We start from the raw sequence: 112,376 nt of genomic DNA on the forward strand, positions 1-112,376 counted from the left end.
GCTCGTCCGGCTGCGCGCGGCCGCCTTCCGGCTCGCCAACGTGGGGCGGCCCTGGGTGGTGGTGGGGCGGGGGCCCGGCGTGGTGGTGGCCGTCGCCCGGGCGGCGCCGCCGTTGACGGTGTCCAGCCGGTCCAGCGGGACCGGCCGGCCCGGGCGGGACTCGCCGGTCACCGTGCCGGTGACCAGGTCGCCGCGGCGCAGGCCGTACCGGCGGGCCTGGCCGGCGCTGAGAGTGACGTCGGCGGTGGACGGCAGGTATCCGTCCACCCGGAGCGTGTGGTGCCCGCCGACGATGTCGAGGACACCGCTGACGGGACGGTGTGCGGGGATCATGGGTGGCCTTTCGTCGGGAGTGGTGTCGGCGGACGCGGACACCGGGGAACGGCGCGGGTCGGGGCCGGCCCGGCGCGGGCCGGGGCGGTGTCACCGCGGCGGAGGAGCCGGCCGGTCGGACAGCCGAGCGGTGGAGAAGCCGGTCGGACAGCCGAGCGGCGGAGGGGGCGGTCGGTGACCGGCCACAGGGGAGATGACGGACGACGGGCGGCGTCTGGCGCCGGCATCCGGGTCCACGAGCAGGCTAACCCGACCCGCCGCGGCGGGCAACCAGATCACCGGTGCCGCCGGGCCGGACGCTTCGTTAGAGTGAGGGCCCCCGCCGCATCGGGAAGGCCCGCACCGTGACTGCTACGACCGTGGTCGACCAGGTCGATCTGGGCGATCACGTCTGCTGGATCCACGACGACGACACCGACGCGCTGGAGGCCGTCGGTCGCTTCGCGGCAGCCGGTCTCCGCCGCGGCCACAAGGTGGTCTGTTTCACCGAGACGTCGACGCCCCAGGCGGTCCGTCTGCGGGTCGACGCCGTCGGGGTCCCCACCGAGACCGCCGTGGCGGCCGGGCAACTGCGGATCCTGCCCGCCCTGGACGCGTTCCCGGGCGCCGGGCGCCCCACCCCGGCCGCCCTGGCCGACACGGTCCGCCGCGAGGTCGACCGGGCCCGGCACGAGGGCTACCCGGGGGTACGCCTCAGCGGCGACATGGCGTGGGTGCTGCGGTCCGGCGTCAGCCTGGACGAGCTGCGACGCTACGAGCAGGCGCTGGCCCCGCTCTTTCCCGACGGCCGGGTCGCCGGCCTGTGCCTGTACGACCGCCGACGCTTCCCCGCCGAGCAGCTCCGCCTGCTCACCGCGGCCCACCCGGGCACCGCCGGGCCGCTCACGCCGCGCACCTGGTCGCCGCTGCTGCGTGCCTACCGGACCGGGGATCCGCCCGGGTTGCGGCTGGTGGGGCAGGTGGACCGCAGCAACCGGGACGCGTTCGTGGCACTGCTGGATGAGCTGACCGCCCTGGCCGGCCCGGCCCCGGTGCTGGATCTGACGGAGCTGAGCTTCGCCGACGCCGGCGCGGCCACCGAGCTGGCGCGGGCCGGCCGGGCCAGCCGCACCGGCATCCGGCTGGTGGGATGCCAGCCGGCGCTGGACCGGCTGCTGCGCGTGTTGGACCGCGTGCCGGCCTGAGCGCCGCCACCGGTGCCGCCCGCCTGGACGAGCGGCACCGGTGGCCACCCGCCGGCCACGACCCGATGGTCAGGAGCCGGTGGCCACGCCGGTGGTCGAGGCCGAGGGCCGCACGGGCAGGGTGCTCAGTGACCGCGCGCGATCCACTCGTCCAGGTGCGGCGCCTCCGCGCCGACGGTGGTGTCGTCGCCGTGCCCGGTGTGCACCACCGTCTCCGGCGGCAACGTGAGCAGGCGGGTGCGGATCGACTCGACGATCAGCCCGAAGTCGCTGTACGACCGGCCGGTCGCGCCCGGCCCGCCGGCGAAGAGCGTGTCGCCGGTGAAGACCACGCCCAGTTCCGGGGCGTACAGGCTGCACGCTCCCGGGCTGTGCCCGGGCGTGTGCAGGACCCGCAGCGTGGTGCCGCCGACGGTGACGGTCTGCCCGTCGGTGAGGTCGCCGTCCGGCGGCGTGTCCGGGTGGACCTGGTCCCACAGCACCCGGTCGGCGGGGTGCAGCAGCACCGGCGCCCCGGTGACGCGGGCCAGTTCGGGGGCGACCCGGACGTGGTCGTCGTGGGCGTGGGTGGCCAGCACCGCGAGCACCCGCCGGTCGCCGACCACCGTGCGGATGGCGGCCACGTCGTGCGGCGCGTCGACCACCACGCACTCGTGGTCGTCGCCGATCACCCACACGTTGTTGTCGACGTCGAACGTCTGCCCGTCCAGCGAGAACGTCCCGGACGTGACGGTGTGGTCCACGTGCGCGGTCACGGGAAGACCACCACCGAGCGGAGCACGTCGCCGTGGTGCATCCGGGCGAACGCGTCCTCGACCTGGTCGAGGGCGATCTCCTCGGTGACGAACGCGTCCAGGTCGAGCCGCCCCTGACGGTAGAGCTCGGTGAGCATCGGGAAGTCGCGGCTGGGCAGGCAGTCGCCGTACCAGCTCGACTTGAGCGCGCCACCGCGACCGAACACGTCGAGCAGCGGCAGCTCCAGCGTCATCTCCGGGGTCGGCACGCCGACCAGCACGACGGTGCCGGCGAGGTCGCGTGCGTAGAACGCCTGCTTCCAGGTCTCCGGGCGGCCGACCGCGTCGATCACCACGTCGGCGCCGAACCCGCCGGTGACCGCGCGGATCGCCTCGACCGGGTCGTCCTCGGAGGCGTTGACGGTGTGGGTGGCGCCGAACTTCCGCGCCCAGTCGAGCTTGCGGGAGTCGGTGTCGACCGCGACGATCGTCGTCGCGCCGGCCAGCACCGCGCCGGCCACCGCCGCGTCGCCGACACCACCGCAGCCGATCACCGCGACGGAGTCGCCCCGGGTCACGTTGCCGGTGTTCATGGCCGCGCCGAGACCGGCCATGACGCCGCAGCCGAGCAGGCCGACGGCGGCGGGCCGCGCGGACGGGTCGACCTTGGTGCACTGCCCGGCGTGCACCAGCGTCTTCTCGGCGAACGCGCCGATGCCCAGCGCGGGCGTCAGCTCGGTGCCGTCGGTGAGCGTCATCTTCTGCGCCGCGTTGTGGGTGGCGAAGCAGTACCAGGGACGGCCGCGCCGGCAGGCCCGGCACTGCCCGCACACGGCCCGCCAGTTGAGCACCACGAAGTCGCCGGGGGCCACGTCGGTGACGCCGTCGCCGACCTGCTCGACGACGCCGGCGGCCTCGTGACCGAGCAGGAACGGGTAGTCGTCGTTGATGCCGCCCTCGCGGTAGTGCAGGTCGGTGTGGCAGACGCCGCAGGACTGGACGCGGACCACCGCCTCACCCGGCCCCGGGTCGGGCACCACGATGGTGGTGACCTCCACCGGCGCGCCCTTGCGCCGCGACACGACTCCCCGGACTTCCTGACTCACGGCAGTTCTCCTTCGTTCTCGGTCCCCCACCGAACCTACCGCCGATCATGACCGCCGGCGCGACGCCCGCCGGTTGACGTGTCCGCCGGGCGGATTGTCCGGCGGCGGCTCGTCGCCCCCGCTCAGGCCGGCACCGCCACCGGCATCCGTCCGTCGGCCAACCGGCGGCGGGCGGCGTTGCGGTAGCGCAGCACCTGCACCGCCCCGAGCGTCCAGAGCAGGTACTGCACCGCGAACGCCCACCGGAACGCGGACAGCGGCGGGGTGTCCCGGCCGGTCGGGGTCGCCAGGTCGAGCACCACGCCGATGGCCAGAATCAGCACGATGGAGGCGACGAACCCGCCGACGTTGACGATGCCGGTGGCGCTGCCGATGCGGTGCACCGGGTTGAACGTCCGGGCGTAGTCGAAGCCGATCACCGAGCCGGGGCCGTTGACCGCGAGCACCACGACCAGCGCGACCAGCAGCGCGTGCGGGGCGCGGCCGGGCCAGAGCAGCACCACCGCCCAGACCGCGGCGGTGGCGGCGGTGATGCCGAAGACCAGCACCGAGCGGTGGAACGGGTGTCGGGCGCACAGGTGCGCGACCACCGGGCCGCAGACCAGCGTCACCACGGTCATCAGGGTGAGCAGCCCGGCCGCGGCGGTCGGCGTGAAGCCCTGCCCCTGCACCAGGAACGGGTAGCCCCAGAGCAGCGCGAACACCGAGCCGGAGAACTGGGCGACGAAGTGTGTCCACAGGCCCAGCCGGGTGCCGGGCTGCGCCCACGCGTCGGCGAGCTGCCGGCGTACCGCCGCCGGGCCGGGCGCCGGCGCGGCGACGTGCGCGGCGTGCGGGGTGTCCCGGACCACGACGAGGATCAGCAGCAGCACGGTGCCGCCGAGCGCCGCCGCGGTCAGGAACGCCGGGGCCCAGCCCGCGTGGTGCAGCAGCGCCACCAGGGGTACGGCGCCGAGCACCGCGCCGAGCTGGCCGATGGTGCCGGTGAGCTGCACCAGCAGCGGGTTGCGCCGACCCGGGAACCAGAACGCCACGATCCGCAGCACGCTGATGAACGTCATCGCGTCCCCGAGGCCGACCAGCACCCGGGCGGCGACCGCGAGGCGGACGTCGGTGGCGACCGCGAACACGAGCTGCCCGGCGACCATGAGCGCGCCGCCGGCCAGCAGCAGCCGGCGTGACCCGTAGCGGTCCAGCAGCACCCCGACCGGGATCTGCATAGCCGCGTAGACGGCGAGCTGGGCCACCGAGAAGGTGGCCAGCGCGGCGGCGTTGATGCCGAAGCGGTCCGCCGCGTCGACCCCGGTGACGCCGAGCGAGCTGCGGTGGAACACGGCGGCCACGTACGCGGTCACGGCCACCGCGTAGATCAGCGCGGCGGGCCGGCGGGCGACGGTCACCGGAGCGTCCCGAGCATGGCGGCGGCGGAGTCGATGTGCCCGGCCACCGCGTCGCGCCACACCGCCGGGTCGTCGCCGTCGAGCGCGGCGAGCTGGGCGGCGTGCTCGGCGAGGGCGACCTCGGCCCAGCCGGGCGAGAGCCGGAAGCCGGCCTCGCCCATCCGCAGTTGCCGGTCACGCAGCCGGTGGTACAGCTCGGCCAGGATCTCGTTGCCGGCGGCCTCCACGACTGTCGCGTGGAAGGCCCGGTCGGCGGCCATCAGGGCGGTGAGGTCCCCGGCGGCGTGCGCCCGGCGCATCTCGTCGAGCCGGTCGGCCAGCGCCCCGCGGAGCGCGGCACGGCGCGGCCACACCCGCTCGGCGGCGTGCAGCTCCACCAGGCGGCGGGCCTCGATCACGTCGGCGGTCTCCCGGGCGGACACTGGCCGGATCAGCGCGCCGCGTTTCGGGTAGAGCTTGACCAGGCCCTCCGACTCCAGCCGCAGCAGCGCCTCCCGGACCGGGGTGCGTGACACCCCGGTCGCCTCCGCGATCTCCCCCTCGCTCACCAGTTGGCCGCCCGGGTAGATCTGCTCCAGCACGGCGCGCTTGAGGTGGCGGTAGGCCCGCTCGGCGGCGGACAGGCCGGTCCCGGTGCTGGGATACGTCATGTATCTATGATGTGCCGGGCCGCTCGGTAGTCCCCTGCGGTGTGCGGGATGGTGGCCTGGACCACGCCGGGCCGGAGCGTCACCCGCCGGGCGACGCCCAGAAGTCGCGCAGCAGCGCCGCCACCTCGACGGTCCGCTCGATCTGCGGCATGTGCCCGGTGTCGCGGAACAGGTGGCTGCGCGCCCCGGGCAGCCGGGCCCGGGCGTACGCCAGGTGCGCGGCCGGCAGGATCAGGTCGCGCTCGCCCCAGACCAGCAGCGTGGGCAGGTCGAGCGCGGCCACCGCGTCGAGCAGCTCGGCGCGCCAGCCGGGGCGTACCCCGCGCCATGTCCCCAGGTCGCGGACCAGCTCCCGCATCACCCGGGCCGCGTGCGGCTGCCGGGCCACCGCGAGCGCGGTGGCGATCCGCTCCTCGGTGACGTGGGCCGGGTCGACGAAGATGGCGCGCTCGGTGCGGCGGGCGATCGCCGGGTGCGGGCGCAGCAGCAGCCGCGCCAGCGGGGGCACCGCCAGCAGCCGCAGCGCCACGGTCACCTCCCGGCCGAAGCCGGCGCTGTTGAGCAGTGCCAGGCCGGCCGGGAGGTGCGGCGCGTCGGCGGCCAGGCGCATGGCCACCGCCCCGCCGAGTGAGTTGCCGACCAGTTGGGCCGGGCCGGTGACCCCGGCGGCGTCGAGGAACCCGGCGACCGCGCCGGCCAGGGCGGGCAGCGTGTGCGGTCCGGGCAGCGGCGCGGAGCCGCCGTGGCCGGGCAGGTCCACGGCGAGCACACGGTGGTCGCGGGCCAGCGCGGCGTGCAGCGCGGTGAAGTCGTCGAGGGTACGGCCGATGCCGTGCAACAGCACCACCGGCGGCCCGTCGCCGGTGGTCCGGCAGCGCATCGGCAGACCGGCCACGGTGTGCTCGTCGGCCGGTGGCAGCCCGACCGTCACGCCAGGCGTCCCGACTCCCGCCCGACCGCGCCGTCGGGGACCGACCCGGCGGCGTCGGTGGCACCGCTCGACCCGGCGGCGTCGGCCGGACCGTTCGGCACAGGCGCACCACCGGCAACGGTTGACCCGGCCGCGTCGGAGGCACCGGTCGGCACGGGCGCGTCATCCGCACCGACCGGCGGGGCGGTCGGTGCGGGTCGGGGCGCGGGCACCCGGGCGGGTCGCGGGCGCATGCCCAGGGCCAGCACCCGGCCGTACCCGGCGGGGGCGAGGCGACCGAGCAGGTCGGGCAGCTTGGCCGACCAGCCGATCAGCACCCGGCCGCGCCGCCGCTGCGCGCCGCGCAGGATGACCTCGGCGGCGACGGCCGGGTCGATGGTCAACAGCTTCTCGAACTGCCGGCGGCCGACCGCGTACTCCTCCAGGCAGACGCCGCTGCCCACCCGCGCGCTGGCGACGATGCGGGTCCGGATGCCGCCCGGGTGCACCGAGGTGACGCCGATCCCGTCGTCGACCAGCTCGTGCCGCAGCGCCTCGGTGAACCCGCGCACGGCGAACTTGCTGGCCGCGTACGCGGTCTGCCCGGCCGGGGCGATGAGACCGAAGAGGCTGGACACGTTCACCAGGTGGGAGCCCGGCTCCGCCTTGAGCGAGGGCAGCAGCGCGTGGGTCAGCCGCACCACGGCCCGGAAGTTGATCTCGATGACCCAGAGGAACTCGTCCAGCGTGACCTCATCGAACCGGCCGCCCAACGCGACGCCGGCGTTGTTGATCAGCAACCGGATCCGGGGATGCGCGTGGTGGATCTCGGCGGCGACCCGGTCGGTGGCCTCGGCGTCGGCGAGGTCGACCACGTAGGTGTGGATCTCCCGGTCCAGGTGCCGGGCCCGGATCGACGCGACCACCGCGGCCAGCCCGTCGGCGTCCCGGTCGAGCAGGACCAGGTCCGCGCCGCGCCGCGCCAGGCCGTCGGCCAGCGCCGCGCCGATGCCGCTGGCCGCGCCGGTGACGACCGCGGTGCCACCGGGAAAGTCGAGATCACGCATCGGTACCTCCGGGGGCGGCCACGGCCGCGGTGGCCGGCGCGCCGGCACGGGCGAACCGGACGCCGTCGGTCAGCGGCCCGTGCCGCATCAGGCGTACGTCGCGAGGATAGTTCTGGTGCAGCCGCCACGGCGCGCGCGGGCCCTGCTTCGGCAACTGGTCGACCGCGCGCAGCACGTACCCGGACCGGAGGTCGATGATCGGCACGAGATCGTCGGTGTCCGGGGCGAGCGGGGTGACGATCTGCTGGCCGGTGTCGTCGAGGTGGCGCAGCAGCCGGCAGACGTACGTGGCGACCAGGTCGGCCTTCAGCGTCCAGGACGCGTTGGTGTAGCCGATCGTCATGGCGAAGTTCGGCACGCCGGAGAGCATCATGCCCTTGTAGGCGATGGTGGCGGCGAGGTCGACGTCGACGCCGTCGACGGTCAGCGTCATGCCGCCGAGCGCCAGCAGGTTGAGGCCGGTGGCGGTGACCACGATGTCGGCCGGCAACTCGTCGCCGGAGGTGAGCCGCAGGCCGCGCTCGGTGAACGTGTCGATGGTGTCGGTGACCACCGAGGCCCGGCCCTCGGCCAGCGCGGTGAACAGGTCGCCGTCCGGCACCACGCACAGCCGCTGGTCCCAGGGGTCGTAGCGGGGCGAGAAGTGCCTGTCGACGTCGTACCCGACCGGCAGTCGACCCTTCGCGGCGCGGCGCAGGAACCGCTTCACCAGGCCGGGCGCCCGGCGGCTGAGCTGGAAGTTCGCCACTCCCAGCGCGACGTTCTTCCCGCGCGCCACCGCGTACGCGGTGCGCGGGGGCAGCCAGCGCCGCGCGGCCTCGGCGAACCTGTCGCGCGACGGCAGCGCGATGACGTACGTCGGGGAGCGCTGGAGCATGGTGACGTGGGCGGCCCGCTCGGCCATGGCCGGGACCAGGGTCACCGCGGTGGCTCCGCTGCCGATCACCACCACCCGCTTGCCGGCGAAGTCGAGCCGCTCCGGCCAGTGCTGCGGGTGCACCAGCGTGCCGGCGTACCGCTCGACGCCCGGCAGCCGGGGCGTGTAGCCCTCGTCGTAGCGGTAGTAACCGGAGTTGGTGAACAGGAAGCCGCAGGTGATCGTGGTGTCCTCGCCGGTGTCGTCGCGGCGGGCGTGCACGGTCCAGCGGGCGGTGGCGCTGTCCCACTCGGCGCGGGTGACCCGGTGGTGGAAGCGGATGTGCCGTTCCACGTCGTGCTCGCGGGCGGTCTGCCGGACGTACCGGCGGATCGACTCACCGTCGGCGATCGCCTTCGGGTCGGTCCACGGCTTGAACGAGTAGCCGAGCGTGTACATGTCCGAGTCGGAGCGGACGCCCGGGTAGCGGAACAGGTCCCAGGTGCCGCCGATGGCGCCCCGGGCCTCCAGCACCGCATAGGTCTTGCCGGGGCACTCGCGTCCCAGGTGGACGGCGGCGCCGATGCCGGACAGGCCGGCGCCGACGATGAGAACGTCGACGTGGTCGGAGGCCATGGCTTCTCCCGTTCTCCCGCGGTGACCGGACCCTATCCACCGCCCCGGACCCCGGTCAACACCCTGTCGAGTCCGATCGACAGGGTGTCGAGCGGGTGTAGCATCGGCCGACATGACCACCGCCCGGACGCCGACCGGCACCACGCCGAACCGTGGGCGGCGGGCCGGCCGCTCCACCGGCGACGACCGGGAGGTGGCGATCCTGGCCACCGCCGAGCGGCTGCTGCGGGAGCGCGCGTTCGGCGACATCTCCATCGACGACCTGGCGCGGGGCGCCGGCATCTCCCGGCCCACGTTTTACTTCTACTTCCCGTCCAAGGACGCGGTGCTGCTCACCCTGCTCGACCGGGTCACCGAGGAGGCCGACGCCGCCGCCGGCGACGTGCTGGACCGGCTCGCCGAGGATCCGCGCGCCCGGTGGCGGGAGCTGATCGCCCGGTTCCACGCCACCTTCGGCGGCCACCGCGACGTGGTGCTCGCCTGCGCCCAGGTGCGCGGCACCAACGCCGAGGTCCGGCGGCTCTGGGCCGAGGTGCTGGAACGCTGGGTCCGCGCGGTGCAGGCCGCGATCGAGATGGAACGCGCCCGCGGCGCGGCCCCGGACGGGCTGCCCGCCCGGGACCTGGCCATCGCGTTGAACTCGATGAACGAGCGGGTCTGGTACGCGACGTTCGCCGGCGACGGCCCGGCGGTGGCCGAGCGGGACGTGGTCGACGTGCTGCTCGACGTCTGGCTGACCGCGATCTACCGCACCACCACGCCCCCGGTCGGGCCGGCCTGAGCCGCCGCGTGCGCTAGCGCCGCCGGGCGAACTCCATGATCCAGTTGGTTTCCCAGGTGCGTTCGCCGTCGGTGGAGAACGCCTGCTCCCAGCGGCAGGAGGCGGGGGTGATCGCCGACCAGAGGAACCGGCAGCGCACCGGCCGTCCCTCGTCGGAGTCGTCGGCGTGGAACGTGCCGACGCCGTCGGTGAACCGACCCACCACCGGGGGCAGCTCCAGCACCCCGCGGCGGCTGTTCATCCAGTAGATCGACCAGAGGCCGGTCGCCGGGTCGAGGAGCCGCACGGTGGAGCCGGAGAAGCCCCGGCTCGGGCAGCGCATCTCGTCGAAACTGCCGGCGCCGTCGAAGAACGACCGCGCCTCGCTGACGCCGGTGAACTCGTCCCAGTCGTCGCTGCCCACATGACGCTCGCGCAGCCGCCGGTTGGTCACGTCCCAGGCGCCGACGAGGAAGTCGAAGTCGCCCATCAGCGTCCCACCGGCCCTTCGGCGCGGGTGTCGGCCAGGTAGCCGGCCAGATCGGGTTCGTCCGGCGCGAGCAGGTGCCGGACCCAGGCGGCGCGCTCGTGCTCCAGCACGCCCAGTTCCCAGACGCAGCCGACGCCGGGCCGCGTCAGGTCGACGAAGTGTGCCGGGTCGTCGTCCGGGCAGGCCAGCGCCGGTTGCCCGGCGATCGCGATGTGGCACTCGACGACGTTGTCGAAGAACCAGCTGTACGCCAGCAGGTACGCCCCGGTGTCCGTGCCCCGGTGCAGCACGGTCCAGCTCACCGGCGGCGTGGTGCCGTCCGGGTCGGGCAGCAGCGCCGGCAGGTACGCGTACGCGGCGGTGACCACCTCCGGTTCGAGACGGCGTTCGGGCTGGTCGATGTGGTAGCGCTTGACGTGCCGGCCGGCGACCTCGACGGTCCCCGGCACGGTCAGCTCCTTGTCGTGGAAGGCCATGCGCGGACGGTAGGGCCACTTCCCTGACAGCTAGTGTCAGCGGAATGCGGGCCAGTCGACTCCTGTCCATCCTGTTGCTGCTCCAGGCGCACGGCCGGCTCACCGCCGCCGACCTGGCCACCCGGCTCGACGTGTCGGCGCGCACCGTCTACCGGGACGTCGAGGCGCTGCACGCGGCCGGCATCCCGCTGTACGGCGAGGCCGGGCACGCCGGCGGCTACCGGCTCGTCGACGGCTGGCGGACCCGGCTGACCGGGCTCACCGCCGAGGAGGCCGACCGGCTGCTCTTCGCCGGGCTTCCCGGGCCGGCCGCCGAGCTGGGCTACCAGTCGGTCGCAGCGGCCGTGCAGCTCAAGCTGCGGGCCGCGCTTCCCGCCCCGCTGGCCGACCGGGCCGCCCGACTGGAGCAACGGTTCCACCTGGACACCCCGGGCTGGTACTCCGACGGGGACCCGTCGCCGCACCTGGCCGCCGTGGCCGAGGCGGTGTGGCGGGAACACCGGATCCGGGTCCGCTACCGGAGTTGGCGCGCGGAGGTGACCCGGGTGCTGGAGCCGTACGGCCTGGTGCTCAAGGGTGGCCGCTGGTACGTGGTCGCGGCCCGCCCGGATCGTGCCGGGCCGGCCACCTACCGGATCAACCAGATCCTCGACCTCGACCCGCTGGACGAGCCGTTCGAGCGCCCGGAGTTCGACCTGCCGGAATGGTGGCGGGCGCACGTGGTCGCGTTCCGGGCCGGGCTGCACCGGGAGGAGGCCCACATCCGGCTCTCCCCGCGCGGGCGGGAGCGGTTGCGCGAGATCGGCAGCGACGTGGTGGTCGGCGCCGTCGAGGCGAGCGCCGGCCCGCCCGACGCGGCGGGCTGGGTGCGGGCCGTGATTCCCATCGAGTCGCTCACCCACGCGCACGGTGACCTGCTGCGGCTCGGCGCCGACGTGGAGGTCCTCTCCCCCGCCGACCTGCGCGCCCGCCTGGCCGGGACCGCCGCCGCGCTGGCCGCCATCTACTCCCCGGCCGCCCCCGCTCCGGCCGCCCGTTGACCAAGGAGTTCGCGTCCGGGGTCGAGACCGACCTCGACCCGAACTCCTTGATCGACCTTGGTCCCCGAAGCAGGGTGGACTTGCCGATCTCGGGCGTGCCGTTCAGACGGACGAGCCGCGTCACCCCCGTCCCGGCTGCCTGTCCGCGTCATCGTTGCATGTCAGGTGCCCTCGTCGGTCGAGACGGTGATCGGGCCGCTCTCCGGGTGGTGGCAGGCGGTGAGTTGGGTGCCGCCGTCGCGGGTGGTCAGTGCGGGTGTCTCGGTGGCGCAGCGGTCGGTGGCTTTCCAGCAGCGGGTGCGGAAGCGGCAGCCCGATGGTGGGTTGAGGGGGGTGGGGACATCGCCGGTGAGACGGATCCGGCCGGCGGGGCCGAGCGTGGTGACGTCCGGGATGGCCGACAGCAACGCCCGGGTGTAGGGGTGCTGCGGTCGGGTGTAGATGGCGTTCCGGTCGCCGATCTCGACGATTCTGCCGAGGTACATGACCGCGACGCGGTGGCAGAAGTGACGGATCACGGCGAGGTCGTGGGCGATGAACACGAACGCCAGGTCCAGGTCGCGTTGCAGGCCGCGTAGCAGGTTGATGACCTGTGCCTGGATGGAGACGTCGAGGGCGGAGACCGGCTCGTCGGCGACGATCAGCTTCGGTTTCAGCGCGAGGGCGCGGGCGATGCCGACGCGTTGACGTTGCCCGCCGGAGAACTCGTGCGGATACCTGTTGTAGTGCTCGGGGTTGAGCCCGACCAGCTCCAGCAACTCCTGCACCCGCCGCTTGACCCCGCCGGGTGGGGTGATGTTGTTGACCTGCAACGGCATCGCCACGATCCGCCCGACGGTGTGCCGCGGGTTCAACGACGCGTACGGGTCCTGGAAGATGATCTGCAAATCCTGCCGAAGGTCACGCAGATCCCGACGACCGGCGTGGGTGATGTCCCGACCGGCGAACGTGATCGACCCGCTGGTGGGGTCCAGCAGGCGCACCAACATCCGCCCCGTCGTGGTCTTCCCACAGCCGGACTCCCCCACCAGACCGAGCGTCTCGCCCGGCCGCACGTCGAAGTCCAGGCCGTCGACCGCCCGCACCGCCCCCCTGCCACGCAGCCCGTCGCGCACCGGGAAATGCTTGGTCAGCCCCCGCACCGACAACAGCGGCTCGGTCTCGACGCTCATCGGGCCACCCCCACCCGGACGATCTCGTCGCGGTAGATCCGCTCCCGGTCCCCCGCCGACAGATGACAGGCGACCAGATGCCCCGACTCACCGGCGTCCCGCAACCCGGGCACCTCAAGGCGGGAACGGTCGTCGGCCCACCGGCAGCGGGGATGGAACGCACACCCCGACGGCAGATTGATCAACGACGGCGGATTGCCCGGGATCGGCACCAGGTCCGCGTCCGCGTCGCCGTGCAACGACGGCACACTCGACAACAACCCCCAGGTGTACGGATGCTGCGGCGTCCGCAACACCCGCGCCACGCTGCCGTGCTCCACGGCCCGCCCCCCGTACATCACCAGGACGTCATCAGCCACCTGCGACACCACACCCAGATCGTGGCTGATCAACACGATCGCCGATCGGAACTCCGCCTGGAGATCCGCGAGAAGATCCAGGATCTGCGCCTGCACCGTCACGTCCAATGCCGTCGTCGGCTCGTCCGCGATCAGCAGATCCGGGTCGTTGACCAGCGCCATCGCGATCATCGCCCGCTGCCGCATCCCACCGGAGAACTCGTGCGGAAACTGCGCGAACCGCTTGGCCGGCTGCGGAATGCCGACCCGGTCCAACATGTCCACGGCCCGGCTGCGGGCCTCCCGCCTCCCGGCCCTCGGGTGATGCACCCGGTACGCCTCCGCGATCTGTCGCCCCACCGAGTAGTACGGATGCAGCGCCGACAGCGGATCCTGGAAGATCATCGCCATGTCCCGACCCCGCAGCCGCCGCACCTCCTCATCGGGCAGGCCGACAAGCTGACGCCCGCCCACCGAGATCTCCCCGGAGATGACGGTCCGCCTCGCGTTGTGCAGACCCAGGATCGCCAGCGAGGTCACGCTCTTGCCGGAACCGGACTCCCCCACGATCCCGAGCGTGCGACCCCGCTCCACGGTGAACGACACCCCGTCCACGGCCTTGACCACACCGTCCTCGGTGTCGAACCGCACCCGCAGATCCGTGACGCGCAGGTACGGGTCCTGCGGCATCCGATGCTCGACCATGTCGACTCCTCCCGCTCAGCTCAACCGGACGCGCGGATCGATCACCGCGTACAGCACGTCGACGACGATGTTGGCGACCACGATGAACACGGCCGCCAGCAGCACGGTCGCCATCACCACCGGCAGGTTGAGGAACTGCACCGCCTCCACGGTGGCCTTGCCGAGGCCCTGGAGGCCGAAGATGGTCTCGGTGATGAAGGTGCCGCCGAGGCTGGTGCCGATGTCCAGCCCGGCGATGGTGACGATCGGGGTGATGGCCGCGCGTAGCGCGTGCCGGGTGTGCACCTGCCGCGCCGACAGTCCCTTCGCCCGGGCGGTACGGACGAAGTCCTCCGACAGCGTCTCCAGCATCTGCGCGCGGGACAGGCGCGCGTAGAGCGCCGAGTTGAGGAAACCCAACGTCATCCAGGGCAGGATCAGTCCGGCCGCCCAGCGGACCGGGTTCTCGGTCAGCGGGGTGTAGCTGGGGAACGGCAGCAGCCCGGTGGAGTAGACGAGCAGGTAGAGCAGGATCAGGCCGAAGAAGTAGACCTGCATGGACGCCCCGGCGAGGGTGATGCCGATGGCGGCCCGGTCGAACGCGGTGCCGCGCCGCAGCGCCGACACCATGCCCAGCGAGATGCCGAGGGCCAGCCAGAGCACGGCGCCGCCGAGGACGATGCTGAACGTCACCGGGGCACGCTGGACGACGATCTCGGTGACCGGCTGGTTGATGCGGAACGAGAAGCCCAGGCAGGGCGCCGGGCAGTCCTGCCGGAAGTCGCCCTCGCCGTAGCTGCGGCCGGCGAAGACGCCGTGGACGAAGTCGGCGTACTGGCGGGGCAGCGGCCGGTCGATGCCGAGCCGCTGTTCGACCTGGGCGATGTCCGCGGCGGTGCAGTTCTTGCCGCACATCACCTTCGCCGGGCTGCTCGGCACCGCGAAGAACAGACCGAACGTGACCAGGCTGACGACGACCAGGGTCAGGACGGCGACGAGCAGTCGCCGGAGCACGAAACGGAGCACGGGAAACACCTCCCCCGGGTGGGGCGGGGGCGACCGGCGTGGCCGCCCCCGCCGACGGTCACTGCTTCACGTGGATCCCGTTGAGCGAGATGATGCCGAACGCGTCGCTGAGGAAGGCGTTGCCGACCTTGGAGCCGTGCAGTTCGTAGGTGGCGTCGTAGTAGCAGGGCACGACCGGGGCGTACTCCTGCATGATGGTGCGGTCGAGGGCCATCCAGCCGGCGTCCTGCTCGGCGGCGGGCCGGCTGCGGACCCGGTCGATCTCCGCGCCGATCGACGGCTCGTTCAGGTACGACAGGTTCTGGTTGCCCTCGGCCACGATCTCCCGGCCGTCGTAGACCGGCGGGATGATCGTCGAGCCGGAGGGAAAGTCCGAGCCCCAGCCGCTGAGGTAGATGTCGTACGGGTTGTTCCGGCGGCCGATCTCGTCGTAGTAGCTGCTGTTGTCGATCGGCTTCATCACGATGTCGAAGCCCATGTCGGTGAGGTTCTTGCGCAACGCCTCGGCCTGCTGGGTGCGCAGCTCCAGGTTGGAGTGGGCGAGCACCAGCTTGGGACGCTTGCCGGCCAACAGCTCGGCGACCTTCGCCCGGTCGCCGGTGACCGGCGCGTTGAACAGGTCGTACTTCTGGAAGCCGGCGGTGGTCGGTGACATCAGCGTGGTCGCCGGGGAGCCGGCGGCCTGCCCGCCGAGCACCTTGAGCAGCGCGTCCTTGTCCACGGCGTAGTTGAGCGCCCGCCGGACGGCCAGGTCGGTGACCCGCTGGGTGTTGATGCTGAGCACCCAGGTGTACTGGGTGGGGCCCTTGACCACCCGGTCGGCGACGCCGGAGCCGGTGGTGCGGGGCAGCACCGACGGCGGCACGTCGGCCCAGCTCAGCGCCGTCTGGTCGGCGGGTCCGTCGGCGACCAGCCGTTCGGAGATCTGGGCCTGCTCCAGCCCGAACGTCACCCGGATCGCGTCCGGGTACGCGTTGCGGATCGGGTCGGTCGCCGCGTCCCAGTGCGGGTTGCGTTCCAACTCCAGCGCCACGTCCCGCTGATAGGACTTCACCCGGTACGGGCCGGACGAGAACGGCCGCAGGTCGTAGTTGGCCCGGGTGTCCTTGGCGGCCGGCACCGGCGCGCTGGTGGGCAGCGCGGCGGCGTACGGCAGGTCGCAGTGCGGCTGCGGGAACGTGAACCGGATCGTCCTGTCGTCGGGGGTCTCGACGCCGTCGGGCATCGGCCGGCCCCCGTCGTACGGTCCCTGGTAGCTCGCGTTGTAGGTGCCGCCCGGGTAGAGCCACTGCTGGATGTAGTGCGGGCCTTCGTTGAGCGCCGGCGCGAACGACCGGGCGATGCCGTGGGCGACGTCCTTGCTGGTCACCGCCGAGCCGTCCTCGTACTTGACGCCGTCGCGGAGGGTGAACTCCCAGACCTTGCAGTCGTCGTTGACGTCCTTGCCGGGGCTGGTCGCCAGGTCGCCGACGAGCAGCAGCTTGCCGCTGCCGTCCTCCTTGTAGCCGTTGAGCGCCCGGTAGAGCTGCCCACCGGTCACCTGTTGCGTGTTGACGTAGTTGCGGGCCGGGTCGAGGTGTTCGAAGTCGGCCGGCTGCATGACGGTCAGCGTGCCGCCCCGGGCGGCGCCGTCGACGGGTTTCGCCGGGCCCTGGTTGTCGGCGGCCTGGTAGGAGATCGAGCCGCTCTGGGTCTTGGTCTGCTGGTCCGCGCCGTCACCGCCGTCGGTGGTGGGGCTGCAACCGGCGGCGACCAGCGCCGCAGCGGCGAGGACGCCGGTCAGTGTCCGGGTTCGGGTACGCACGGAGTGCTCCCTTCCTGCCCGGCGGCCCCCGCCGGCCGGGCATGTGGTGGCCGGGTGGGACTACCGGGTGGAGCGGGGATCCAGCGAGTCGCGCAGCGCGTCACCGAGCAGGTTGAACGCCAGGACCAGCAGGAAGATCGTCAACCCGGGGAACAGGGTGTACCAGGGGTCGCTCGCGACGTAGCCGATGCTGTTGAAGATCATGCGGCCGAGGTCGGGCGTGGGTTCGGTGACGCCGATGTTGACGAAGGCCAGCGCCGCCTCGATGGCGATGAACTGGGGCACCATCAGCGAGACGGTGACCAGGATCGGCGCCCAGATGTTCGGCAGGAGCTGCCGCAGCAGGATGTGCCCGGTGCCGGCGCCGGCGGCGCGGGCCGCCTCGACGAACTCCCGCTCCCGCAGCGAGATCACCTGCCCGCGGACCAGCCGCGCGGTGTACGTCCAGCTGAACAGCCCGAAGGTGGCGACGATCAGGGCCACCCGGAACGCCGGCGACGGGGACTCCCGGTCGGAGTAGAAGCGGTCCTGGAGGATCGGGATCACCGCGAGCGCGAAGATGAGGAACGGGAACGCCAGCGTGAGGTCGACCAGCCAGTTGACGACGCTGTCCAACCAGCCCCGGGCCCAGCCGGCCAACACCCCGACCGCGACTCCGATGACCGAGGCCAGCAGCGCCGAGGCGAACGCGATGAACAGCGACGTACGCAGCCCGTACACCAACTGCAGCGCGATGTCGCGGCCACTGCCGGGTTCCAACCCGAGCCAATGGTCGGCGTTGATCCCGCCGGCATAGCCGATCGGCATTCCGAAATCGTTGAGCCGGTCGACGAACTTGTCCGTGGGATCGATTCCGGTGAGGTGGCCCAGCAGCGGCGCGCCGAGCGCGACCACGGCGGCGACGGCCAGCGTCACGGCGCTGGCCCGGGCCGTGCGGTCCCGCTTCAGCCGCAGCCAGGCGAGCTGGTTGGGGGATCGGCCGACGATCTCCGGGCGACCGGCGACGGTTCCGGCCACCGGTTCCGGAGCGGCCGGGTCGACGGGTGTGGCCACCGACGGCGGATGGGAAAGGTCGCTCATGAGGATCCTCCCGGTGGGCGGAAAACGTCCCTGCCACCTGACGGTAAAGCGTCTGGGAACGGGGAAAAGAATCGTTACGGTAACGGCCGTTCCGGTTGTCGGACATCAACAACGATCCGGCGTACGGAATGCATCGGCGCAATAACGGCGCTATCCGGTTGTCAACCGTTCAGCCATTCGTGCCGCTGACTCTGCAATGCGTTGCCACGGATCACGGCCACGGTTGTCACCCGTTCAGCCATTCCGCGCCCCGGCCGGCGCCGGTCATAACCGTGGCGGTGCCCGCCGTCCGGTTCGCCACCCCCCACGGTCGTGATCACGAGGGGGTCGGTCCGGGCGGATGGGGGTGGGCGGACAATGGGCGCGGGCGGAGCGGGGGATTCGGGGAGGGCGTGGCGATGACCGGAGGGTCGGACGCGGGTGTGGGCCGGGAGCTGCGGGCGGACTGCGCGCGCTGCGCCGGGGTCTGCTGCGTCGCGCCGGCGTTCGCCGCCTCGGCCGACTTCGCCGTCGACAAACCGGCCGGGCAGCCCTGCCCGAACCTGCGCGCCGACTCCCGCTGCGGCATCCACTCCGAGCTGCGCGAACGCGGGTTCCCCGGGTGCACCGTGTTCGACTGTTTCGGCGCCGGCCAGCACCTCACCCAGGGCACGTTCGCCGGCCGCGACTGGCGGACCGATCCGGTCACCGCGCGGCGGATGTTCGACACGTTCGCCGTGTTGCGGCCGTTGCACGAGCTGCTGTGGTACCTGACCGAGGCGGTGCGGATCACCCCACCCGGCCCGCTGCGCGACGACCTGGTCGCGACGCTCGACGAGACGGGCCGGCTCACCGACGGCACGCCCGACGACCTGCTCGCCGTCGACGTCGACGCCCACCGGGGCCGGGTCAACCGGCTGCTGTCGAGCGCCGGCGAGCGGGCCCGGGCCGGCCGCGCCGGCCCCGACCGGCGGGGCGCGACGCTGATCGGCGTCGACCTGCGCCGCGCCGCACTGGCCGGGGCGAACCTGCGCGGCGCCACGCTGATCGGCGCGGACCTGCGCGGCGTACGGCTCGGCGCCGCCGACCTGACCGGCGCCGACCTGCGCGGGGCGGATCTGCGCGGCACCGACCTGAGCGGGTGCCTGTTCGTGCACCAGTCCCAACTCGACGCCGCCCGCGGCGACCACCGCACGCTCCTGCCCGCCGGCCGGCACCGCCCCACCCACTGGTCCCCCACCCCGCTCCCCACCCCCACCCCTCGATCCCGCCGCCGCTTTCGGTGATCAAGGAGTTCGGGTCACCGGGCGCACGCGCCGCCGACGCGAACTCCTTGATCACCGGGGTGGGGGTTTTGGTGGGGGTGGGGCGGGTAGGCGGCGGCACGGGTCGACGCGAACGGGAGGCGCAACGATGGGGTATCGGGCACGCGACGGCGAGGAACCCGTCGACCCGGCGCACGCCGAGGACGCCGCCGGCCAGGCCCGCCTGGTGCAGGTGGCGGCGGACACGGACGTGCCGGCCCCCGCCCCGGACACGCCGGCGCCGGACGAGGTGACCGAGGACGACGGGTCCGGGATGGCCGGCGGAGCGTCCGGCAGCAGCTCGGGCGGCTCGTCGATGCCGACCCACCCCGACGCGGCCCGCTGAACGTTTACCGTCACCGCGGGCGGGCAGGAGTGCGACATGACCAGTGAAGAGTCCTTCGGCCGCGCCGCCGGCGACGAACCCGACGGCGCCACCGCCTACGAGGCGTCCCTACGCCCGCCGGGCGAATCCCTGCACACCACCAACGACACCGGCGACGACTTCGCCGACCTGCCCGCCGAGGACCGCCGCTCGGCGCAGGACACGAGCCGCGCCGGCTACGACGTCGACGCGGTCTCCGGCACCGGCGACCCGGCCGACGAGCCGGAAGAGATCGAGGAGGGCCGGCCGCTGCGCTGAGCCGCGCGCGGGGCGGCCGGTGCGCCGGCCGCCCGCGCCTCGGTCATCCCCCGGTTGGCCAGCGCGTCGGCGCGTTCGTTCTCCGGGTGCCCGTTGTGGCCCTTCACCCACAGCCAGGTGACGTCGTGGCGCGCGCAGGCGGCCTCCAGCCGCTGCCACAGGTCGGCGTTCTTCACCGGCTGTTTCGCGGCGGTGCGCCACCCGTTGCGCTTCCACCCGTCCACCCAGCCGGTGATGCCGTTACGCACGTAGGTGCTGTCGGTGTGCAGCCGCACCGTGACCGGCCGGGTCAGGCTCTCCAACGCCCGGATCGCGGCGGTCAGCTCCATCCGGTTGTTGGTCGTCGGCGTGGCCTCGCCGCCGCACAGCTCCCGCTCGTGCCCGCCCCAACGCAGCAGCGCGCCCCAGCCGCCCGGCCCGGGGTTGCCGCTGCACGCGCCGTCGGTCCAGATCTCCACGACCCGGCCGCTCTCCGCCTCCACCATGCCGGCAACCTACCCGGTACGCCGCCCGACCCGACCGCCCGACCCGCGCGCCCGGGGCCCGGCGGGACCACCCGCGGCGGGTCGCCCGACTAGCGTGCGGAGCCATGACCGCACCCCTGGAGTTCAGCACCCTGTGCAACTTCCGAGACCTCGGCGGCTGGCGTACCGACAACGGTCGCACCGTGGCCCGCGGCCGGCTCTACCGCTCCGACTCCCTGGCCAAACTCGCCGGCGACGACCTGGCCCGGTTCGCGGCGCTCGGCGTCCGCACCGTGATCGACCTGCGTTACCCGTGGGAGATCGCCGACCGCGGCCGGGCACCGGAGAGCCTCGGCGTCACCTGGCACAACCTGAGCATCGAGCACCGCACCTACGTCCAGGCCGACATCGACCCCGACGTGGACCCGTGGCGCTACCTGGCCGACCGGTACGCCGAGGTGGCCGAGGACGGCGTGGTCGAGCTGCGCCGGGCGGTGGAGGTGATCACTTCGCGCGCACCGAACACGCCACCGGGCGGCTGGTCGCCGAGTATCGCCGCGCTGCGCGCCCGGCTGCTCACCGACGACGAAAAACCGCACGACGGCGACGCGACGCTCTGGCAGGCTCGCTCATCGTGGACAATCGCTGGGACGGCCTGCGGGCCGAGGTACGCACCGCGCTCGACGACCTCGTGACCTCCGGGCGGGAGGCCGGCGTGCAGGTGGCCGCGTACCTCGACGGCGCGCCGATCGTCGAGGAGCAGGCCGGGCTCGCTGACACGACCACCGGCCGGCCGATGACCGCCGACACGCCGGTGCACGCGGTCTCCACCGGCAAGGGCCTCACCGCCACCGTGGTGCACGTGCTGGCCGAACAGGGCCGGCTCGACGAGGACCTGCCCCTGGCCCGGGTGTGGCCCGAGTTCGCCCGGCACGGCAAGGACGGCATCACGCTGCGACACGTGCTCACCCACACCGCCGGCCTGCCCGCGCTGCCCGCCGACGTCACCCCCGCCGACTTCACCGACTGGTCCCGGATGTGCGACCTGCTCGCCGACGCGACACCACTGTGGGCCCCCGGCGAGCGGCTGGCGTACCACGCGTGGACGTGGGGCTGGCTGCTCGGCGAGGTGGTCCGCCGGGTCACCGGCAGACCGGTCTCCCAGGTGCTCGCCGAGGAGGTGGCCGGGCCGCTCGGCGTGACCCGGGAACTGTTCCTCGGCGTACCCGACGCGGAGCTGCCCCGGCTGGCCCGGCTGGAGGACGCCGGCCTGTCCGCGCTGATGACCTGGGCCGGTGCGCACCTGCCGCACTTCGACGCGGTGGCCCCGCCCGCGGTCCGCCCGGACACCACGACCGGCAGCGACCCCGACGTGCTGCGCGCCGACGTGCCCTCGGTCGGCACCATGAGCGCCCGCGCGGTCGCCCGGATGTACGCGGCGCTGCTCGGCCCCGTCGACGGCGTCCGACTGATCTCCGCCGAGCGGCTGCGCGCGGTGTCCGCACCGGCCGTCCGCGCCCAGGAGTGGGTGTTCGGGCAGGAGAGCACGTTCGGGCTCGGCTACGCGGTCGACGACGACGGCTCGTTCGGCACCGCCGGCAGCGGCGGCAGCCTCGCGTTCGCGTACCCGGAACTGGGCTTGACCGTGGCGGCGGTCCGCAACCGGCTCGGCGCCGGCGACGGCGACCCGATGGAACGGCTACGAGCGCTGGTGCGCGACCGGGTCACCGAGACCCTGAGCGGGGCGCAGACGGGCGCGTAACCGCCCGGCGGCGTCGCCGAGCACCGCGCCGGTCATCGGCAGCAGCGGGCTGGACCGCATCACCGCCAGATCCTCGGCCGGCGTGGTCACGCCGTCGAGGAACCGCAGCACCCGCTCCGCCGGGTTGCGGTCGAACAGCCGGTCGAAGAACTCCACCCCGGCCACGTGCCCGCGGTCCAGCGCGCGCAACGCCACCGCGTCCATCCACCGGTGCCGACCCGGGTACGCAGGCGCCGGCACCGGCGGCCGGCCCGCCGCCACCGCCCGGGCCACCTGGTCGGCCTGGCGCAGCATCGCGGAGAACGTGAACCCGGTGGACGGGCGCGTCGCCCCGCCGGCGGTGCCCAACCGCACCACCCGGCGGCTCGGCCGAACCACGAACGGACCGTCCGTCATCGGGATCACCCCGTTCTCCACCTCCCGCACCCGCAACGCGCCCAGATCCAGCCCCAGCAGCCCGGCGTAGCCGCGCAACGCCGCGTCGTAGCCGGCGTCGTCGAGCACCGCCGGCCCGAACTCGGTGTACTCGACAAGCGCGAACCGCTCGTCGACCGGCAACACGTACCCGAACGACACCCCGCGGGCCGGCTGCGGCGTGCGGAAGTCCATCAGCACCGCCCGACCCGGGTCGAACGTCGGCCGCTCCGCCGCCAACCACCAGCCCCGGAAGTGCTGCAACCAACTCGTCCGCCCCGGCCGCGACGGCGGGCGCGGCCGGGAGTCCAACACCCAACCGGCGCGCACCAACGCCCGCCCCGACGGGTCGCACACGGTGACCCGCTCCCCGTCGTCACGCAGCTCCCCCGCCGGCGCGGCGATCCGGACCGCGTCCAGCCGCCGCTCCGCCTCGGCAGCCCGGTCGTAGACCGGGGCGGAGCGGACCATGGCGTACCGCAGCGGTGCCAGCGGCAGGACGCGGCGGCCCGCCGCGGTGACCACCTCCACCCGCGACCAGCTCGCGCTCAACAGCGGCTCCAGGTCACCGCCCGGCGTGCCCCAGAACGCCCAGGTGCGGTCCTGGCCCCGCTTGCGGACCGGGTCGACCACCGCGACCCGCACGCCGGTCACCCCGTGCCGGTCCAGGGCGGCCAGGACCAGCGACGCGGCACCGCCGCCGCCGACCAGCGCGAGGTCGACGTCGACCGGGGAGGATGCGGGCATCCGCCCACGCTGTCACACCGGCGGGCAGCGCCGCCGGGGACCCCGCCGCCCGGCGCCGCCGCGCCGCGTAGATTCGGCGGCATGACGCTGCGGGTGGGACTGCTCGGGTACGGCACGGCCGGGCGGGTCTTCCACGCCCCGCTCATCGCCACCACTCCCGGCCTGCGGCTGGACGCGGTGGTGACCCGCGACCGGCAGCGCCGCGCGCAGGCCCAGGCCGACCACCCCGACGCCCGGGTCGTCGACGACGCGGACCACCTGTGGCGGGCCGCCGACCAGCTCGACCTGGTGGTGGTGGCCGCGCCGAACCGGCAGCACGTGCCACTGGCCCGGGCCGCGGTGGCCGCCGGGCTACCGGTCGTGGTGGACAAGCCGCTCGCCCCGACCGGCGCGCAGGGCCGGGCGCTGCTGGCCGACGCCGAAACCGCCTGCGTGCCGCTCACCGTGTTCCAGAACCGACGCTGGGACGGCGACTACCGCACCGTGTGCCGACTGGTCGAGGCCGGCGAACTGGGCCGGGTCACCCGGTTCGAGTCACGGTTCGAACGGTGGCGGCCGACGATCAAACCGGGCTGGCGGGAGAGCGGCGCGCCCGACGACGCCGGCGGCGCGCTGTTCGACCTCGGCGCCCACCTCATCGACCAGGCGGTCCACCTGTTCGGGCCGGTGGAACACGTCTACGCCGAGGTGGACCGGCGGCGGCCCGGCGCCGAGGTGGACGACGACGCGTTCGTCGCGCTCACCCACACCGGCGGCGTGCGCTCGCACCTCTGGACGGGCGCGGTCACCGCGCAGCCCGGCCCCCGCTTCCGGGTGCTCGGCGACCGGGCCGCCTACACGAGCTGGGGCCTCGACCCGCAGGAGGCGGCGCTGCGCGCCGGCCGGCGACCCGACGAACCCGGCTGGGGCGAGATCGACCCGCAACGGTACGGGCGGCTCGGCGCCGACGACGACCTGCGGGCCGTACCCACCGAACCGGGCCGCTACCCGGACTTCTACGCCCAGGTGGCGACCGCGCTGCGCGACGGCACACCGATGCCCGTCGACCCGGCCGACGCGGTCGCCGTGGTCGAACTGATCGAGCTGGCGCACGAGGCCGCCGCGCAGGGCCTCACGCTGCCGGTCCCCCCGCTGCGCTGACCGCCGGCCCGGGCGCCGCCGGGGCCGGCTCGGCGTACGCGGCGGCCACCGTCGCCCGGTCGAACACCCGCCACGTCGCGGCGATCACCACCACCGCCACCACGAACCCCACCCAGTACGGGGCGGTGATCCCGAACCGGGCCGCCACCACGCCACCCAGCAACGCGCCGACACAGTTGCCACCCGCCGCGAGGAACAACGTCGTGCTGCCCACCCGCCCCATCAACGCCGGCGGGGTGAGCCGCTGCCGCAGCGAGTTCGCCACGATGTTCCACAACGCGCTGTGCACGCCGAACGCGAACAACGCGAACCCGACCACCGCCGCGCTGCGCGACGCCGCCAACGCCAGGTGCAGACCGGCCTCCACCAGCAGACCCACCCGCACCGTCCAGGTGGCGGTCAGCGCGGCGATCAACCGGTCGCCGACCACCGAACCGAGCAGCCCGCCGACCGCCATGCAGGTGAACAACACGCCGTACCCGACCGGGCCGAGGCCGAGCCGCTCGGTCGCCAGCAACACCAGCACCGCGACCGCGGCAGTCAGCGTGACGTTCAGCAACCCGATCAGCAGCGCCATGGTCCGCAGCAGCCGCTGCGACGACAACCAACGGAACCCCTCCGCCACCTCCGCCCGCACCGAACGCGCCCCGGCCGCCGCCGGCGCGCCCCGGTACGAACCGGCGAGCAGACCCACCAACACGGCGCTGAGCGCGTACGTGCCGGCGTTCAACGCGAACGGCACGGCCGCCGCCAACACGAACAGGAAACCACCGAGCGGGCCGGCGACCATGTTCTGCATCACCTGGGTGCCGCCGCTCAACCACCCGTTCGCCCGCTCCAGCCGGGCCCGCGGCACCACCGCCGGCAGCACCGCCTGCGCCGCGGTGCGGAACACCACCTCACCGGTGTTCACCACGAACAACACCACGTAGAGCAGCGCCACCCCGGCCCGACCCGCCAGCATCGCCGCGGCCAACGCGACAAGCGCGCCGACGCGTACCCAGTCGATGAGCACCATCAGCCGGCGCCGGTCCACCCGGTCGGCCAGCACCCCGCCGGGCAACGCGAACAGCAGCCACGGCAACCACGACACCGCCGCGCCCGCGGAGACCACCAGCGGATCGTCGGTCCGCGCCGCCACGTACAGCGGAGCAGCCACCGTGGCCGTGCCGCTGCCCAACGCCGACAGCGTGCTCGCGGCCCACAGGCGGGCGAAGCGCCCGTCCAGCCGTTCCCCCGTCACGAAGCGGCAAGCTACCAGCGACGGGCCGCCCCGCCGAGCGGTTTAAGGCCGGGCCCCCTGTTGACGCCTCCAGTAGAGACGGGGCCCCACCTCACACGTGGGCGTGCTCTCGTTAGGACGCGGGCCGGTCGGGGTACCTGCGGGCGACGACCGGGCCGGCCCGGTGAACCCGACCGGTGCGACCAAGGTGAGGTACGAACATGCGGAACTGGGTGCGGGCCGCCGCCGGGCGGGTACGCCGGGACTGGGTGTCGGTGGTCGAGGCGACCGTGGCCGCCACCGTCGCCTGGGTCCTCGCCGCCCGGGTGATCGGCCACCCCGATCCGTTCTTCGCCCCGTCCGCCGCGCTCGTGGTGCTCGGCGAGACCCGGGGCAAGCGACTGCGGCAGACCATCGAGATCCTGCTCGGGGTGGCCGCCGGCATCCTGGTGGCCGACGTCGTCGTGCAGGCCCTCGGCCCGACCACCACCACCGTGTTCCTGGTCCTGGGCTGCACCCTCGGGCTGATGGTGGTGCTCGGCGCGAGCACCACGCTGACCGTGCAGGCCGCCGTCTCGGCGTTGTACCTGGTCGTGGTGGCCGCGCCGAAGGGCAGCCTGATGCCGTTCCGGTTCGTCGACGCGCTGATCGGCGGCGCGGTGGCGATCGCGGCCAGCCAGTTGATCGTCGCCCGGGACCCGCTCGCGCCGCTGGTGGCCGAGGCCCGGCAGACCTTCACCGACCTGGCCGACCTGCTCGACCGGATCAACGACGCGCTGCGCCGGTGCGACGAGGACGCCGCCCGGGCGGCGCTGGAGCGGGCCCGCCAGGTGGACGACTGCGTGGATCGGCTGCGCGAGGCGGTGGCGGCCACCGGTGAGACGTTGCAACTTCGGGTCCGCCGCCGCCGGCACATCGGCCAGGTCCGGGAGGTCGAGGCCACCACCCGGCAACTCGACTACGCCGCGCGCAACATCCGGGTACTGGCCCGCGCCGGGGTGCACCTGACCCGGCTGCACACCGCCACCCCACCCGAACTGGCCCTGGCGATGAACGAACTCGCCGACGCGCTCCGCGCCGCCGGCGAGGCCATGGTGCACAGCCTGACCGGCGACGAGGACGCGACCGAGTGCGCCGAACGGGCCGACGCCGCCGCCCTGGAGGCGGTCCGGATCGCCGCGCAGTTGTTCGAGTCCCAGCCGCCCCTGCCCCTCATCATGATCATCGGGCAGATCCGGGCCACCGCCATCGACCTGCTGCGCGCGGTCGGCACCGACGACCCGGTCCTCGGCCGGGTCGACGAGGCCCTCGGCCTGCCGGAGTCACCCACCCCGCCGGGCGCCGACGGCCCGCCGGCGCCTCGCGCCGACCCCGGGACGGCGCCGACGACAGTGGCGGCATGACATCAGTCGGCCTCGTCGAGGGTGGGGATCGGCAGCGCGACCGGGTCGCCGGGACCGCCCGCCGGGACCGAGTGCGGCGGCGCCGGCCGGTCCACCACCGGTCGCCGCGAGTACAGCCGCCCCTGGCCGGCCGGACCGTTACGGCGGGACACCTCGACCGCCACCATCCGGATCGGCGCGGGCGGCGCGGTGAACCCGGGTACGCCCCAGCGCAACCAGATCGGGACGCGCCCGGCCCCGGCCTCGGCCAGCAGCTTCTCCACGGTCCGTCGACGGTCGGTGTGATCGACCTCGACGACGACCGGCGGACGGTCCGGCCGGGCGCAGGCGACGTCGAGCACCGACTGCCGCCCGGACAGCGGCGGCGGCAACGGCACCACGCTCGCCGCCCGGCGGTAGACCCGCCAACCCTCGCCGGTCGCCCACTCGGCCACGGCGTCGACCAGCCGGGCGGTCACCTGGTCGGTGGTCAGATCCACGAAGGTCAGCCCGTCGAGTCGGTGCGCGAGGGACGCGGCCACCCGCTCGCCGTCCAGCCCCAGATCCATGCCCGCAGGCTAGCGTGCGGCCGACCCGCCGACCCCTGCGGAGCGCGCCCCCGAGAAGCGGCCGGCGTCCACCCCCGGGATGTCCAGGTCACCGAGTGTTGAGGCGGGCGGCCTGGCGGATCAGGTGGTCACGCTCGGCCAGATTGGTCGCCCGACGAGCGGCCTCGGCGTAGAGGCGGGCCGCCGTCGACCGGTCACCGTCGCGTTCGTGCAGGTACGCGGCCACCGCCGCGTGCCGGGGCAGCGCCTCGTCCAGCGCCGCGAGCGCGGCCAGCCCGGCCCGCGGACCGTCCGCCTCGCCGACGGCGACCGCCCGGTTGAGCCGTACCACCGGGCTGTCGGTCAGGCGCACCAGCTCGTCGTACCATTCCACGATCTGCACCCAGTCGGTCTCCGCCGCGGTGGGCGCGTCGGCGTGCAGCGCCGCGACGGCGGCCTGGGCCTGGAACTCACCCAGCCGGTCGCGGGCCAACGCCGCCTGAAGGATCCGCACCCCCTCGGCGATCAGGCCGGTGTCCCAGCGACGGCGGTCCTGCGCGGCCAGCGGCACCAGACTGCCGTCCGGCGCGGTCCGGCTGGCCCGGCGGGCGTGGTGCAGCAGCATGAGGGCGAGCAGCCCGGCCACCTCGGGATGGTCGATGGCGGCGGCGAGTTGTCGGGTGAGTCGGACCGCCTCGGCCGCCAGGTCGACGTCGCCGGAGTAGCCCTCGTTGAACACCAGGTAGAGCACGCGCAGCACGGTGGCGACATCACCGGGCTGGTCGAACCGGACGCCGGACACGGTGCGCTTCGCGCGGCTGATCCGCTGCGCCATGGTCGCCTCCGGCACCAGGTAGGCCCGGGCGATCTGCCGGGTGGTGAGCCCGCCGACCGCACGCAGGGTGAGCGCCACCGCGGACGACGGGGTCAGCGACGGATGCGCGCAGAGGAAGTAGAGCCGGAGCGTGTCGTCGACCCCGGGCACCGGCCCGGGCGCCGGCTCCTCGTCGACGGCGTCCTCGCGCCGACGCCGGGCGGCGTCGGCGCGGGCCGTGTCGAGGAACCGGCGCCAGGCCACGGTGACCAGCCACGCCTTCGGCTCGCGCGGCGGGTCCGCCGGCCAGACGCGGAGCGCTTCGACCAGGGCGTCCTGCACGGCGTCCTCGGCCGTCGCGAAGTCGGCTCCGCGACGGACGAGGACGCCGAGGACGCCCGGGATGAGGCTGCGCAGCAGCACCTCGTCCATCGGTCGGGTCACTCCGTGATGGTGGGCGGCGCGGTCAGGAACGGGCGCAGCTCCAGCCACTCGCGGATTGGCTTGCCGCCCTGCCCCGGCGCGGCGGACAACTCCGCGGCCAGGTCGAGGGCGCGTTCGTGGCTGTCCACGTCGATCACCATCCAGCCGGCGATGAGGTCCTTCGTCTCGGCGAACGGACCGTCGGTGACCGGCGGGCGACCCTCGCCGTCGTAGCGCACGAACGTGCCCTCCGGGGCGAGCGCCTGCGAGTTGACGAACTCGCCGGTCTCCTCGAGGCGGGCCGCGAAGTCCTTCATGTACTGCACGTGCGCGGTCACCTCCTCCGGCGTCCACCGGTCCAGCAACGGCATGTCGGTGACCGGGGTCGGGCCGCCACGGTAGTGCTTCAGCAGCAGGTACTTCGCCATGATGGGTCTCCTCGGTGCGGGTGCGGCCCATTCTGGCCGCGTCCACCCCGGGGACGGAGCCGGCCGCCGGTTCTCGACATCGGGGTCGGAAACTTTCCGTCCGCACTTCTCCTCACCCTGTCGTGTCTTCTACCGCGACACGGTCGCCGACGTCACACCCCGTAGGGCATCCTAGGATCCTGGATTGAGGATCGGGTCGGGGTCGCCCACCCCCGTGCCGGCGACCCCGACCCGACGTTCAGTCGGCGGCGGTCCGCCGCAGCCCGGGCACCAGCACGGCGCCGGCCACCAGGTGCAGCACCAGCAGGGTCACCGTCGCCGGTCCACCCGCTCCCCCGCCCAGCGGACCGAGCAGGGACAGCAGCAGCACCAGCGCCGCGACCACGGTCCAGACGGCCCTGGCCCGCCCGGTGAAGCGCTCCAGCAGGGCCAGCAACGCCCAACCGGCCAGGCCGGCGAGCAGCGTGCTGACCGCGACGGCGAACGGCGTGACGCGCTGCTCGCCGGCACCGCTGCGCGCCACCAGCTCCACCCCGGCCAGCGGCACCGCGACGACCCAGCCCAGCAGCGTGGCGACGGTGGCGGCGAGCACGGTGAGCAGCCGGTCACGGCGACGGGCCGGACGGACGGTGGCGCTCGGGATCGTGGTCTCCATCGGTGCGTACCTCCCGCTCGGATCTTCTGGTGAAACGCTAGGTCCGGCCGGGCACCGCGCGGATCACGCCGGAGAGCGGTTCCCGCCTCCGTCCCGGGACCCAGCGCCCTGCCGCATCTCCGTCTCCCGGCCGATGAACGGCGGTGGTCCGACGGCCTAGCATCCGGGGCATGAGGTGCCCGTCCCGGTCCCGGTCCGTGCTGCTGCTGATCGACGGCGGCATCGCCGCCGTCGTGTTCGGCGTGTCGCTGCTCGTGCTGCTGACGTCGGACACCCGCCCGACCACGCCGGGCGGCACCGCCGTCGCGGTCGGCCTCGCCGCGTGGCAGGCCAGCTGTCTGCTGTGGATCCGCTACCGACCCGGGTACGCGCTCGCGATGGCCGCGGCGGCCGGCGTGGGCCTGGAGGCGCTCTGCCCGGCGCTGGGCTGGCTCGGGCTGGTGGCCGCGCCGCTGTCCTACGTGGCCCGGCTGCGGCCGCCCCGGTTCTCGCTTGTCGGGCTCGGCCTGCTGCTGGCGCCCACGCCGTGGAAGCTGGTCACCGGTGACTGGCGGGACCTGCTGCTCGCGGTGACGGCGCTCGGCCTGAGCTGGTCGGTCGGCGAGTTGCTGCGCGCCCGGGAACAACGGCGCTGCGAGTGGGAGCGGCAGGTCCGCGCACGGGAACGGGAGCGGATCTCCCGCGAGCTGCACGACGTGGTCGCCCACCACGTGGCGGTGATCGCCGTGCAGGCCGTCGCCGCCGAGGACGTCTTCGACGAGCAGCCGGCGCAGGCGCGCGCCGCGCTCGGGTCCATCCACACGGCGGCCCGGTCCGCGCTCACCGAGCTGCGCGCCATGCTGCACGCGTTGACCGCCGACGACGGGACCGACCCGAACGGGCCGCAGCCCGGGCTGGCCCAACTCGACGCGCTGGTCGAGGCCGTGCGGGCGGTGGGGTTGCCGGTGACGCTGCACCGGGCGGGCGACTGCGGGAAGCTGCCCGGCGGGGTGCAGCTCTCGGCGTACCGGATCGTGCAGGAGTCGCTGACCAACGCGCTGCGGCACGGGCACGCCACCCGGGCCGACGTCGACGTCCGGTACGACGACGGGGTGCTGCGGCTCGAGGTGGTCAACGACGGCTCGCCGCCGGCCCGCCGGCCCGGGACGACGGGTGGACGCGGCATCGTCGGCATGCGGGAACGGGCCCGGCTGCTCGGCGGCACCCTCGACGCCGGCCCGCTGCCGACCGGCGGTTTCCGGGTGCACGCGCGACTGCCGGTCGGCGCGGCCCGGTGAGCGCGAGGAGCGAGCCGGGGTTGCGAGCCCCGCGGTCGCGAACGGAAGGAGATCCCGTGAGCGCGAGGAGCGAGCCGGGGTTGCGAGCCCCGCAGTCGCGAACGAAGGAGATCCCGTGAGCGCGAGGAGCGAGCCGGCCGGCGAGCCCCGCGGTCGCGAACGGAAGGAGATCCGGTGACCGTGCGCGTGGTGGTCGTGGACGACCAGGAGCTGATCCGCGCCGGGCTGCGTACGGTGCTCGACGCGCGAGCCGACCTGACCGTGGTCGGCGAGGCCGCGGACGGCGTGGAGGCGGTGGCGGTGGCCACCCGGACCCGGCCCGACGTGGTGCTGATGGACGTACGGATGCCCCGGCGGGACGGCATCGCCGCCACCCGGGAACTGGTGGCCGCCGGCAGTCCGGCCCGGATCGTCATGCTCACCACGTTCGACGTCGACGAGCACGTCTACGCCGCGCTGCGCGCCGGGGCGAGCGCCTTCCTGCTCAAGGACACCCGCCCGGCGGATCTGGCCGAGGCGGTACGGGTGGTGGCCCGGGGCGAGGCGCTGCTGGCGCCGACGGTGACCCGGCGGCTGCTGGACCGGTTCGCCGACCGGCTGCCCGGTCCGGCGCCCACCGTCGAGCGGGCCCTCGCCGCGTTGACCGCCCGCGAGGTGGAGGTGCTCACGCTGACCGCCCGTGCGCTGTCCAACGCGGAGATCGCCGAGCGGCTGCATGTGAGCACCGCGACCGTGAAGACCCATGTCTCCGCGATTCTCACCAAGCTGGGCCTGCGGGACCGGATCCAGGCGGTGGTTCTCGCGTACGACGTCGGGCTGGTCCGGCCGGAGCGGCCGGCCGGCTGAGTCGCGCCGGGCGCGCGGCGGCGCTCACCTCGCGCGGCGCGGCTCGGCGTTTTGTCCGCCGCGGCGCCGCGTGTGCCGGCATGTCCGCCGTCCGGTGGCGGGAGGGGGGACACCGGACGGCAACGAAGATTTCTCAATTACCCCCAGTGACCGCCGCAACCCTCCTAGTGTTGGCCACACCGGTGCTCGTCACGGAGTTGGCCACCCGAACGACGTCCCACGCAGACAGCGGACGAAAAGTGAGGGAAGACGCGGATGAAGGCACAGTCAATTCTCGGATCGGCGGCGGTCGGCGTGGGTCTCGGCGCACTGCTGCTCCCGGCCGCCGCGCTGGCGGACACCAGAGTCTCTCCCGCCACCACCCCGGTCGGCGGCACGGTAGTGCTCACCTCGACGTGCAACCCGAAGGCCGGTGACGCGATCTTCCGGGTCACCGGGCCGGACCGGGATCAGAACGTCAGGTCCACCACGGCCGCGGCCGGCGGCGGGCTGAGCGCGGAACTGTTCACCGCCGGGTTCACGCTCGGCACGTACACGGTGGCCACGACCTGCGGCGACGGCAGCGACGGCGGCAGCGCCACGTTCACCGTCACCCCGATCGGCGGCGCGCAGGCCGGCGCCGGCGGCCGGGACGGCGACACCGGAGTGCTGGTCGCGGGCGGCGCGCTGGCCGCCGGTGCGCTCGCCGGCGGGGCGTACGTCCTGGTCCGTCGCCGGCGCCGGGCCGGCGTCACCGCCTGACAGCTCGTCGAGTGGGTCGCCCGCGCCGGTCCGTCCGGCGCGGGCCCCGCGTCCTCGCCGGACGGAGGTAGGACCCTGTCCCCAGCAGAGCGTCGGGCGGGTGGGCCGTCGCGGGCCCGCACCGCCGCCGTCGTCACCGCCGTCACCCTGGCCGGGGCCACCGGCGCCGGGCTGCTTTCGGCCGGTCTCGGCAGCACCTCGGCATCGCCCCCTCAACCGGGCGCGTCCGCCGCGCCGGCCACCGAGCGCCCCGGCTCCGCCGGTCCGGCACTCCCCCGCGCGGCACCGCTGCGGGTGGTCATCCCCCGCATCGGCGTCGACGCCGAGATCGTCGCGGTGGCCACCGACGACGACGGCGCGCTGGAGGTGCCGCCGCTGGAGCACCCGGAGGTCGCCGGCTGGTACCGGCCCGGGCCGGCGCCCGGCCAGGCCGGCAACGCGGTGCTGGTCGGGCACGTCGACTCCACCCGCGGGCCGGCGGTCTTCTTCGACCTCGGCCGGCTGCGTCCCGGCGACACCGTCCGGGTGGTCCGGGCCGACGGCCGGACCGCGGCGTTCACCGTGGACGGTGTCGGCGCGTACCCCAAGGCGCGTTTCCCCACCGAGCGGGTGTACGGCGGCGGCGCGGCGGCCCGGCTGCGGCTGATCACCTGCGGCGGTCGGTTCGACCCGCGCACCGGCAGCTACCCCGACAACATCGTGGTCTTCGCCACCGCCGCCGGTTGACCCGGCCCGGGCCCCACCGCCGCACCGCCGGGCCGTACGGTAGGCCGTCGGTTTCCCGGCGGGCGGAGGTGTGCGGTGGACCGGATCCAGTGGCGGGAACGGCTGCCCGGCCTCGTCGGGCGCCTGCTCGGACGCGACCGTCCGGTGGCCGGGGAGCGTCCACGCCGGACCAACCCGGACGCGGTGGTCGACTGCGCGGTCTACGTCGCCGGGCGGCGGGAACCGGGCCGGCCGCACTACGCCGACGCGTACGCCCGGGCCCGCCACGGCCGCCGCGCGTTCGTGTGGCTCGGGTTGCACGAGCCGGGCGCGGCGGTGATGGCCGCGGTCGGCCGGACGTTCGGTCTCGACGAGGCGGCGGTGGAGCAGGCGCTCGCCGACGGGCACCGGCCCACCGTGCGGCGCCTCGGCGACGTGACGCTGCTGGTGCTGCGCAGCGCCGGCTACGTCGAGCACGGCGAGCTGACCGCCACCTCGGAGGTGGTCGACACCGGGGACGTGCTGGTGTTCCTCGGCGACCGCTTCGCGCTGACCGTCCGGCACGGCGCCACCGGCGCGCTCGCCCCGGTGCGCGAGGCGGTGCAGCGCCGCCCCGACGTGCTGGCCCAGGGACCCTGGGCGGTGGCGTACGCGGTCTGCGCCCGGATGGTCGAGCTGTACGGGGAGGTCGCCGAGCACCTGGAACGTGATCTGGAACGGGTCGAGGAGAGCGTCTTCGCCCGCGAGCACGGCGCCGACATCCAGCACCTCTACCAGCTCAAACGGGAGGTGGTCGAGTTCAAGCGGGCGGTGCTGCCGTTGAGCGCCCCGCTGCGCGCGCTGCTGGACCCGTCCGACGCCGGCCCGCCGACCGCGCTGCGGTCCCGGTTCGCCGCGGTGGCCGACGACCTGGCCCGGGTGGTCGAGCGGATCGGCGCCTACGACGAGTTGCTCACCTCGCTGGTCCAGTCCCGGCTGGCGCAGCTCGCGGTGGAACAGAACGACGACATGCGCAAGATCGCGTCGTGGGCGGCGATCGCCGCCTCGCAGACCGCCGTGGCCGGCGTGTACGGGATGAACTTCGCGCACATGCCGGAGCTGCACTGGCGGTACGGCTACGGTGGCGCGCTGCTGCTCATGGCGACGCTGGCGGTGACGCTGCACCGGTTGTTCCGCCGCTCCGGCTGGCTCTGACCGGCCGTGTTCACCGCGGTTCGGGCGGTGTGCCGGGCCCGGCCGCGGCCCGGAGCAGGCCGGTGAGACCCTCCTCGAACAGCAGGTCGTCGCTCCACCGGCCGTCGTCGAGGTGACCGGAGGCGGTCAGCGTCGGATAGGCGTCGGCGCTCGCCGCCACGTGGGCGCGGGCGGCGGCCCGCGCGTCGGGGTGCGCGGTCCGGCGCCAGGTGGCCTCGGTCAGCGACGCGCCGATGACGTAGTTGGCCAGCATCCGGGTGACGACCGCGAGCTGACGGCCGTGGCAACCGCCGCGCACCAGCGTGGCCTGGAGGAACTCGGTGCGGGCCAGCACGTTGGGGCCGAGCATCGGCCGGCCGACAAGCCCCGGCGCCCAGGGGTGGTCGAGCATCACGGCGCGCCACGCGCGGACGAGAGCCCGGACGTCGTCGCGCCAGTCGTCGCTGACCGGCGGGACCGGCACCTCGCCGAAGATCCGGTCGACGGCCAGGTCCAGGACGTCGTCCCGGGTCCGCACGTGCCAGTAGAGCGCGGTGGGCGTCACGTCGAGGCGCTCGGCGAGGCGGCGCATCGTCAGCCCGTCGACGTCGTGCCGGTCCAGGAGGGAGACCGCCGCGTCCACGATGTGCTCCCGGGTCAGCGGCGGTCTGCGGCGCGCCCGGGTCGGCTCCGTCCGGAGCCACACCGGCGGCTGGGTGGCGGTCACGACGCCATCATAACCAGTGGACAGCCAACTTAACGACGGTAAATTGGCTGAACATCGACTGAGGAGGTCCACCGTGCCTCTGCTGCGCGTCCAGCTCGACACCGACCCGACCACCGCCCGCCGCGTGCTGCTCCTGCACCGCCAGGGCAAGGCCCATCACGAGTCGCGGGAGGCGGCCCGGCAGCAGGTGTGGCGTCAGGGCCGCACCCCCGCCGGCGAGCCGTTCTTCGTCGGCGTCACCAACGGCCGCCGCCACCTACGGTTGCTCTACGACGTCGAGGTCCATGTCGACACGGTCCCGTGAGCTGTCGCCGGACGGGTGGCGTGCCTACGCACCGCCGGCCGGCGGCGGACGGGCCGGCGGTGGACGGGCCGGCGGTCAGCCGAGCGGCCGGGACAGGTCGGCCAGCTCGGCGTCGAGCAACTCGGCCAGCCGTGCCACCCGGCCCGGGTCCGACGCCGCGGTGATGCCACGGCTGGGCATCTCCACGGTCATCAACAGATAAAGGTGCAGCCGGTAGAGGGCGAGCCGCCGCCGCACCGCCGCGTCGAACGGAAACGGCGCCACCGCCCGGTACGCCCGCACCAGCGGATCGTCCGGCTCGTCCTCGGCGCGGCGGAACAGCAGCGGCGAAACCAGGTCCAGCAGCGGATCGCCCCACAGGTACCGTTCCCCGTCGACCAGGCCGCTGAGTCGGGGCGTACCGTCCGGGCCCTCGACCGCCAGCACGTTGCCCGCCCAGCCGTCCACGTGCAGCAGCGCCGGGCGGCGGACCGCGTCGAGGACTGCCGCGTGCCGGGCGACCGACGCCCGGATCCGGGACGTGGGCAGCGGCACCGCCCAGTCCGCCGCGTCGGCGAGCAGGTCGTCCACCATCGCGAGGTACGCGCCCCGCCAGGTGGAAGCGGCGGCCCGCCCACCGTCGTAGCCGTACCGCCCGTTGTCGTCGTATCGTCTGCCGTCGCCGTGCCGTCCGTCGGGCACGGCGTGCAGGGCGGCCAGCGCGCGGCCGAACTCCGCCCGCAGCGGGGCGACGTCCACGCCGGCCCGGGTCAGGTCCCACAGGGTACGGCCGGGCAGGCGCGCCGTGAGCAGCCAGTCGCCCAGCTCGGGATGGCGTCCGTGGTGCAGCAGCGGCGGCACCGGCACTGCCGGCGCGCGGTCGGCCACCAGCCGTAGGTAACGCGCCTCCGCCCAGATCATGTCGCGCTCGTAGCGCAGCAGTGGCACGCCCGGCGGTGGGCCGACCTTGAGCACCACCTCACGCCCGTCGGTGAGGCGTACCCACCAGACCGCGGCGAACCCGCCACCGGTCAGCGGACCGCAGGCCGCGACCTCGCCGGCCGGCCCGAGCGAGGCGGTCAGGTAGTGGCGGACCTGCTCCGGGTCGAGGTCGCGCCGGGTCGGACTGCCACTCATGGTGCCTCGGACACTAGTGCGCCGCTCCAGCCCCCGCTGCCCCGCGCCGCCCCCGTGCACCTCCGGCCTGAGGTAAGGAAGGGGCCCCGCTTAACGCATCCGGTAGAGGAGGGCGCCCCGCTTGACATGCCGGTGTTAAACAGGGCCCCCTGCTTGCCCCTGTCGGCGGCGGGTGAGAATCGGGGGATGGCGAAACGGAACACCGCCTGCCCGTGCGGGACGAGCCGGCCGTACGAGGACTGCTGCGCCCCGGTACACCGGGGTGTCGCGACGGCGGCCACCGCCGAGGCGTTGATGCGGTCCCGGTTCAGCGCGTTCGCGCTCGGCGACGCCGACTACCTGCGGCGCAGTTGGCACTCCGGCACCCGGCCCGATCGGCTGGAGCTGGACCCGGGCACCCGGTGGACCCGGCTGGAGGTGGTGGAGACCGGGCAGGGCGGCCTGTTCGACAGCACCGGCACGGTGCGGTTCCGGGCCCACTACCGGGAGGGTGGCCGACCCGGCGTGCTGACCGAGCACAGCCGCTTCGCCCGGGAGGACGGCCGGTGGGTCTACGTCGACGCGCTGCCCGGGTAACGATGCCGGCGCGCCGGCCCACGCGTGTTAAGCGGGGCCCCCTGTTATGCAGAATGCGTTAACTGGGGGCCCCGCCTTACACCTCAGGCGAGGGCGCGGGCGGCGGCGACGACGGCGGGCACGCCGATGCCGGCGCGGTCGAGCTGCTGGGTCGGGGTGCCGGAGCCGGGCAGTCCGCGTACCGCGAGGTGCTGGACGCGCACCGGGTCGGCCCGGTCCGCCAGCGCCTCCAGCACGGCCGAGCCGAGCCCGCCCTCGGGGTAGTGGTCCTCGACCACCACGAGCCGGCCGCCGGTGTCCCGCGCGGTCTCCAGCAGGCGTTCCCGGTCGACCGGCTTGATCGAGTAGAGGTCGACGACCCGGGCGTCGATCCCCTCCCGGGTCAGCTCGTCGGCGGCGGCCAGGCAGACGTGCACGGTGACGCCGGTGCCGAGCAGCGCCACGTCGGCGCCGTCGCGTACCACCCGGCTGCCGCCGATCGGGAACGCCTCGCCGTGCTCGTAGAGCACCGGGTACGCGCCGCGGGTGGTGCGCAGGTAGCTGACGCCGGGCCGGTCCGGCAACTGGGCGACCAGCGCCGCGCAGGAGATCGCGTCGGACGGGCACAGCACCGTGGAGCCGGGGACCGCGCGCAGCGCGGCGATGTCCTCCAGCCCCATCTGGGAGGGCCCGTCCGGGCCGATCTCCACGCCGGCGTGCGAGCCGATCAGGGCGATGTCGGCGCGGGAGACGCCGGCCATCCGGATGAAGTCGTAGGCGCGGGACCAGAACGCGGCGAACGTGGCCGCGAACGGCCGCCGGCCACGGACCGCCAGGCCCACGGCGGCGGCGACGAGCTGCTGCTCGGCGATGAACATCTGGAAGAACCGATCGGGGTACGCGTCGGCGAAGCGCTCGGCCCGGGTGGAGTCGGCGACCTCGCCGTCGAGCGCGACCACGTCCGGCCGGGCGGCGCCGAGCGCGCGCAGCGCGTCCCCGTACGCGTCCCGGGTGGCGACCTTCGCGCCGCGCTCGTAGCGGGGCAGCTCCGGCTGTCCGGGCTCGGCCGGGGTGGCGCGTGGCGCGGCGGGCGGGCGTGGCCCGGTGACCCGGATCCGGGTCGGTCCGCCGAGCGCCCGCACCGCCCGGTCGGCCAGCTCGGGGTCGAACGCCTTGCCGTGCCAGGACGGGTCGTCCTCGACCTCGGGCACGCCCTTGCCCTTGACGGTGCGGGCCAGCACCACGGTCGGGCCGGTGGCGTCCCGGGCCTGCCGGTACGCGTCGTCGACCGCGCCGAGGTCGTGGCCGTCGACGACGATCGCCCGGCAGCCGAACGCCTCGACCCGCCGACGGTAGGTGTCCAGGTCCCACTCCAGTTCGGTCGGGCCGCGCTGGCCGAACCGGTTGACGTCGACGATCGCGGTGAGGTTGCGCAGGCCGTAGTGGCCGGCCTTGTCCAGCGCCTCCCAGACCGAGCCCTCGGCCGTCTCGCTGTCGCCGCAGAGCACCCAGACGTGGGCGGTCGACCGGTCGAGGTACTGGGCGGCGAGCGCCACGCCCACCCCGACCGGCAGGCCCTGGCCGAGCGAGCCGGTGGCGACGTCCACCCAGGGCAGGACCGGGGTGGGGTGGCCCTGGAGACGCGACCCGGCGCGGCGGTACGTCTCCAGCAGCTCCTGCTCGCTGATCGCTCCGACGGCCCGGAACACCGCGTACAGCAGTGGCGAGGCGTGGCCCTTGGAGAAGATCAGGTGGTCGTTGCCGGGGTTGCCCGGGTAGGACCAGTCGTAGCGCAGGTGCCGGGCGACCAGCACGGCGAGCAGGTCGGCGGCGGAGAGGCTGGAGGTGGGGTGGCCGGAGCCGGCCATGGTGCTGCACCGGATCGCGTCCACCCGTAGCTGGGCTGCCAGCTCCGCCAGCCCGCTGAGGTCCTCGTCGCGCAGCGTGCGCTCTGCTTCCAGGGTCACCGCAATCGTCTCCCGCGGTCGGTCGGGTCCGCCACTCACCGTAGTGGCGAATGCGGCTGTTGTTCCTTTTTCCCGCGAGTCACCCCCCGTCCGGTGAGCAACCAGAACGCCACCCCCAGGTACGGCAGCACGGCCACCGCGAACGCGGCCGGGTTGCCGAGCGCACCGGCGAGCAGGCCGTACCCGGCGTAGCAGGCGACGGTGGTCAGGTCGGTGGCCATGCCGGCCAGCGAGGTGACCGTGGCCCGGGCGTCGCCGGTGATCCGCGCCTGCAACCGCGCGTCGGCGAGCACGGTGGCGAGCTGGAACGCGGCGAACGCGACAGCCAGCAGCAGGAACCCGGCCGGGTGGCGCAGCAACGCCCCGGCCGCCGTCGCCACCGCCGCGACCACCAGCAGGCCGGCGTACCCGCGGTGCGACAGCCGCTCGCCCAGCGGGGCGAGCAGCCCACCCACGCTCATCCCGCCCCACACCAGCAGGAGCAGCAGCGGCACGGCCGCCTCGGCGACGCCGGTGTCGCGGGCCAGCAGCCCGGTGTACTCGTCGAGTCCGCCCCAGATCGCCGCCACGGCGGCGACCAGCAGCACGGCGGCGCGGACCGCGCGGTCGGCCCGCACCTCGGCCAGCCCGCCGCGCAGGCTCTCCCGCCAGCCGGGCTCGTCGTCGGCCGCGTCCCCGCCCGGGCCGGCGCCGGAGGCGGTCTCTCCCAGGCCGCCACCGGGGGCGCTCTCCCCCGGGCCGGCGCCGGCCGGTGCCGGTCGGTCGGCCATCGGCGCGGTGGCCGGTGCCCGGCGCTCCGGCAGGCGTGCCGCGACGGCGGCGGCGAGCAGGCAGGTCAGCACGCTTGCCGCACCGACCGCGAGGTAGCCGCCGAGCGCGAACACCGGGCCGGCGAGCACCCCGGAGCCGACCGCGCCGAGCACCTCGGCGGTGCGGGCGCGACCGATCAGGCGGGCGTACCGGTCGGCCGCGCCGAGACGGTCCAGCTCGGTGAAGACCAGCGCCTCCAGCGCGCCGGAGCGCAGCGCGCCGCCCGCGCCCCAGAGCAGGAAGCCGACGGCGAACGCCGGGTACGACGGCAGCAGCACCCAGAGCGCGAAGCCTGCGGCGGTGAGCAGCGGCGCCAGGCAGAGCAGCAGCCGCCGGGACAGCGCGTCGGCCCACGCGCCGGACGGGATCTCCAGCAGGATGCCGGCGGCCGACCAGAGGACGAACAGTGAGGAGATCTGCCCGACCGACAGCCCGGTGTCGGCGAACAGCAGGACGTAGAGCGGGTACAGCAGGACGAGGTCGGTGAGGAACGCGTAGCCGTAGAGCGTCGCCGCCAGTCGGCGGGTCGCGGGCACGCGGGCAGGAGCGACGAGCATGGGGCCTTCCCACGGGACGTGACGGACACCGGTCGGAGTGCACGGTGTCCGCGGCGGCCCGCGGCCTCGTCGGTCAGGAGGGGATCACCATCGCCAGGTCATACCGACGATCCTAACCGGACTCCGCGTTCGACGAACACGCGGAGCTGCGCCCACCCTCGAGCGGCCGGCGGCCGGGCGAGCGCCCCTACCCCGGCTGACCACGCGCCGGGGCGGGACCCGCATCGGGTCCCGCCCCGGGTTCGTGCGCTCGGCTCAGCGGCGGAACTTGTCCACGTCGGCCGGCGGGATGACCATCGTCGCCTCGCTGTCCGCCGCCTGCTCGGCGGTCGGCTGGCGCGGCGCGGCCGGCGGGGTGCGCCCGGAGTCGCCGAGCGGCGGGATCACCTGGGTGGCGTCCGCGGCGCCCGGGGCCGGCACCGGCTGGCTCGGCTCGGCGGCACCCGCGTACGTCGGCACCGGCTGGGTCGGCTCGGCGTCCCGGGACACCGGCTGGGTGCGGTCCGCCTCGGCGTCCCCGGCCACCGGCCGGGGGGTCAGCTCGGCCTCGCGGTACGGGTCGGTGGTGGCGAGCCGGGCCTCGACGTCACGCCGGCCGGCCTGGTAGGCGCGGGCGTGCGTGGCGATGGTCCGGGACTCCTCCTCGGCCCGGGTCAGCCAGCTCTCCCAGCGGCTCTGCATCGGCCGGACCAGACCGCCGCCGACGCCCACCACCAGGATGCCGCCGACGGTGGCGAGCACCGCGATCAGCACCGGCGTGGTCACCGCGGTGGCGACGCCGATCTGGTTGAGCGCGGCGATCACCCCGAGGCCGAGAATGAACACCGAGGCGAGGTTGGCCAGCACCCGGCCGTAGGAGAGGCCGCCGAGCGCGCTGGAGATGATGTCCTTGACCGCGCGGGCGATGGCCGCGGCCACCACCACGATGACGATCGCGACGAACGCCCGTGGCAGCCAGGCGACCACCATGGCGATCAGGTCGGAGATCGGGTTGGGCCCCCAGATGCCGAACGCGAGCTGAAGCGTGACCAGCAGCACCGCGTAGTAGGCCAGCTTGGCGACGATGTCGCTGGCGTCGTACTTCGAGCGGGCCAGCGCGGTCTTGATGCCGCCGCGCTCGACCGCCCGGTCGAAGTGCACCCGCTCCAGGACCTTGTCCACCAGCTTCAGCACCGCCTTGGCGATCAGCCAGCCGGCGACCAGGATCGCGACGAACGCGACCGCCTTGGGCAGGAAGAGCATCACCGAACGGAACGCGTCGCCCACCGCGTCACCGAAGTTGTCTTTCATCGAAGGGCCTCCACGCATGGGTTCAGATTCATCCCGGGTGGGCCTACCCTGGGCGGCGCGCGGGGAAACGCTCAGCCGCCGGGGCAGCGGTAGCTGACCCGCGTGCCGGCCTGCACCGGCGTCGGTTCGACGATGTTGACGGTGGCGGTCCCGGTCGTGGCGCCGACGCCGCTGAACGTCCACCTGAGCGTGAGCGTCGCGGTCCGCTGGCCGCTGCCGACCCGTTCGGCGAGCAGCGCGCCGGGCGGCGCGTCGGAACGGAACCACTGGTAGCGGATCGTGCCGGCGCGCCCGTTGGTGCGTACCGTGGCGACGACGTCGACGGTCACGTCGCAGGCCACCCCGGCCGGCCGGGGCACCGCCACCGCGACCTGTTCGATCTCCAACGGTCGCAGCCGCTGCCACAGGTAAAGCCCGACGGTCACCAGCAACGCGGCGGTGAGCAGCGTGGACAGCACCGAGACGACGCGGCGCCAGACCGGGCGCGGCGGGCGGGCCGGCGAAGCGGCCGGCCAGGCCGGGGCCGGCGGCGGCGTCGCCGGCACGCCCGGCCCGAAGCGCAGCTCGCCGCCGGGCGCGGGCGCCGGAACGCCGCTCACCGCCCGCGCGTCCACGGTCGTCTCCCGGTACGCCCCGGCGGTCGCCCCCGCCGTCGGTCCGGCCGGTCCGGTGGCCGTCGGCAGGTACCCGGCGGTCGGCTGCCCACCGCCCGACCACGGCCCGGTCCGGTGCACGATCGACGTCGCACCACCGACGGTGCCGCCGCCGAGGTACACGGTCGACTCCGCCCCGCCGGCCGTGCCACCGCCGAAGTGCACGGTCGACTCCGCCCCGCCGGCGGTGCCGCCGCCGAAGTACACGGTCGGCTCCCCGTCGACCGGCCCGGACGCGGCGGCGCCGCCGAGGTGTGCCGTCGCGTCGGCTGCCGCGGGCGGGCGCGCGAGGTGCGCGGTCGGCTGCCCGGCGGGGTCGACGCCCAGGGGCGCGGTGGCGTCCGCGTCGACCGGCGGCCGGGGCGGGACGAGGTGGACGGTGGGCTCGTCCCGGGCCGGTTCGGCGGGCCGGGCGTGGGTGGGCAGCGCCTCGGTGGGCTCCTCCGGCCGGGTCACGCCGGCCGTCCCCGGTCCGGGCCACGGTGCGGGGCAGCGGGCACGTCGTCCTCCTAGCCGGGGGTGCAGTAGTTGTAGAGCGTCACGTACACCGGGGACGCCGAGGTGGCCGCGTTGCCGGCGGCGTCGACGGCGGTGACCTCGATCGGGATGCGGGTGCTCTGCTTCGGCGCGGCCAGCGGGCCGAGCGTGCCGGTGAACCCGCCGCGGCCTGCGGCGGCCATCCGGACCGTGCCGGTGGCGCCCCCCAGCAGGTAGCGGAACGTGACTGTCAGGGCGGCCGGACCGCTGCGGTCGTCGGTGACGGTGACCGTGACGGTGCTGCTCTGCACCCCGTACGGGCAGCCCTTCGGTTCGAGCTGGCCCGGGTCGACCGTCACCCCACCGACGGCCGGCGCGGTGACGTCCGGCGGGGGCGGCGATGCGGTGCGGCGCGACGGGGTGGGGGCCGGCGCGCTGGTGCGTACCGGTGGCCGGGTCGGCGACCGCGTGCCGTCCGGGGTGGCGGACGGCGTGCCGGTCGGCGGATCGGGCGGGACGGACGGCGTGGGGAGCGGAGTGGCGGTGGGGTCCGGTGTCGCGGTGTCCGTCGGGTCCGGCGCGGCCGGGCCGGTGGCGCCGGCCGGCGACGGCCCGGCGGGCGTCTCGGCGGCCCGGTTCTCGCGGGCGGCGTAGCTGTAGCCGGCGCCACCGACAAGCACGGCGGCGACCACGGCGCCGGTCGCCAGCAGGACGCGCTTGCGTCCCCGCCGGAACAGGCGGCCCCGGCCGGTCGTGGCGCCGAGCGCGGTGCTGGCCAGCGCGGTGGTGCCCTCCGCCCGGTCGGGGAACGGCCACAGCGCGGTCAGCAGGGCAGCCCGCCGGGCCAGCTCGCGCAGCCCGCGCTCCTCCCAGTCGGGCCCGTATCCGGCGCCGGCCACCCGGTCCAGCAGTTCCAGGAAGACCGCGGCCGGTTGCGGCCGGTCGTCGGGACGCTTGGCCATGCCGTCACGGAGCAGCTCGTGCACCGGCGCGGGCGCCGGGTCGGTGGGGATCGGCGCGCTGGCGTGCTGGTCGCGCAGGGAGAGCAGGTCGGGTCCCTGGTACGGCGGTCGCCCGGTGAGGCACTCGAAGAACGTGGCGGTGGCGGCGTAGATGTCGCAGGCCGGGCTGGCCGGGGCGCCGGTCCACTGCTCCGGCGCCATGTAGCGGGGCGTGCCGGAGACCGTGGTGTCGCTGCCCCGACCGATCGGCATGGCGATCCCGAAGTCGGCGAGCTTACTCAGCCCGGCGCCGGAGACGAGCACGTTCTCCGGCTTGTAGTCACGGTGCACGACGCCGTGGGCGTGGGCGGCGGCGAGCCCGGCGAGCGAGCCCTTCAGCACGCAGAGCGCGGCCTCGGGCGTGGTCGGGCCGTGTGCGCGCAGCATCTGCCGCAACGACACGCCGTCGACCAGTTCCATCACGATGGCCGCGCCGTGCGGGGACTCGACGTACTCGTAGAGCCGGCTGACGTGCGGGTCGTCGACCTCGCCGAGCAGCCGGGCCTCGTCGCGGAAGGCGGCCCGGAACGAGGAGTCGGCGCCGAGATCGCGGACCAGGTACTTGATCGCGACCGGGGTGCCGGTGCTGTCGTGGGTGGCCAGCACGACACTGCCGGACGCCCCGGAGCCGAGCGTGCGAACCGGCGTGTAGCCGGACAGCTGCCAGCCGCTCATGCGACCCACTCCACGGCGTTCCAGGGGCGGATGTCGGTGGCCGCCTCGCTGGTCATTCTGGTCGCAGCGGGGCTGCCGGCCATCGGCGCAACGGATACTTCCGCTCGCCGGACGGCGGCCCCGGATCCGGCCGCGGGCGACGGATGGTCGGTAACGGACACACCGCCAGTGCTAGCAGACACCGGCAAGCGTCAGCCCGTCGGTCGCTCCCGGTCGGCGGCGCGACCCAGCGCCACCATCCGCTGAGTCTCCTCGCGGCGCCGGACCAGCAGCACGCCGGCCAGGAACGTGACCGGCGAAACGAGCGCCAGCATCGCCCACTGCGCGCCGACCAGCGGGATCACGTGTCCCATGTGGGCCGTGGAGGCCGCCCAGCCGGCCAACGCACCGTCGATCACCAGGACGAGCGCGGCCACCGGCGCCAGCAGCACCGCGACCCGCCGCCGCACCGCCGCCGCCAGGGTGAGCACGGCCACGCAGACCGTGAGGGCGGACCCGGCGAGCCCGGCGTCATAGAGCCACATGACCGCCTCACTGGTGGTGCTCAGGCCGAGGAAGCTCTCATAGGTGACCAGCCCGGTGAACACGCGCGGACGTGTCGCTCGGTTCAGTTCCAGCAGTCCGGCCACCACGATCGGGCCGGACGTCAGCGCGGCGAGCCGGCGCGGACCCAGCACGCGTACCGCCCGGCGTGGCGGTGCGGGCACGGTGAGCGCGGCGGCGGCGATCACCGCGAGAGTGAACTGCGGGAGCGTGTCGACGACGTACCCGGGTTGGTCGGCCGCGCCGGGGCCGACCAGCAGCAGCCATCCGGCGACTCCGGCCCAGGCCAGCACCGCGGCGACCCGGCGCAGCCCGGCTCCGGCGGCCACCGCGACCGCCAGCCAACCGGCCACTCGCAGCCAGTCGACCGGGTCCGGCCCGGCGGGCCGCAGCGGCGGCGGCAGCGACGGGTCCGCCACGAGCTGATCCAGCACGTTCTTCCCGGCGGCGGCGGCGAGCACCACCGCCACCAGCAGACCCGTGACGGCGGCGGCGTCGGCCCAGGCCGGCGCGGTGAACCCCCGTGCGCCCACCCGAAGCCGGACCCGCAGCCCCGCCCCCACCAGGTCGACCGTGTCGGCGAGACCGGGACGGGTCTGCCCCGGTCGCGCGCCGGCCAGCAGCACGGCCAGCATCTCCTCCTCGTACACCCGGCGGTGCGCCCAGGGATGGACGGCCAGCAGCCGGCGGTAGCGGCGCTCCAGCTCGGCGCTCGTGCGGTGCTCGCCGGGCGTGCCCTCCCCGCCCTCACGGCCCGCACTGCGCTCGGTCATGCGGTGCCGCCTTCGGGCAGCAGGCCGGCGGCGCGCAGGCGGCGGCCGGCGGTGTCGGCGTGCCGACGCAGCCGGTCCACCTCGTCGGCGAGCCTCGTCGCGCCCAACGCGGTGAGCCGGTAGTAGCGGCGCAGCCGGGACTGCACCACCTCCTCCCGATCCACCTCGATCAGACCGTCGGACCGCAGCCGGTCCAGCGCGGCGTAGAGCGTGCCGGCCCGCAGCCGGATCCGACCGTCGGAGATGCGGAGCACGTCCTCGACGACCGCGTAGCCGTGCCGGGGCTCCTCGGCCAACGCGGTGAGGATCAGGAACGTCGGTTCACGCAACGGCGCCTCATTCACCCCGGATGCATATACCGCTCACCGGCACATACGACCCTCTGCGCGTTGACCATGAAGTTGGCGGTGACAAACCGGACGCGCACCGCCGCCAACGTCATGATCAACACGGGGGTCCCGGGTGCGGTGGTTCGGGAGTGGCCGGCCAGGTGGTCAGAAGCGGCGGGTTGGGGGGACGCCGCCGGGTGGGGGGCGGCGCAGCAGCCAGAGCGGGTTGCTCGCCGCGACGACGGCGCCCTCGCGGTCGCGGACCTGGGTGCGCAGGTATACGCCGGCGCCCACCCGCACCGGCAGGTCGTGCCAGCCCTGACGGAGCTGACGCCACGGCACCTGTCCGGTCCGGATCGCGGGCGTCGGATCCGCGACGCCGGCGGAGTCGACGTCGCCGGTGACCACCTCCAGGGCGGCCCCGGCCGGCAGGTCGGTGGCGCGCACCCGCACCGTCACGGTGTCGTCGGCGACGGTGGGCAACGCGCCCATGGCGCTGCGACCGCCCAGCTCCAGGTCCAGCGCGCCCCGGTAGGCGGCCAGGTCGGCGAACCACGCCTGCCCGGCGCGCAGCGCCGCGACCAGGTCGTCGCGCCGGGTGGAACCGGCCCAGACGGAGGTGATCCACCGGTCCCGCCCGGCCCGCCAGTCGGTGCCGTCGTGGTCGTCGGTGACGCCGACGGCGGTCAACGGGATCGCGTTGCGGGCCGCCACGTCGTACGCCCAGAGGTGGTCCTCGACCGGGGTCCGTCCGATCTCGATCAGGTCGACGCCGAGCCCGCGCCGCGCCACCAGCAGCCGGGCCAGCGAGTCGCGCCGCTCCACGTCCAGCGGGTGGTTCCAGCAGACCACGCCGCCGTGGGCGTGCAGGAACCGCACCATCCGTTCGGTCGCGTCGACGTCGTTGTCCCGCACCGGCGGGGACGGGAAGCGGGGCAGCGTGCCGTCGCCGCCGAACCAGTTGAGGTGACGCACCATGGACACCTCGTACGCCCGGTGGTGGGTCACCTCCGGGTACGCCCCGGCGTAGCCGCGCAGCACCTCGGCGCGCAGCTCCTCGCCGGCCTGCCCGGCGCGGCGGGCCCGGTCGAAGACCAGCCGGTCGAGCAGGTACGCGCCCCGCGCGCCGTCGGTGACGGTGACGCCGAGGCGCAGCCCGCGCAGCGAGTTGTCGCCGGCCACCAGGTCGGGCCAGAGCCGCCGGACGTCGGCGAGCAGGTCGAACGTGTGCCGCCGCCAGACGCCGGCCGGGGTGGGCCGGTCGACTGTGCCGTGCCGGCCGTCGACGGTGTGCCGGGCCGCGTCGGTGCCGCCGAGCCGGTAGCGCAGCACCAGCTGCCCGGCGGGCCGGCCGGGTCCGGCCGGGTGGTGGGACAACGCGATCTCGACGGTCAGCGTGGTGTCCCGGCCCGCCGACTCGGGTCGCATGTCGAGGTGGAGCGTGGTGTCGGCGATGTTCCCGGTGTGCGTCCAGTTCCACGCCTTGCCGGCGTACCAGTGGGTGCCGGCGCCGGCGGCGGTGAGGCGCAACGCGCGGCCGGGTCCGTCGGCGGCGTCCGGGACGGCGACGAAGTCGGCGGACGAGTCGGTGAGCCGCCCCTCGGTGGCCGGGCGCCAGGTCCAGGCGAGCCCGCCCTCCGGCTCCTCCGGCCCGTCGAAGTGCACGACGCGGCGGTGGTCGTGCGCGGCCACCCGGAAGTCGTGGTCGGTCCACCAGAGCACGTCGACGGCGTTACGGCGGGCCTGGTCGAGGTGGGCGGCGTAGCTGGCGACGCCCTCGCTGAACGAGGCGTGCAGGTGCATGGCCATGCTGACCGGCCGGCGTCCGTTCGGGACCGAGGGCGGCCGGTCGCGAGCGAGGGCCAGCCCCACCGGTACGCCCACCCCGGCGACCACCAACCCGCCCGCGGCAGCGAGCACCCCACGCCGATCCAGTCCCCGCACACGCCCTCCCCGACCCCGCCCGCGCCCCAGCGTAGAGGTGATGGCATTTGTCCTCTGGCGCGGCGCGGCGTGATGGCAATATTCTTCGACTCGCGCGCTTACCTTGGAGTTCCTTTACATCGCCCGGCGTCGGTCGGGTCATCGAGGAGATGCCATGCACTTCGACCACCCCGAGCTGGACCGCCGTACGCTGCTGCGGGCCGGCCTCGGCGCCGCCGCGGTCGCGGTCGTCGGGAGCGAACTCGCGTTTCCGGCCGCCGCGCAGGCCGCGCCGGGCGCGGACCTCGACTGGATCATCAGCTGCGACGAGTGGGCCGCCCGCCCGCCGGCCGACCCGCTGTCGGTCAGCGCGATCCCGACCAACAAGATCATCGTGCATCACATGGCGTTCCCGAACGTCACCGACTACTCCGAGGAACACGCCAAGCAGCTCGCCCGCGACTGCCAGGACCTGCACATGGACGGCAACGGCTGGTCGGACACCGGGCAGCACTTCACGGTGAGCCGGGGCGGTCACGTCCTGGAGGGACGCCACGGCAGCCTGGAGCGGTTGCAGGCCGGCGACCGGCAGATGATCGCCGCGCACTGCCCGGGTGAGAACGGCCGCGCGATCGGCATCGAGAACGAGGGCACCTACGTCACCGAGACGCCGCCGGAGGAGCTGCTCGACGGCCTGGTCCGACTCTGCACCGCGATCTGCCGGCAGTACGGGCTGCACGCGCACGACATCTTCGGCCACTGGGACTTCCGCGCCACCCAGTGCCCGGGCGCCATGTTCTACCGGGAGTTCCCCCGGCTGCGCCGCGAGGTCTTCCGCAAGCTCGGCACCCGGCTGGGTGACGTGCCGGCGCGCCGCTGGCCGGACATCTGGCGCTTCGTCGGCGGCCCGGTCGTCCAGGTCGCGCAGTACCTGCTCACGTTCCGCGGCTACGCCGTGCCGGTCACCGGCGTGTTCGACGCCGCCACCGTGGCGGCCGTGCAGGACTGGCAGGCCCGCAACGGGATCCCGGTCGACGTGGACGCCACGCTCACGGCGCCGACCTGGGAGACGCTCGCCCCGGAGCTGGACCAGCACGACACCGGCGTTCCGGTGGTCGCGGCGCAGTTCATGCTCGCCTCCAAGGGCTACGCGGAGGTGCTCCCGACCGGCGAGTACGACCACGTGACCCGGACCGCGGTGAAGGACCTGCAACGCCTGCACGGGCTGCCGCCCACCGGCAAGCTCAGCACCAGCACCTGGTGCGCGCTGGTGGGGGGTGTGGTGCGCCAGTCGTTCCACAAGGGCTGACGGTCGCACCGGCGGGGAGCACGGTGGGGGGTGGCAACGGCGCCGCCCCCCACCGTCGCGTCCGGACCCCGCGCCTGGAGCGAAACGTCGGCATTCGCGACTGGTGAACAACGGGTATCCCGGACGGCGGTCCGCCGCCGATCATTGCCCGGAGATAGATGTGAGTCATTCTCACCTCCGGGTGGAACGCCCGGGCGCGGAGGGCGAGACGTCGGCAACCGGCAGCCGGGCGTACCGAAGGCCCGACTCCGCGTCCCCGGAGGATCGCCATGCCCCGACCCCCACTCCGTGCCCGGCTCGCGGCGCTCACCGCCGCCGCCCTGACCGCCAGCGTGCTGACCGTCACCCCGCCGTCACCGGCGCTGGCGGCCACCACGTTCGCCGCCAACGACTACTGCCTCGGCCAGTGCGCCGACATCCTGCCCCCCGGGCAGAACGGCAACGCCACGCTCGTCGCCATCCTGGCCCACCAGACGCTCGGCACCCGCCCGGCGCACTCCAGCGACCAGCTCGACGAGTACGCCAACCTGGTCTACAACTACGCCGGGCTGACCGACGAGCAGATCGCCCAGTTCTACAACGACTCCTCGTTCGGCGTCCCCGCCGCACAGGTCGAGAGCACCGTCTCGCCGCGCTCGGACGTCACCATCGTGCGGGACAAGGCCACCGGCGTCCCGCACGTCACCGGCACCACCCGCGGCGGCACCATGTTCGGCGCCGGCTACGCCGGGGCCCAGGACCGGCTCTGGGTGATGGACCTGCTGCGGCACGTCGGCCGCGGCAACGTCACCTCGTTCGCCGGCGGCGCCCCGGGCAACCGGGAGCTGGAGCAGAGCGTCTGGGCCAACTCGCCCTACACCGAGGCGGACCTCCAGGCCCAGGTGGACGCGCTGCGGCAGAAGGGCACGCGGGGCCAGCAGCTCTACACCGACGTGGTCGACTACATCGCCGGCATCAACGCCTACATCGACAAGTCGATCGCCGACGACAACTACCCCGGCGAGTACGTGCTGGCCGGCGCCGGCAAGCCGAAGCACTTCACCATGACCGACCTGATCGCCACCGCCGGCGTGATCGGCGGCCTGTTCGGCGGCGGAGGTGGCAGCGAGATCCAGTCCGCGCTGGTCCGGGTCGCCGCCCGGGCCAAGTACGGCGCCACCGAGGGCGACAAGGTGTGGGCGGCGTTCCGCTCGCAGAACGACCCGGAGACCGTGCTCACGCTGCACGACGGGCAGAGCTTCCCGTACGGGGCGACGCCGCCGGGCGCGACCAGCGCGGTGCTCCCCGACGCCGGGTCCGTGGTCGCCGAGCCGCTCGCCTACGACGCCACCGGCGGGGCCGCCGCCCGCACCGGCGCCAGCACCGCCACCAAGGACCTGCTCGGCGGCCTGGCCAACCTGCGCGCGCACGGCATGTCCAACGCGGTCGTGGTCTCCGGCCGGCACACCACCACCGGCAACCCGGTCGCCGTGTTCGGGCCGCAGACCGGCTACTTCGCGCCGCAACTGCTGATGCTCCAGGAGTTGCAGGGCCCCGGGATCAGCGCGCGCGGCGCGGCGTTCGCCGGGCTCAACCTCTATGTGCTGCTCGGTCGCGGCCAGGACTACGCGTGGAGCGCCACGTCCGCCTCGCAGGACCTCACCGACACGTACGCGGTGCCGCTGTGCACCACCGACGGCAGCGCGCCGACGCTGCGCACCAACCGCTACCTCTACCACGGGCAGTGTCTCGCGATGGAGGCGCTGGAGCAGCGCAACTCCTGGTCGCCGACGGTGGCCGACTCCACCCCGGCCGGCTCGTACACGCTGCGCGCGCTGCGCACGAAGTACGGGCTGGTCGCGTACCGGGGGCTGGTGAACGGGCGGCCGACCGCGTTCACCAAGCTGCGCTCCACCTACCGGCACGAGGCCGACTCGGCGATCGGCTTCCAGGCGTTCAACGACCCGTCGGCGATGGGCAGCGCGGCGGCGTTCCAGGCGTCCGCAGGCAGCGTCGGGTACGCGTTCAACTGGTTCTACGTCAACTCGACCGAGACGGCGTACTACAACTCCGGCTCGAACCCGGTCCGGTCGTCGGTCACCGACCCGAACCTGCCGACGAAGGCCGAACCGGCGTACGAGTGGGCCGGCTGGAACCCGGACACCAACGACGCCAGCTACGCCCCGGCGTCGGCGCACCCGCAGTCGGTCAACCAGGACTACTACGTGAGCTGGAACAACAAGCAGGCGCGGGACTTCGGCGCGGCGGACGGCAACTTCAGCTTCGGCTCCGTACACCGGGGTCAGTTGCTGGACGGCCCGGTGCGCGCCGCGATCGCCCAGCGCAAACTCGGCCGCGCCGACGTCGTCAAGATCATGGCGGACGCGGCGGTGACCGACCTGCGCGGCCAGCAGGTCCTCGGCGACCTGCTGCGGGTGCTGGACAGCGCGCCGGTCACCGACCCGGCGCTGGCCGACGCGGTCGGCAAGCTGCGGGCCTGGCAACAGGCCGGCAGCAGGCGGGTGGAGACGTCGCCCGGCTCGAAGGTCTACCAGCACGCCGACGCCATCCGGATCTTCGACGCCTGGTGGCCGCTGCTGGCCTCGGCCGAGTTCCGGCCCGGCCTCGGGCCGGACCTGTACGCCTCGCTGGTGGACGCCATCGAGGTCAACGAGGCGCCCTCCGGTGGCCAGAACGGCGGGCGTGACGGCGCGGCGAGCTGGGCGTTGCAGGGCCAGGCGCACAAGGGCTCGTCGTTCCAGTACGGCTGGTGGGGCTACGTCGACAAGGACGTGCGCACCGTGCTCGGCGACCCGGTGGCCGGCGGGCTGGGGCGCGCGTACTGCGGCAACGGCGACCTCGGCGCCTGCCGGACGGCGTTGCTCGGCGCGCTCGGCCAGGCCGCCGCGGTGCCCGCCACCACGGTCTACCCGGGTGACAAGTCCTGCGGCGCCGGCGACCAGTGGTGCGCCGACTCGATCGCCCAGTCCGGGCTCGGCGGCATCACCCACCCGCTGATCGCCTGGCAGAACCGCCCCACCTACCAGCAGGTCGTCTCGTTCCCGGCGCGCCGGGGCGACGACGTCACCAACCTGGCCCAGGGGCGCCCGGCCAGCGCGTCGAGCACCCAGTTCCTGACCAGCTACACGCCGGACAAGGCGGTCGACGGCAGCCTGGGCAGCCGGTGGGCCAGCAGTTACAACGACAACCAGTGGCTGCGCGTCGATCTCGGCGCGGCCCGCACCGTGAGCCGGGCGGTGCTGCGCTGGGAGTCCGCGTACGGCACGTCGTACCGGGTGGAGGTGTCCGGCGACGGCAACTCCTGGACGCCGGTGTTCACCACCACCACCGGCAACGGTGGCGTCGACAACGTCACCTTCGCCCCGGTCAGCGCCCGCTACGTGCGGGTGTACGGGGTCACGCGGGCCACCTCGTACGGCTTCTCGCTCTACGAGTTCGAGGTCTACGGGCGGTGACGACGGTGACCGGCCGGTGGGATCCTCCGCCGGCCGGTCGCCATTTCCCCGCAGGTCAGCACCCATCCGTCGAACAGGTGTGCGAAGATGGTCGGGTGTCGGGCGAGGCCACCATCCTGCATGCCGACCTGGACGCGTTCTACGCCTCGGTCGAGCAACGCGACGATCCCCGGCTGCGCGGCCGGCCGGTGATCGTCGGCGGCGGCGTGGTGCTCGCGTGCAGCTACGAGGCGAAGGCGCGGGGCGTGCACAGCGCCATGGGCGGCCGGCAGGCGCGGCGGTTGTGCCCGGAGGCGATCGTGGTGCCACCCCGGATGGCCGCCTACACGGCCGCCAGCCGGGCCGTGTTCGAGATCTTCCGGCAGACCACCCCGCTGGTCGAGGGCATCAGCATCGACGAGGCGTTCCTCGACGTCGGCGGGCTGCGGCGGCTGGTCGGGCCACCCGCCGACATCGCGGCCGAGCTGCGCGACCGGGTCCGCCGCCAGGTCGGCCTGCCGATCACGGTCGGCGTGGCCCGCACGAAGTTCCTGGCCAAGGTGGCCAGCGGGGTGGCCAAGCCGGACGGCCTGCTGGTCGTCGAGCCGGCGCGGGAGCTGGCCTTCCTGCACCCGTTGCCGGTCGAGCGGCTGTGGGGCGTCGGCCCGATCACCGCCGCGAAGCTGCGCGAGCGCGGCATCCGTACGGTCGGGCAGGTGGCCCGGCTCGACGAGCCGACCCTGGTGTCGCTGCTCGGCGGCGGCGCCGGCCGGCACCTGCACGCCCTCGCCCACAACCGCGACCCGCGCGCGGTGCAGGTGGGCCGCCGCCGCTCCTCGATGGGGGCGCAGCACGCGCTGAGCCGCGAGCCGCACTCCCCCGCCGAGCTGGACGCGGTCCTGGCCGGCCTGGTCGACCGCGTGACCGGGCGGATGCGCGACGCCCGGCGCACCGGCCGCACGGTGACGCTGCGGTTGCGCTTCGCCGACTACACCCGGGCCACCCGCTCGCACACGCTGGACAAACCGACCGCGCAGACCGCCCCGCTGCGGGCCACCGCCCGCGCGCTGCTGCACGCCGCGTTGCCGCAGATCGAGCAGCGCGGCATCACCCTGCTGGGCGTCTCGGTGGCCAACCTCGACGCCGGGCACACCCAGCTCACCCTGCCGTTCACCGCCCAGCCGGGGCCGGCGCTGGACGCCGCCGTCGACGCCGTCCGGGACCGCTTCGGCGCCCGGGCGCTGACCCGTGGGGTGCTGCTCGGCCGCGACCCGGGCGTGGAGATGCCCCGACTGCCCGACTGACGGTCTCCTCCCCCGGGAGGAGACGCGGCTCGGACCGGTGGCCGCGACCGCGACCCCCGGTCGGGCGCGACCACGGTCGCCGGCCGCGAGCATCTACAGACATGATTACCGTACGGAACCGGGCGGCCGGCTGGCCCCGCCCCCTGCTGCTCCTCGTGTCCATCATGGCGGCGCTGACCGTCGTCGCCGCGATCGGTCTCGTCACCGATCCCCGCGTGCTCACCGGCGCGCCGGTGTGGCTCAAGCCGCTGAAGTTCGCGGTCTCGCTCACGCTCTACGGCGGCACCCTGGCCTGGATGCTCTCCCTGCTGCCCCGACGCAGCCGGCTCGCCGAACGGGCGGTCACCGTGATCGTGGCCGCGGCGGTGCTGGAGATGGTCCTCATCGTCCTCCAGGTGCTGCGCGGCACCACCAGCCACTTCAACACCGGCACGCCGCTGGACGCGGTGCTCTACAACGTCATGGGCACGGCCATCACGGTGCTGTTCCTGGCCCAGGTCGTGCTCGCGGTCGTCCTGGCGCGCCGGCCCCTGCCGGACCGCGCGGGCGGGTACGCGATCCGGGCCGGGCTCGCGGTGTCGCTGCTCGGCATGCTTGTCGCGTTCCCGATGCTGACCCAGCACCCGGACGGCACGCCCGCCGGCATCACCGGGGCGCACAGCGTCGGCGTGCCGGACGGCGGCCCGGGGCTGCCGGTGGTCGGCTGGAGCACCACCGGCGGCGACCTGCGGGTCGGTCACTTCATCGGGCTGCACGCGTTGCAGGCGCTGCCGTTGCTGGCGATCCTGCTCGACCGGTTCCTCGGCGGCCGCCTGGACGAGCTGGTCCGGGCCCGGCTGGTGCTGGTCGGCGGGTTCGCCTACGCCGGGGTGACGCTGCTGGCCACCGTGCAGGCGCTGCGCGGACAGCCGCTGCTGCGACCGGACGAGATCACGCTGACCGCGGCGGGGGTGCTGGTGGCCGCCACCGCGGCGGCCACCGGCCTGGTCCTGGCGCGCCGGTCCGACCACGCCACGGCGGTGCTGGTCTGATGGCCGCCACGCTGTTCGGGCTGACGTTCGCCCTCGCCGCGCCGTTCTGGGCGCTGATGATCGTGGCGCCCCGCTGGTCGTGGACCGCGCGGATCGTCGACTCGCCGTTGATCGTGGCACCGGTCCTGCTGGTCTACGCGATCCTGGTGCTGCCGGCGCTCGGCACGGTGCTGCCGGTGGTGGCACTGCCCACCCTGGACGGCGTCCGGGACCTGCTCGGCACCGACAGCGGCGCGGCGGCGGCCTGGGCCCACATGATCGGCTTCGATCTGTTCGTCGGGCGGTGGATCTGGCGCGACGGCCGGGAGCGGGGCATCCCGGCGCTGCTCACCGCGCCGGTGCTGGTGCTCACCATCCTGCTGGGCCCGCTCGGGCTGGCCGTCCACCTCGGACTGCGGGCCGGGTGGCGGCGGCGGACCGTGGTGGTGGCCCCGGCCGCGCCGGTTGCCTAGGCTGACGTCGTGGGCTGGGTGGGTCGACTGCTCGACGCAAGTGACACGCTCGCGCGGCGGCTGCTGCTGAATCTCGCCGGCGTCGGCTACCTGGTGGTCGGCGTGCACGGCCGGCCCGGGCCGACGACGACGCAGTGGATCCTCGCGCTCGGCGCGTTCGTCCTGGCGCTGCTGTGTCATCGCCGGCCGCTGCTGAACCTGCTGCTCCAGTCCGCCCTGCTGGCGGTCGCCTTCCCGCTCGTCGACGACGTGATGATCAACCAGGTCGGGGCGAGCTGGGCGCTGCTGGAGCTGACCATGCGGGCCACCCGGCCCCGCACGTTCTGGCTGGCCGCCGGGCTGCTGGCCGCCGTCGACCTGACCGGTCTGATCGGCGACCCGCTCCGGCAGGCGCTCGCCGGTCTGCTCGGCCTCGCCGTCACCGTCGGGCTGCCGCTGCTCATCGGCCTGGTCGTGCGGACCACCCGGGAACTCGGCCGGCAGGCCGAGGAACGGGCCGTGGCGGAGCAGCGCCGACGCGAGTCGGAGAGCCGGGCCGCGCGCGCCGACGAGCGGGCCGCGATCGCCCGGGAACTGCACGACGTGATCGCCCACCACGTCGCGTCGATGGTGCTGCGGGTCGGGGTGGCCCGGCACGTGCTGCCGGACCTCGACCCGCGGGTCGGCGCGGTCTTCGACGACGTGCACCGCACCGGCACGGCCGCGCTGACCGACCTGCGCCGGCTGGTCGCGGTGCTGCGCGACCCGGACGGCGTCCGCGGTGACGCGGCGCTGACCGCGATCGATCCGGCGGCGCTGCCGGCGGCGCTCGGCGTGGCGGTGGACCGGGCCCGGCAGGCCGGGGTCACCGTGGAGGCCGACGTGGACCCGGCGATCGGCACAGTGGACGCGGTCCGCGGCCAGGCGGTGCTGCGACTGACCCAGGAGGCGTTGACGAACGTGGCGAAACACGCGGGCGCGACGGCCCGGGCCCGGCTGACGGTGTCGGTGGTCGACGGGGCGGTGCACTGGGCGGTCTCCGACGACGGGCGCGGCGCGGCGCCGGCCGTGGTGCCGGTCGGCGGCGGCCACGGCATCGTCGGGATGCGGGAGCGGGTCGAGGTGCTCGGCGGGCGGCTGGAGGCCGGGCCGACCGGCGACGGTTGGCGGGTGCGGACGGTGCTGCCGCCGGGCGGCGCCCCGGACCGGCCCGCCCGGGCAGCGCCGCGGTCGCGGCCGGCCGCGCCGGAGCCGGCGTGATCCGCGTGCTGCTGGCCGACGACCAGCACCTGATCCGCGCCGGCCTGCGGATGCTCTGCGACGCCCAGCCCGACCTGGAGGTCGTCGGCGAGGTGGACAACGGCCGCGACGCGATCGCCGCCGCCGCCCGGCTGCGGCCGGACGTGGTGGTCATGGACCTGCGGATGCCGGGCGTCGACGGGATCACCGCGACCAGCCGGATCCTCGCCGACCGGCCCGCCACCCGGATCATGGTGCTCACCACGTTCGGCGACGACGACCACCTCTATCCCGCGTTGACCGCCGGCGCCTGCGGCTTCCTGCTCAAGGACGCGCCCCCGGCCGACCTGCTCGACGGCCTCCGCCGGGCTGCCGCCGGGGACAGCCCGTTCAGCCCCGAGGTGCTGCGCCGGCTGGTCAAGCGGGCGGTGCACGCCCGCGCCGGCACGCCCCGGCGGTCGGCCGGGCTGACCGCCCGGGAGCAGGACGTGCTCGACCTGGTCGCGGAAGGGCTGGCCAACACCGAGATCGCGGAGCGGCTGCACATCGGCGTGACCACGGTGAAGACCCACATCACCAGCCTGATGGCGAAGACCGGCAGCCCCAACCGGGTCCGCCTGGCGCTGTGGGCGCGCGGCGGCTGAGCGGTCACTCCTCGATCGCGCCGCCGACCGCCCGCAGGTGCGCCCGGAACGTCAGCGTCGGGTCCGCCGCACGGGCGGTCAGGTAGTCGTCGAACCCGACCTGCGCCCGCAGCGACCGGCCGGCCCGGATCCGGTCGGCCTGCCGCCGCTCGGTGTCCCGGATGGACCCGGCCAGGTCGAACAGCTCCCCGGCCCGGTCGGCCGGCACGAAGAGCACGCCGTCGTCGTCGGCCAGCACCAGGTCACCGCCGTCGACCGTCCACGGCCCGACCCGCGCCGCGTCCAACGCGCCGGCCGGCCGTGGGTCCAGCTCCAGCGGCCCGCTCGCCGTGGCGCCGAGGCTGAACACCGGCAGCCCGACGGCGGTGAGGTCCGCGGTGTCCCGGTGCGCGCCCCACACCACGAGGCCGGCCAGGCCGGCGGCCCGCGCCTCCCACGCCACCAGGTCCCCGACGCAGGCCCGGTCGGTGCGCCCGCCGTCGTCGACCACCAGCACGTCCCCCGGCTCGGCCCGGTCGATCGCCTCCAGGAAGACGTCGACGCTGCCGGCGTGCCGGGCCGGCCGGACCCGCCCGGCCAGGCGCCGCCCGGCCAGCACCGGGCGTACGGCGGCCGGGGCGCAGCGGACCGCGACGCCGGCCCGCAGGCAGGCGTCGGCGACGTGGGCGGTGGTCAGCGCGGCGAAAGGCCCGGCCGGGGCGGGGTGGTCGGCGTCCATGGGCCGACGCTAGCCAGCCGGGGACGGGGATGGCAGGTGCCAGTTGCGCGCCGGTGGCCTGTGCCCGCGCCGGCGGAGACCGGTCAGCCGGCGGCGAGCCGCGCCACGCCATCCCCGGTGAGGTCGGCCAGCGCCACCCGGCGGCCGGTCAGTGCGAGCAGCAGCGCGGCGCCGGGGCCCCGCACCACCGGCCCGTCCCCGGCCGACCAGCCCAGGTCGGTCGCCTCGACGCGCAGCCCGGCGACCCGCCGACGGTCGACGAACCCGACCGCCCGGCCGCCGGTGAGGAAGTCCAGCGAGATGCGCAGCCGCTCCGGGTCCAGGTCGGCGGGGAGGCCGAGCGGCCGGCGGATGTCCTGCCCGTGCACCTGGAGGCCGGTGAGCTGGCCGGGCCAGCCGACCACCGGCAGGCGGAACCGGTGGTCGGCGTGCTCCCGCAACGCGGCGGCCAGTTCGGCCGCCGGCCGCCGGGCCACCCGCCGGGCCAGCCGCGCGTTCGCCACGTGTGGCCGGAACCCGGCGCCGGCCAGCAGTGGCAGCAGGCGCCACGGCGTGGAGACCAGCGGTGACACCAGGTGACCGGCGACCTCCCGGACGGTCCACGCCTGGCAGAGGCTGGGCGTGTCCAACTGGGCCGGGGTGAGCGAGTCGATCAGGTCGGCCGTGCGGCGCCGCTCGGCGGCGATCATCGGCAACAGGTCGGTCTCCACCACTCCATTGTGGCCGCGCCGACCGGCCGGGTCAGCCCGGGAAAGTGCGGTCTAGCAGGTCGAACAGGGCCGCCCAGTGCCGCTCGGTGGCCTGCTCGTCGTACATCGGCGTGTCGGCCTGCGTGTAGCCGTGGCGGGCGCCCCGGTAGACCTCCGAGCGGTAGGTGACGCCGGCCGCGTCGAGCGCCTGCTCCAGCGTCGCGATCTGCTCGGCGGTCATCGACGCGTCCTGGTCGGCGTGACCGAAGTAGAGTTCGCCGGTCACCGCGCCCAGGCCCCGGTGCGGGCTGTCGGGGGCGTCGCTGACCACGTGACCGGCGTGGAAGGCGGCCACCGCGGCGATCCGGTCCGGGTGGGCCTCGATGGCCCGCAACGCGTTCGTGCCGCCCATGCAGTAGCCGGTGATCGCCGCCGGGCCGGGTGCGACATCCGGCTGGGCGGCGAGGAAGTCGAGGTAGGCGGCGGTGTCCCGGGCCACCACGTCCGGCGTCAGCGCGGCCATCAGCGGGCCGAGCCGCCCGAACAGCTCGAGGCGCCGGCTCTCGTCGGCCAGCGCGGACGTGTCGACCGGCGCGGCGGGGCCGGCGCGGTGGAACAGGTTGGGCACCAGCACCACGTATCCCCGGTCGGCCATGGTCGCGGCCATCTCGGCCAGCCGGGGCCGCAGCCCGAACGCGTCCATGAACAGCAGCACGCCCGGAAACGGGCCGCCGGAGTCCGGCCGGAGCAGATAGGCGTCCGCCGTCCCGTCGGGGGTGGGCACGTCCACGATCGTCGGCTGCACGGTCCGAACCTCCTCGCTGCGGTTTCCGCGTCGCACGCTACCCCCGGCGTCGGCGGCCGGCACGTCGAGGCCGGGCCGGTCAGCGGTCCGGGCTGTCCGCGGGCGCCATCAGCCGCAGCGCGTTCGGGTCGAGGCCGATGCGCACCGGCGTCCGCCCGTACGGTTCGCCGTCGACCTCGATCCGGGCCGGCGGGTCGGTCTCCAGCCACAACTGACGCACGGCCAGGAACGGCTCGTCGCGCAGCGTGCGACGCCGGCCGGCCGCCGCGTTGCGGGCCGTGTCGCGCAGCAGCCCGCGCCGGCTCGGCCCACCGACCGGGTACGCGACCAGCAGCCGGTCGTCGGCGTTGGCGTCGGCGGTGATCGGCCGGCCGGCGTGGAAGCCGCCGTTGGCCACGTACACCTGGTGGGTGCGGAACGCGTGGTCCCGGCCCTCGGCGCGGACCGTCACGCGCAGCGGGCGGTGCCGGGTCAGCAGCCCCAGCGCGGTCAGCGGATAGGCGAGTCGGCCCACGGCGCGCTTCAGCCGGGGCGGCGCGGTCAGCATGATGTCGGCCGACAGCCCGATCCCGACGTGGTTGGTGAACCGGGTGTCGCCGATCAGGCCGAGGTCGACGTCGATGACCTTGCCGTCGGTGAGCACGGCGATCGCCGCGTCGAGGTCGAGCGGGACGCCGACGGTGCGGGCGAAGTTGTTGGTGGTGCCCAGCGGCAGCAGGCCCAGGGCGACGTCCCGGTGGGCGAGCAGCCGGGCCGCCGCGCCGACCGTGCCGTCGCCGCCGCCGGTGACCAGCAGGTCCGGGCCGAGGTCGGCGGCCTCGGCGAGCACCCGGTCCAGCTCGCCCGGCCGGTCCACCGGGTACGCCCCGAGCAGCGTGAACCCGGCCGCGCGCAGGCGCGCGTGGACGGTGTCGTAGAGCCGGCGGCCCCGGCGGGAGTGGGCGTTGACCACCAACGCCGCCCGCCGTCGTTCCCGGATCGCCGTCGACAGCTCCTGTTTGGTCCGCACGGGTGCGACCCTATCCGCCGACGTCGGTGTCCGACCCCTCGGCGAGCTGGTCGAGGTGCGCGGCGAGCAGCTCGCGGATCCGGGCCGGCGGCATCCGGTCGGGATGCAGCAACGCGTGCAGCGTGAGGCCGTCGAGCAGGGCGTGCAGCCGGGCGGTGGCGGCCTCGTCGGCCGGTTCCGCGCCGGTGAGCAGCGCGACGGCGAGTTCGGCGGCCCGGCGTACGCCGTCGTCGGCCTCGGTCATCCGCTCGCGGGCGGCGGGGTCGACAGGCACCCGGGCGGCGAGCAGCAGCCACACCTCGGCCTCCCGCGCCCGTTGCCGGTCCAGCGGGAGCAGCTCCTCGAGCATCCGTTGGACGACCTGCCGGGTGGGGCCGGTGCGGTCCCCGGCGGCGAACCGCTCGGTCGCCTCGGCCATCACGTGTTCCATGGCGAAGACCAGCAGCTCGGTCTGGGTCGCGAAGTAGTGCCGCAGTGCGCTGGGCGACCACCCGGCCTCGGCGGCGATGCTGCGCACCGTGGCGGCGCCGACGCCGTCGCGGTAGACGACCCGCCACATCGCCGCGGCCAGCTCGGCGCGGCGGGCGTCATGGTCGACGATCTTGGGCACGGACCCCTCCGGCGGCGGGTGGACGACTGTTGCTACGGTTGTTGTCGCACAGCGTACTAAAACCTGGAGGCCGCATGCTCATCGGAGTGATCATCGCCTGTGAGGTGGCGTTCTGGCTGTTCCTGGTCGCCGGGCTGGTCGCCCGCTACCCGCTGCGGCGGCCCCGCCTGGGCGCCGCGCTGCTGCTCGCGGTGCCCGCCGTCGACCTCGTGCTGCTGGCCGCCACGATGATCGACCTGCGCGGCGGGGGCACCGCCACGTTCGCGCACGGCCTCGCCGCCGCGTACCTGGGCTTCTCCGTCGCCTTCGGGCACAGCATGGTGCGCTGGGCCGACGAGCGGTTCGCCCACCGGTTCGCCGGCGGCCCGCCGCCCCGCCGGGCCCCCCGCCACGGCTGGGCCCGGGCCCGGCACGAGTGGCGGGAGTGGGGCAAGGGCATGCTCGGCTGGGCGGTCGCCTGCGCCGTGCTGCTCGGCGGCGCCGCGCTGGTCGGCGACGCCGAGCGGACCGGGGAGCTGTGGGCCTGGGCCGGCCGGCTCACCCTGGCCATGGCGGCCTGGCTGGTGTTCTGGCCGGTCGCCTACACCGTGTTCCCCAAGCGGGCGCCCCGCGACGTCTGACGCTCACCCCGCCTTCGGTGACCGTCGGACGGTCCACGCTCGCTCAGTCGGCGGGCGCGTCGGGCCAGGCGGCCCGGACCAGCGCCGGCAGCACCTCGCCGGCCGGCCCCCGCAGGTTGACCGCGCAGACCGCGTCCAGTGGCGTCGGCACCGGGTTGACCTGCACGACCGGCGCGCCGAGGCGGGCCGCCACCAGCGGGATCTCCGCGGCGGGGTGGACCAGGGCCGAGGTGCCGACGGTGAGCAGCAGGTCGCAGCGGGACGCCGCCTCGACCGCCGCCGCCAACGCCGCCTCGGGCAGCGCCTCACCGAACCACACCACGCCGGGCCGGACCGGTGCGGCGCAGTGGGCGCAGGCCGGCGGGTCGAGCGGCCCGGTCGGCTCCCCCGCGTCGTCGGGCAGCGGCGCCGGCCGGGCGCACCCGGAGCAGCGGGGCGCGAACAGGCTGCCGTGCAGGCGGACCGGGGCGACGGCACCGCCCCGCTCGTGCAGGTCGTCGACGTTCTGCGTGACCACCACGGTGTCCGGCAGCCGGGCCTGGATCGCGGCCACCGCCCGGTGCCCCGGGTTCGGCGCGGCACGGCGCACCCCGTGCCGCCGGCCCTCGTACCAGCCCCAGACCAGGGCCGGGTCGGCGTGGAACGCGGCCGGGGTGGCCAACTGCGCCGGGTCGAAGCGCTGCCAGAGGCCGACCTGCGCGTCCCGGAACGTCGGCACGCCGCTCTCGGCCGACATGCCGGCGCCGGTGAACACCACCGGCCGGGTCGCGGCGGCCAGCAGCCGGCCCGCCGCGGCGAGGTCGCCGGCGCTCACCCGTCCACCGTCAACCGGACGCCCACCCGGTCGCCCAGCTCGATCCGCTCCGCGCGACGCACCGCCACCTTGAGCGGCAGCACGTAGCGGCCGTCCTTGGGCCACAGCGACGTCCGCCAGTCGGTGGCGCCGATCCGGACGCCGACCGGGACCATGCCCCAGCCGTAGCTGACCGAGGCGGCGGCGGTCGCCAACGCCGCGCACTGCTCGTCGGGCACGGTGACGAAGTGGTAGGGCGCCGGGCCGCGCCAGAACCACACCTCGCCGCTGAACGCCAGCTCCATCCGATCAGGATAGGGACGGGGTACGACGTGCCCGGCCCGGCGGGGTGGGGCCAGCCCCACCCGACAACCGGGGTCTGGACGGCTGGGCCGGCCGGCCGCCGCCTGGCTAGCGTCAGCCCATGACCGAGGACCGACCGTCGTACCTGGCCGGGGCGTTGCGCCGGCGCCGATACCTGCGCTCCGCCTGGCCGTGGCGGGCCCTGGCGTACGCCGTGACCACCCTGCCGGTCGCCGGCGTGCTGGCGGTGGCGGCCGGCGTGCTCGCCGCGCCGCTGCTGCTGGTGGTGAGCGCACTGCGGCAGGGCCGGCCGGTCGACGTCCCGGTCCTGGTCGTGCTCACAGTGGTGTCGCTGGCCGGGCTCGCCGTCGCCCCGCTGGTCGGCGCGCCGGTGGCGGCGGTCGAGCGGTGGCGGCTCGGCCTGGTCGACGGCCGGCCGGTACGCGCGCCGGGGCGGCGTGGCCCGGCCGCCCGTTGGACCGGCGCCGCCGCCTGGCGGGAGGTCGCGTACGCCGGCTGGCTGGGCACCGTCGTGCCGGTGGCGTACGGCACGTTCGCGCTGCTGGTGCTGCTCGACGCGGCGCTCGTCGCCGGCCCGTGGCTGGCCGGCGGCGAGGACCGGATCGTGCTGGTCTGGGCCACCGTCGACTCCCCGGCCGGGGCGGTCCCGTACGCGGTCGCCGGGGTGCTCGCCGTGCCGGCCCTGGTCTACCTCGCCGGCCTGCTGGTCGCGGGGCAGGCGGCGGTGGCCCGGTGGCTGCTCGACGACGCGCCCGACGCCACCGCGCTGCGCGAGGTGACCCGGTCCCGGGCCCGCCTGATGGGCGCGTACGAGGCGGAACGCCGCCGCATCGAGCGGGACGTGCACGACGGCGCGCAGCCGCGGTTGACCAGCCTCACGCTCCAGCTCGGGCTGGCCCGCCTCGACGTGCCGGACGACTCGCCGGCGGCGCGACCGCTGGACCTGGCGCACGAGCAGGCCAAGGAGCTGATGGTGACGCTGCGCGGCATCGTGCAGGGCCTCCGCCCGCCGCAGCTCACCGATCTGGGGCTGGCCGGCGCGGTCGGCGACCTGGCGGCCCGCTCGACGGTCCCGGTCACCGTGCGCGCGGAGCTGCCCCACCCGGTGCCGGAGCTGGTCGAGACCACCGCCTGGTACGTGGTCTCCGAGGCGCTGGGCAACGTGGCCCGGCACGCCCGCGCGACGCGCGCCGTGGTGCGGTTGACCCGGACCAGCCACCTGCTGGTGGTGGAGGTCGAGGACGACGGCCGGGGCGGCGCCGACCCGGCGCGGGGCACCGGCCTGACCGGGCTCGCCGACCGGGTGGCCGCGGTGGACGGCAGGTTGCTGCTGGCCAGCCCGGCGGGCGGGCCTACCCTCGTGCGGGTGGAGCTGCCGTGCCGTCCGTGATCCGGGTCGTCCTCGCCGAGGACGAGGTCCTGCTGCGGGAGGGTCTGGTCGGCCTGCTGACCCGGTTCGGGTTCGCGGTGGCCGCCGCGGTCGGTTCCGCCCCGGCGCTGCTCGACGCCGTCCGCACGCACCGGCCCGAGCTGCTGGTGACCGACATCCGGATGCCGCCGGAGCACCGGGACGACGGCCTGCGCGCGGCGGTCACGCTGCGCGCGGAGCGGCCGGATCTCGCGGTGGTGGTGCTGAGCCAGCACGTGCAGAGCGGGTACGCGGCAGCGCTGCTGGACAGCGGCGACGGCCGGCGGGTCGGCTACCTGCTCAAGGACCGGGTGGCCGACGTCGCCGAGTTCGCCGACACGCTGCGCCGGGTGGCCGCCGGCGGCACCGCGGTCGACCCGGACGTGGTGCGGCACCTGCTGCGCCGCCCCCGCGACCCGCTCGACGCGCTCTCCCGCCGCGAGCGGGAGGTGCTGGGGCTGGTCGCGGAGGGGCACTCCAACGGCGCGATCGCGGCCCGGCTGCACGTGACCGAGGCGGCGGTCGGCAAGCACGTCGGCAACATCCTGGCCAAGCTGGACCTGCCGCCGGACCAGGACACCCACCGCCGGGTGCTGGCCGTGCTCGCCTACCTGCGCGCCGAAGGTTGACGGGCTACCCTTCCGGGCCGCCGGTCCCGGTCAGGGCGCCGTCGGCCAGCCGCAGCCACCGGTCCACGCCGAGGTCGGCCAGGAACCGCGGGTCGTGGCTGACCACCAGCAGCGCGCCCCGGTAGCCGCCGAGCGCACCCGCCAACTGGGCGACGCTGTCCAGGTCGAGGTTGTTGGTGGGCTCGTCGAGCAGCAGCAACTGCGGCGCCGGCTCGGCGTTCAGCACGCAGGCCAGGGTGGCGCGCAGCAGCTCGCCGCCGGAGAGCACGCGGACCGGCAGGTGCACCCGGTCGCCCCGGAACAGGAACCGGGCCAGCAGGTTCATCCGCTCGGCGTCGGCCAGGCCGGGCGCGAAGGCGGCCAGGTTCTCCGCGACGGTACGCGCCGGGTCGAGCAGGTCCAGCCGCTGCGACAGGTACGCCACCCGCCCCTCGACCCGGGTGGCGGTGCCGGCGGCGGGCTGCTGGTCGCCGCTGACCAGGCGCAGCAGCGTCGACTTGCCGGTGCCGTTCGCGCCGGTGAGCGCGATCCGCTCCGGCCCCCGGACGGTCAGGTCGATGCCGTCGAACACCTGACGGCCGGCGTACTCGGCGCGCAGCCGCTCGCCGTGGAAGACGGTCCGGCCGGCCGGCACGGCGGTGTCGGGCAGGTCGATCACGATCTTGTCGTCCTGGCGGGCGGCCCGGCTGGCCTGGTCCAGCCGGTGCTGCGCGTCGCCGACGCGGGCGGCGTGCGTCTCGGCGGCCCGGCCGGCGGAGACCTGGGCGTCCCGCTTCAGGCCACCGGCGACGATCCGGGCCAGCCCGGCGTCGGGCAGGTTCCGGGCGGCCGTGGCGGCGCGGCGGGCGGCGCGTTCCCGGGCCTGCTGGAGTTCGCGCTTCTGCCGCTTGAGGTCCTGCTCGGCGCCGCGGACCTGCCGCTGAACCACCTCGCGCTCGGCGCGCACGGCCTGCTCGTACGCGGTGAAGTCGCCGCCGTACCAGCGGAGCTCGTCGGGGGCCAACGCGGCGATGCGGTCCATCTCGTCCAGCAGCGCCCGGTCGTGGCTGGCCACCAGCAGGCAGCCGGTCCAGCCGCGCAGCACCGCCGTCAACCGCTCGCGGGCCGCCTCGTCGAGGTTGTTCGTCGGCTCGTCGAGCAGCAGCACGTCCGGGCGCCGCAGCAGTTGCCCGACCAGCCCCAGGGAGATCACCTGACCGCCGCTGAGCGTGCCCAGCCGGCGGTCCAGGGCCAGCCCGCCGAGGCCGAGGCGGTCCAGCTCGGCGTGGGTGCGCTCCTCGACGTCCCAGTCGTCGCCGACGGCGGTGAAGTGTTCCTCGCGGGCGTCACCGGCCTCGATGGCGTGCAGCGCGGCGACGGCCTGGTCGACGCCGAGGACCTGGGCGACGGTCTGGTCGACGGCGAACGGCAGGTGCTGGGGCAGGTAGCCGAGCACGCCCCGGACGGTGACCGCGCCGGCCGTCGGGCGCAGCTCGCCGGCGATCAGCCGCAGCAGGGTGGTCTTGCCGCTGCCGTTGGGCGCCACCAGGCCGGTACGGCCGCCGGGCACGGAGAAGGTCAGGTCGGTGAGGACCGGAGTGTCGTCCGGCCAGGAGAAGGAGAGCGCGGAGCTGACGACGTAGGCGTCGGACATGATCAACCTCAGGAGGGAGGGCCGCGGGCGCGGTGCGCCGGCGTGGAAAGGGGACGACGAAGGGGGCCGCGGCGACGGCGCGGGATGCGCGCGTCGGCGGCCGTCCGGGGCTCTCACCCGGAGATGTCGTCGTCACCTGCCATGACCACTCCGATCCTCGACGGACCGGTAAACCCTAGCTCACCGGCGGGCCGCCCGGGGCCGGCCGGTGGCGTCGGTCAGGCGGGCCAGGCGTGGCCGATCCCGTCGAGCAGCAGGACCACCCCGTCGGTGGCCGCCTCCCGGTCCCGGGAGATCGCCTGGTACTCCGGCGAGGCGGACCAGCGCTCGAAGTCCTCCCGGCTGTCGAAGGACATGAGCACCACCTTGTCGTGCGGCCAGTCGCCCTCCACCACGCGGGGGGCGGTGTCGGCGGCGAGCAGCCGGCCGCCGTGCCGGGCCAGCACCGGGAGGAAGGCGGCGACGTAGCGGTCGTAGCGTGCCCGGTCGTGGACGGTGAGCTGCGCGAGGGCGTAGACGGTCACCGGTTCAGGCTACCGATCGGTAGACGCGCCCGATGCCCTCCGTCGGGCCGGCGGCCCCGGCGGCCAAGGGCGGCGTACCGCGCTCGTCGTCGGCGGCCGGGCGGGCGGGCTGTGGGGGCCGGTGACCAGGGATCGGGGCGCCCGGCCTGGGTAGCCTGGACCCATGATCTTCATCACCGCCAAGTTCCGGGTCCGGCCGTCCGACGCCGACCGCTGGCCGCAGATCGCGGCCGACTTCACCGAGGCGACCCGGGCCGAGCCCGGCTGCCTGTGGTTCGACTGGTCCCGCAGCCTGGCCGACCCCACCGAGTACGTGCTGGTCGAGGCGTTCCGCGACGACGAGGCCGGTGCCGCGCACGTGCAGTCGGCCCACTTCCGCGAGGCCCAGCGCACGCTGCCGCCGCACCTGGTCGAGACGCCGCGGGTCGTCAACGCGACAGTGCCGCAGCAGGACTGGTCGCGCCTCGGCGAGATGGCCGTGCCGGGCGACGACTGACCCGGGCGCCGGCCGGGCCGGACGGACGGTCGGCGCCCGCCCGGCCCGCGCCGGTCACGGGATGCTGAGGCCGTACGCCGCGAGGATCTCCAGGATCGGCTGGTAGTAGCTGGTGCCGCCGGTCGTGCAGTTGCCGCTGCCGCCGGAGAGGATCCCGAGCACCGTGCCGGTCGCCGCCACGTAGAGCGGGCCACCGCTGTCCCCCGGCTCGGCGCAGATGTTCGTGCGGATCAGCCCGGTGACGCTGCCCTCGGCGTAGTTGACTGTCGCGTTCAGCCCGGTGACCGTGCCGCAGCGGACGCCGGTGGTGGCGCCGCTGCGGCAGACCGTCTGCCCGACGTACGCGTTGCCGGCGGCGGAGATGGTCACCTGGCCCGGGTAGGTGTACACGGCACTGGGATGGGTGACCGTGCCGGTGTAGCGGACCACGCCGTAGTCGTTGCCGGGGAAGCTGCTGCCGGTCCGGCTGCCCAGCACCGTGGTGCGGGCGCTGTCGGCGTACCAGGTCGCGCCGAGCGTGGTGCAGTGTCCGGCGGTGACGAAGTACCAGGCGCTGCTGCTGCGGACGTTCACGCCGAGCGAGCAGCGCCCGCCGCCGCTGTAGATCGCCTGGCCGCCGGCGATGAGCGGGCGCAGCCGGCCGGGCTCGTGCCGCAGCACCGCGCCGGATCGGGTGGCGGCGCGGCGCACCGCGGCCAGCGCGGCCCCGCGTACCGTGTCGTCGACGGTGACGGTCAGGCGGCCGGTGGCCGGGTCGTGGCCCCAGGCGGTGCCGACGGTGCGCGCCTCGGCGAGCGGCGCCGGCGCCGGTGGCGGCGTCGACGCGGCGGCACGGGCGGCGGCCGGGGTGGCGGCCAGCAGGGCGGTGAGGACGAGGACGACGAGCGACGGTCGGCGCATCCGGAGAATCCTTCCATCGGTGGAAGTCGATTCCGTTCAGCATCGACCCCGACCCGCCGGCGTTCAAGCGCCGGCCGACGTCCGGTGCCGGACAGCGGCGCGAAAGGGCCGTCTCGGCACGCCCGGCGCCGAAACTTCCGGAGCCGGCACGCCGGTCGGGTCGACCGCCCAACCCGCATCTTCACGCCCTCGGCCGCCGGCTCGCCGGGCAAACTCGGGTATCGACGGCGTTAAGTTTTCGGAACGGTTCCGGTAGGCTCTTCGGCCAGGGATCTGCTTCGATCGACCCACGGTGGCGGGGAGTCTCTCCCCATCCCGCGCGGCCTCCGGGCGGCCGCGCACGAGCCGACACCGTGACGGGCGGTGGTCGGGGCGACCTCCCATTCGCCCACGCTAGGAAAGGCTTTCACATGGACAAGGTGCTCGCCCGCGACAGCGGAAGCGCGGCAGCCCGGTCGCGCCCGCGTGCCGCGGTGGTGTCGATCGTGGCCGGAGCCGCGGCCGTGGCCGCGACGATCGCGGTGGCGACCAGCGCCAGCGCCGGCACGACGCTCGGCGCGTCGGCGGCGGAACAGGGCCGCTACTTCGGCACCGCGGTGGCCGCGTTCAAGCTGTCCGACAGCACGTACGTCGGCATCCTGAACCGCGAGTTCAACATGGTCACGCCGGAGAACGAGATGAAGTGGGACGCCACCGAGCCGTCCCAGAACCAGTTCAACTACTCCAGCGCCGACCGGATCGTGGCGCACGCCCAGGCCAACGGCATGCGGGTGCGCGGGCACGCGCTGGCCTGGCACCAGCAGCAGCCGGGCTGGGCGCAGAGCCTGTCCGGCACCGCGCTGCGCAACGCCATGGTCAACCACATCACCCAGGTCGCCACGCACTACAAGGGCAAGATCTACGCCTGGGACGTGGTCAACGAGGCGTTCGACGACAGTAACGGCGGCCGGCGCGACTCCAACCTGCAACGCACCGGCAACGACTGGATCGAGGTCGCCTTCCGCACCGCCCGCGCCGCCGACCCGGGCGCCAAGCTCTGCTACAACGACTACAACACCGACAACTGGACCTGGGCCAAGACGCAGGGCGTCTACAACATGGTCAAGGACTTCAAGGCCCGGGGCGTGCCGATCGACTGCGTCGGCTTCCAGTCGCACTTCAACAGCGGCTCGCCCTACCCGGGCAACTACCGCACCACGTTGCAGAACTTCGCCGACCTCGGCGTCGACGTGCAGATCACCGAGCTGGACATCGAGGGCTCCGGCAGCACCCAGGCCACCGCGTACGGCAACGTGGTCAAGGACTGCCTCGCCGTGGCGCGTTGCAACGGCATCACGGTCTGGGGCATCCGCGACAGCGACTCGTGGCGGGCCAGCGGCACGCCGCTGCTGTTCGACGGCAACGGCAACAAGAAGGCGGCGTACACGTCGGTGCTCAACGCGCTGAACGCCGGTGGCACCACGCCGCCGACCAGCGCCCCGCCGACCAGCGCCCCGCCGACCAGCACGCCGCCCACCACCACGCCGCCCACGTCGGAGCCGCCGTCGACGCCCCCGCCGGCCGGCGCCTGCACCGCGACGCTGACCACCAACCAGTGGCAGGGCGGCTTCGTCACCACCGTGCGGGTCACCGCCGGGGGAAGCCCGCTCAACGGATGGTCGGTGTCGGTGACGCTGCCCGCCGGCTCGTCGGTCACCAACGCGTGGAGCGCGCAGGCCAGCGGCTCCAGCGGTGCGGTGACGTTCCGCAACGTCGACTACAACCGCCAGGTCGGCGCCGGCGGCAGCACCGAGTTCGGGTTCCAGGGGACGGGCACCGCCCCCGCCGGCACCGCGAGCTGCACCGCCGGCTGATCCCTCTCCCCTCTCCCCTCTCCCGCTTTCCCCCTGTTTCACGGAAAGAGTGGCTATCCGGGCCCGGATAGCCACTCTTTCCGTGAATCGGGCGCGGGCGGGGGCGGGGCTGGCCATCGACGCGACGTTCAGTCCTCCAGCTCGGGGCCGAGCAGTCGCAACTCCTCGATGTCGGTGGCCGCCTGGAGTTCCCGCAGCACCGCCTCGTCGATCTGGTTGGTGTTGCGCAGCCGGGTCACCGCCTGACGCTTGCGGTCCAGCATCTCCAACTGGAGGCGCCGGGCCAGCTCCCGCTCCCGGTCCGTCGCCTCGTCGCGCGGGTTGCGGACGTCGTCCAGGTGGTTCTGGTAGCCGGCGCGGAGCCGCTCCACGGTGTCCGGCGCGACGCCCAGCTCCGCGGCGGTTCCCGGCAGCGCCTCCAGCACCGCCTCGGTGGCCCGGATCCGGGCCACCCGCATCTCGTCCGCGCGCTCCCGGTCACCGGTCAGCCCGGCCCAGCCCACGACCGCGGGCAGCGTGGTGCCCTGCACCACCATGATCAGCACGATCACCACCACGGTGACGAAGATGATCAGGTCACGTTCGCGCACCGGCGTGCCGTCGTGCGTGGCCACCGGCACGGCCAGCGCCGCCGCGAGCGAGACCGCGCCCCGGAACCCGGCCCAGCCCGCCGCGGTACGCATCCGGGCGTCGAAGTGGCGCGACCGCCGCGACTCCCGCCGGTCCACGCGTTGCAGCGCCGAGACCGACAGGTGCACCCAGGCCAGCCGGGTGACCACGACGACCAGCGCCACCCCCACCGCGATGCCGAACGACGCCACCGGCGAGTGGCTGGTGATGCTGCGCAGCGAACGCGGCACCTGCATGCCCAGCAGCACGAACAGGCTGCCGTTGATCATGAAGGTGGAGAGGTCCCAGAACGCGTACGCGGTGACCCGGGAGCGGGCCCGGATCACCCGGGGGCCCGCCCACGACAGCAGCAGGCCGGAGACGACCACCGCGAGCACGCCGCTGGCGTGCACCGCGTCGGCGAGCAGGAACGCGACGAACGGGGTCATGATGCTCAGCCCGCCCTCGCGCATCGCGTCGTCGACGTGTTTGCGGATCAGCACGACCAGCCCGCCGACGAGCAGCCCGGCGGCCACCCCACCCAGCGACTTGCCGACGAACTGCCCGGTCAGCGAGAACGCCCCGGGCACCTTCCCGCCCGCGATCACGCCCACCGCCACCGCGAACAGCACCAGCGCCGTACCGTCGTTGACCAGGCTCTCCGCGCGCAGCGTGGTGAGGATGCCCCGCGGCATCCGCTTGGCCAGGCCGGCGACGGCGGCGGCGTCGGTGGGCGCCAGGACCGCGCCGAGCACCCAGGCGGCGGCCGGTTCCACCCCGAGGGCCCGGGTGACGTACGCGACCGCGACCATCGTGATGATCACCAGCGCGACGGCCAGCAGCACGATCACCGCGAGGTTGGCCCGGATCTCCCGGAGGCTGATCACCAGGCTCTCCCGGTAGAGGATCGCCGGCAGGAACAGCACCAGCACCACCTCGGGTTCGAGGACCACGTTCTCGAACGGGGGCAGCAGGCCGAGCAGCGCGCCCATGGCGATCAGCAGCACCGGCGGCGCGACGCTGTACCGGCCGCCGATGGTGGTGCCGACGAGCACGGTGGCACCGAGCACGCCGATCAGCACCAGTGCGTCCACGCCGTACCCCCGTCACCGTCCGCCGGAACCACCGTGCCGCACCTCGTGGGCCCGGTGCGGCGGAACGGGCCGATCGCTACTCGAAGCGGGACGGGTCGCCGGCGCCCCGGCGCAGGATCTCCGGCTCCGGGCCGGACAGGTCGACCACGGTGGTCGGTTCGAGCCCGCAGTCCCCGGCGTCGACCACGGCCTCGACCAGGTGGTCGAGGCGTTCCTTGATCTCCCAGCCCTGGGTCATCGGCTCCGTCTCACCGGGCAGCAGCAGGGTGCTGGAGAGCAGCGGCTCGCCCAGCTCGGCGAGCAACGCCTGGGTGACGGTGTGCTTCGGCACCCGCGCGCCGACCACCCGCCGGCGCGGGTCCTGCAACCGGCGCGGCACCTCCGAGGTGGCCGGCAGCAGGAACGTGTAACTGCCCGGGATCACGGACTTGACCTGCCGGAAGACCGCGTTGCTGAGCTTGACGAACTGACCGAGCTGGGCGAAGTCGGCGCACACCAGCGTGAACGGGTGCCGCTCGTCGAGCCGCCGGATCTCCCGGATCCGCTCCACGCCGGCCCGGTTGCCGAGCCGGCAGCCGAGCGCGTAGCAGGAGTCGGTCGGGTAGACGATCACGCCGTCGGACCGGAGCAGGTCCACCACCTGCCGGATCACCCGGGGTTGGGGGTTGTCCGGATGCAGGTCGTAGTACCGCGCCACGCCGGCCAGCCTATGCCCCTTCCCGATCATCCGCAGGTTTGCCGGGGGCCGGTTCCGGAAACAGGTGGGGGCCGTTCACCACAGGGGGGATCGACCATGTCCGAATCCAGCACCGACCGCGCCGCTGCCCGTCCGGCGGAGGTGACCGACCCACTGCTGTGGGATCTGTCCGCCGCGGTGGCCGACGCGCACCAGCCGGACGCGGAGCGGGCGTGCGCCAGCCCGAGCTGCGCCGGCGCCGCTTGGCCGTGCGCCGCCTGGGACACCGCGCAGGCGGGGCTGAGCGCCGCCTGGCCCGGGTCGTCCGCGACCGGCGCGTCACCCAAGGAGGCCCCTCAGCGCCTGGCCCCCGCCGCCTGACCCATCCCACCACCCACCCCACCTCCGCCCTCACTCACATTCACGGAAAGAGTGGCTATCCGGGCCCGGATAGCCACTCTTTCCGTGAAAAAGGGGGCGCTCGCGGGGGTGTGGGTGGGGCGTGAGCGGAGGTGGGAGAGCGCTCTCTTGGGCAACAAAACATTGACGGACGCGTAACCGGAACCTAACCTCGCTTCTCAAGAGAGCGCTCTCTCAAACCGTCAGACCACCATCCGGACACCACCTTCTCCTCTGAAGGGGACCTCCATGACACTCCCCCTGCGGGACGTCTCCCCCGGCGCCGCACCGCCGCCGACCCCTCCCCCGTCCACTCCCCGGCGCCGCCGGGCCGTCGCCCTCGCCGCCGCGTCCCTGCTGGCTGCCGGCCTGCTCGGCGTCGTGGTCGGCGGTGGCGGCACCGCCACCGCCGGCACCGTCGGCGCGGGCAGCTACACCGAGACGCTGCCGCCCGGGGCCGTGCTGCCCAAGGGCTGCGGCACGATCAGCACCAACCCCCGCATCTTCGCCACCGCCGACGCGCCGGCCGGCGCGATCCCCACCAACGACTGGTGGTCCTCGCTGATCTGGAAGCGCAACAACTGCGGGACCAGCGAGAACCTCCAGGCCCACCCGCTGGCGTTCAAGGCCGAGAACAACGGGCTCGGCTTGTCCTACACCACCACGCCGGCGATCAGCGGCACCGCGACCGGGGTCGGCGAGTACCACTACCCGTACACCGAGGACGTCCGCGTCGGGGTGGCCGGGCTGGCCGCGCCGGTGGTCAAGGCCGCCGACTGGACCGACTGGACCGTCACCGCCGACTGGAGCGACGGCAACCGCAGCATGCGGGCCACCATCGGACACGGCCTGCCGTTCAGCTACTACACCGTGACCGGCGGCGGCGCCGCGCAGCTCACCGCCACCGCGACGCCGACCGTGTGGCGCAACTCCGGCGCCACCATCGGCTTCACCGTCAACGGCCACGACTACGTCGCGTACGGGCCGACCGGGTCGACCTGGACCGTCAACGGCGCCGGCATCAGCTCCACGCTGGCCGGCAAGGGCTACTTCTCGGTGGCAGTGCTGCCCGGCGGCGCGGACAAGGCCGCCCTGGCCGACACCTACGGCCGGTACGCCCACGCGCACGTCACCGGCACCCGGATGAGCTACGCCTACGACCCGGCGACCGGCTCGGTGCGCACCACCTACGCGTTCACCACCACGCCCCGCGAGGGCACCGAGACGAAGACGGTGGTGGCGCTCTACCCGCACCAGTGGCGCAGCCTCACCGGCGCCACGCCGATCACCCCGACGTACGTCTCGCCCCGCGGCGCCATGCGGGTGCTCGCCGGCGTGCCGTCGTTCACCACCTCGATGCGCTTCACCGGTGTGCTGCCCGAGGTGCCGGCCGTCGGCGACGCCACCGGCGCGGACCTGAGCACGGTCACCAACTACCTCAACGCCGAGCTGGCCAACCCGGAGGGGATCAGCGGCAAGGACACCTACTGGGCCGGCAAGGGCCTCGGCCGGGCCGCCCGGATCGCCGAGATCGCCGACCAGCTCGGGCTCACCACGGTCCGCGACGCAGCCGTGGCGGCCATGAAGACCCGGCTCACCAACTGGCTCACCGCCGGCTCCGGCGAGACCGGCCAGCTCTTCTACTACGACCGCAACTGGGGCACGCTGATCGGCTACCCCGCGTCGTACGGCTCCGACGAGGACCTCAACGACCACCACTTCCACTACGGCTACTTCGTCGCCGCGGCGGCCACGGTGGCCAAGTTCGACCCCGGCTGGGCCGACAACACCCGCTACGGCGGCATGGTCGACCTGCTCATCCGCGACGCCAACAACTACGACCGGGCCGACGGGCGCTTCCCGTACCTGCGGGACTTCGACATCTACGCCGGCCACGACTGGGCCTCCGGCCTGGCGCCGTTCTTCGCCGGCAACAACCAGGAGTCCTCCTCGGAGGGGATGAACTTCGCCAACGCCCTGATCCAGTGGGGACAGGCCACCGGCAACACCGCCGTCCGGGACGCCGGCGTCTACCTGTGGACCACGCAGTCGGCGGCCATCTCGGAATACTGGTTCGACGTGCACGACGAGAACTTCCCGGCCGGCTTCGGCCACAAGACCGTCGGCATGGTGTGGGGCGACGGCGGCGCGTACGCCACCTGGTTCTCCTCCGCGCCGGAGATGATCCAGGGCATCAACATGCTGCCGATCACCGGCGGGCACCTCTACCTGGGCGACCACCCGGACTACGTCAAGGCCAACTACGCCGAGCTGCTCACCAACAAGAACGGCCCGCCGACGGTGTGGCAGGACATCATCTGGGAGTTCCTGGCGCTCGGCGACGGCGACGAGGCGTTGCGCAACTTCCGGGCCAACAGCACGTTCGCCAGCGAGGAGGGCGAGAGCAAGGCGCACACGTTCCACTGGATCCGCAACCTGGCCGCGCTCGGCAACGTGGACACCACGGTCACCGCGAACCACCCGCTGGCCAAGGTGTTCCGCAAGGGCACCGCACGCACCTACGTGGCGTCGAACATCACCGCCGCGCCGCTGACCGTCACGTTCTCCGACGGCACCCGGCTCGCCGTGCCGGCCGGGAAGACCGCCACCTCCGGGGCGTACACCTGGAGCGGCGGCAACGCCACCGGCGGCGTGACCGTACCGACCGGTCCCCCGCCGACCGGCACGCCGACGCCCACCCCGACCACCCCGACGCCCACCCCGACCACCGCCAGCCCGACGCCGACCACCGCCAGCCCGACGCCGACCAGCCCGAGCCCCAGCCCGAGCACCTCGACGCCGACGCTGGAGCCGACCCGCTACCTGGCTGCCGGCGGCGGGCTGGACGGCACCGCCGGCCCGGCTGGCACGGTCACCGTCGTCGCCGCGAACGGCAACCACGACGGGACGCCGACCAGCCCGCAGGTCTTCACCGCCACCGGGCTGACCGGCACGTACACCGGCGGGACCACCGCCTTCGACCTGGGCGTCGACGCCGGCATCGCGGTCGGCAACGGCGTCCAGGCCCGGGTCTCGTACGACCTGACCGGTGACGGCAGCTTCGACCGGGTGGAGACCTACCGGTACTTCGCCACCGACCCGATCGTCGGGTTTGAGCGTTACCGCCAGACCCAGGGCCTGGCGTCGGCCACCGGCGCGCTGGGCAACCTGGCCGGCGGCACGGTGAAGGTCGAGGTGTGGAACGCCATCGGCAACAACCCCACCACGGTCGGCACCGGCGACCGCTCGACGATCACCCTGCCCTACTCCCGGTGACCGAGGACCGGTGCCCCGACCCGTCGACGGGTCGGGGCACCGGCCGTCACGGCCAGCGGCTGGCGGTGGCCTCGAACCGCTCCGGGTCGCTGGCCACCGGGATGACACAGACGAGGTGACCGCCGGGGGCGCGCAGCACGTGGCAGTCCTGCCAGCGGGAGACCGGGGTGGCACCCAGCCCGCGCAGCCGCTCGACCTCGGCGGGCACGTCGTCGGTTTCGATGTCGAGGTGGTGCCGGGGCGTGTCGTCCACCGCCTGCACGGCGGTGACCAGGCCCGGCACCACGTCGGCCAGGTCGGTGAACTCGGGCTCCGACGGGTCGGTGCGCACCTCGGCGCCGAGCGCGGCGGACCAGAACGCGCTCACCTCCCCGGCCGACTCCTGCGGCGCGTCGATGATCAGGGCGTACAGGCGGGACCGATGCATCGCCCGAGCCTAGACACGATCGCCGTGCCCGGCAGCCCCGCCGGATCCGACGGTCGCCTCGGCCAGCAGCTCCAGCAGGTGCCGGTACGGCTGCCCGGTGGCCCGCGTCAGGCCGATCTCGCAGGTGCGGTTCACCGAGGCGTACCCGTCGAACGGGCGGGCCGTCACGGCGGCGGCCTCGGCGCGGGTCGCCGACGCGGTCAGCTCCGGGTGCAGCAGCCCCCGGTCGCCGGCGAAGCCGCAGCACTGCCAGCCCTCCGGGACCACCACCTCGTCGGCGACCGCCCGGGCCACCGTGAGCACCGCGTCGTCCAGGCCCAGCCGCACCGACGAGCAGGTCGGGTGCAGCGCCAGCGAGCCGAGCCGGCGGCGCACGGTCAGCCGTGGCAGCAGCGTGGTGGCCGTGAACTCCACCGCGTCGACCACGCGGAGCCCGCCGGCGTCGGCGAGCAGCCGGTCGAAGCCCTCGGTGCAGGAGGCGGCGTCACTGACCACCGGCAACGCGCCGTCCCGGCTGGCCGCCCGCAGCACCGCCGGCACCCGGTCCCGCACCGACCGCCACCCGTCGGTGAGGCCCTTGGACGACCAGGGGGTGCCGCAGCACAGGTCGCCGACGCCGGCCGGCACGAGCAGGCGTACGCCGGCCCGGTCGGCGAGCGTGCGCAGCGCGTCGGCCACGCCGGTCCCGCCCTCGGCGGGGGCGAACAGCGTGCCGAGGCAGGACGGGACGAAGACCGCGTCCGGCTCGTCGGCCGGGTGCGGCCGGCGGGGCGTGCCGCCGCGCGGCAGGTCCCGCCGCCACTGCGGCACCCGCTCGGCGCCCAGCACGGCGCGGGCCGCCCGGGTGGCCGCCTCGGGCAGCGCCGGCGGCAGCGCGCCGGCCAGGTCCAGCCCACGGGCCATGCCCCGGGTGGTGGCGCCCCAGCGTCGGGCGGCGCCCCGCCAGCCGGCCCGCGCCGCCCGGCCCTGCTCCTCGGCGCGCAGTCGCTTGACCAGGTCACCGGTGTTGATCAGCACCGGGCAGGCGGTGGCGCACATGCCGTCCACGGCGCACGTCTGCACCGCGTCGTAGTCGTACGCGTCGGTCAGCTCCCGGGCCAGCGCGGCGTCGCCGGCGGCCTCGGCGGCGGCGATCTCCCGGCGCAGCACGATGCGCTGCCGGGGCGTGGTGGTCAGGTCGCGGCTGGGGCAGACCGGCTCGCAGTAGCCGCACTCGACGCAGCGGTCCACCTCCTCCTCGACGGTCGGCACGGTCTTCAGGTGCCGCAGGTGCACCGTCGGGTCGTCGCTGAGCAGCACGCCCGGGTTGAGCACCCCGTGCGGGTCGCAGAGCGTCTTCAGCTCCCGCATCACGTCGTACAGCTCGTCGCCGAACTGTCGGCGCACGTACGGGGTCATCACCCGGCCGGTGCCGTGCTCGGCCTTGAGCGTGCCGCCGTGGCCGAGCACCAGGTCGACCAGTTCCTCGGTGAAGTCGGCGTAGCGGGCCGGGGCCGCGCCGTCGGCGAACCGCTCGTTGAGCATGAAGTGCAGGTTGCCGTCCTTGGCGTGCCCGAAGATCACGCTGTCGGCGTAGCGGTGGTGGCCGAACAGGTCGGCCAGCGCCGCGCAGGTGTCGGCGAGCGCCGCCACCGGCACCGCGATGTCCTCCAACAACGCGGTGGTGCCGGACGGGCGGGCGCCGGCCACCGCCGCGTACAGCCCCTTGCGGATGTGCCACAGCGCGGCCCGGGCGGCGGGCTCGCCGCTGAGCCGGGCCGGGGTGGTCAGCGGCAGGTCGGCCAGCACCGGCCCGGCGGCGGCGACCCGGTCGGCCAGCGCGTCCGGCGCGGACTCCTGCCACTCCACCAGCAACGCGGCGTGCCCGCGCACGGCCAGGGCGCGCAGCGCGGCGTCCGCCTTCGGGTCGCGCTGGGCCACCCGCAGCGCGGCGGCGTCGAGCAGCTCGACCGCCGCCGGCCCGGCGGCCACCAGCGCCGGCATGGCGGCCATCGCCGCGTCGAGGGAGTCGAAGACCAGCAGGCCGGTCGCGGCGTGCCGGTGCACGGGTACGGTGCGGAACGTCGCGGACGCGACGAACGCGAGCGTGCCCTCGCTGCCCACCACCAGCCGGGTGAGGAGATCGGCCGCGTCGTCGTGGTCGAGGAACGCGTTGACGCCGTACCCCATGGTGTTCTTCATGGCGAACTGGGCGCGGACCCGGCGCACCGAGTCGGGGTTGCCGCGGACCCGGTCGCGCAGCCGGAGCAGGCCGGCGTGCAGCGCCGGCTCGGCGGCGCGCAACCGGGCGTCGGCGTCCGGGGCGCCGGTGTCCAGCACGGTGCCGCTGGGCAGCACCAGCACCAGCGACTCCAGCGTGCGGTAGGTGTTGGCCTCGGTGCCGCAGGTCATGCCGCTGGAGTTGTTGGCGACCACGCCGCCGACCGTGCAGGCGGACTCGCTGGCCGGGTCCGGGCCGAGCCGGCGACCGTGCGGCGCGAGCCGCGCGTTGACCTGCCGCAGCACCACGCCCGGCTGCACCCGCACCCGCCGCCCGTCGTCGAGCACCGTCAGGTCGCGGAAGTGCCGGCGGACGTCGACGAGCAGCCGGTCGGTGACCGCCTGGCCGCTGAGGCTGGTGCCGCCGGAGCGGAACGTCAGCGGCGTGCCGGTGCGGCGGCTGTGCGTCAGCAGCGCGGCGACCTGGCCGGCGTCGGCCGGGGTGGCCACCGCACCGGGGTGCAGCAGGTAGTGCGACGCGTCGTGGGCCAGCCGCAGCCGGTCCGCGGCCCGGGTGCTCACCCCGCCGGGCACCGCCGCCTCCAGCCCGGCCCGGACCGACGCGCTCAACTCTCCCATGATCACCAACCTCCCGACCCCACCCTAATCCCGTCCCCGGTCCGCCCCGGTCGGTCGGGCGGCGATCATGAGGTTGGCCGCGACAATCCGGACGGCGGCGGCCGCCAACCTCATGATCGTCGGGGGTCGCCGTCGGCGGTGAGGCAGGACAGGACGCGGCGCTGGAACGCGCGGGCGGCCGGGCCGGTCGGGGGCGGGGCGCCGCGGCGGGCGGCGACCGCCCGGTGGATCAACGCGGCGTCCGGGTCGGTGGCGGCCACCCGCAGGCCGGCGTCGACCTTGCCCAGCCAGACCCCGTCGCGGTGGCGCACCAGCGCGCGGCAGGCGCCGAGCACCGCGTCCTCGGCGCCCGGCGCCGGCCCGTCGCCGGGCGGTGTGGGCCGCGCCAGCCACCAGCGCAGCGCGTCCACCAGCAGCGCCCGCAGCGCCGCCGGGGACGGGTCGGCGACGACGTCGGCGGCGGGCGCGCCGAGCAGGGCCAGGCCGGACTGGCGCAGGATGCTGCGGTCCAGCGCGTACCAGAACCGCCCGTCGGCGGCGGGCCGGTCGGCCGGGTCGAACGTGGCCCGGAACGCCATCGCGGCGCCGGTGTTCAGCTCCACCTCGAAGCCCGGCTCGGGCGTGCCGGAGGCGGCCACGTCCCGCCGGTAGACGACCAGCTCCAGGCCGCGCGCCGGGCAGGGCAGCGCCTCGTGCCGCAGCCGGTCCACCAGCGCCCGCTTCGCGGCGGCCGGGACGGGGCCGGCGACCAGCAACGCCACGTCCACGTCGCTACGCCCCGGCTGGTAGGCGCCCAGCCCGACCGAACCGGCCGCGTACGCGCCGGTCAGGTCGTCGCCGAGCACGCCGCGGGCACGCTCGACCAGGTCGGCGAGGTAGTCGCGGACGTCGTCACGCATGCCGGCATCCTGCCTCGGGCGGTCACCGGCGAGGACGGCCGGGTCAGTCCACCGGCTCCGGGCAGCAGACCGTCAGCCCGCCCGGCACCACCTTGACCTTCAGCCGTTTCGCCGTGCCCCGCGCGCCGCCGTCCAGCTCGTACGTCTTCGGCGCGGCGAACCGTACGGTGATCTTCCGACCCCGGGTGATCCGCACGAACGGCGACTCGTCGGAGCGCCCGGCGGCCATCCGCCCCAGCGTGCGGGCCCAGTCCACGGCGCCGCTGGCGGTGGCGACGCCCACCTCGAGCGCGCCGTCGTCGGGCCGGGCGTCGTCGAAGGCCGGGATGCCGCCGGTGATGGTGCCGACGTTGCCGAACAGCACGCAGCTCGCCTCGCCGTCGAACCAGTCGGCGCCGTCCACCCGGACGCGGGTGCGCACGCACTCGCCGCGCACGTGCCGCAGCCCGGTCCAGACGTAGGCGACCCGGCCGAGCCGGCTCTTGAGCCGGCGGTCCGCGTCGCGGATCAGGTCGCCGTCGAACCCGGCGCCGGCCATCACCGCGAAGTGCTCCCCGTTGATCCGGCCGAGGTCCAGCCGGCGGCGCGGGCCGTGCAACGCGACCCGGACCGCCTCGGGCAGGTCGGCGGGGATGCCGAGGTTGACGGCGAAGAGGTTGGCGGTGCCGGCGGGCAGGATGCCCATCGGCACGTCGGTGCCGGCCAGCGCGTCGGCACAGCGCTGCACCATGCCGTCGCCGCCCCAGACCAGCACCAGCTCCGCACCCTCGTCGAGGGCGGCGCGGACCCGCTTCGGCGCCTTGCGGCTCTTCGGCACCTCGTACCAGAGCAGCCGGCCGACGCCGGCGCCGACGAGGCGGGCGCGCAGCTCGTCCAGGCCGCCGCCGAAGGTCTTCTTCCGGTGGGCCACGACCGCGATCACGCCCGTGCGGGCCGGGCGGTCGGTGGTGCTCGTTCTCATGGCGTCCTCGTACCCGGAGCGCGCCCGGCCCACGCCTGCCGCCGGGACCGGCCCGGCCGCCCGTCCACGCTGAATCTATGTGCACCGATTGCGTAGAGCGGCAATCCTCGCATCTCGGACCGGCCACCGTCCATGGGCGACAATGTTCACCCTGATCAGGGGCTATTGAAGATCATGGCTTCCTGAATTCGCGTCGACGGCCGACTGTCCGGCAGGTGTCGGTTGCCCCGGTCACCCATTGCTCCCGGCTCGCACGCCGTGTGATTGTGCACCCAACGAGCCGCCGACCCCCGACGGCCCGGACGGTCGATCTGTCGACCCGGAGCCACGCCGGCAGCTCCGGTGACCAACCGTCACCCCGCCTCGCACCATCGCGCCGCCCGTCCCCACCGGGCTCCGTGCGGCGCGCCTAGGAACAGGAGCACACCCTCTTGAAGCTCTCACCCCGCCTCGCCGCGCTCACCGGCGCGGCCGCGGCCGGCGTGCTGGCCGCCGGCACCGCCGCGGCCGTGCAGGCCGCGCCCCCCGGGCCCGCCGCCCCGAACCCCGCCCAGGCCCGCGCGACAGCCGCCGACTCGGCCCGCGCGCTGGTCGCGAACCGTCCCGCCTACCTGCAGGCCGGCTCCGACGACGCGTTCGTGCAGAAGCCCGTGATCTCCTCCGAGGGCACCCAGTACGTGCCCTACGAGCGGACCTACCGGGGCCTGCCGGTGGTCGGCGGCGACTTCGTGCTCGCCACCGACGCCGCCGGCAACCTGAAGTACGCCTCGGTCGCCCAGCAGCGGCCGATCGGCGCGCTCGCCACCACCCCCAAGCTGACCTCGGCCGCCGCCGCGAAGACGGCGCGTGCCCAGCTCAAGACCGTCAGCGCGGTCGAGGGCACCACGCTCGTGGTCTACACGCTCGGCGCCAGCCCGACGCTGGCCTGGGAGACCACCGTGCGCGGCACCGGCGCGGACGGCGCCAGCCGGCTCACCGTGGACGTCGACGCCCGTACCGGGGCGGTGCTGCGCAAGCAGGAGCACATCGTCAACGGCACCGGCACCGGCACGTGGAACGGGCCCAGCCCGCTGACGCTGAACACCACCCAGTCGGGCAGCACGTACACCATGAAGGACCCGACCGTCACGAACCTCAGCTGCCAGGACGCCGCGAACAACACCACGTTCAGCGGCACCGACGACGCCTGGGGCAACGGCACCGGCACCAACAAGGAGACCGGCTGCGTCGACGCGCTGTTCTCCGCCCAGACCGAGCACAAGATGCTCAACCAGTGGCTGGGCCGCAACGGCGCCGACGGCAACGGCGGCTACTGGCCGATCCGGGTGGGCCTGAACGACCAGAACGCCTACTACGACGGCAGCCAGGTCCAGATCGGCAAGAACACCGCCGGTCAGTGGATCGGCTCGCTCGACGTGGTGGCCCACGAGATCGGCCACGGCATCGACGACCACACCCCCGGTGGCATCTCCGGCGGCGGCACCCAGGAGTTCGTGGCGGACACGTTCGGCGCGGCCACCGAGTGGTTCGCCAACGAGCCGTCCAGCTACGACGCGCCCGACTTCCTGGTCGGCGAGAAGATCAACCTGGTGGGCTCCGGCCCGATCCGGAACATGTACAACCCGGGAGCGCTCGGCGACCCGAACTGCTACTCCAGCAGCGTCCCCGGTGGCGAGGTGCACGCCTCCGCCGGGCCGGGCAACCACTGGTTCTACCTGCTGGCCAACGGCAACAGCCCGACCAACGGGCAGCCGTCCAGCTCGACCTGCAACGGCGGCAGCGTGACCGGCCTGGGCATCCAGAAGGCCATCAAGATCATGTACAACGCGATGCTGCTGAAGACCTCGTCCTCGTCGTACCTGAAGTACCGCACCTGGACGCTGCAGGCGGCGAAGAACCTCTACCCGAGCGGCTGCACCGAGTTCAACACCGTCAAGGCGGCCTGGGACGCGGTCAGCGTGCCGGCGCAGTCGGGTGACCCGACCTGCTCCGGCGGCGGCACCCCGACGCCCACGCCGACCACCTCCACCCCGCCGTCGGGCGGCTGCTCCGGCAACAAGCTGGCCAACCCCGGCTTCGAGTCGGGCAACGTGAACTGGACCGCCTCGTCCGGCGTCATCACCACCGACAGCGGCCAGGCCGCGCACGGCGGCTCGTACAAGGCGTGGCTCGACGGCTACGGCTCCTCGCACACCGACACGCTCAGCCAGTCGGTCAGCATCCCGGCCGGCTGCCGGGCGACGCTGAGCTTCTGGCTGCACGTCGACAGCGCGGAGTCCACCACGAGCACCGCGTACGACAAGCTGACCGTCAAGGCCGGCAGCACCACGCTGGCGACCTACTCCAACCTGAACAAGGCCACCGGCTACGTGCAGCGGTCCTTCGACATCTCGTCGCTGGCCGGCACCACCGCCACCATCTCGTTCAGCGGCGTGGAGGACGCCTCCCTCCAGACGTCCTTCGTCGTCGACGACACCGCGGTCAACCTGAGCTGACCGCAACGCGAGCGGCCGGTCGTCGTCCTCGGAGACGGCCGGCCGCTCCGTCGTCTCCGGTGACCGGCCGCCGCGGGGCGCTGACCGCCGATCAGGCCGGACGGGCGAGCGGCGTGGGACGCTGGCCGCTGATCAGGCCGGGCGGGCGGCGCGGGACGCGGCGGCGCGGTCGCGGCGGATCCGCGCGGCCACCTCGTGCATCGTCGCGCTGAACAGCTCCGCCTGGTCGGGCAGCCCGCCGAGCCGGGCGGCGAGCGCGTCGGCGTCCGCCCGGGCCGAGGCGCTGACCTGGGCGTCCAACTCGGCGAGCGCGGCGTTGACGGCGGCGACGACGTGCCCGCAGAGCGCCTCCAGCGGCTCGCCGGCCAGCTCCGGGTCGACCGCGACGGAATGCAGCCGGCCACCCTGGACGGCGACCGCGCGGACCCGGCCGCCGGCCGCGGCGCCCTCGGCCCGCAGCAGGTCGCCCGGCTCGCCGTCGGCGTGCACGGTGGCCCGGGACCGCATCGCGGCCAACGCCTGCTGCGTGCGGGTCAGCAGCTCGTCGAGGCTCACGGCGGCCGAGAACGCATCGTTGGTCATATCCGCGCTTTCTTCACGTCTTAGCCAAGCACCCGTGACCATAGCAACCGGCGGCGACGGAACCCGGTCACCGGCCACCCCGCTCCGGCGGCGATGCCGCCGAGCAGGACAGACTCCCGGTGATCCGGCGTGTCGTGGCACGGGTGTACGCCCGGCCGGGCCGTCGGCGGGGCGCTACCGTGGGCGGGACCGGACAAGATCGCGCGAGGAGCGGGTGGATGACCGACCACGGACCCGAGCTGGCCTTCGGCAGCTTCCTCACGCCGGCCGCCGGGCAGCCCGAGCAGGTGGTGGCGCTCGCCACGCTCTGCGAGCGGGCCGGGTTGGACCTGGTCACCTTCCAGGACCATCCCTACCTGCCGGCCTTCCTGGACACCTGGACGCTGATGTCGTACGTGGCCGCCGCCACCGACCGGATCCGCCTGGCCGGCAACGTGCTCAACCTGCCGCTGCGCCAACCGGTGGTGCTGGCGCGCAGCGTCGCCAGCCTGGACCTGCTCACCGGCGGCCGGGTCGAACTGGGCCTCGGCGCGGGCGCGTTCTGGGACGGGATCGAGGCGGCCGGCGGGCGGCGGCTCTCCCCCGGCGCGGCGGTCGACGCGCTCGACGAGGCGATCCGGGTCATCCGCGAGGTGTGGGACACCGACCGGCGCGACATGATCCGCCTGCCCGGCGAGCACTACCGGGTGGTCGGGGCGAAACGCGGGCCGGCCCCGGCGCATCCGGTGGGCATCTGGGTGGGCGCGTACAAGCCGCGGATGCTGCGGCTGGTCGGCCGCGCCGCGGACGGCTGGCTGCCGTCGCTGTCGTACCTGCCGAACGGGCCGGACGACCTGCCGGCGCTCAACGCGCTTGTCGACGACGGCGCGCGGGCCGCCGGCCGGGACCCGGGCGCGATCCGCCGGATGCTCAATGTGACCGGCACGTTCGCCCGCTCGTCGACCGGCTTCCTCGCCGGCCCGCCGGAGCAGTGGGTGGAGGAGCTGGCCGGGCTCACGCTGGCGCACGGCATCACCACGTTCATCCTCGCCGCCGACGAGCCACGCGCCATCCAACTCTTCGCGCAGGAGGTGGCGCCGGCGGTGCGGGAGCTGGTCGCTGCCGAGCGCACCACGCCCGGCAGCGGCGCCCGGGCCGTCGCCGGGGAGCAGGCCGCGGCCGGCGGTCCGACCGCGCTCGCGGTCACCCCCACCCCCGACCCCGGGGTACGCCTGAGCGCGCGCCGCCCCTGGGACGAGTCGACCCGGCCGGCCGCCCCGCCGGCGCCGGCCGGTCAGGTCTACCCGGCCGGCGGGCAGGCGGCCGGGCAGCACCTGGTGGACGTGCACGACCACCTGCGCCGGGAGCTGGCCCAGGTGCGCGACCTGCTCGACCAGGTCCGGCGCGGCGCGGTCTCGCCCGGTGGGGCGCGGGCCGCGCTGAACGAGATGACCATGCGGCAGAACAACTGGACGCTGGGCGCCTACTGCGCGGCCTACTGCACGGTGGTGACCCAGCACCACGGGCTGGAGGACGGCTCGATCTTCCCGCACCTGCGCCGGGCCGACGCCGGGCTGGCGCCGGTGCTGGACCGCTTGGCGGAGGAGCACGTGGTGATCCACGACGTGGTGGAGAGCGTGGACCGGGCGCTGGTGGAACTGATCCGCTCCCCCGGCGACTTCACCGCACTCCAGGACGCGGTGGACCTGCTCACCGACACGCTGCTGTCGCACCTGTCGTACGAGGAGCACCAGATCGTCGAGCCGCTGGCCCGCTACGGCTTCTTCCCCGGCCAGCTGTGAAAGGAGGGGCCCTTGTCAACGCCTGGCGTCGACAAGGGGCCCCTCCTTTCATCTAGAGGCCGCGGGCGAGGCGGTCGGCGAGGATCCGGGTGAAGCGCGCCGGGTCGGCGAGGTCGCCACCCTCGGCGAGCAGCGCCATGCCGTACAGCAGCTCGGCGGTCTCGGTCAACGCGGCACTGTCGCCGCCCTCGCCGTGCGCCTTGCGCAGCCCGGTGACCAGCGGGTGGGTCGGGTTCAGCTCCAGGATGCGCTTGACCTGGGGCACCTCCTGGCCCATCGCCCGGTACATCTTCTCCAGCGTCGGCGTCATGTCGTACGCGTCGCCCACCACGCAGGCCGGTGACGTGGTCAGCCGGGTGGACAGGCGTACCTCCTTGACGCTGTCGGCGAGCGCGCCGCCGAGGAAGGTGAGCAGCTCGGCGTACTCCTGTCGTTCCGCCTCGGCCTTCTCCTTCTCCTCCTCGGTCTCCAGGTCGACCTGGCCCTTGGCCACCGAGCGCAGCGTCTTCCCGTCGTACGCGCCGACCCGCTCGACCCACACCTCGTCCACCGGGTCGGTGAGGATCAGCACCTCGTAGCCCTTGGCCCGGAACGCCTCCAGGTGCGGGGAGTTCTCGATGGTGGCCCGGTTGTCGCCGGTGGCGTAGTAGATCTCGGTCTGGCCGTCCTTCATCCGCTCCACGTAGTCGCGCAGCGTGGTCAGCTCGGCCGGGTCGTGGGTGGAGGCGGCGCGGACCAGGTCGAGCAACGCGTCGGTGTTGTCCGCGTCCTCCAGCAGGCCCTCCTTGACCACCGGCCCGAACTCGGACCAGAACGTGCGGTACGACTCGGCCGGCAGGCCCTTGAGCGTGGCGAGCACCTTCTTGACCAGCCGCCGGCGTACGGCGCTGATCTGCCGGTCCTGCTGGAGGATCTCGCGGGAGATGTTCAGCGACAGGTCGTGCGCGTCCACCACGCCCTTGACGAAGCGCAGGTAGTTCGGGATCAGCGCCTCGCAGTCGTCCATGATGAACACGCGCTTGACGTAGAGCTGCACGCCGCGCCGGCCCTGCGGGGAGAACAGGTCGACCGGGGCGTGCGAGGGCAGGAAGAGCAACGCCTCGTACTCGAAGGTGCCCTCGCCGCGCATGTGGATGGTCTCCAGCGGGTCCGCCCAGTCGTGCGCGACGTGCCGGTAGAACTCCTTGTACTCCGCCTCGTCGACCTCGTCCCGGGACCGCGCCCAGAGCGCCTTCATCGAGTTGAGCGTCTGCTCCTCGCGGGTGGTGTCGCCGTCCTCGCCGGGCTTGTCGACGGTCATCCGGATCGGCCAGGCGATGAAGTCGGAGTAGCGCTTGACGATCTCCCGGATGGTCCGCTCGGCGGCGTAGTCGTGCAGGTTGTCCTCGGCGTCGACCGGCTTGAGGTGCAGCGTGACGGAGGTGCCCTGCGGCGCCTCCTCGACCGCCTCCACCGAGTAGGTGCCCTCGCCGGTGGACTCCCACCGGGTGCCACCGGTCTGCCCGGCGCGGCGGGTCAGCAGCGTCACCCGGTCGGCGACCATGAAGGTGGCGTAGAAGCCGACGCCGAACTGGCCGATCAGCTCCTGCGAGGCGGCGGCGTCCTTCGACTCGCGCAGCTTGCGCAACATCTCGGCGGTGCCGGACTTGGCGATGGTGCCGATCAGCGCCACCACCTCGTCGCGGGACATGCCGATGCCGTTGTCCCGCACGGTCAGCGTGCGGGCCTCGGCGTCGGTCTCGATCTCGATGTGCAGGTCGGACGTGTCGGCCGACAGCTCCTTGTCGACAAGCGACTCCAGCCGCAGCTTGTCCAGCGCGTCGGACGCGTTCGAGATGAGTTCACGCAGGAAGACGTCCTTGTTCGAGTAGATCGAGTGCACCATCAGCTGCAACAGCTGACGCGCCTCGGCCTGGAACTCCAACGTCTCGACCCGGTCGCTCACACCGACTCCCTTCACCGTGGCGGTCCTACCGCGGAAAGGATACGAGGCGTGACCGCGACGGTACCCACCGGCCGGGCCGACCCGGGAAATCAAACTGGTCCAACCAGTTGACGGGTTGATGTGTCCGGGGACACACTGCTGGCCATGGCCTTCACCCCCGCGCCGCGCGCCTCGGTCTCCGACCACGTCTTCGGCCAGCTCCGCGACGCCATCGTGTCCGGGCGCCACCGGCCCGACGAGACGCTGCCCGGCGAGCGGGAGCTGGCCGCCGCGTTCGCGGTGAACCGGCACGCGGTGCGGGAGGCGCTGCGCCGGCTGCAACAGCTCGGCCTGGTCCGGGTCAGCCAGGGCGGCGCGACCCGGGTGCTCGACTGGCGGGTGCACGCCGGGCTCGACCTGGCGCTGTCGCTGGCCCGCTCCGGCGACGTACTCCCGGTCGAGACGCTGGTGCGCGACATGCTGGAGATGCGGGCCTGCGTCGGCGTCGACGCGGCCCGGCTCTGCGCCGAACGCGGCGACGAGGCGGTGGTCGCCGCGCTGGTCCGGGCCGCCGAGGAGTACGGCGCGCTCGCGCCGGACCTGGACCGGATGGCCGAGGCGAACATCCGCATCTGGCGGCTGGTGGTGCGGGGCAGCGGCAACACCGCCTACCAGTTGGCCTTCAACAGCCTGGTCGCCGGCACGTTCGCGGTCGGTGACGTCCCCCCGGACGCCCGCGCCGCCGAGCTGCTCGACGTCGCCGGGCACCGCCGGCTCGCCGCGGCGGTCGCGTCCGGCCGGGGCGAGGCGGCGGCCCGGCAGGCCCGGGCGCTGCTGACCGCCCCGGTCACCCCCACCCCCACCACCGGAAGGGAAGCGCGCGCATGATCCCCGCCGTGCTGTACGCCGTCCCGGCGTTCCTGCTGCTGATCGTGATCGAGGCGGTCTCCTACCGCTTCCTGCCCGACGACGAGGAACGCGGCTACGAGCTGCGCGACACCACCACCAGCCTGTCGATGGGGCTGGGCAGCCAACTCATCGGCTTCCCGTGGAAGCTGCTCACGGTCGGCCTCTACGCGGCGCTGTGGACGGTCGCGCCGGTGCACCTGTCCCCCGGCGACTGGTGGACCTGGGCGATCGTCTTCTTCGCCGACGACCTGGCCTACTACTGGTTCCACCGGTCCCACCACGAGGTACGGGTGCTCTGGGCCAGCCACGTGGTCCACCACTCCAGCGTCCACTACAACTTCTCCACCGCGCTGCGGCAGAGCTGGACGCCGATGACCTCGCTGCCGTTCTGGCTGCCGCTGGCGCTGCTCGGCATCCCGCCCTGGATGATCTTCCTCCAGCAGTCGATCAGCCTGCTCTACCAGTTCTTCCTGCACACCGAGCGGGTCGGCCGGCTGGCCCGGCCGATCGAGTGGGTGTTCAACACCCCGTCGCACCACCGGGTGCACCACGGCTCGAACACCGAGTACCTGGACCGCAACTACGGCGGCATCCTGATCGTCTGGGACCGGCTGTTCGGCAGCTTCGCGCCGGAGCGGGCCGCGGTGCACTACGGGCTGACGAAGAACATCGGCACCTACAACCCGCTGCGGGTGGCGACGCACGAGTTCGCCGCGATCTGGTCCGACGTCCGCCGGGCCACCTGCTGGCGGCACCGGCTCGGCTACCTGCTCGGCCGTCCCGGCTGGCAGCCGGCCCGATGAGGCGTTCCTGGCTGACCCTGTTCGGGCTCGTCGCCGCCGTCGAGCTGGTCGGGGTGGCGCTCGACTCGACGGTGCTCCAGTGGCTGGCCAAGCCGCTGCTGGCGCCGGTGCTGCTGGCGTACCTCTGGCGGTGCCGGGGCCGGTGGGACGCGGTGGCGACCGGGTTGGTCGCCGCCACCGCCGGGGACGTGGCGCTGCTCGTGCCCGGCCGGGCCGCGTTCCTGGTCGGCATGGGGTTCTTTTTGGTCGCGCAGCTCGCGTTCCTGACCGGCTTCCGGCGTCACGGCCGACCGCCGGCGCTGGCGTGGGCCGGCTACCTGCTCGCCTGGGCGGCCGGGAACGCGCTGCTGTGGGGCACGCTGGGGCCGCTGCGGCTGCCGGTGCTCGGCTACAGCCTGGCGCTGTGCCTGATGGCCGCCGCCGCGACCGGGGTGTCCGCGCGGGTCGCGGCCGGCGGCGCGTTCTTCCTCGTCTCCGACCTGCTCATCGGCGTGGGCGCGGCCGGCACCGAGCTGCCCGGCGCGGGCCTGCTGGTGATGGGCACCTACTGCGCCGCGCTGCTGCTGATCACCACCGGTTGGGTGGCCGCCCGCGTCGACGTGCCCCGCGCACCGGCGGCGGTCGTCGTGTGACCGGCGGCGACGCGCGGGGCACGTCGACCGCACGCCGCCGGCGACGCGCTCCGGTGCTGGTCGAGGCTCGACGCCTCCCGCGAGTCGCTTGACGCTGGGTGACCAACACCCTCTTTACTCAGGGTGAACGCCCTCTGGTGCGGCAGTCAGGGCGATCCGGCGCCTTTGCTCTGCAGCTACGGACGCAGCACGGCCGTGAGCTGCACCGACCACAAGGGCCGCCGGACCGAGCCTGACGACTTCGATAACCATGGGTGACCGGTGCGCATCTGGCTGCAGAGCAAAGGGCGCTGACGGATGGTCCCCCCACCCCCACGACGCCTAACGTTCCGTAACGGTCGGGAGGCGGACCGGCGTGTCCTCGCCGGCCCGCGACAGCAGAGGATGGGCGGGTATCCTGCCGGCGTGGCCAGGGAGAACGGGCGCAAGGCGATCGCCTCGAACAAGAAGGCGCGGCACGACTACGACATCCTCAAGACCTACGAGGCGGGCATCGTGCTGGCCGGCACCGAGGTGAAGTCGCTGCGCGAGGGGCGGGTGTCGCTCGTCGACGCGTTCGCCCAGGAGCGCGACGGCGAGCTCTGGCTCTACGGGCTGCACATCGCCGAGTACGGCTTCGGCACCTGGACGAACCACGCGCCCCGGCGCACCCGCAAGTTGCTGCTGCACCGGGTGGAGATCGCCCGGATCCTGGAGAGGCTGCGCGACGGCGGGGTCACGCTGGTGCCGCTGTCGATGTATTTCGCCGACGGCTGGGCCAAGGTCGAGCTGGGCCTGGCCCGGGGGCGCCGGTCGTACGACAAGCGTCAGGCGCTCGCCGAGCGGGACGCCAAGCGGGAGATCGCCCGGGAGATGGGGCGTCGGCTCAAGGGCCGGGCGGCGACGCGCCGGACGTGACGTTCCCGCGGGTCGCGGTCAGTTCCTGGCCGCTACGTCGGGAAGGCTGGCCGGGACCCGAGGAAGAGGAGAGCCGCGATGGGCCTCGACGTGCAATTCACCTTCGACTGCGCCGACCCGGCCGCACTGGCCGCTTTCTGGGCCGAGGCGCTCGATTACCGGGTGCAGGGGCCACCGGACGGCTTCGACTCGTGGGAGCAGGCGCTGACCGCGTTCGGCGTGCCACCGGAGCGGCACCACGACGCCTCGGCCGTGGTCGACCCCGAGGGCACCGGGCCACGGCTGTTCTTCCAGCGGGTGCCGGAGCCGAAACGGGGCAAGAACCGGGTGCACCTGGACGTGCGGGCCGCACCCGGGCTGACCGGGGCGGCCCGGATGGCGGCCCTGGAGGCGGCGGCCGACCGGCTGGTGACGCTCGGGGCGACCCGGGTGGCCCGCCACGAGCCCGCTCCGCCGCTGGGCGCCGGGCACCTGGTGCTGGCCGATCCGGAGGGCAACGAGTTCTGCCTCGACTAATACAAGACATCTTGTACTTCATCTCTTGTCGGTCTAGCGTGGCGGCATGGCGGACCGGCCGAACCACGTGCACCTGACCGACCCACGGGCCATGCGGGCGCTGGCCCACCCCACCCGGCTGCGGCTGTTGGGCGAGCTGCGCCTGCGTGGCCCGCAGACCGTGGGCATGTTGAGCGAGCGCACCGGCGAGGCGGTCGGCTCGGTCAGCTACCACGTCGGCAAGCTGGCCGAGCACGGCTTCGTGACCGAGGCCCCCGACCTGGCCCGCGACCGCCGCGAACGGTGGTGGCGGGCGGCGCACGCCACCACCGACTGGGACCCGGTGGAGCTGCTCGACGACCCGGAACGCCGGCTCGCCGGCGACCTGCTGCGCCGCGCCGCCATGGAGCGGTACGTGGCCCGCTACCAGGCGTACCTGGAGTCGGAGGCGAGCCTCGACCTGGCCTGGGTGCGCGGCACCACCAGCAGCGACACGGTGCTGCACCTGACCCCCGACGAGCTGGGCGAGCTGCGCGACGAGCTGTCCGAGCTGGGCCGACGCTGGCAGGCGCGCGGCGTGTCCGGCCGGCCGGGCGCGGAGATGGTCACGTTGATCTGGCAGGCCTACCGGGGGCCGCAGTGACCCGGGACCGCCGGCCGCTGGCCGGGCTGCTGATCGGGCACGCCGTCTCACTGACCGGCAACGTGCTGACGCTCATCGCGCTGCCGCTCTACGTGCTGGCCGAGACCGGCTCGCCGGCGGCCACCGGGCTGGCCGGCGCGTTCGCCACCGCACCGGTGGTGCTCGGCGGCGCGTTCGGCGGCGTGCTGGTCGACCGGATCGGCTTCCGCCGGTCCAGCGTGCTGGCCGACGTGGTCTCCGGCGTGACGGTCGCCGCCGTGCCGCTGCTGCACGCCACCGTCGGCCTGCCGTTCCCGGCGCTGCTGGCGCTGGTCTTCGTCAGCGGGCTGCTGGACACACCGGGCCAGACCGCCCGCACCGCGTTGCTGCCGGAGGCGGCGACCGCGGCCGGGGTGCCGATCGAGCGGGCGATCGGCTGGCACGAGGCGACGTCGCGGGGCGCGCGCATGATCGGCGCGCCGGTGGCCGGTCTGCTGGTCGGCGTGCTGGGCGCGCTGCCGGTGCTGGCCGTGGACGCGGCCACGTTCGCCGTCTCGGCGCTGTTCGTGACGCTGCTGGTGCCGCGCGGCCTGCGCCCGTCCACCGAGGAGGCCGAGCCGGAGACCGGCGGCTACTGGCGACAGTTCGCCGCCGGGCTGCGCTTCCTGGCCCGGGAGCCGCTGCTGCGCGCCATGGTGCTGCTGGTGCTGGTCACGAACCTGTTCGACGCGGCCAAGAGCAACGTGCTGCTACCGGTGGTGGCCGACCGCGAGCTGGGCGGGCCGGCCGCGTTCGGCCTGCTGGTCGGCGTCATGGGCGGCGGCGCGCTGATCGGCTCGTTGGTGTTCAGCGCGATCGGGCACCGGCTGCCCCGCCGGGCCACGTTCGTCACCGCGTACGCGATCTGCGGCGCGCCGCCGCTGTGGGCGCTCGCCGCCGCGCCGCCGTTGCCGGTGGTGGTCGCGGTCGTCGCGGTGGCCGGGCTGGCCGCCGGCGCGCTCAACCCGCTGATGGGCGCGGTGGAGCTGGAGCGGGTGCCGGCGGCCATGCGGGCCCGGGTGTACGGGGTGATCGGCGCCGGCGCCTGGGCGGCGATGCCGTTGGGCGCGTTGGGCGCCGGGCTGGCCGCCGACCGGTTCGGCACCACGCCCACGCTGCTCACCATCGGCGCCTGCTACCTGCTGGTGGTGTTGACCCCGCTGCTCGGCGGGCCGTGGCGCGAGATGCGCCGACCGGTGCCGGCGCCGCGGCGGGCCGTGCCGGAGGAAGCGCTCTCTTGACAACGGGTGGCTTCGTTCATACCTTCATCGAAGGTTATCTTTATAGTTTGTTTACCGTTCTGCGGGGCCGGCCGCCCGGACGGTAGGCGGACCCACCACCGCAGGAGGCACCCCGTGCGCAGCATCCGTACCCTCGCCGCCCTGGCGATGGCGGCGGTCGGCCTCACGGCCGCCCTCACCACCGTCCCGAGCACCCCGGCGATGGCCGCCCCCGGCGCGGTCACCTGGTCCGACGACTTCACCGGCCCGGCCGGCGCCGCCCCCGACGCGAGCAAGTGGCGTTACGACATCGGCGGCGGCGGTTGGGGCAACAACGAGTTGCAGTACTACACCAACAGCACCCGCAACGCCGCGCTCGACGGCAACGGCAACCTGGTCATCACCGCCCGCAAGGAGAACCCGGCCGGCTACGGCTGCTGGTACGGAAGCTGCCAGTACACCTCGGCCCGGCTGCTCACCAACGGCACGTTCACCCAGGCGTACGGCCGGTTCGAGGCGCGCATCAAGATCCCGCGCGGGCAGGGGCTGTGGCCGGCGTTCTGGATGCTCGGCAACGACATCGGCAGCAACCCGTGGCCCAACAGCGGCGAGATCGACATCATGGAGAACGTCGGCTACGCCCCGTCCACGGTGTGGGGCACGCTGCACGGCCCGGGCTACTCCGGCGCCAACGGCATCGGCGCGTCCACGTCGCTGCCGAACGGCCAGGCGCTCGCCGACGCGTTCCACACCTTCGCCGTCGACTGGGCCCCCGACTCGATCACCTGGTATCTCGACGGCGTGGCCTACTCGCGCAAGACGCCGGCCGACGCGGGCGGCAACCGCTGGGTCTTCGACCACCCGTTCTTCATGATCATGAACGTGGCGGTCGGCGGCAACTGGCCCGGCTCGCCGGACGGCTCCACCACGTTCCCGCAGACCATGACCGTCGACTACGTCCGCGTGCAGGCCTGGGACACCGGCGGCGGGGGCACCGGCGGGCCGATCGTCGGGTACGGCAACAAGTGCGTCGACGTGGCGAGCGCGAACACCGCCAACGGCACCGCCGTGCAGCTCTGGACCTGCAACGGCACCGCCGCCCAGCGCTGGACCTGGAACGCCGACGGCTCGGTGCGCGCGCTCGGCAAGTGCCTCGACGTGGCCTCCGGGTCGACCGCCAACGGCGCCAAGGTGCAGCTCTACGACTGCAACGGCAGCGGCGCGCAGAAATGGGTGTTCAGCGCCGCCGGTGACATCGTCAACCCGCAGGCCAACAAGTGCCTGGACGCCACCGGCAACAGCTCGGCCGACGGCACCCGGTTGCAGATCTGGGAGTGCGGCGGCACCGCCAACCAGAAGTGGCGACGCTGACCACTCGGTGAGCCGGGGCGGGCGGCGCCCACCGCCCCGCCCCGGCGCCACGCCCAGCCGACGAAGCGCCGATCATGCACCCCCACCACCTCATCGAAATCGCCGGACGTTGCGGCTCTCTGGGCGGTCTGGGATACCGTGAGGTCCGTTTCGCTGCCGCGGGACCGGACCATCGACTTCCGGAGCACGATCATGGATGAGGTGATCGGTGCGCGCTGGCGCACCAGCACTCGGAGCGGTTCCCACGGTGGTGCCTGCGTCGAGGTGGCCGACAGCCTGGCCTCGGTGGTCGGCGTCCGTGACTCCGAGGATCCGGGCGGACCGGTCCGGGTCCTCGCGCCGCCGGCGTGGCGGGCGTTCGTCGCCCACCCGGCGCCCCGGCGCTGACGCCGGTGAGCGGGTTCGCGCCGGAGCCCATCGCCACAGCGCGCCTGCTCCTGCTGCCGCTGGGCGTCGCGAACGCCGAGGAGATGGCCGCCGTGCTCGCCGACCCGGCGCTGCACACCTTCATCGGCGGTGAGCCGGCCGCCCCGGCGGCGTTGCGCGCCCGCTACGCGCGGCTGGTCGCCGGCTCGCCCGACCCGGCCGAGGCGTGGTGCAACTGGGTCATCAAGCTCCGCGCCGACGGAGGGCTGGCCGGGTTCGTCCAGGCCACCGTCACCGGGTTCGACGGCCCGCTCCGGCACGCGGCCACGGCGGGCGCACGGGCGGTCGGGCACCGGCACCTCGACGAGACGGAACCGGTCGCCGCCGGGGCGGTCGCGGAGATCGCTTGGGTGGTGGGCATGCCCTGGCAGGGGCGCGGGATCGCCACCGAGGCCGCCCGGGCTATGGCCGGTTGGTTGGGGCGGCGCGGTGTGCGTACCCTCGTGGCCCACATCCATCCCGACCACCATGCGTCGGCGGCGGTGGCCGGTGCGTGCGGCCTGGCCCCCACCGACGTGTGGCACGACGGCGAGATCCGCTGGACCGGACCAGCCGGCCCATGAATCCCCCCCACCCCCTCGGTGCCCCATCCGGCCCACGGGCCCCCGACCAGCGGGGTAGGGAGTGATCATGAAGTTGACGGCATCAACGGAGATCAACACCGCCGTCAACCTCATGATCACGGCATCGGAGGCGGGGCGGGGGGCCTGAGGGGGTCAGAAGGGGGCGTCTACGGGTAGGCGGCGGACCTGGGTGAGGTAGGGGTCCAGTTCGCCGACCTCGAAGCGGCAGGTGCCGATGACGTGCCAGAACTGGCCGCCCGGGTCGCCGTCCAACTTGTAGCGGCCGTCCGGGCTGACCGCCGCCCAGCCGTCCGGCAGACCGATCAGCGTGGTCCGCAACTGGGCGTGCTCCGGGTCGGCCACGTCCCACAGCCGGACCGTGCCGTCGTCGCCGGCGCTGGCCAGCAGGCTGCTGTCCGGGCTGAAGTGCACCGACCAGACCCGCCGGGTGTGCGCGGCGAGGGTGCCGTGCAGCCGCCCGGTGCCCGGATCCCAGAGCCGGATCACCAGGTCGTCGCCGGCGGTGGCGAGCAGATTGCCGTCCGGGCTGAACGCGCACGACCAGAGCCGGCCGGTGTGCTCGGTGAGCACCGTGCGCGCCTCCCCGGTGGCCACGTCCCACACCACCGCGGTGCCGTCGTTGCCGGCGCTGGCCAGCAGCGTTCCCTCGCTGTTGAAGCCGATCGAGTAGACCCGGTCGGTGTGGTGCTCCAGCGTCAGCCGGCAGGTGGCGGTGGCCGCGTCCCACAGCCGGACCGTCTGGTCGTCGCAGCCGGTGGCGATGGTCTCGCCGTCCGGGCTGAACGCCACCGTGCGGACCCGGCCCCGGTGCGGGGTGAGCGTGGCGAAGTGCCGGCCGGTGCGGCGATACCAGAGGCGGACCGTGTCGTCGTCGTTCGCGGTGGCCAGGGCGTCACCGTCGGGGCTGAACGCGACCGCCCAGACGTGGTCGGTGTCCACGTTGAGTTCCCGCTCGTCCGCGCCGGTGTCGGTGTTCCACAGGTGCACGCCGCCGTCGCCGCTCGGCGTGGCGACCAGCGGCTCGTCCGGACAGAAGACCACCGAGAGCAGGCGGTCGGCGGGGGTGGCGAGCTGCCGCAGCAGGCGACCGGTGCGCGGCTCCCAGAGCCGGACCACGCCGTCGTTGCCGCAGGCGGCCAGCACCTCCCCGTCGTCGCGGAAGGAGAGCGCGGTGACCCGCCGGCCGTGCCCGCGCAGCGTGTGCTGGAGCTGCCCGCTGCGCACGTCCCACAGCCGGGTGGTGCCGTCGTTGCTGCTGGTCGCCACCTGGTTCTGGTCCGGCCGCCAGACCACCGGCCACACCGAGCCGCGGTGCCGGGTCAACTCGTGCCGCACCTGGCCGTCGGCGGTGTCCCAGAGCTGGATCGCGCCGTCGCTGGCAGCGGTGGCGAGCAGGCTGCCGTCACCGTTGAACCGGACGCTGTAGATCGCGCCGCGCTGCCGGCCGAGCACCCGGACCGGCCGGCCGGTCTCCGTCTCCCACAGCCGCAGCGCGCCGTGCGTGTCGCCGGTGGCCATCAGCGTGCCGTCGGGGCTGATGTCCAGCGCGTACACGTCAGCCTCGTGGCCGCGCGGCTGCCGCAGCAGCTCGCCGTCGGAGGCCCGGCGCACCCAGACCCGGCCGTGCTGCCCGACGGCGGCCAGCAGCCGGCCGTCCGGCGAGTGCACCACCCGGTAGACCACCTCCGGCTCCCGCACCTCGAACGCGAGCCGGCCGGTGTGGACGTCCCAGCCGCGGACCGCGCCGGCGCTGTCCACCACCACGACCCGCCGGCCGTCCGGACTGAACGAGGTGCCCCAGATCGGCGCGTCGTGCCCCGGCCACTCGTGGCGCAGCCGGGCGGTGCGGGTGTCGAAGAGCCGGACCACGCCGGCCGCGTCGCCGACCACCAGCCGGCCCCGGCGCTCGTCGGTGAGCAGCGGCCACACCCAGCCCGCGAAGACGTCCTCGATGACGTGCCGCACGTCGCCGTGGTCGGCGTCCCACAGCCGTACGGTCAGGTCGGCCGCGCCGGTGACGAGCTGGTGCGAGGCGGCGTCGTAGCGCACCGCGTACACCCGGGACCGGTGCCCCTGGAGCGTGCGCACCGGCAGCCCGGTGGCCGTGTCGCAGAGCAGCACGCCACCGTCGTCGCTGCCCACCGCCAGCACCGCGCCGTCCGGGCTGTACGCCACCGGCACCGGCAGCCGGCCCACCTCGAAGCCGTACCCGACGCCCACCGCGGGCGGCGCCAGCCCGGGCGCGACCGGCCGGCCCGGCGCGACGACCGCGCCGCGCAGCTCCGGCGCGCGCAGCAACGCCGGGTCGGCGCTCACGTCGATCAGCGCGGTGCGGTGCCAGCTGCTGCCGCCGATCCGCGCGCCGCGCAGGTCGGCCCGGAACAGCCGCGCGCCGGCCAGCTCCGCGCCGCGCAGGTCCGCCCCGGCGAGCCGCGCCTGGTCCAGGCGCGCGCCGCGCAGCCGGGCGTGTTCCAGCCGCGCCTCGGTCAGGTTCGTCGCCACCAGCCGGGTGTCGGTGAGGTCCGCGCCGGTCAGGTCCGCGCCGGCGAGTTCCCGGTGCGACAGGTCCTCGCCGCGCAGCACCGCGCCGCGCAGGTCGGCCCGGTCGGGCAGGCGCAGCCGGGCGGACAGCCGCAGCGCGTTCGCGCGCAGCGTCTCGCCGGCCGACTCGTCGCCGAGCACCCGGGCCGTCCACGCGGTGCAGCGGGCCGGGTCGGCGAGGTCGCCGAGGAACTCCACGGCCAGCGCGGACAGCGACCGGACCGCCAGCGCGGTCGGCTCCTCGCCCCGGTTGAGCTGCTCGGCGACGCCGTCGGCGACCAGCCACTCCATCACCGAGGTGTGGATGAAGCCGAACAGCCCGTCGTCGGTGCGGACCAGCAGGCTGCCCGCGCCGACCGCGTGCGCGGCCTGCGGCCCGGACAGCCGCGACTCGGCCCGCCCGGCGAGCTGGCCGGTGGACTCGGTCAGCTCGGCGAGCCGCAGGTACGACTCGCCGCTCTCCCAGAGCTGGAACGCCAGCCGGCTCACCGCCTGCCACAGCTCCGGCCGGCGCAGGCTGACCGGGGCCCCCGGGATGCCCTGGGTGCGCCGTTCCTCGAAGTCCAGCCAGGACTCCAGGATCTCCCGGTAGAGCGCGGCGGCGCTGAACGTGCCGCCGGCGCCGGCCACCGCGGCCAGCCGACCCTCGTCCAGGTTGGCGATGAACCCGAGCATGCGCGGGTTACGGGACAGGCCGAGCAGATCCTTGACGCCGGCCAGCAGGCTCATCCGCTCGCGGGCGGCGGCCTCGTCGCCGTCGTAGCGGTGCCGCAGGAACGCCTCGATCTGGCCGGGGGTGAAGTCCTCCACCGCCAGCACCCGGCGGTGCGGCAGCAGGCCGACCCGCTCGCCCAACGCGGTCAGCACCTGCGAGTTGGTCTTGAAGTGCTGGGTCCGGCTGCTCACCACGATCTTCGCCGCGCCCTCGGCGGCCTGGAGCAGCGTCTCCAGGTGGTCGGCCGCCCGGTCGTAGGTCACCCGGGCCACCAGCTCGTCGAACCCGTCGAAGAGCAGCACGATCCGGCCCTGCCGCAGCATGTACCGGAACGCCTTGAGGTCGATCACCTGCTCGCCGTGGTTGGCCAGGTGCGCGGCGACCAGGCCGTCCACCGAGTGCGCCTTGTCCAGCGCGCGCAGCTCGACCAGGATCGGGATCAGGTCCGGTGCGGCGGTCGGCAGCCGGCGGGCCACCTCCCGCAGCGCGAACGTCTTGCCCCGGCCGAAGTCACCGAGCACCAGCACGAACCGGCCGTCCGGGGCGGAGACGGTCTCCAGCAGCTCGTCCACCACGTCCTCGCGGACCCGCTGGTCCGCGCCGACCAGGTGGCGGTAGCGCTGGGGGACGTACTGCCCGGGCGGGTAGAGCCGGTCGGCCTGGAGCCGGGCGGTCTGCGCGGCCACGTAGTCGCGCAGGTCCAGCAGGCCCTGGAACTCGGTCAGGTGCAGTACGCGTACGCCGCGCCGCTGCGCCTCCTCGGCCAGCCCGCGCGGCACCCGGTCGCCGTCGTAGACCAGCTCGGACCCGATGTCCGGGTCGGTGGCGTGCACCCGACGGGCGAACCGGTCCACGTCGTCCGGCCCCGGCGTGCCCACGTGCGCGCCGACCCGCTGCTGCCGGACCACCCCGTCGGAGCGGTAGCTGACGTACAGGTGCGGCGGGTCGCCGTCGACGCGCCGCACCACCACCCGGTCGTAGCGGGCCTCGCACACCTCGGCGAGCCGGTCCAGCAGCCGCTCCACCGGCGCCGCCGGCGTCACCGAAGCGGCCGGCGCCCCGCCCTGGGTGGCGCCCTCCACCAGGGCCGGCCGCCTGGGGTCGGGCACCTGGGCCGGGCCGGCCGCGCCGAACGTGGCCTCGGCGCGGGGCCAGCTCACCGCCGTCGACTCGCCGACGTCCAGGCGGTCGTCGCGGCCCAGCACCCAGCGGGTCATCCCGTCCGCGCCGAGTCGCAGCACCTGCGCCCGGCCGTCGCGCGGCGCGGCGGCCAGCGGCACCACCGGGTCGACCCGGCCGGCCGGCGCCGCGTCGGAGATCAGCAGGTTGAGCATCGGGCCGACCAGGCGGTTGACCGAGCCGCGGTCGCGCAGCGACACCCGGTCCGGCGGGGCCTCGTCGGCGTACGGGCTGCGCGGGCCGGGGGCGTGCGCCATCGCGCCCAGCCGCAGCCAGCCGGACTGCTGGTAGTGGCGCAGCCGCTGGGCGAACCAGCTCGACTGGGCCTCGCCGAGGAAGCCGTAGCGGTCCTCCTCGCGGTGGGTGATGGCGATGGTGGAGTTCAGCCCGGCCACCACCACCCGCAGGTCGGGGATGCCGAACAGCGTCCAGGGCTGTTCGCTGTCGAAGAGCCGGTCGTCGAGCCCCTGGTAGAGGTCGTCGAAGAGCCGCGCGTAGTGCCGCCACTTGGGCCAGTAGGGCGGCTGCGGGTCGACGTCGTCGGCCTCGCAGGTGGCGAAGTACGCCCGGCAGGCGGCCATCGTCACGTCCCGCGGGCCGGGCACCACCACGAGGCGGTGCGGTTCCAGGCCGAGCAGCACCCGCAGCCCGGTGAGGAAGCTCAACGCGTCGGAGAACTCGCGCGGGCTGCCCGACTCGGTCAGGTTGCCGGCCACCACCAGCAGGTCGGGTCGGGGCACCCCGTCGTTCATCAGCAGCGTCAGGTCACCCAGCAGGTGTTCCTGGACCTCGCCGGGGGTGACCGGGGCGCCGGGGTCGAGCACGCCGCGGCCGAACCGGGGTCCGGCCACCTGGAGCACCGTGACGGTGTCGCGCGCCGTCGGCGGCGCCACCGCGGCCGGCGGGAACGGCGGCGGGTTGATCGGGGTACGCCGCGGGCGGCGCTGCGCGGGTGCCCCGGCGGCGGGCGCGGCGAGCAGGCCGGCCGGATCGTCCGGGTGGTGCGGGAACGCCGGTTGCCGCATCGGCTTGGCCCGACCGTCGAGCGCCTCCCGGATCCGGTCCAGCACCCGGGCGCGCGCCTGCGCCGGGTCGTCCACGCCGACCAGGTCGACGTAGGTGATGGTGGCGAGCAGACCGTCGATCGGGCAGTCCTCGACCCGCACGGTGACCAGCTTGTTGCCGGTGCCGTCCGGGTCGGCGCGCAACGCGGCCTGCCATTCCAGCTTGCCGTACGTGGAGTGCAGGTAGCGTTCGGACAGCACCGCCACCACCACCTCGGCCTCGCGGACCCCGCGGTCCATGAAGTCGATGAAGTTGGTGCCGGCCACGAAGTCCCACGCCTGGATCATCGTGCGGTAGCCGGCGGTCTCGAACTCCCACGCCAGCCACGTCGCCCAGCGTTCGTCGGCCGGCGAGTAGCTGATGAAGAAGTCGATGGGGCGGTCGGACCGGGTGGGGTGCGCGCCTACAGCCACATGGTCATTATGACCACCGACGGTCAACAGATCGACACCCTCGGGCAGCTCGGTATGCCGTCCCACGTCGGTCCGGACCGGTCGGGGCGGATGTGCGAGGATCGTCGTTCGTGGAGACCGTCGGCGATCCGCCGTCCGCCGCGCCGGACCGATCCCGTCGGAGCCGGCTGCACGTGCTCGACTGGATCGCGATCGGGCTGGCCGTGGTCGGCGTGTTCTGCGTGCTCACCGGGCTGCTCCCCCGCGCCGACGCCGAGGCCACCGTACGCCGGATCGTGCCCATTCTGATCTTCCTCGGCACGGTGGTGGTGCTGGCCGAGCTGACCGCGGTGGCCGGCGTGTTCGACGCGCTCGCCGCCCGGGTGGCGAGCACCGCGCGGGGCAGCTTCCGGGCGCTGTTCTGGCTCTGCGTCGGTTTCGCCTCGGTCACCACCATCGCGCTCAACCTGGACACCACCGCGGTGCTGCTGACGCCGGTGATGATCGCGCTGGCCCGGACGCTGAACGTGCCGCCGACGCCGCTGGCCATGACCACGGTCTGGCTGGCCAACACGGCGAGCCTGCTGCTGCCGGTGTCCAACCTGACCAACATCCTGGCCAGCGGCCGGATCGGTCTGGACCCGGTGCCGTGGGCGGCCCGGATGTGGTGGCCGCAGCTCGTCGCCATCGCGATCACCATGCTGCTGCTGTGGTGGTGGTACTGGCGACCGGCCCGCGCCGGGGCCGACCCGTTCGTCCCGCCGCCGCCGTACGTGGCGCCGGACCGGCTGCTCTACCGCACCGCGCTGGCCGCCTGCCTGCTCTTCGTCGGCGGCGTCCTGGCCGGGGTGGAGATCGGCGTCGCCTCCGGGGTGGCCGCCGCGATCGTGGTGGCCGGCTTCGCGGCACGCGCCCGGCACCGGCTGCGGCCGGCGCTGGTGCCGTGGCGGCTGCTGGTGTTCGTCACCGGCCTGTTCCTGGTGGTGCAGACCATCGGCCGGCACGGCCTGGACGGCGTAATGGGCGCGTTGATCGGCGCCGATCCGGGCGCGGAGGGGGCGCTGCGGGCGGGCGCGGTCGGCGCGCTGTTCAGCAACGTGGTCAACAACCTGCCGGCGTACGTGGCCGGCGAGGCGGTGATCGCCGCCGACCGGCACACCCAACTGCTGGCGCTGCTGATCGGCACGAACGTGGGTCCGCTGGCCACCCCATGGGCGTCGCTGGCCACGCTGATCTGGTACGAGCGTTGCCGGGCCGCCGGCGTGGCGGTGCCGCTGGGCCGGTTCGTGGCGACCAGCGCCGCGCTGGCCGCCCTCGCCACGGCGGGCACGGTGGCCGCGCTGCTGATCGGCCCCGGCGCCTGACCCGGCCCTCTCCTCCGGCGGCCCGCCCGGCCCGCTCGGCCCGGTGCTGCCCGGCTCGGTGCTGCCCGGCTCGGTGCTGCCCGGCTCGGTGCTGCCCGGCTCGGTGCTGCCCGGCTCGGGCGGCTCGGCCGTTCGGACGGCCTCGGCCCGCTCGGGCGGCTGACGAGATACACGGCATCACCGTGGGTAACGACGGGGAACAGTGCATGCGGTACCAGCGATATACCGCAGAGGCATAATTATGCCTCTGCGGTATATCGCTTCACCGGACGATGCCGAGGCGTCGCGACACGCCGGTCAGCCGCTGAGCACCCGCAGCCAGTGGAACCGCTCGCCGGGCCGGGCAGCACCGGGCCGAACCGGACCGGGCAGCCACCGGGCCGAGCCAGGCACACCCGAGCCGAGCCAGGCCGAGCCGAGTCGAGCCCAGCCGAGCCGAGCCGGGCAGCACCGGGCATAACCCCGCCAGCCCGGGTGGCCTGGCGGTCAGCGTCCACGGTGGCGTAGCCGACGGACCGCATAGAGCAGCCCGCTCGCGGCGAACAGCACGGCGCTGAGCGCCAGCCAGCGGCCGAGCAGCGGTTCGGGTGTCAGTCCGGTGGCCGCCGAATACGTGCCGTCACCGAGCCCGAGCACGCCGGGCAGATAGACCAGCAGCAGGAGCCCCGAGCCGAGCGCCGGCACCCGCACGTGGTTGCGCACCGCCGGGCCGGCGCGCCGCAGCAGCCGGTCGAGGGTCGCGTACGCCGGGAACAGCACCAGGTCGTGGGCGACCACCGCGCCGACGAACCAGAGCAGCATCCGCCCCGCGGTCGGCTCGCCGGCCAGCCGCAACGCGATCCAGCCGGTCACCGCGAAGCAACCGACCAGGAGCGCCAGGTGCCACCACGCCGCGCCGTACGCCCGCCGGAGCTCAGCCATCGAACACGATCTCCTCGACCCACTTGGTGCAGTGCACGCCGGGCAGCGCCGGCACGATGATCCGGGCCGGGAAGCCGTGGTCGGGGCTCAGGTCGACGCCGTTGACCCGCAACGCGAGCAGCGCGTCCGGGTCGCTGACCTGGCCACCGTGCAGGGTGGCCCGGCTGAACAGCCCGCCGCGTTCCAGCGAACGGACCCGTGCCGTGGCCGGCTCCGCGGCGCCGACCAGCGCGGCGAGGTCCCGCAGGCGTACCCCGGTCCAGGTCTGTGACGTCGACCAGCCCTCCACGCAGGCGATCGGCAGCGTGGCGGTGTGCTGCGGCAGCGCGAGCAGCCGGTCGCGGTCGAGCGTTTCGGTCCGGTCGCCGGCGCGCACCGTCAGCGACCAGCCCGACCCGGTCCGGTCCGGCGTGACGCCGGCCGCGGCGGCGGTGCGGTTGACCGGGAAACCGGTCGGCCCGTCGCCGATCCGCCGGCCGCGCGGCAGCAGCAGCGCGGTGCCCCGCAGCGCGTCCACGCCCTGCCCCACGGTCAGCGCGGCCAGCAGCAACGCGCCGCCGCCGGCCAGCGCCAGCACGCCGCGCCGGCTCATCGTCGCCGGGCCGGGGCGGCGGGCCACCAGGCCGTCCGGGTCCGCCGGCTCCGGCCGGGTCCGGGCCAGCGGGGTACGCGCGAAGCCCGGCCCGCGCAGCGCGGTCACCAGCCGGGGCAGCTTGACCGCCACGTGCACCACCAGCGCCACCGTGAAGATCCAGGCGCCGTACCAGTGCGCGGTGTAGAAGTCGAAACCGAACAGGTACGCGTACTGCACGTTGAGCAGGCCGGTGGCGCTCTGGAACAGGATGCCGCCGACCAGCAGCAGCAACGACAGCCGTTCCAGCACCTGCGCGACGGAACGGGCGGGTGGCCAGGCGAACAGCTTCGGCACCACCGACCAGAGCTTGGCCAGCACCACCGGCACCAGCACGATCCCGAGCGTCACGTGCAGCCCCTGGGTGACCCGGAACAGCCACGCCGGCCGGGTCGGCCAGTCGAACACCGGCGGGTGCAGCCACCCCACGTCCCGGGGGAACGCCTGGTCGAAGCGGGGGCCGTAGGCGATCCAGTCGAGCAGCCCGGTGACGATCACCAGCGGCAGGGCGGCCAACAGCACGGCGCCCAGCACGGAGGTGAGCCACGGTCCGCGTACCGGGCTGCGCCAGGCGCGGTCGACCGCGTCGACGCCCGGGGGACGGTGGCGGTCCAGGGCACGCCAGAGCCGGGCCGGCGCGGCGTACCGCGGCTCGATCGCGGCAGGCGCGGGCTCGTCCGCTGGTGGGACGTCGGTGGGCACGGGCACCTCCTCCGGCGACGGGGCCGACCGGCCGGCCGGCGCTTCCGGGATGGGACGCTAGACGCCGCCGGCGGCCCACGACGGCGTTTGCCGCATTACCGATGCCTTACCGCCGTCGCCCCTTACGGACCGCTGACGTCGGACGTGAACCGGCCGCCGACCCGACCCGGGTGCCCTAGCGTGGGCCGGTATGCGGGTACTGCTCACCGGCGCGGCCGGCTTCATCGGATCGCAGATCGCCGACCTGCTGGCGGCCGAGGGCCACGAGCCGGTCTGCCTGGACGCCCTGCTGCCGCAGGCGCACGGCGGCGCGCTGCCGGAATGGTCCCGGCGGCACGACCCGGCCGTCGGCGACGTCCGCGACGCCGGGCTGCTGGACCGGCTGCTGGCCGGCGTGGACGCGGTCTGCCACCAGGCGGCCATGGTCGGGCACGGGCTCGACCCGTCCGACGCGCCGGACTACGCCGGGCACAACGATCTCGGCACGGCGGTGCTGCTGGCCGCCATGCACCGCGCCGGGGTACGCCGGCTGGTGCTGGCCAGCTCGATGGTGGTCTACGGCGAGGGGCGCTACACCTGCGCCCGGCACGGCGTGGTGCGTCCCGCCGCGCGCCGCGCCGCCGACCTGGCCGCCGGCCGCTACGACCCGACCTGCCCCGGCTGCGGCGACCCGCTCACCCCGGCGCTGGTGCCCGAGGACGCGCCGCTGGAGCCGCGCAGCACGTACGCGGCCAGCAAACTCGCCCAGGAGCACTACGCCGCGGCGTGGGCCCGGCAGACCGGCGGCGGCGTGTGGGCGCTGCGCTACCACAACGTCTACGGCCCCCGGATGCCCCGCGACACCCCGTACGCCGGGGTGGCCTCGCTGTTCCGCTCGGCGCTGGCCGCCGGTCGCGCCCCCGTCGTGCTGGAGGACGGCCGGCAGCGGCGGGACTTCGTGCACGTCACGGACGTGGCGCGGGCGAACCTGCTGGCGTTGACCGCGCCGCCGCCGGACGGCCTGGTCCCGGTGAACGTCTGCTCCGGCGAGCCGCACACGGTGGGCGACCTGGCCACCGCGCTGGCCGAGGCCATGGGCGGCCCGGCACCGGAGATCGCCGGCGGCGCGCGGGCGGCCGACGTCCGGCACGTGGTGGCCGACCCGACCCGCGCCCGCGACCTGCTCGGCTACACCGCGCGGGTCACCTTCACCGACGGCGTCAAAGCCTTCGCCACCGACCCCCTCCGCTCCCCCGCCACCCTCTCCCCCCAACCCGCCTGACCCGCCCGCCCCTCCTCGGGCCGCCTGACCCCCGCCCTCCTCGGGCCGCAGTTTCCCGGAAAGAGTGGCCATTCCGCCCGCGACAGCCCCTCTTTCCGGGAAACTGTGCGGCCTTGATGGGGGGCGTGGGCGGGGGGTCAGGAGACGGTGCGGAGGAGGTGGTTGACGAGGAGGGCGGTCACGGCCTGGGCGGCGAGCCAGCGGCGGTGGGTCGACGGGGGCAGGTGCGCGGCGGCGACGAGCAGCCAGACCGCGAACGGCAGCCAGATCCGCTCCGCCTCGGCCTTGCTCATGCCGGACAGGTCGGCGGCGGCCACCACCAGCGCGGCGGCGGCCGGGAGCAGCACCGTCGGCCCGAGCCCGACCAGCCGTCCGGTCCACCCGGTCCACCCGGTCCACCCGGAGCGGCGGGTGCCGACCGGGCCGGCGGCGAGCCAGGCGGCGCGCGCCGCGACGACGGTACGACGCAGCGCCGGCCCGAGCACCGGCCCGGCGGAGAGCAGCAGCGCGGCCAGGTTCGCCCACACCCAGTACGCGTACGGGCGGTCGGCCGCCCAGCCCTGGTAGTAGCGCTCGACGACCCGGTCATACCCCTCCCACCACCGGAAACCGGAGAGCACGAACAGCACCGTGACGGCCGCGGCGCCGGCGGTGGCGGCGACCAGGGCGGCCCGGCGGCGGTCGGGCCGCAACACCACCACGGTCACCGCCAGCGCGCCGACCAGCACGAACCCGTACGACAGGTGCAGCGCGAAGCCGAGCAACAGGCCGCCGGCCAGCGCGGCGAGCGGTCCGCGTACCGCCAGCAGCGCGAGCCCGGCGGCGACCACGCCGGTGAACACCGCGTCGGCGGAGGCGCCCAGCCACACCGCGCCGGGCAGCAGCACCAGGAACGGCAGCACCGCCCGGGCCGCGTCGGCGGCACCCAGCGCGCGCAGCGTGACCGGCACCGAGACCACCACGGTCGCGCCGACCAGCACGCAGCACAGCGCGGCGGCGGCGCCCCCGCCCAACCCGATCCGGTCCAGCCAGACGAAGACCAGCAGCGCGCCCGGCGGATGCCCGGCGGTGTGGGTGGACCAGGAGTCGGGCTGGAAGTCCAGGATGCGGTCGGTGAAGCCGGCCAGCATGCGGGGAATGTCGGTCACCCCGGGCACCTCGTGCAGGTACTCCGCCTGCGGCGTCAACCGTCGCGTCAGCCCGGCCGTCCAGCCGTCCACCAGGGCCAGCGCCAGCGTCCACGCCACCGCGGCCAGCCAGCCGACGGCCAGCAGCGGCCCCCATCGGGCGGTCCGGGCCCAGCGCAGTCCCGGTCCGAGCACGGCGAGCGCGACGAGCGCCGCGAGCGGCGTACCCCAACCGGCGTGCGGACGCCAGGTGGCGTAGAGCGGCGCCGCGTCGGCGTGCAGGCCCACGCCACGCCGGTTGAGCACCAGGCCGACCACGACGGCGGCGGCGAGCAGCGCCGCCTCGACCGCGACCACGACCAGGTCGCCCCGGTGCGGGGAGCCGGTCCGGTCCGCGGCGGGGGCGCGACGCAGGGTGGGTGCGGATCTCATGACGACCGCACGGTACGGGGATCCGGCGCGGGCCGGGACCGCAACCGCCGGCCCGTCACGGGATGGTAAGAAATGCCTGCTCGTAACGGTTCCGTAAGCACGATCGAGGGCTCGGCCGGGTGGCGGTCGGCCTAGCGTCGGCGGCATGCGGACACAGATCGACGTGGTGCTGCCGTGCCTGGACGAGGCCGCCGCCCTGCCCGGCGTGCTGAACGCGTTACCGCCGGGCTACCAGGCGATCGTGGTGGACAACGGCTCCCGGGACGGCTCGCCCGAGGTGGCGGCCCGGCACGGCGCCCGGGTGGTACGCGAACCGCGTCGCGGTTACGGCGCGGCCGTGCACACCGGGCTGGAGGCCGCCGGGACGGAGCTGGTCTGCGTCCTGGACGCGGACGGCTCGTTCGACCCGGCGGAGCTGCCGGCGCTTGTCGCCCCGGTCGCGGCCGGCACGGCCGACCTGGCGGTGGGGCGCCGTCGGCCGGTGTCGGCCGGCGCCTGGCCGTGGCACGCGCGGGCCGGCACCGCGCTGGTCGCCGCGTTGCTCCGGCAGCGTGGGGTGCCGCTGCGTGACCTCAGCCCGATCCGGGTGGCCCGCCGCGAGGCGTTGCTGGCGCTCGGCGTCACCGACCGGGCGTTCGGCTATCCGGTGGAGTTGATGATCCGGGCGGCGGCGGCCGGTTGGCGGATCCACGAGCACGACGTCCGCTACGCCCCGCGCGCCGCCGGCACGAAGTCCAAGGTGTCCGGCTCGGTACGCGGCACGGTCCGGGCCACCCGGGACTTCCTCACCGTGCTGCGCAGTGTGGACGGCCGACGGTGACCGTCCTGCTGGTGGTGGCGAAGGCCCCGGTGCCGGGGGCGGTGAAGACGCGGCTGTGCCCGCCGGCCACCCCGGCGCAGGCGGCCCGGATCGCCGCCGCCGCACTACGCGACACGCTGGACGCGGTCGCCGCCACCGGAGGCGTGACGCCGGTGCTGGCGCTGGCCGGGCGTCTGGCCGACGCCGAGGACGGTGCGGACCTCGCCGCCACGGTCGCCGGCTGGCCGGTGCTGCCGCAGTGGGGCGACGGCCTCGCCGAGCGGCTGGCCCACGCGCACGCCGACGTGGCGCACGCGTACCCGGGGCGGCCGGTGCTCCAGATCGGCATGGACACCCCGCAGGTGACGCCGGCGCTGCTCGCCGACGGCGTACGCCGGTTGGCCGCGCCCGGCGTCGACGCGGTGCTCGGCCCGGCGGCCGACGGCGGCTGGTGGGCGCTGGGGTTGCGCGACCCGCGCCGGGCGGCGGCGTTGCGCGCGGTGCCGATGTCCACCGCCGACACCGGCCGGCTCACCTACGCGGCGTTGTGCGACGCGGGCCTGCGGGTGGGGGCCCTGCCCACGCTGCGCGACGTGGACGACTGGGCCGACGCCCGCGCGGTGGCCCGGGGTGTGCCCGGCGGCCGGTTCGCCCGCGAGGTGGCCGCGCTGCGACCCGCCCTGGTGGCGATGTCGCCCGATCGTCGACCGGAGGCGGTTCGATGAGCGCCGGCCCCGCGAGCGCGACCAGCGAGCCGGGGCTGCGGGCCCGCCAGTCGCCGACCCGGACCGGCCCGGTGAGCGCGCCCGGTGTGCCGGCCGGGGTGGATGCCTTCGGCATCGCACTGCGCGAGCGCGCCGGCAGTCACTGGCTGGTGCAGGCCGACGGGGTTCGCCGGCGGCTGCCGGTGGAACGGTGGCACGGCCCGGCGGAGGCGGCGACCGCCACGGTGGTGGCCCGCTGCCACGGCCCGGCGTTGGACCTGGGGTGCGGGCCGGGCCGGCTCACCGCGGCGCTCACCCGGGCCGGTCTGGCCGCGCTCGGCGTCGACCTCTGCCCGCGGGCGGTGGCGTTGACCCGGGCGCGCGGCGCGGTCGCGGTGCGCGCCGACCTGTTCGACCCGCTGCCGGCCGAGGGCCGGTGGCGGCACGTGGTGCTGTTGGACGGCAACATCGGCATCGGCGGCGACCCGGCGCGGCTGCTGCGTCGGTGCCGGAACCTGCTGCACCCGGACGGCACCGTGCTGGTCGAGGTGGACCCGCCCGGCAGCGGCGCCTGGCAGGGCCGGGCGCACGTGGTCTCCGGCCGGCGGCGGGGGCCCAGCTTCGGCTGGGCGCGGCTGGACACCCGGGCGGTGCACGGCCCGGCCACGGCCGCCGGGCTGGCCGTGCGGGACCTGCACCCGACGGGCGGCCGGTGGTTCGCCGAGCTGGCCGTGGCCTGACGTCGAGCACGGACCCGCTCCACGCGGACGGGTGCCTCCTGAGGCCGATCAGTCGGCGAGGCCGAGCGCGGTCAGCCGGTGCGGGTCGGCGATCACGTCCACGGCGGCGATCCGGCCGCCGGTGACAGTGAACGCCATCACCGACAGCGGCCGACCGCCGGCGCTGACCAGCACGCCGGCGGCGCCGTTGACCAGCACCGGCCGGGCGTACGGGAAGAGCCGGCCGAACGTGGTGGCCTGCGCCGCGACCTCGGTCGCGCCGGTGAACACGGTGGTGTGCCGGGCGCGGGCGGTCCCGCCGTCGGAACGGAGCACCACGTCCGGGTGCAGCACCGCGATCAGCGCCTCGAAGTCGCCCTCGCGGGCGGCGGTCAGGAACGCGTCCACCACCGCCCGCTGGCGGGCCAGGTCCGGGTCCGGGGCGGGCGCCCGGCCGCGTACCCGACGCCGGGCCCGGCTGGCGAGCTGCCGGGCCGCCGTCGGTGAGCGGTCGACAAGTGGGCCGATCTCGTCGAACGGCACCCCGAACATGTCGTGCAGCACGAACGCGAGCCGCTCGGTCGGGTTGAGCGTGTCCAGCACCACCAGCAGCGCGAGCCCCACCGAGTCGGCGAGCACCACGGCGTGCGCCGGGTCCGCGTCCGGCCGCGGCGGCTCGACCACCGGGTCGGGCAGACGTACGTCCAGTGGGTCCTCCCGGCGGGCGGCGCGGGAGCGCAGCGTGTTCAGGCTGATCCGGGCCACCACCGTGGTCAGCCACGCGTCCAGGTTGTCGATCGTGTCGACGTCGGTGCGCGCCAGCCGCAGCCAGGTCTCCTGCACGGCGTCCTCGGCCTCGGTCAGCGAGCCGAGCAGCCGGTAGGCCACCGCGCGCAGGCGCGGCCGTTCCCGCTCGAACCGCTCCGCCAGTCCGGTGGTCCGGTCCATCGCGGCCTCCCTCTCGCTCACCGTGCCGACCCGGGACGCCCCGCCGATGTGACGACAGGTGACGCCGGTCACATCGGTCACGTCGGATGGTCCCCCCGGGTCGGTACGGCAACCGACCCGTGGAGGACGATCATGCACACACCCATCCTGGTCACCGGCGGCACCGGCACGCTCGGCCGGCACGTCGTACCGCTGCTGCGCGCGGCCGGCCACCCGGTCCGGGTGCTCAGCCGGCGCGGCGGCGCACCGGGCGACGGCGTCACCCACGTGACCGCCGACCTGCTCGCCGACACCGACCTCGACCCCGCGGTACGCGGCGCGGCGACCGTGCTGCACCTGGCCGGCGGTGCCAAGGGCGACGACCGGGCGACCGCCAATCTGGTCCGCGCCGCCCGGCGGGC

General features: G+C 74.7%; 102 protein-coding genes and 2 pseudogenes (1 of these 104 only partly in view). 49 read left to right on the forward strand and 55 right to left on the reverse strand.

The genetic code is table 11. The features are described from left to right. Positions 1-333 (reverse strand): annotated as a pseudogene (locus tag ACLQ2W_RS22270) (hypothetical protein); the annotation flags it as partial. A gap of 344 nt (positions 334-677) precedes the next feature. Here ACLQ2W_RS22270 and ACLQ2W_RS22275 point away from each other — a divergent pair. Continuing rightward, positions 678-1,517 (forward strand): MEDS domain-containing protein, encoded by an 840-nt coding sequence (locus tag ACLQ2W_RS22275; RefSeq protein WP_425788263.1) that lies wholly within the window; start codon positions 678-680, stop codon positions 1,515-1,517. Between the two features lie 125 nt (positions 1,518-1,642). Here ACLQ2W_RS22275 and ACLQ2W_RS22280 read toward each other — a convergent pair whose 3' ends face one another. The 7 genes and pseudogenes from ACLQ2W_RS22280 to ACLQ2W_RS22310 form a co-directional block, all read right to left on the reverse strand. Continuing rightward, a complete protein-coding gene (locus ACLQ2W_RS22280) occupies positions 1,643-2,272 on the reverse strand; it encodes an MBL fold metallo-hydrolase (RefSeq protein ID WP_425788265.1) in 630 nt (209 codons plus the stop codon). Continuing rightward, entirely contained in the window at positions 2,269-3,357 is a 1,089-nt protein-coding gene (locus ACLQ2W_RS22285) for an S-(hydroxymethyl)mycothiol dehydrogenase (RefSeq protein WP_425788267.1), read from the reverse strand. Before ACLQ2W_RS22285 ends, ACLQ2W_RS22280 begins: the two co-directional genes overlap by 4 nt. 122 nt (positions 3,358-3,479) lie before the next feature. Further along, complete coding sequence (locus ACLQ2W_RS22290) at positions 3,480-4,757, reverse strand: MFS transporter (protein WP_425788269.1); 1,278 nt, start codon at positions 4,755-4,757, stop codon at positions 3,480-3,482. Then, complete coding sequence (locus tag ACLQ2W_RS22295; protein WP_425788271.1) at positions 4,754-5,407, reverse strand: GntR family transcriptional regulator; 654 nt, start codon at positions 5,405-5,407, stop codon at positions 4,754-4,756. The genes ACLQ2W_RS22290 and ACLQ2W_RS22295 overlap by 4 nt, the downstream gene beginning before the upstream one ends. 79 nt (positions 5,408-5,486) lie before the next feature. Continuing rightward, the gene (locus ACLQ2W_RS22300) at positions 5,487-6,338 is read right to left on the reverse strand and encodes an alpha/beta fold hydrolase (RefSeq protein WP_425788273.1); all 852 of its coding nucleotides are present in this window, start codon (positions 6,336-6,338) and stop codon (positions 5,487-5,489) included. A 161-nt stretch (positions 6,339-6,499) separates the two neighbouring features. Continuing rightward, positions 6,500-7,384: pseudogene (locus tag ACLQ2W_RS22305) on the reverse strand (SDR family NAD(P)-dependent oxidoreductase); the annotation flags it as partial. Next, positions 7,377-8,876 carry a flavin-containing monooxygenase gene (locus ACLQ2W_RS22310; RefSeq protein WP_425788275.1) on the reverse strand — a complete coding sequence of 500 codons (1,500 nt, stop codon included), beginning with the start codon at positions 8,874-8,876 and terminating at the stop codon, positions 7,377-7,379. The gene ACLQ2W_RS22310 and the pseudogene ACLQ2W_RS22305, both read right to left, overlap by 8 nt. A gap of 112 nt (positions 8,877-8,988) precedes the next feature. Here ACLQ2W_RS22310 and ACLQ2W_RS22315 point away from each other — a divergent pair, with 112 nt between their 5' ends. Beyond that, positions 8,989-9,657, forward strand: a complete 669-nt coding sequence (locus ACLQ2W_RS22315) for a TetR/AcrR family transcriptional regulator (protein WP_425788277.1) — start codon at positions 8,989-8,991, stop codon at positions 9,655-9,657. Between the two features lie 13 nt (positions 9,658-9,670). Here the strand turns inward: ACLQ2W_RS22315 and ACLQ2W_RS22320 are convergent, their stop codons facing one another. Both ACLQ2W_RS22320 and ACLQ2W_RS22325 read right to left on the reverse strand, forming a co-directional pair. Continuing rightward, the gene (locus tag ACLQ2W_RS22320) at positions 9,671-10,126 is read right to left on the reverse strand and encodes a hypothetical protein (protein ID WP_425788279.1); all 456 of its coding nucleotides are present in this window, start codon (positions 10,124-10,126) and stop codon (positions 9,671-9,673) included. Next, positions 10,126-10,602 carry a hypothetical protein gene (locus tag ACLQ2W_RS22325; RefSeq protein WP_425788281.1) on the reverse strand — a complete coding sequence of 159 codons (477 nt, stop codon included), beginning with the start codon at positions 10,600-10,602 and terminating at the stop codon, positions 10,126-10,128. Before ACLQ2W_RS22325 ends, ACLQ2W_RS22320 begins: the two co-directional genes overlap by 1 nt. A 44-nt stretch (positions 10,603-10,646) precedes the next feature. Between ACLQ2W_RS22325 and ACLQ2W_RS22330 the strand changes: the two genes are divergently transcribed. Next, on the forward strand, positions 10,647-11,642 hold the full coding sequence (locus ACLQ2W_RS22330) for a helix-turn-helix transcriptional regulator (RefSeq protein WP_425788283.1): 996 nt from the start codon (positions 10,647-10,649) through the stop codon (positions 11,640-11,642). Between the two features lie 161 nt (positions 11,643-11,803). Here the strand turns inward: ACLQ2W_RS22330 and ACLQ2W_RS22335 are convergent, their stop codons facing one another. The 5 genes from ACLQ2W_RS22335 to ACLQ2W_RS22355 are packed head-to-tail and all read right to left on the reverse strand — an operon-like array spanning position 11,804 to position 17,746. Continuing rightward, positions 11,804-12,814 (reverse strand): ABC transporter ATP-binding protein, encoded by a 1,011-nt coding sequence (locus ACLQ2W_RS22335; RefSeq protein WP_425788285.1) that lies wholly within the window; start codon positions 12,812-12,814, stop codon positions 11,804-11,806. Beyond that, positions 12,811-13,857 carry an ABC transporter ATP-binding protein gene (locus ACLQ2W_RS22340; RefSeq protein ID WP_425788287.1) on the reverse strand — a complete coding sequence of 349 codons (1,047 nt, stop codon included), beginning with the start codon at positions 13,855-13,857 and terminating at the stop codon, positions 12,811-12,813. The genes ACLQ2W_RS22335 and ACLQ2W_RS22340 overlap by 4 nt, the downstream gene beginning before the upstream one ends. 15 nt (positions 13,858-13,872) lie before the next feature. Then, positions 13,873-14,862 (reverse strand): ABC transporter permease, encoded by a 990-nt coding sequence (locus ACLQ2W_RS22345; RefSeq protein ID WP_425788289.1) that lies wholly within the window; start codon positions 14,860-14,862, stop codon positions 13,873-13,875. 58 nt (positions 14,863-14,920) lie between these two features. Beyond that, positions 14,921-16,666, reverse strand: coding sequence for an ABC transporter substrate-binding protein (locus ACLQ2W_RS22350; protein ID WP_425788291.1), 1,746 nt, complete (start codon positions 16,664-16,666; stop codon positions 14,921-14,923). Positions 16,667-16,726: 60 nt separating this feature from the next. Further along, entirely contained in the window at positions 16,727-17,746 is a 1,020-nt protein-coding gene (locus ACLQ2W_RS22355; RefSeq protein ID WP_425788293.1) for an ABC transporter permease, read from the reverse strand. Between the two features lie 398 nt (positions 17,747-18,144). On the opposite strand from ACLQ2W_RS22355, the gene ACLQ2W_RS22360 reads away from it, so the two are divergent. The 3 genes from ACLQ2W_RS22360 to ACLQ2W_RS22370 all read left to right on the forward strand — a co-directional run bounded on the left by ACLQ2W_RS22360 (position 18,145) and on the right by ACLQ2W_RS22370 (position 19,672). After that, positions 18,145-19,011 carry a pentapeptide repeat-containing protein gene (locus ACLQ2W_RS22360; RefSeq protein WP_425788295.1) on the forward strand — a complete coding sequence of 289 codons (867 nt, stop codon included), beginning with the start codon at positions 18,145-18,147 and terminating at the stop codon, positions 19,009-19,011. Positions 19,012-19,138: 127 nt separating this feature from the next. Further along, on the forward strand, positions 19,139-19,375 hold the full coding sequence (locus tag ACLQ2W_RS22365) for a preprotein translocase YidC (RefSeq protein WP_281941412.1): 237 nt from the start codon (positions 19,139-19,141) through the stop codon (positions 19,373-19,375). Between the two features lie 36 nt (positions 19,376-19,411). Continuing rightward, positions 19,412-19,672, forward strand: coding sequence for a hypothetical protein (locus ACLQ2W_RS22370; RefSeq protein ID WP_107158031.1), 261 nt, complete (start codon positions 19,412-19,414; stop codon positions 19,670-19,672). Here ACLQ2W_RS22370 and rnhA read toward each other — a convergent pair. Continuing rightward, a complete protein-coding gene (gene rnhA / locus ACLQ2W_RS22375) occupies positions 19,591-20,157 on the reverse strand; it encodes a ribonuclease HI (RefSeq protein WP_107158032.1) in 567 nt (188 codons plus the stop codon). The genes ACLQ2W_RS22370 and rnhA overlap by 82 nt on opposite strands. Before the next feature lie 104 nt (positions 20,158-20,261). Here rnhA and ACLQ2W_RS22380 point away from each other — a divergent pair, with 104 nt between their 5' ends. Continuing rightward, complete coding sequence (locus ACLQ2W_RS22380) at positions 20,262-20,831, forward strand: tyrosine-protein phosphatase (protein WP_425788298.1); 570 nt, start codon at positions 20,262-20,264, stop codon at positions 20,829-20,831. Further along, a complete protein-coding gene (locus ACLQ2W_RS22385) occupies positions 20,771-21,898 on the forward strand; it encodes a serine hydrolase domain-containing protein (RefSeq protein ID WP_425788300.1) in 1,128 nt (375 codons plus the stop codon). Before ACLQ2W_RS22380 ends, ACLQ2W_RS22385 begins: the two co-directional genes overlap by 61 nt. Here ACLQ2W_RS22385 and ACLQ2W_RS22390 read toward each other — a convergent pair. Next, positions 21,836-23,059 (reverse strand): lycopene cyclase family protein, encoded by a 1,224-nt coding sequence (locus ACLQ2W_RS22390; RefSeq protein WP_425788302.1) that lies wholly within the window; start codon positions 23,057-23,059, stop codon positions 21,836-21,838. The two genes, ACLQ2W_RS22385 and ACLQ2W_RS22390, sit on opposite strands and share 63 nt — an antisense overlap. Positions 23,060-23,140: 81 nt before the next feature. Here ACLQ2W_RS22390 and ACLQ2W_RS22395 point away from each other — a divergent pair, with 81 nt between their 5' ends. Next, complete coding sequence (locus ACLQ2W_RS22395) at positions 23,141-24,199, forward strand: Gfo/Idh/MocA family oxidoreductase (RefSeq protein WP_425788304.1); 1,059 nt, start codon at positions 23,141-23,143, stop codon at positions 24,197-24,199. Here the strand turns inward: ACLQ2W_RS22395 and ACLQ2W_RS22400 are convergent. Continuing rightward, complete coding sequence (locus tag ACLQ2W_RS22400; protein ID WP_425788306.1) at positions 24,171-25,442, reverse strand: MFS transporter; 1,272 nt, start codon at positions 25,440-25,442, stop codon at positions 24,171-24,173. The two genes, ACLQ2W_RS22395 and ACLQ2W_RS22400, sit on opposite strands and share 29 nt — an antisense overlap. 200 nt (positions 25,443-25,642) lie before the next feature. Here ACLQ2W_RS22400 and ACLQ2W_RS22405 point away from each other — a divergent pair, with 200 nt between their 5' ends. After that, positions 25,643-26,824 (forward strand): FUSC family protein, encoded by a 1,182-nt coding sequence (locus ACLQ2W_RS22405; RefSeq protein WP_425788308.1) that lies wholly within the window; start codon positions 25,643-25,645, stop codon positions 26,822-26,824. Positions 26,825-26,826: 2 nt separating this feature from the next. On the opposite strand, the gene ACLQ2W_RS22410 is transcribed toward ACLQ2W_RS22405, so the two are convergent. From ACLQ2W_RS22410 to ACLQ2W_RS22425, 4 genes are all read right to left on the reverse strand, one after another. After that, a complete protein-coding gene (locus ACLQ2W_RS22410; RefSeq protein ID WP_425788310.1) occupies positions 26,827-27,372 on the reverse strand; it encodes a hypothetical protein in 546 nt (181 codons plus the stop codon). A gap of 88 nt (positions 27,373-27,460) precedes the next feature. Further along, complete coding sequence (locus ACLQ2W_RS22415) at positions 27,461-28,597, reverse strand: RNA polymerase sigma factor (protein ID WP_425788492.1); 1,137 nt, start codon at positions 28,595-28,597, stop codon at positions 27,461-27,463. Between the two features lie 8 nt (positions 28,598-28,605). Next, positions 28,606-29,016, reverse strand: a complete 411-nt coding sequence (locus tag ACLQ2W_RS22420) for a YciI family protein (RefSeq protein ID WP_425788312.1) — start codon at positions 29,014-29,016, stop codon at positions 28,606-28,608. A 238-nt stretch (positions 29,017-29,254) separates the two neighbouring features. After that, entirely contained in the window at positions 29,255-29,671 is a 417-nt protein-coding gene (locus ACLQ2W_RS22425) for a DUF6069 family protein (RefSeq protein WP_425788314.1), read from the reverse strand. A 170-nt stretch (positions 29,672-29,841) separates the two neighbouring features. Between ACLQ2W_RS22425 and ACLQ2W_RS22430 the strand changes: the two genes are divergently transcribed. From ACLQ2W_RS22430 to ACLQ2W_RS22450, 5 genes are all read left to right on the forward strand, one after another. Continuing rightward, positions 29,842-30,948, forward strand: a complete 1,107-nt coding sequence (locus tag ACLQ2W_RS22430) for a sensor histidine kinase (protein WP_425788316.1) — start codon at positions 29,842-29,844, stop codon at positions 30,946-30,948. 174 nt (positions 30,949-31,122) lie between these two features. Then, positions 31,123-31,794: a response regulator gene (locus tag ACLQ2W_RS22435; protein ID WP_425788318.1), complete on the forward strand. Its 672-nt coding sequence runs from the start codon at positions 31,123-31,125 to the stop codon at positions 31,792-31,794. Positions 31,795-32,049: 255 nt separating this feature from the next. Next, a complete protein-coding gene (locus ACLQ2W_RS22440; RefSeq protein ID WP_281941438.1) occupies positions 32,050-32,535 on the forward strand; it encodes a hypothetical protein in 486 nt (161 codons plus the stop codon). A 75-nt stretch (positions 32,536-32,610) separates the two neighbouring features. Next, a complete protein-coding gene (locus tag ACLQ2W_RS22445) occupies positions 32,611-33,261 on the forward strand; it encodes a class F sortase (protein ID WP_425788494.1) in 651 nt (216 codons plus the stop codon). Positions 33,262-33,336: 75 nt separating this feature from the next. Further along, positions 33,337-34,434: a magnesium and cobalt transport protein CorA gene (locus ACLQ2W_RS22450; protein WP_425788320.1), complete on the forward strand. Its 1,098-nt coding sequence runs from the start codon at positions 33,337-33,339 to the stop codon at positions 34,432-34,434. A gap of 10 nt (positions 34,435-34,444) precedes the next feature. On the opposite strand, the gene ACLQ2W_RS22455 is transcribed toward ACLQ2W_RS22450, so the two are convergent. Then, positions 34,445-35,140 (reverse strand): TetR/AcrR family transcriptional regulator, encoded by a 696-nt coding sequence (locus tag ACLQ2W_RS22455; RefSeq protein WP_425788322.1) that lies wholly within the window; start codon positions 35,138-35,140, stop codon positions 34,445-34,447. A 73-nt stretch (positions 35,141-35,213) separates the two neighbouring features. On the opposite strand from ACLQ2W_RS22455, the gene ACLQ2W_RS22460 reads away from it, so the two are divergent. Further along, positions 35,214-35,444, forward strand: coding sequence for a hypothetical protein (locus ACLQ2W_RS22460; RefSeq protein ID WP_425788324.1), 231 nt, complete (start codon positions 35,214-35,216; stop codon positions 35,442-35,444). A gap of 75 nt (positions 35,445-35,519) precedes the next feature. Here ACLQ2W_RS22460 and ACLQ2W_RS22465 read toward each other — a convergent pair whose 3' ends face one another. After that, positions 35,520-36,560 (reverse strand): phosphotransferase family protein, encoded by a 1,041-nt coding sequence (locus tag ACLQ2W_RS22465; protein WP_425788326.1) that lies wholly within the window; start codon positions 36,558-36,560, stop codon positions 35,520-35,522. A gap of 186 nt (positions 36,561-36,746) precedes the next feature. Here ACLQ2W_RS22465 and ACLQ2W_RS22470 point away from each other — a divergent pair, with 186 nt between their 5' ends. After that, positions 36,747-37,136: a YchJ family protein gene (locus tag ACLQ2W_RS22470; RefSeq protein ID WP_425788328.1), complete on the forward strand. Its 390-nt coding sequence runs from the start codon at positions 36,747-36,749 to the stop codon at positions 37,134-37,136. 83 nt (positions 37,137-37,219) lie between these two features. Here ACLQ2W_RS22470 and ACLQ2W_RS22475 read toward each other — a convergent pair whose 3' ends face one another. The 8 genes from ACLQ2W_RS22475 to ACLQ2W_RS22510 all read right to left on the reverse strand — a co-directional run bounded on the left by ACLQ2W_RS22475 (position 37,220) and on the right by ACLQ2W_RS22510 (position 48,134). After that, positions 37,220-39,082, reverse strand: coding sequence for a transketolase (locus ACLQ2W_RS22475; RefSeq protein ID WP_425788330.1), 1,863 nt, complete (start codon positions 39,080-39,082; stop codon positions 37,220-37,222). Between the two features lie 35 nt (positions 39,083-39,117). Beyond that, a complete protein-coding gene (locus ACLQ2W_RS22480; protein ID WP_425788332.1) occupies positions 39,118-40,449 on the reverse strand; it encodes an MFS transporter in 1,332 nt (443 codons plus the stop codon). A 255-nt stretch (positions 40,450-40,704) separates the two neighbouring features. Next, positions 40,705-41,739 (reverse strand): mechanosensitive ion channel family protein, encoded by a 1,035-nt coding sequence (locus ACLQ2W_RS22485; RefSeq protein ID WP_425788334.1) that lies wholly within the window; start codon positions 41,737-41,739, stop codon positions 40,705-40,707. A gap of 71 nt (positions 41,740-41,810) precedes the next feature. Next, complete coding sequence (locus ACLQ2W_RS22490) at positions 41,811-42,848, reverse strand: hypothetical protein (protein WP_425788336.1); 1,038 nt, start codon at positions 42,846-42,848, stop codon at positions 41,811-41,813. A gap of 53 nt (positions 42,849-42,901) precedes the next feature. Further along, complete coding sequence (locus ACLQ2W_RS22495) at positions 42,902-44,545, reverse strand: protein kinase domain-containing protein (RefSeq protein WP_425788338.1); 1,644 nt, start codon at positions 44,543-44,545, stop codon at positions 42,902-42,904. A gap of 191 nt (positions 44,546-44,736) precedes the next feature. Continuing rightward, positions 44,737-45,861: a hypothetical protein gene (locus tag ACLQ2W_RS22500; RefSeq protein WP_425788340.1), complete on the reverse strand. Its 1,125-nt coding sequence runs from the start codon at positions 45,859-45,861 to the stop codon at positions 44,737-44,739. Continuing rightward, on the reverse strand, positions 45,858-46,205 hold the full coding sequence (locus ACLQ2W_RS22505) for a PadR family transcriptional regulator (RefSeq protein ID WP_425788342.1): 348 nt from the start codon (positions 46,203-46,205) through the stop codon (positions 45,858-45,860). Before ACLQ2W_RS22505 ends, ACLQ2W_RS22500 begins: the two co-directional genes overlap by 4 nt. A gap of 150 nt (positions 46,206-46,355) precedes the next feature. Beyond that, complete coding sequence (locus ACLQ2W_RS22510) at positions 46,356-48,134, reverse strand: hypothetical protein (RefSeq protein ID WP_425788344.1); 1,779 nt, start codon at positions 48,132-48,134, stop codon at positions 46,356-46,358. A 154-nt stretch (positions 48,135-48,288) separates the two neighbouring features. Here ACLQ2W_RS22510 and ACLQ2W_RS22515 point away from each other — a divergent pair, with 154 nt between their 5' ends. The 7 genes from ACLQ2W_RS22515 to ACLQ2W_RS22545 all read left to right on the forward strand — a co-directional run bounded on the left by ACLQ2W_RS22515 (position 48,289) and on the right by ACLQ2W_RS22545 (position 57,505). Continuing rightward, the gene (locus tag ACLQ2W_RS22515; protein WP_425788346.1) at positions 48,289-49,422 is read left to right on the forward strand and encodes a peptidoglycan recognition protein family protein; all 1,134 of its coding nucleotides are present in this window, start codon (positions 48,289-48,291) and stop codon (positions 49,420-49,422) included. Positions 49,423-49,691: 269 nt separating this feature from the next. Further along, entirely contained in the window at positions 49,692-52,877 is a 3,186-nt protein-coding gene (locus ACLQ2W_RS22520; RefSeq protein ID WP_425788348.1) for a penicillin acylase family protein, read from the forward strand. Between the two features lie 95 nt (positions 52,878-52,972). Next, positions 52,973-54,160: a DNA polymerase IV gene (gene dinB / locus ACLQ2W_RS22525; protein ID WP_425788350.1), complete on the forward strand. Its 1,188-nt coding sequence runs from the start codon at positions 52,973-52,975 to the stop codon at positions 54,158-54,160. 101 nt (positions 54,161-54,261) lie between these two features. Continuing rightward, complete coding sequence (locus ACLQ2W_RS22530; protein ID WP_425788352.1) at positions 54,262-55,191, forward strand: hypothetical protein; 930 nt, start codon at positions 54,262-54,264, stop codon at positions 55,189-55,191. Beyond that, the gene (locus ACLQ2W_RS22535) at positions 55,191-55,643 is read left to right on the forward strand and encodes an ABA4-like family protein (RefSeq protein ID WP_425788354.1); all 453 of its coding nucleotides are present in this window, start codon (positions 55,191-55,193) and stop codon (positions 55,641-55,643) included. Before ACLQ2W_RS22530 ends, ACLQ2W_RS22535 begins: the two co-directional genes overlap by 1 nt. A gap of 9 nt (positions 55,644-55,652) precedes the next feature. Beyond that, the gene (locus tag ACLQ2W_RS22540) at positions 55,653-56,882 is read left to right on the forward strand and encodes a sensor histidine kinase (protein WP_425788356.1); all 1,230 of its coding nucleotides are present in this window, start codon (positions 55,653-55,655) and stop codon (positions 56,880-56,882) included. Beyond that, positions 56,879-57,505: a response regulator gene (locus ACLQ2W_RS22545; RefSeq protein WP_425788358.1), complete on the forward strand. Its 627-nt coding sequence runs from the start codon at positions 56,879-56,881 to the stop codon at positions 57,503-57,505. The genes ACLQ2W_RS22540 and ACLQ2W_RS22545 overlap by 4 nt, the downstream gene beginning before the upstream one ends. A gap of 4 nt (positions 57,506-57,509) precedes the next feature. On the opposite strand, the gene ACLQ2W_RS22550 is transcribed toward ACLQ2W_RS22545, so the two are convergent. From ACLQ2W_RS22550 to ACLQ2W_RS22570, 5 genes are all read right to left on the reverse strand, one after another. Next, complete coding sequence (locus ACLQ2W_RS22550; RefSeq protein WP_425788360.1) at positions 57,510-58,223, reverse strand: RraA family protein; 714 nt, start codon at positions 58,221-58,223, stop codon at positions 57,510-57,512. 83 nt (positions 58,224-58,306) lie between these two features. Continuing rightward, the gene (locus ACLQ2W_RS22555) at positions 58,307-58,933 is read right to left on the reverse strand and encodes a maleylpyruvate isomerase family mycothiol-dependent enzyme (protein ID WP_425788362.1); all 627 of its coding nucleotides are present in this window, start codon (positions 58,931-58,933) and stop codon (positions 58,307-58,309) included. Positions 58,934-58,964: 31 nt separating this feature from the next. Next, the gene (locus ACLQ2W_RS22560) at positions 58,965-59,717 is read right to left on the reverse strand and encodes a dienelactone hydrolase family protein (protein WP_425788364.1); all 753 of its coding nucleotides are present in this window, start codon (positions 59,715-59,717) and stop codon (positions 58,965-58,967) included. A gap of 79 nt (positions 59,718-59,796) precedes the next feature. Next, on the reverse strand, positions 59,797-60,726 hold the full coding sequence (locus ACLQ2W_RS22565; protein ID WP_425788366.1) for a diacylglycerol/lipid kinase family protein: 930 nt from the start codon (positions 60,724-60,726) through the stop codon (positions 59,797-59,799). Between the two features lie 10 nt (positions 60,727-60,736). Further along, the gene (locus tag ACLQ2W_RS22570) at positions 60,737-61,336 is read right to left on the reverse strand and encodes a TetR/AcrR family transcriptional regulator (RefSeq protein ID WP_425788368.1); all 600 of its coding nucleotides are present in this window, start codon (positions 61,334-61,336) and stop codon (positions 60,737-60,739) included. A 74-nt stretch (positions 61,337-61,410) separates the two neighbouring features. On the opposite strand from ACLQ2W_RS22570, the gene ACLQ2W_RS22575 reads away from it, so the two are divergent. Then, positions 61,411-61,956, forward strand: coding sequence for a hypothetical protein (locus ACLQ2W_RS22575; RefSeq protein ID WP_425788370.1), 546 nt, complete (start codon positions 61,411-61,413; stop codon positions 61,954-61,956). Between the two features lie 43 nt (positions 61,957-61,999). Here the strand turns inward: ACLQ2W_RS22575 and ACLQ2W_RS22580 are convergent, their stop codons facing one another. Then, entirely contained in the window at positions 62,000-62,770 is a 771-nt protein-coding gene (locus tag ACLQ2W_RS22580) for an SIR2 family NAD-dependent protein deacylase (protein ID WP_425788372.1), read from the reverse strand. After that, positions 62,767-63,054 (reverse strand): DUF1905 domain-containing protein, encoded by a 288-nt coding sequence (locus ACLQ2W_RS22585; protein ID WP_357306142.1) that lies wholly within the window; start codon positions 63,052-63,054, stop codon positions 62,767-62,769. Before ACLQ2W_RS22585 ends, ACLQ2W_RS22580 begins: the two co-directional genes overlap by 4 nt. Before the next feature lie 119 nt (positions 63,055-63,173). Here ACLQ2W_RS22585 and ACLQ2W_RS22590 point away from each other — a divergent pair, with 119 nt between their 5' ends. Continuing rightward, on the forward strand, positions 63,174-64,463 hold the full coding sequence (locus tag ACLQ2W_RS22590) for a histidine kinase (protein ID WP_425788374.1): 1,290 nt from the start codon (positions 63,174-63,176) through the stop codon (positions 64,461-64,463). Next, positions 64,451-65,110 (forward strand): response regulator transcription factor, encoded by a 660-nt coding sequence (locus tag ACLQ2W_RS22595; protein WP_405089568.1) that lies wholly within the window; start codon positions 64,451-64,453, stop codon positions 65,108-65,110. The genes ACLQ2W_RS22590 and ACLQ2W_RS22595 overlap by 13 nt, the downstream gene beginning before the upstream one ends. A 4-nt stretch (positions 65,111-65,114) precedes the next feature. Here ACLQ2W_RS22595 and ACLQ2W_RS22600 read toward each other — a convergent pair whose 3' ends face one another. Together ACLQ2W_RS22600 and ACLQ2W_RS22605 are read right to left on the reverse strand one after the other, a co-directional pair. Next, the gene (locus ACLQ2W_RS22600; RefSeq protein ID WP_425788377.1) at positions 65,115-66,743 is read right to left on the reverse strand and encodes an ABC-F family ATP-binding cassette domain-containing protein; all 1,629 of its coding nucleotides are present in this window, start codon (positions 66,741-66,743) and stop codon (positions 65,115-65,117) included. Between the two features lie 218 nt (positions 66,744-66,961). Further along, positions 66,962-67,267 (reverse strand): DUF1330 domain-containing protein, encoded by a 306-nt coding sequence (locus tag ACLQ2W_RS22605; protein ID WP_107158075.1) that lies wholly within the window; start codon positions 67,265-67,267, stop codon positions 66,962-66,964. 163 nt (positions 67,268-67,430) lie between these two features. Here ACLQ2W_RS22605 and ACLQ2W_RS22610 point away from each other — a divergent pair, with 163 nt between their 5' ends. Further along, the gene (locus ACLQ2W_RS22610; RefSeq protein WP_405089570.1) at positions 67,431-67,763 is read left to right on the forward strand and encodes a putative quinol monooxygenase; all 333 of its coding nucleotides are present in this window, start codon (positions 67,431-67,433) and stop codon (positions 67,761-67,763) included. Positions 67,764-67,817: 54 nt separating this feature from the next. Here the strand turns inward: ACLQ2W_RS22610 and ACLQ2W_RS22615 are convergent, their stop codons facing one another. Beyond that, positions 67,818-68,663 carry a S1 family peptidase gene (locus ACLQ2W_RS22615; protein ID WP_425788379.1) on the reverse strand — a complete coding sequence of 282 codons (846 nt, stop codon included), beginning with the start codon at positions 68,661-68,663 and terminating at the stop codon, positions 67,818-67,820. A 410-nt stretch (positions 68,664-69,073) separates the two neighbouring features. On the opposite strand from ACLQ2W_RS22615, the gene ACLQ2W_RS22620 reads away from it, so the two are divergent. Then, entirely contained in the window at positions 69,074-70,516 is a 1,443-nt protein-coding gene (locus tag ACLQ2W_RS22620) for an endo-1,4-beta-xylanase (RefSeq protein ID WP_425788381.1), read from the forward strand. Between the two features lie 128 nt (positions 70,517-70,644). Here ACLQ2W_RS22620 and ACLQ2W_RS22625 read toward each other — a convergent pair whose 3' ends face one another. Both ACLQ2W_RS22625 and ACLQ2W_RS22630 read right to left on the reverse strand, forming a co-directional pair. Beyond that, a complete protein-coding gene (locus ACLQ2W_RS22625) occupies positions 70,645-72,219 on the reverse strand; it encodes a Na+/H+ antiporter (RefSeq protein WP_425788383.1) in 1,575 nt (524 codons plus the stop codon). A 76-nt stretch (positions 72,220-72,295) separates the two neighbouring features. Next, on the reverse strand, positions 72,296-72,916 hold the full coding sequence (locus ACLQ2W_RS22630) for an L-threonylcarbamoyladenylate synthase (protein ID WP_107158079.1): 621 nt from the start codon (positions 72,914-72,916) through the stop codon (positions 72,296-72,298). Positions 72,917-73,012: 96 nt separating this feature from the next. Between ACLQ2W_RS22630 and ACLQ2W_RS22635 the strand changes: the two genes are divergently transcribed. Then, positions 73,013-73,276 (forward strand): hypothetical protein, encoded by a 264-nt coding sequence (locus ACLQ2W_RS22635; protein ID WP_425788386.1) that lies wholly within the window; start codon positions 73,013-73,015, stop codon positions 73,274-73,276. 267 nt (positions 73,277-73,543) lie between these two features. Next, the gene (locus ACLQ2W_RS22640; protein WP_425788388.1) at positions 73,544-76,570 is read left to right on the forward strand and encodes a glycosyl hydrolase; all 3,027 of its coding nucleotides are present in this window, start codon (positions 73,544-73,546) and stop codon (positions 76,568-76,570) included. A gap of 46 nt (positions 76,571-76,616) precedes the next feature. On the opposite strand, the gene ACLQ2W_RS22645 is transcribed toward ACLQ2W_RS22640, so the two are convergent. From ACLQ2W_RS22645 to ACLQ2W_RS22660, 4 genes are all read right to left on the reverse strand, one after another. Next, positions 76,617-76,997 carry a VOC family protein gene (locus tag ACLQ2W_RS22645; RefSeq protein ID WP_425788390.1) on the reverse strand — a complete coding sequence of 127 codons (381 nt, stop codon included), beginning with the start codon at positions 76,995-76,997 and terminating at the stop codon, positions 76,617-76,619. Between the two features lie 9 nt (positions 76,998-77,006). Continuing rightward, complete coding sequence (locus ACLQ2W_RS22650; protein WP_425788392.1) at positions 77,007-79,835, reverse strand: FAD-binding and (Fe-S)-binding domain-containing protein; 2,829 nt, start codon at positions 79,833-79,835, stop codon at positions 77,007-77,009. 110 nt (positions 79,836-79,945) lie between these two features. Further along, a complete protein-coding gene (locus ACLQ2W_RS22655) occupies positions 79,946-80,734 on the reverse strand; it encodes a nucleotidyltransferase domain-containing protein (protein ID WP_425788394.1) in 789 nt (262 codons plus the stop codon). Between the two features lie 43 nt (positions 80,735-80,777). After that, on the reverse strand, positions 80,778-81,695 hold the full coding sequence (locus ACLQ2W_RS22660; protein WP_107158137.1) for a diacylglycerol/lipid kinase family protein: 918 nt from the start codon (positions 81,693-81,695) through the stop codon (positions 80,778-80,780). Between the two features lie 431 nt (positions 81,696-82,126). Here ACLQ2W_RS22660 and ACLQ2W_RS22665 point away from each other — a divergent pair, with 431 nt between their 5' ends. After that, positions 82,127-84,190, forward strand: a complete 2,064-nt coding sequence (locus ACLQ2W_RS22665; protein WP_425788396.1) for a M4 family metallopeptidase — start codon at positions 82,127-82,129, stop codon at positions 84,188-84,190. A 132-nt stretch (positions 84,191-84,322) separates the two neighbouring features. Here the strand turns inward: ACLQ2W_RS22665 and ACLQ2W_RS22670 are convergent, their stop codons facing one another. Next, positions 84,323-84,772 carry a YbaB/EbfC family nucleoid-associated protein gene (locus ACLQ2W_RS22670; protein ID WP_425788398.1) on the reverse strand — a complete coding sequence of 150 codons (450 nt, stop codon included), beginning with the start codon at positions 84,770-84,772 and terminating at the stop codon, positions 84,323-84,325. 218 nt (positions 84,773-84,990) lie between these two features. Here ACLQ2W_RS22670 and ACLQ2W_RS22675 point away from each other — a divergent pair, with 218 nt between their 5' ends. After that, positions 84,991-86,553 (forward strand): LLM class flavin-dependent oxidoreductase, encoded by a 1,563-nt coding sequence (locus ACLQ2W_RS22675; RefSeq protein ID WP_425788400.1) that lies wholly within the window; start codon positions 84,991-84,993, stop codon positions 86,551-86,553. 52 nt (positions 86,554-86,605) lie between these two features. On the opposite strand, the gene htpG is transcribed toward ACLQ2W_RS22675, so the two are convergent. Continuing rightward, positions 86,606-88,498: a molecular chaperone HtpG gene (htpG, locus tag ACLQ2W_RS22680; protein ID WP_425788402.1), complete on the reverse strand. Its 1,893-nt coding sequence runs from the start codon at positions 88,496-88,498 to the stop codon at positions 86,606-86,608. A 144-nt stretch (positions 88,499-88,642) separates the two neighbouring features. Here htpG and ACLQ2W_RS22685 point away from each other — a divergent pair, with 144 nt between their 5' ends. The 10 genes from ACLQ2W_RS22685 (at position 88,643) to ACLQ2W_RS22730 (ending at position 96,454) form a co-directional block, all read left to right on the forward strand. Then, positions 88,643-89,365, forward strand: a complete 723-nt coding sequence (locus ACLQ2W_RS22685; protein ID WP_425788404.1) for a FadR/GntR family transcriptional regulator — start codon at positions 88,643-88,645, stop codon at positions 89,363-89,365. After that, a complete protein-coding gene (locus ACLQ2W_RS22690) occupies positions 89,362-90,189 on the forward strand; it encodes a sterol desaturase family protein (protein WP_425788406.1) in 828 nt (275 codons plus the stop codon). The genes ACLQ2W_RS22685 and ACLQ2W_RS22690 overlap by 4 nt, the downstream gene beginning before the upstream one ends. Then, positions 90,186-90,821 (forward strand): lysoplasmalogenase, encoded by a 636-nt coding sequence (locus tag ACLQ2W_RS22695; RefSeq protein WP_425788408.1) that lies wholly within the window; start codon positions 90,186-90,188, stop codon positions 90,819-90,821. Before ACLQ2W_RS22690 ends, ACLQ2W_RS22695 begins: the two co-directional genes overlap by 4 nt. A gap of 405 nt (positions 90,822-91,226) precedes the next feature. Then, the gene (gene smpB, locus ACLQ2W_RS22700; RefSeq protein ID WP_425788409.1) at positions 91,227-91,718 is read left to right on the forward strand and encodes an SsrA-binding protein SmpB; all 492 of its coding nucleotides are present in this window, start codon (positions 91,227-91,229) and stop codon (positions 91,716-91,718) included. A 78-nt stretch (positions 91,719-91,796) separates the two neighbouring features. Further along, positions 91,797-92,234 (forward strand): VOC family protein, encoded by a 438-nt coding sequence (locus tag ACLQ2W_RS22705; RefSeq protein ID WP_425788411.1) that lies wholly within the window; start codon positions 91,797-91,799, stop codon positions 92,232-92,234. A 46-nt stretch (positions 92,235-92,280) separates the two neighbouring features. Next, on the forward strand, positions 92,281-92,856 hold the full coding sequence (locus ACLQ2W_RS22710) for a helix-turn-helix domain-containing protein (protein ID WP_425788413.1): 576 nt from the start codon (positions 92,281-92,283) through the stop codon (positions 92,854-92,856). Further along, on the forward strand, positions 92,853-94,115 hold the full coding sequence (locus ACLQ2W_RS22715; RefSeq protein ID WP_425788415.1) for an MFS transporter: 1,263 nt from the start codon (positions 92,853-92,855) through the stop codon (positions 94,113-94,115). The genes ACLQ2W_RS22710 and ACLQ2W_RS22715 overlap by 4 nt, the downstream gene beginning before the upstream one ends. A 114-nt stretch (positions 94,116-94,229) precedes the next feature. Beyond that, on the forward strand, positions 94,230-95,465 hold the full coding sequence (locus tag ACLQ2W_RS22720) for an RICIN domain-containing protein (protein ID WP_425788417.1): 1,236 nt from the start codon (positions 94,230-94,232) through the stop codon (positions 95,463-95,465). 192 nt (positions 95,466-95,657) lie between these two features. Beyond that, positions 95,658-95,852 carry a DUF397 domain-containing protein gene (locus tag ACLQ2W_RS22725; RefSeq protein WP_425788419.1) on the forward strand — a complete coding sequence of 65 codons (195 nt, stop codon included), beginning with the start codon at positions 95,658-95,660 and terminating at the stop codon, positions 95,850-95,852. A gap of 5 nt (positions 95,853-95,857) precedes the next feature. Then, positions 95,858-96,454, forward strand: a complete 597-nt coding sequence (locus ACLQ2W_RS22730) for a GNAT family N-acetyltransferase (protein ID WP_425788421.1) — start codon at positions 95,858-95,860, stop codon at positions 96,452-96,454. Positions 96,455-96,607: 153 nt separating this feature from the next. On the opposite strand, the gene ACLQ2W_RS22735 is transcribed toward ACLQ2W_RS22730, so the two are convergent. After that, the gene (locus ACLQ2W_RS22735; protein WP_425788423.1) at positions 96,608-102,388 is read right to left on the reverse strand and encodes a TIR domain-containing protein; all 5,781 of its coding nucleotides are present in this window, start codon (positions 102,386-102,388) and stop codon (positions 96,608-96,610) included. 110 nt (positions 102,389-102,498) lie between these two features. Between ACLQ2W_RS22735 and ACLQ2W_RS22740 the strand changes: the two genes are divergently transcribed. After that, the gene (locus ACLQ2W_RS22740) at positions 102,499-103,731 is read left to right on the forward strand and encodes an SLC13 family permease (RefSeq protein ID WP_425788425.1); all 1,233 of its coding nucleotides are present in this window, start codon (positions 102,499-102,501) and stop codon (positions 103,729-103,731) included. A gap of 486 nt (positions 103,732-104,217) precedes the next feature. Here ACLQ2W_RS22740 and ACLQ2W_RS22745 read toward each other — a convergent pair whose 3' ends face one another. Next, positions 104,218-104,652 carry a hypothetical protein gene (locus ACLQ2W_RS22745; RefSeq protein WP_425788427.1) on the reverse strand — a complete coding sequence of 145 codons (435 nt, stop codon included), beginning with the start codon at positions 104,650-104,652 and terminating at the stop codon, positions 104,218-104,220. Next, positions 104,645-105,985, reverse strand: a complete 1,341-nt coding sequence (locus ACLQ2W_RS22750) for a molybdopterin-dependent oxidoreductase (RefSeq protein WP_425788429.1) — start codon at positions 105,983-105,985, stop codon at positions 104,645-104,647. The genes ACLQ2W_RS22745 and ACLQ2W_RS22750 overlap by 8 nt, the downstream gene beginning before the upstream one ends. A 190-nt stretch (positions 105,986-106,175) precedes the next feature. Here ACLQ2W_RS22750 and ACLQ2W_RS22755 point away from each other — a divergent pair, with 190 nt between their 5' ends. Continuing rightward, positions 106,176-107,246 carry an NAD-dependent epimerase/dehydratase family protein gene (locus ACLQ2W_RS22755; RefSeq protein WP_425788431.1) on the forward strand — a complete coding sequence of 357 codons (1,071 nt, stop codon included), beginning with the start codon at positions 106,176-106,178 and terminating at the stop codon, positions 107,244-107,246. A 137-nt stretch (positions 107,247-107,383) separates the two neighbouring features. Here ACLQ2W_RS22755 and ACLQ2W_RS22760 read toward each other — a convergent pair whose 3' ends face one another. Continuing rightward, positions 107,384-108,805: a hypothetical protein gene (locus ACLQ2W_RS22760; protein WP_425788433.1), complete on the reverse strand. Its 1,422-nt coding sequence runs from the start codon at positions 108,803-108,805 to the stop codon at positions 107,384-107,386. Positions 108,806-108,950: 145 nt separating this feature from the next. Between ACLQ2W_RS22760 and ACLQ2W_RS22765 the strand changes: the two genes are divergently transcribed. From ACLQ2W_RS22765 to ACLQ2W_RS22775, 3 genes are read left to right on the forward strand one after another with little or no spacing between them, the layout of a single operon-like run. Further along, positions 108,951-109,625, forward strand: coding sequence for a glycosyltransferase family 2 protein (locus ACLQ2W_RS22765; RefSeq protein ID WP_425788435.1), 675 nt, complete (start codon positions 108,951-108,953; stop codon positions 109,623-109,625). Next, on the forward strand, positions 109,622-110,329 hold the full coding sequence (locus ACLQ2W_RS22770; RefSeq protein WP_425788437.1) for a TIGR04282 family arsenosugar biosynthesis glycosyltransferase: 708 nt from the start codon (positions 109,622-109,624) through the stop codon (positions 110,327-110,329). The genes ACLQ2W_RS22765 and ACLQ2W_RS22770 overlap by 4 nt, the downstream gene beginning before the upstream one ends. Next, positions 110,326-111,048 carry a methyltransferase domain-containing protein gene (locus ACLQ2W_RS22775; RefSeq protein ID WP_425788439.1) on the forward strand — a complete coding sequence of 241 codons (723 nt, stop codon included), beginning with the start codon at positions 110,326-110,328 and terminating at the stop codon, positions 111,046-111,048. Before ACLQ2W_RS22770 ends, ACLQ2W_RS22775 begins: the two co-directional genes overlap by 4 nt. 48 nt (positions 111,049-111,096) lie before the next feature. Here ACLQ2W_RS22775 and sigJ read toward each other — a convergent pair whose 3' ends face one another. Beyond that, positions 111,097-111,975, reverse strand: coding sequence for an RNA polymerase sigma factor SigJ (sigJ, locus tag ACLQ2W_RS22780; RefSeq protein WP_425788496.1), 879 nt, complete (start codon positions 111,973-111,975; stop codon positions 111,097-111,099). 132 nt (positions 111,976-112,107) lie between these two features. Here sigJ and ACLQ2W_RS22785 point away from each other — a divergent pair, with 132 nt between their 5' ends. After that, on the forward strand, positions 112,108-112,376 hold the 5' portion of the coding sequence (locus tag ACLQ2W_RS22785) for an SDR family oxidoreductase (RefSeq protein WP_425788441.1). It continues 511 nt past the right edge of the window; 269 of the gene's 780 nt are visible here — the first part of the coding sequence; its start codon is at positions 112,108-112,110; its stop codon lies beyond the right edge, outside the window.

The sequence above is a fragment of the Micromonospora sp. DT227 genome, assembly GCF_049841835.1.
In the GTDB taxonomy this organism is placed as follows: domain Bacteria; phylum Actinomycetota; class Actinomycetes; order Mycobacteriales; family Micromonosporaceae; genus Micromonospora.

Coding starts and splice junctions, on each gene's coding strand:
- ACLQ2W_RS22530 (WP_425788352.1), top strand. CDS start 54,262: ATGATTACCGTACGGAACCGGGCGGCCGGCTGGCCCCGCCCCCTGCTG.
- ACLQ2W_RS22635 (WP_425788386.1), top strand. CDS start 73,013: ATGTCCGAATCCAGCACCGACCGCGCCGCTGCCCGTCCGGCGGAGGTG.
- ACLQ2W_RS22330 (WP_425788283.1), top strand. CDS start 10,647: ATGCGGGCCAGTCGACTCCTGTCCATCCTGTTGCTGCTCCAGGCGCAC.
- ACLQ2W_RS22710 (WP_425788413.1), top strand. CDS start 92,281: ATGGCGGACCGGCCGAACCACGTGCACCTGACCGACCCACGGGCCATG.
- ACLQ2W_RS22310 (WP_425788275.1), bottom strand. CDS start 8,876: ATGGCCTCCGACCACGTCGACGTTCTCATCGTCGGCGCCGGCCTGTCC.
- ACLQ2W_RS22515 (WP_425788346.1), top strand. CDS start 48,289: ATGCACTTCGACCACCCCGAGCTGGACCGCCGTACGCTGCTGCGGGCC.
- ACLQ2W_RS22335 (WP_425788285.1), bottom strand. CDS start 12,814: ATGAGCGTCGAGACCGAGCCGCTGTTGTCGGTGCGGGGGCTGACCAAG.
- ACLQ2W_RS22590 (WP_425788374.1), top strand. CDS start 63,174: ATGACCGAGGACCGACCGTCGTACCTGGCCGGGGCGTTGCGCCGGCGC.
- ACLQ2W_RS22495 (WP_425788338.1), bottom strand. CDS start 44,545: ATGAGCGGCTGGCAGCTGTCCGGCTACACGCCGGTTCGCACGCTCGGC.
- ACLQ2W_RS22535 (WP_425788354.1), top strand. CDS start 55,191: ATGGCCGCCACGCTGTTCGGGCTGACGTTCGCCCTCGCCGCGCCGTTC.
- ACLQ2W_RS22470 (WP_425788328.1), top strand. CDS start 36,747: ATGGCGAAACGGAACACCGCCTGCCCGTGCGGGACGAGCCGGCCGTAC.
- ACLQ2W_RS22575 (WP_425788370.1), top strand. CDS start 61,411: ATGCTCATCGGAGTGATCATCGCCTGTGAGGTGGCGTTCTGGCTGTTC.
- ACLQ2W_RS22585 (WP_357306142.1), bottom strand. CDS start 63,054: ATGGAGCTGGCGTTCAGCGGCGAGGTGTGGTTCTGGCGCGGCCCGGCG.
- ACLQ2W_RS22640 (WP_425788388.1), top strand. CDS start 73,544: ATGACACTCCCCCTGCGGGACGTCTCCCCCGGCGCCGCACCGCCGCCG.
- ACLQ2W_RS22685 (WP_425788404.1), top strand. CDS start 88,643: ATGGCCTTCACCCCCGCGCCGCGCGCCTCGGTCTCCGACCACGTCTTC.
- ACLQ2W_RS22615 (WP_425788379.1), bottom strand. CDS start 68,663: ATGCGCCGACCGTCGCTCGTCGTCCTCGTCCTCACCGCCCTGCTGGCC.
- ACLQ2W_RS22295 (WP_425788271.1), bottom strand. CDS start 5,407: ATGACGTATCCCAGCACCGGGACCGGCCTGTCCGCCGCCGAGCGGGCC.
- ACLQ2W_RS22705 (WP_425788411.1), top strand. CDS start 91,797: ATGGGCCTCGACGTGCAATTCACCTTCGACTGCGCCGACCCGGCCGCA.
- ACLQ2W_RS22440 (WP_281941438.1), top strand. CDS start 32,050: ATGAAGGCACAGTCAATTCTCGGATCGGCGGCGGTCGGCGTGGGTCTC.
- ACLQ2W_RS22620 (WP_425788381.1), top strand. CDS start 69,074: ATGGACAAGGTGCTCGCCCGCGACAGCGGAAGCGCGGCAGCCCGGTCG.
- ACLQ2W_RS22550 (WP_425788360.1), bottom strand. CDS start 58,223: ATGGACGCCGACCACCCCGCCCCGGCCGGGCCTTTCGCCGCGCTGACC.
- ACLQ2W_RS22690 (WP_425788406.1), top strand. CDS start 89,362: ATGATCCCCGCCGTGCTGTACGCCGTCCCGGCGTTCCTGCTGCTGATC.
- ACLQ2W_RS22670 (WP_425788398.1), bottom strand. CDS start 84,772: ATGACCAACGATGCGTTCTCGGCCGCCGTGAGCCTCGACGAGCTGCTG.
- ACLQ2W_RS22755 (WP_425788431.1), top strand. CDS start 106,176: ATGCGGGTACTGCTCACCGGCGCGGCCGGCTTCATCGGATCGCAGATC.
- ACLQ2W_RS22320 (WP_425788279.1), bottom strand. CDS start 10,126: ATGGGCGACTTCGACTTCCTCGTCGGCGCCTGGGACGTGACCAACCGG.
- ACLQ2W_RS22370 (WP_107158031.1), top strand. CDS start 19,412: ATGACCAGTGAAGAGTCCTTCGGCCGCGCCGCCGGCGACGAACCCGAC.
- ACLQ2W_RS22405 (WP_425788308.1), top strand. CDS start 25,643: ATGCGGAACTGGGTGCGGGCCGCCGCCGGGCGGGTACGCCGGGACTGG.
- rnhA (WP_107158032.1), bottom strand. CDS start 20,157: ATGGTGGAGGCGGAGAGCGGCCGGGTCGTGGAGATCTGGACCGACGGC.
- ACLQ2W_RS22600 (WP_425788377.1), bottom strand. CDS start 66,743: ATGTCCGACGCCTACGTCGTCAGCTCCGCGCTCTCCTTCTCCTGGCCG.
- ACLQ2W_RS22775 (WP_425788439.1), top strand. CDS start 110,326: ATGAGCGCCGGCCCCGCGAGCGCGACCAGCGAGCCGGGGCTGCGGGCC.
- ACLQ2W_RS22420 (WP_425788312.1), bottom strand. CDS start 29,016: ATGGCGAAGTACCTGCTGCTGAAGCACTACCGTGGCGGCCCGACCCCG.
- ACLQ2W_RS22695 (WP_425788408.1), top strand. CDS start 90,186: ATGAGGCGTTCCTGGCTGACCCTGTTCGGGCTCGTCGCCGCCGTCGAG.
- ACLQ2W_RS22520 (WP_425788348.1), top strand. CDS start 49,692: ATGCCCCGACCCCCACTCCGTGCCCGGCTCGCGGCGCTCACCGCCGCC.
- ACLQ2W_RS22465 (WP_425788326.1), bottom strand. CDS start 36,560: ATGAGTGGCAGTCCGACCCGGCGCGACCTCGACCCGGAGCAGGTCCGC.
- ACLQ2W_RS22380 (WP_425788298.1), top strand. CDS start 20,262: ATGACCGCACCCCTGGAGTTCAGCACCCTGTGCAACTTCCGAGACCTC.
- ACLQ2W_RS22480 (WP_425788332.1), bottom strand. CDS start 40,449: ATGCTCGTCGCTCCTGCCCGCGTGCCCGCGACCCGCCGACTGGCGGCG.
- sigJ (WP_425788496.1), bottom strand. CDS start 111,975: ATGGACCGGACCACCGGACTGGCGGAGCGGTTCGAGCGGGAACGGCCG.
- ACLQ2W_RS22395 (WP_425788304.1), top strand. CDS start 23,141: ATGACGCTGCGGGTGGGACTGCTCGGGTACGGCACGGCCGGGCGGGTC.
- ACLQ2W_RS22365 (WP_281941412.1), top strand. CDS start 19,139: ATGGGGTATCGGGCACGCGACGGCGAGGAACCCGTCGACCCGGCGCAC.
- ACLQ2W_RS22660 (WP_107158137.1), bottom strand. CDS start 81,695: ATGAGAACGAGCACCACCGACCGCCCGGCCCGCACGGGCGTGATCGCG.
- ACLQ2W_RS22650 (WP_425788392.1), bottom strand. CDS start 79,835: ATGGGAGAGTTGAGCGCGTCGGTCCGGGCCGGGCTGGAGGCGGCGGTG.
- ACLQ2W_RS22760 (WP_425788433.1), bottom strand. CDS start 108,805: ATGAGATCCGCACCCACCCTGCGTCGCGCCCCCGCCGCGGACCGGACC.
- ACLQ2W_RS22725 (WP_425788419.1), top strand. CDS start 95,658: ATGGATGAGGTGATCGGTGCGCGCTGGCGCACCAGCACTCGGAGCGGT.
- ACLQ2W_RS22485 (WP_425788334.1), bottom strand. CDS start 41,739: ATGAAAGACAACTTCGGTGACGCGGTGGGCGACGCGTTCCGTTCGGTG.
- ACLQ2W_RS22645 (WP_425788390.1), bottom strand. CDS start 76,997: ATGCATCGGTCCCGCCTGTACGCCCTGATCATCGACGCGCCGCAGGAG.
- ACLQ2W_RS22745 (WP_425788427.1), bottom strand. CDS start 104,652: ATGGCTGAGCTCCGGCGGGCGTACGGCGCGGCGTGGTGGCACCTGGCG.
- ACLQ2W_RS22500 (WP_425788340.1), bottom strand. CDS start 45,861: ATGACCGAGCGCAGTGCGGGCCGTGAGGGCGGGGAGGGCACGCCCGGC.
- ACLQ2W_RS22430 (WP_425788316.1), top strand. CDS start 29,842: ATGAGGTGCCCGTCCCGGTCCCGGTCCGTGCTGCTGCTGATCGACGGC.
- ACLQ2W_RS22410 (WP_425788310.1), bottom strand. CDS start 27,372: ATGGATCTGGGGCTGGACGGCGAGCGGGTGGCCGCGTCCCTCGCGCAC.
- ACLQ2W_RS22415 (WP_425788492.1), bottom strand. CDS start 28,597: ATGGACGAGGTGCTGCTGCGCAGCCTCATCCCGGGCGTCCTCGGCGTC.
- ACLQ2W_RS22315 (WP_425788277.1), top strand. CDS start 8,989: ATGACCACCGCCCGGACGCCGACCGGCACCACGCCGAACCGTGGGCGG.
- ACLQ2W_RS22610 (WP_405089570.1), top strand. CDS start 67,431: ATGATCTTCATCACCGCCAAGTTCCGGGTCCGGCCGTCCGACGCCGAC.
- ACLQ2W_RS22360 (WP_425788295.1), top strand. CDS start 18,145: ATGACCGGAGGGTCGGACGCGGGTGTGGGCCGGGAGCTGCGGGCGGAC.
- ACLQ2W_RS22655 (WP_425788394.1), bottom strand. CDS start 80,734: ATGCGTGACGACGTCCGCGACTACCTCGCCGACCTGGTCGAGCGTGCC.
- ACLQ2W_RS22355 (WP_425788293.1), bottom strand. CDS start 17,746: ATGAGCGACCTTTCCCATCCGCCGTCGGTGGCCACACCCGTCGACCCG.
- ACLQ2W_RS22675 (WP_425788400.1), top strand. CDS start 84,991: ATGACCGACCACGGACCCGAGCTGGCCTTCGGCAGCTTCCTCACGCCG.
- ACLQ2W_RS22765 (WP_425788435.1), top strand. CDS start 108,951: ATGCGGACACAGATCGACGTGGTGCTGCCGTGCCTGGACGAGGCCGCC.
- ACLQ2W_RS22390 (WP_425788302.1), bottom strand. CDS start 23,059: ATGCCCGCATCCTCCCCGGTCGACGTCGACCTCGCGCTGGTCGGCGGC.
- ACLQ2W_RS22340 (WP_425788287.1), bottom strand. CDS start 13,857: ATGGTCGAGCATCGGATGCCGCAGGACCCGTACCTGCGCGTCACGGAT.
- ACLQ2W_RS22325 (WP_425788281.1), bottom strand. CDS start 10,602: ATGGCCTTCCACGACAAGGAGCTGACCGTGCCGGGGACCGTCGAGGTC.
- ACLQ2W_RS22425 (WP_425788314.1), bottom strand. CDS start 29,671: ATGGAGACCACGATCCCGAGCGCCACCGTCCGTCCGGCCCGTCGCCGT.